Below are 109,079 nucleotides of genomic sequence, written 5' to 3'. Positions count from 1 at the left end.
GTCACCAAGTGCCTCAAGCGCCTCCTGGCAATGAGCCCGCTGACGTTGATTGAGCGCCATATCGCCCGCGCCGGGGATCAGCGCCGATGAGCGGATGACCAGCAACTCCCACAATTGCTCGACTCCGGAACCTGTTTCCGCCGACACCGCGAGCGCCGCACCGTCCGGCGCTTCCTCACGGCCGGCCATATCGGCGCGGGCATGGAGCCATAGCATCCGGTCCTCGGGCGGGTTCTCGTCACCCAACCACAGCACCAGATCGGCCCCGGCGATCGCCTGCCCAGCACGATCGATTCCGATCGCCTCGATCACGTCGCCCGTCGAATCCCGCAGCCCGGCTGTATCGGTCAAGACGAAGGGGATGCCGGCTCGCGAGACCGGCACCTCGATCCGGTCGCGCGTCGTCCCCGCGATCGGCGAGACGATCGCCGCCTCGCGCCTGGCCAATGCATTGAGCAAGGTCGACTTGCCGCTATTGGGCGGGCCCGCCAGTACGACCCGGATGCCGTCGCGCAGGCGATCCACCGCAGGAGCGCTAAGCGCCGCTTCGATCGCGGACGCCACCGTCCGGGCGCCGCTTCGAATGCTATCGAGCAACACCGGGTCGACGTCGGCCTCGTCCGAAAAATCGAGCGACGCTTCGAGCCGTGCCGCCAGTCCAAGCAGCGCGGCGCGCCAATGGGCGATCTGCCGCGACAGCGTGCCGTCAGCCATCGCCAGCGCCGCGCGCCGCTGCAATTCGGTCTCCGCCGATAACAGATCGCCAAGGCCTTCCGCTTCGGCAAGATCGATGCGGCCATTGGTCAGCGCCCGCCGGGTGAACTCGCCTGGCTCGGCCCGCCGCAATCCCGGCTGTCGGGCCAGAGCCGCCTCGACCGCGGCAACTACCGCGCGACCGCCATGGACGTGCAGTTCGACCAGATCCTCGCCCGTCGCGGTGTTGGGGGAGGGGAAGACCAGCACCAGCGCGCTGTCGAGATGATCGCCGCTCGCCGGGTCACGCAAGGTCCGCAGCCGTGCTTCACGTGGAACAGGCAAATCGCCAGCCAGCGCCCGAGAGGCCGCAAGAGCCTGTGGGCCGCTGATACGGATGACCGCGATCGCCGCCGGCGGCAGACCGGACGAAGGGGCAAAGATCGTGCTCATGGCAATGTCACGCCAAACGGCGATTACTCGCTCTTGCCGCCCTCGAACATCTTGCGCCAGAATTGCATCCCGGCATCGCCCATCGGCATCCAGCTCTTCATCATCGTCTCGAGCAGTTCGGGCTTGACCATATTGCCGTCCATCGCGCCCATCAGCGCCTGAACATATTTGTCGTGGATCGGCGTCAGATCGGGCAGGCCGATCGCGCGGCGCGCCTCTTCGGGGGTGCAATCCACCTCGACATTGATCTTCATCGCCGAAACTCCGCTTGAGCGCGCCGACCGCGCTGCTACCTGTTTGAACGACCTGTATGCGCGCGACGGACCATCAATCGCAACGCCCCATTCGGAGAGAGCCATGACCGCGACGATCAAGATCGAGACGCTCGAAAAAGATGCCAGCTTCGATGCCTATATCGCCGAACCCGCCGGGGGCAGCGCGAGCGCGGCGATCATCGTCATCCAGGAGATTTTCGGGGTGAATGCCGGCATCCGCCGCAAATGCGACCAGCTCGCCGAGGCAGGCTATCTAGCGATCGCGCCCGATTTGTTCTGGCGGCTCGAGCAGGGCATCGAGCTCGATCCCGATATCCCCGACCAGTTCAAGGCCGCGCTCGAGCATATGGGCAAGTTCAATCAGGATCAAGGTATCCGCGACATCGAGGCGGCGATCCATGCCGCGCGCGATCGGGTCGGCGGCGGCAAGGTCGGGGCGGTCGGCTACTGTCTGGGTGGCCGCCTGGCCTATATGACCGCGGCGCGCACCGATATCGACGCGACCGTCGGCTATTATGCGGTCGGCGTGGACGGCCTGTTGCGCGAGAAGCACGCCATCGCGCGGCCGCTGATGCTCCATATCGCCGGCGCCGACGGCTTCGTCAGCCCCGAGGTGCAGAAGGCGATGCACGAGGGGCTGGACGACCACCCCAAAGTCACGCTGCACGACTATCCTGGAGTCGACCACGGCTTCGCGACCGAGTTCGGCAACCGCCGGAGAGAAGAGGCTGCCAATCAGGCGGACGCGCGGACGATGGCGTTCTTCGCCGATAATTTGGACTGATTTATCTTATATAACAGAGTGTTACGGTAACTTGATGTCGACGCCCAGCGCCGGCAGCACGCCGATCCGCCGGTCGGTCAGGCCGTCGTAAATCATCGAGCACGCCACCCACAATATCACTGCCAACCCGACATAGGCGATCCAGCGATAACGGTCGATCACGCGCGCGATATAATTGGCGGCTAGTCCCATCAGCGCGACCGAGAATACCAGGCCGAAGATCAGGATCGCCGGGTGGTCGCGCGTCGCGCCGGCGACGCCGAGGACATTGTCCAGACTCATGCTGACATCGGCGAGCGCAACCGCGATGACCGCGCCGCCAAAGGTCTTGGTGCGCCCTGCATGTATTTCGTCGTGGCCGGCATGATGGCGCAACTCTCGCCACATCTTCCACGCCACCCACAGCAGCAGCAACCCGCCAGCGGTCAAAATACCAACGAAATTAAGTAGATAGGTCGCGACTAGCGCGAACAGGACGCGCAGCACCAACGCCGCCAGCGTCCCGAACAGGATGACCTTGCGTTGCTTGTCGTGGGGCAGGCCAGCGGCAAGCGCACCGACCACCACGGCATTGTCCCCCGCCAGCGCCAGGTCGATCACCACGACCTCGCCCAGCACGGCAAGCGATTCGGCGGAGAAGAAGTCGGCGATGGTCATCGGCGGTCTCTACAAGCCCGCCAAGGTGACGGATGTTCCCGGGCTAATCAAATCCAGCCGAACAACCGTCCAAGCCCGATGGCCGGATCGACAATCCCTTCGTGGATCATCGATCCCGCGACATAGAGGATCACGACCAACCCCAGATACGCGATCCAGTGATAGCGCTCGATCAGCCGCGCGATGTAATTGGCCGCGATCGCCATCAGTGTGACCGACAGCGCCAGCCCGAACAGCAATACGGTGGGATGATCGCGCGCCGCGCCGGCCACGGCGAGCACGTTATCGAGGCTCATCGACAGATCGGCGAGCGCGACCTGGAACGCCGCCTTGGCGAAGCTCTTGGGCGCGCGGGCCGGCGTGGCGGCATCGGCCGCGACCGCCTGATTGTGCCGCCGCGCGTGCTGCAGTTCGCGGAACAGTTTCCACGCCACCCACAGCAACAACACGCCGCCGGCGAACAGCAAGCCGACGACGTGGAGCAATTGCGTCGCGACGAACGCGAACGTCACCAGGCAAAGGAGCGCGACGCCGACGCCGATCGACAGGACGCGCTTGCGGTCCTTTTCGGGCAGGCCTGCGGCGAGTGTGCCCAGGACGACGACGTTGTCGCCGGCCAGCATCAGGTCGATCATGATGACCTGGCCCAATGCGGCGAGGCCCGCGGCGGTGAAGACGTCGGAGATATCGATGACCGGCATGGGGAGGCGTTAGCAGCGAGGGGGAGGGGTGCAAATGAAAACGGCGCGGGGTTAGCCGCGCCGACACGCTTGTCGGATGTGCCATCGCATCGAAGCCGTCGCCCCGGCGGAGGCCGGGGCCGCTGGCGACGGTCCAACACCGCTTGAGGCCCCGGCCTCCGCCGGGGCGACGGGTCGTTTGGTTCGTCGACAATGGGGGCGGGCGGCGCGGAGTAAATCCGCGCCGTCGGTCGGAGCTGCGCTCCGCCGGCCGAGCCGGAACGAGTCCTGAGCCAGCGGTGCTGGCTCAAGCCGTTCTCGGCTACTGGTTCATACTGTCGAAGAAGTCTTCGTTGGTCTTCGAATCCTTCATCTTGTCGAGCAGGAATTCCATCGCATCGGTGGTGCCCATCTGCATGAGGATGCGGCGCAGCACCCACATCTTGGAGAGCTTGCTCTTCTCGACCAGCAGCTCTTCCTTGCGGGTGCCGGACTTGCCGACGTCCATCGCCGGGAAGATGCGCTTGTCGGCGACCTTGCGGTCGAGGACGATTTCCGAGTTACCGGTGCCCTTGAACTCTTCGAAGATGACTTCGTCCATGCGGCTGCCGGTATCGATCAGTGCCGTCGCGATGATCGACAGCGAGCCGCCTTCCTCGATATTGCGGGCAGCACCGAAGAAGCGCTTCGGGCGCTGCAGCGCGTTGGCGTCGACACCGCCGGTCAGCACTTTGCCCGAGGACGGCACAACCGTGTTGTAGGCGCGGCCGAGACGGGTGATCGAGTCGAGCAGGATCACGACGTCCTTCTTGTGCTCGACCAGGCGCTTGGCCTTTTCGATCACCATTTCGGCGACCTGGACGTGGCGCTGCGCGGGTTCGTCGAACGTCGACGACACGACCTCGCCCTTCACGCTGCGCTGCATGTCGGTGACTTCTTCCGGGCGCTCGTCGATGAGGAGAACGATCAGGAAGACTTCGGGATGGTTGTCGGTGATCGCCTTGGCGATGTTCTGCAGCATCACCGTCTTGCCGACGCGGGGCGGAGCGACGATCAGCGTGCGCTGGCCCTTGCCCTGCGGGCTGACGATGTCGATGACCCGCGCCGATTTGTCCTTGATCGTCGGATCGAGCTGATCGAGCGTCAGCTTCTGCTCGGGATAGAGCGGGGTGAGGTTGTCGAAATTGACGCGATGACGGACCGCGTCGGGATCGTCGAAATTGACGCTGGTGAGCCGCGTCAGGGCGAAATAGCGCTCGCCGTCCTTGGGCGCGCGGATCTCACCTTCGACCGTGTCGCCGGTGCGCAGGCCGAACTTACGGACCTGGTTGGGCGAGATGTAGATGTCGTCGGGGCCGGCGAGGTAATTGGCCTCCGGGCTGCGCAGGAAGCCGAAACCGTCGGGCAGCACTTCGATCGTGCCCAGACCCATGATCAGCTCGCCATTTTCGGCCTGTTCCTTGAGGATCGCGAACAGCAGATCCTGCTTGCGCAGAGTCGACGCGCTCTCGACCCCCAGCTCTTCGGCCATCGCGACGAGCTCGGCGGGGGGTTTCTTCTTGAGGTCTTTAAGATGCATTTCGGGTGTATTCCGGGTGACTTGGGGGAGATTTTTCGAGCTTCTGTCGGCGAGGACCGCGACGATGCTGGAGGAAGGAGGAGAGCGAGCGTCCCGAAGGGCACCGCTCGTCTCCACGATCTATGGGCGCGATTCCCTCAAGTCAAGGCGATCAGAACGGTTTCACCACCACCAGGATGACGATCAGCGCGACAAACAGGGCAGGAAGCTCGTTGACCAGGCGGAGTTGCTTCGACGTCAGCGTCGCTTTGCCGCCGGCGAGCTTCTTCGCATAGGCCGTCATCCAACCGTGATACCCGCTCATCACGATCACCAGCAACAGCTTGGCGTGGAGCCAGCCTTCGCTCCAATGCTGGCCGACCGTGGCGATGGTCAGACCGAACACCCAGACCAGGATCATCGACGGGGTCATGATGATCTTGCGCAGCTTGGTCTCGCGCTCGACCCATTTCGCCGCCTCGGGCGTGCCGAGCGAGTCCTGGTGATGAACCAGATAGCGCGGCAGCATGAACAGCCCGGCCATCCAGAAGATCACGAAAATGACGTGCGCCGCCTTGAGCCACAAATAGATCGAGGCGAGGAAGTCCATCATCCATTCCTTACGAAATTTAGGAGCTGCTCGACATGCGCGATCGGCGCATCGGGCAGGATGCCATGGCCCAGGTTGAAGATATGCGGGCGATCGGCGAACGCCGCAAGGACGCGCCGCGCGGCCGACGTCATGACGTCGCCGCCGGTGATCAGTGCGAGCGGATCGAGATTGCCTTGCACCGGCAATCCCTTAGGCAGCACCTCGTTGGCCCAGACCGGATCGACTGTCTCGTCCAGCCCGACAGCGCCGACTTTAGTTTCGCGCGCATAAGCGGCAAGCTTCGCGCCCGCGCCCTTGGGAAAGCCGATCACCGGCGTCGTCGGATGGCGCCCGGCCAGCGCCGCGGTGATGCGCGCAGTCGGCGCGATCACCCAGCGTTCGAATTCGCTCGGCGCCAGGCTGCCCGACCAGCTGTCGAACAATTGCACCGCCTCGGCGCCCGCCTCGATCTGTTTCGACAGATAGTCGATCGTCATCGCCTCGATCGCGCTGATGATCGCCTGGAATGCCTGGGGATCGCGATAGGCGAGGCGCCGGGTTGAGCCCTGATCGCGGCTGCCCTGGCCCTCAACCATATAAGTCGCGACCGTCCATGGGCTGCCGGCAAAACCCAGCATGGTAGTTTCGGCCGACAATAAGGCGACCACGCGTCGCACCGTCTCGTACACCGGCTCGAGCCGCTCGGGTACTGCCACAAGCTCGCTAAGCGCAGTGTCGACCAGCTTGGGGGCCAGGCGTGGGCCTTCGCCGGTTTCGAACCACAGACGCTGTCCCAGCGCCCAGGGCACGATCAATATGTCGGAGAACAGGATCGCGCCGTCCATCCCGAAGCGGCGGACCGGCTGCAGGGTGATTTCGCATGCAGTCTCGCTGTCGGTGGCAAGGTCGAGGAAGCCGCCCTTTTGCGCGCGCAGGTCGCGATACTCGGGAAGATAGCGTCCCGCCTGGCGCATCAGCCAGACCGGAGGTACGTCGCGGCGCTCGCCGAGCAACGTCGCGAGTAGGAGTTTTTCCGGAATCGGGGCGGTCCCAAGAGTCATATAGATATATTGATAGAAGGTTGTTGTAGTTGTTGGCGCGTGGATGCCGGGGCTTATGCGTTCGTCCCGCAAATGCCAACAGCTTGACGGCAGCGGACTCACGCAACCGCGCCGATTCCATTCTTTCGTCCCCGCAATCCACAGCCTGTGTGGGGAAACGTCCCCTGTCGATGACGTTGTGGATGACCGATGGCTTTATCCACCGCCGAGCATCGCTTGGCCGAGGGGATGACTTGCGCTAGCGGTTTTCCCGATGTTGCCCACAGGCTTTCCGGCGCGCTGAAAAATGCGGCTCCATTTGCACCTCCTGTCCGATTCCACCGGCGAGACGCTGGAGAACATCGCCAAGGCGGCGCTGGCGCAATATGACGATGTCGAGACGATCCGGCATTTCTGGCCGATGGTCCGAAGTGAGGCGCATCTCGAGCGCATCCTGCAGGAGATCGCGCACAATCCCGGGCTGGTGCTGTTCACCTTGGTGTCGGGCGAGATGCGCCGTGCGCTGGAGACGCGATGCCGCGCATTGGGCCTGCCCGCGGTGGCGCCGCTCGATCCGGTGAATGATGCTTTGTCCAATTTGCTCGGCCAGCAGGCCAAGGCGCGTCCCGGCCGCCAGCACGTGCTTGACGCCGCTTATTTCGCGCGGGTCGATGCGATCCAGTTCACCATCGCGCATGATGACGGCATCGGCTGGGAGAATTGGGAAGAGGCCGATATCGTCCTTGCCGGCGTGTCGCGCACGTCGAAGACCCCAACCTCGATCTACCTCGCCAATCGCGGCTACAAGACGGCCAATATCCCGATCGTCCCGGAAAGCCCGCCGCCGGCCAAACTGTTCGAGCTCAAAAATCCGATCGTCGTCGGCCTGACCACCAGCGCCGACCGCCTGATCCAGGTGCGGCGCAACCGCCTGCTATCGCTCAACCAATCCCCGGAAACCGCTTATGTCGATCAGGAAGCCGTGACCCGAGAAGTCGCCTTCGCCCGGCGGATGTTCGCCGATAATGGCTGGCCGGTGATCGACGTCACGCGGCGCTCGATCGAGGAGACCGCGGCGGCAATTGTCGCGTTGATCAACGACCAGGCTGGTGACGAATGACGCTGATCCTCGCTTCACAAAGCGCTTCCCGGCGGGCGATGCTCGATGCCGCCGGCGTGACGTACATCGCCGAACCCGCGCGGGTCGACGAAGATGGCGTCAAGGCGGCAATGGTCGGCCAGCCGGCCCGCGACATCGCTGACGCGCTGGCCCAGCTCAAGGCATTGAAAGTATCGCAGGCGTATCCCTCGGCCTTAGCGCTGGGCAGCGATTCGATCGTCGCGCTCGCCGACGGCAGGCTGCTCGACAAGCCGATGACTCGCGACCAGGCCGGCGATCACCTCCGCGCCATGTCCAATGGCGAGCATGCCTTGTGGAGCGCGGCGGTGATCGCCGAACAGGGCCGGCCGGTCTGGCGTCACGTCGACCGCGCGCGGCTGTTCGTGCGTCCGTTGTCGGAAGCGTTCATCCGGGCCTATCTCGATCTCGAATGGCCGGCGATCGCCGGCTGTGTCGGCTGTTTCCGCATCGAAGGTCCTGGCGTGCAATTGTTCGGCCGGATCGAGGGCAGCCATTTCACCGTGCTCGGCATGCCGTTGCTTCCGGTGCTCGATTATCTGCGCACGCGGGGGGAAATGACGTCATGAAATACGCCGAAGTGATCGGCGACCCGATCAGCCATTCCAAATCGCCGCTGATCCACGGCTTCTGGCTGAAGGCGCTCGGCCTCGACGGCGACTATCGCGCCACCCGGGTCACGCCCGAGGGGCTGGCCGACTATTTCGCTGCGCGCACCGCCGACCCCGACTGGCTCGGCTGCAACATCACCATCCCGCACAAGGAGACCGCGCTCGCCTTTGTCGAGGATCGCGGCGGGGTGAAGGAGTCGATCGGCGCGATCAATCTGGCGTTCCGCTCGGAGGGCGCTTTGGTCGGGACCAATACCGACGCCGCCGGATTCTACGCGCCGATCTCTGGCCTAGACCTCGCTGGCCAGCCGATCGTGGTTGTCGGCGCCGGGGGCGCGGCGCGTGCGATCCTGTTCGCGCTGTCTCGCGTGGGGGTGGGGCGAGTCACGTTGCTCAACCGCAATCCGCTCAAAGGCGCCGCGTTGCTCGCCAGCTTCGGGCTCAAGGGCGATGCGCTCAAGCTCGACGCGCCGCTGCCGCCGGCCGCCTTGCTGGTCAATGCGACCTCGCTCGGCATGGCGGGGCAACCGCCGCTCGACCTCGATCTGGCGCCATTGCCCGACGATGCGGTGGTCTATGACGTGGTTTACGCGCCGCTCGAAACCGGGCTGCTCAAGGCGGCGCGGGCGCGCGACCTCGATACGGTCGACGGGCTCGACATGCTGATCGGCCAGGCCGCTTTGGCCTTCGAACTGCTGTTCGGCGCCGAACCCCCGCGCGATCGCGACGACGAGCTGAGGGCGTTGCTGACGTCATGAAGACAATCGGCCTTACCGGCTCGATCGGGATGGGCAAATCGGCGGTGGCGCAGATGTTCGCCGATGAAGGGATTGCGGTCTTCGATGCCGATGCGACGGTGCGCCGGCTTCAGGGACCGGGCGGCCGGCTGCTGCCGGCGATCGAGGCGGCTTTCCCCGGCACGACCGGTCCCGATGGCGTCGATCGCGCCGAACTCGGCGCCCGCGTGTTCGGCGACGATGCGGCAATCGAGCGGCTCGAGGCGATCGTCCATCCCGCGGTCGGTGAGGAGCGCGCCGCGTTTCTGGCACAGCATGGCGACGACGACATGGTCGTGTTCGACATTCCCTTGCTGTTCGAGACCGGCGGCGACCGCAATGTCGATGTCGTCGTGGTGGTGTCCGCCGACGCCGCAACCCAACAGGCGCGCGTCCTGGCGCGACCCGGCATGACTCGCGAACGACTCGCCGAAATTCTCGCTCGCCAGACCCCCGATGCCGAAAAAAGAGCGCGCGCGGACCATGTTATCGCGACCGATTGCCCGATGGATCAAACCCGTACCGCCGTGCGTAGGGTGATAGCTTGCGTCCGTGCCAGCCAAGACCGATAAAAGGACAAATGCGCGAAATCGTCTTCGACACCGAAACCACCGGCCTCTCCTTCAGCGGGGGCGACCGTATGGTCGAGATCGGCTGTATCGAGATGATCAATCGTGTCGAGACCGGACGCAGTTTCCACCTGTATTTCAATCCCGAACGCCCGATGCCGGTCGAGGCGTTCCGCGTCCACGGGCTGTCCGACGTCTTCCTGTCCGACAAGCCGCGCTTCCACGAAAAGGTCGACGAGCTGCTCGAGTTCCTCGGCGATTCGCGGCTGGTCGCGCACAATGCCAGCTTCGATTTCGGCTTCTTGAACGGCGAGCTCGGCAAGATCGGCCGCGAGATCATCTCGCTCGACCGCATGATCGACACCGTGGCGATGGCGCGCCAGCGCCACCCCGGCGCCAAACATTCGCTCGACGCGCTTTGCACGCGCTACGGCATCGACCGCAGCCACCGCGTGCTCCACGGCGCATTGCTCGACGCGCAATTGCTGTCGCAAGTCTATATCGAGCTGACCGGCGGCCGCCAGATCGGCCTGACCCTGGTCAGCGAAGTCGAGGAAACAATCGAAATCTCCGTGATCGACATCGATCCGCGCACCGCCCAACCACGGCCGATGCGCGTATTCGAGCCGAGCGCGGAGGAACTGGCGCGCCACGCCGGGTTCGTGGCGACGCTCAAAAACCCTTTATGGGGGGCCGAGGCGTCCGGTTGACGCGCGTTGCGAGGGACAAGGCGAATGCGCCACCGTCGCCAAGAATGGAGAAGAGAAAATGGATATCCGTGTCTCGGGACATCAGGTTGAAACGGGCGAAGCGCTGAAGGGCCATGTCCAGGATCGCCTCCAGGGTATTGCGGACAAATATTTCTCGCGCGCCATCTCTGCTCAGGTGACTTTCGGGAAAGGCCCGCACGACAATCGATTCAAATGCGATGTCGTCGCGCACGTCATGCATGGCCTGGTGCTCAAGGCCAGCAATGACGGCAACGATGCGCACGGCGCGTTCGATGGATCGGCCGACAAGATCGAGAAGCAACTGCGCCGCTACATGCGCCGGCTGAAGGATCGCAAGGCGGCCGGGACGATCGTCAACGGCGAGGCCGAACCCGCCGCCAATGCCGGCTATACCCTGTTCCAGGATTCGACCGACGAGGACGAAGCCGGTGATTCGCCGCTGATCATCGCCGAAACCCGGGTCGACGTGCCCGAGGCATCGGTATCCGACGCGGTGATGATGCTCGATCTGCGCAACACCCAGGCGCTGATGTTCAAGAATAGCGGGACGGGGTCGTACAACATGGTCTATCGCCGCGGCGACGGCACGATCGGCTGGGTAGAGCCGCAGCGCGCCAGCTAACGCCAGAGGCCGGAAGAGAGCGCGATATGATCGACCTGTCGGACCTGGTCCGGCCCGAAGCGGTTGCCGAGGGGCTGGCGGCGGCGAGCAAGAAGACGCTGTTCCAACAGCTCGGCGCGCTCGCCGCGACGGCCTATGGCATCGACGCCAAGGCCGCGGCCGAGGGACTCGCCCAGCGCGAGAAACTCGGTTCGACCGGATTCGGCGGCGGCATCGCCATCCCGCACGCGCGGATCGAGGGGATCGAGGCGATCCATGGCGTGTTCGTCGAGCTCGCGCGGCCGATCGATTTCGCCGCGGTCGACGATCTGCCGGTCGATCTGGTGTTCGCGTTGTTTTCGCCGCCCGATGCCGGCGCCGCGCACCTCAAGGCGCTGGCGCGGGTATCGCGGTTGCTGCGCGACGCCGCGTTCGTCGCCAAATTGCGCGGCGCGGGGTCGAAGGACGCGCTCTATTTCCTGCTGACCCAGGACGAGGCCAGGGATGCCGCCTGACTCCGGCGTGGATTCGGGTGCCCAAGCGCATTTCCGCGCGCTCGAATCGCTCTATGCCGCGGCGCCGATCAACCGATTATTCTCGTCGCGGCTCGAAATCCCCGAAAGCGGGGTGGCGCGGATCCATTTCGACATCGACGAGCGTTATTATCATGCCGGCGGCGCGGCGCACGGCACGAGCTATTTCAAGATGCTCGACGACGCCGCTTTCTATGCCTGCAACAGCTTGGTGTCCGATCGTTTCCTGCTGACCACCGCCTTCAACCTGCTGTTCACCCGGCCGTTAAAGGCCGGGCCGGTGATCGCCGAGGGCAAGTGGGTCAGCGGCCAACGCCGTGTGTTCGTTGGCGAGGCGCGGCTGATCGACGAGCAGGGCGAGGAAGTCGCGCGCGGCACCGGCACGTTCATGCGCTCGTCGATCGCCCTGGCCGGCTTGCCTGGCTATCGTTCGGCGTGAGTGCACGGCTGGCGACCGGCGCGCTGGTCAATGCGCTGGTCCGCCGTGCGAACCAGGCAGGCGGTTTCGCTACCGTCCTGGCCAAGGGCGACGCAACCGCCGGCGCCGTGCTCGTCGTAGCCCAGGATCGCGGCCAGAATGCCAGATTGTGGGAACGGGGCATCGGCCCGAGCGGCGATGTCGAGCTGATCGCGGTAGGACCGGAAGGAGATTCGCAAGCGTTGACAGATTATTGGGCGAAACGGCGCCGAAACGATCCCGATCTCTGGGTAGTGGAACTGGATATCCCGCAGGCGGAACGGTTCGCCGCTGAAACCCTGGTCGGCGATTGACTTGCTGCGATGCACAATTCAAGGGATTAATCACCAATTATCCGCGTTGTGCCGCGACGGGGTGCGATCCCTAACGGTTACGCAGTCGGGTGGTGGTCCGGGCGATCCTTTTCCTTGCGATCGAGTCCGCGCCCCAACCGCACTTTAGCAAGTCTAAATGCTGTTTTCCTCTCGCGCCGCGAACCTCGCGGCGACGTTCCTTGCACTAACCACGCTCGCCGGCCTCACCGTCTCGAGCAAGGCCCTGGGAGCGGATCGCGACGCTGCGCTGATCCCGGCAATCGCCACCACGGCTACCACTACCGCCATCAACCCATCAGTCCCCAAGCCGGTTCCATCGATCGATCCGGGTGACAGTGCGCCGACCTCCTCCGACGAGGTCCGTTCGGCGGCGCCGGCGCCCGCGCCGGGCCTGCAGTTTGCCAGTCTGGCCGCGGCAGTCGCCGGTCAGGATGTTGGCGACGACGTTGATTCGGAACTGTCGTGCCTTGCCGGCGCAGTCTATTTCGAATCCAAAGGCGAGCCGCTGTCGGGCCAGCTCGCGGTCGCCAACGTCATCATCAACCGCACCAATTCGGGCCGCTTCCCGCGCACGATCTGCGGTGTGGTCAAGCAGCCGGGGCAATTCTCGTTCATCCGCGGTGGCGCGATCCCGGCGATTCGTTCGGCCGCGCAATATCGCACCGCGATGGCCATCGCGCAGGTCGCGATGGACAAGGAGTGGGACAACCCAACCCCAGGCGCGCTCTATTTCCACGCCCGCCGCGTCTCGCCGGGCTGGGGCCGTCCGCGCGTCGCGACGATCGGCAACCACGTTTTCTTCCGGTAAAAAACGCATCGGGTCTTCCCGATGTTCCGGTGATGTTCTAAAGCGGGGAGATGCTCGATGCGTCTCCCCGCTGTCCTCCGACAGGAACCGAGGCGCTGTGCGCGGCTGACGTCGCGCGCGGCGTCATTCGCATGCTCGCGCGCCACGATCTCGCCGCGATGACCGAAGTCCCGCTCGATGGCGGACGCCGTGCCGACATCATGGCAATCGATTCGCGTGGGCAGATCGTCATCGTCGAGATCAAGGTGTCGCGCGCCGATCTGCTCGGCGACGGTAAATGGTTCGACTATCTCGACCATTGCGACCGCTTCTTCTGGGCCGTGCCCGATGGCTTCGACCATGGCCCGCTGCACGGCGAAGCGTTCCTGCCCGAACGCTCGGGGGTGATCATCGCCGACCGCTACGACGCTGCGATCCTGCGCGAGGCGGCAACGCATCCCCTGAGCACGCCGGGGCGCAAGAAGTGCACGCTTGCCTTTGCGCGCCGGGCGGCCCGGAGGGCTAGCGGGTTGGCCGATCCTGAACTGGGGTTCCTGCTTCAGGCGGAGTAATTTTTCTCGCACAAAGACACGAAGCCACGAAGATTTGTGGACTGCCTGACGGCCACTACCGAATCCAATCGAGACGGGCGAGAGAAAGAGCCTCGCAAAGCGAGGCTCAATTTCGGCCTCCTAATTCGCACTTATTGGAAGCATCTTCGTGGCTTCGTGTCTTTGTGCGAGCTAATCGACGACCGAAAATCAGTGCCGGAAGTGCCGCATCCCGGTGAACACCATCGCCAGCCCGGCTTCGTCGGCGGCAGCGATGACTTCGTCGTCGCGGATCGAGCCACCCGGTTGGATCACCGCGGTCGCGCCCGCCTCGACCGCCGCGAGCAGCCCATCGGCGAACGGGAAGAAGGCGTCCGATGCGACCGCCGATCCGATCGTTCGCGGCGTCGCCCAGCTAGCCTTGTCGGCGGCGTCCCTGGCCTTCCAGGCGGCGATGCGCGCCGATTCGAGGCGGTTCATCTGGCCGGCCCCGACACCCGCCGTCGCGCCGTCCTTGGCGTAGACGATCGCGTTCGACTTGACGTGCTTGGCGACGGTCCAGGCGAACAGGCAGTCGGCGAGCTCCTGCGGCGTCGGCTGGCGCTTGGTCACGGTCTTGAGGTCGGCGGCGGTGACTCGGCCATTGTCGCGGCTCTGGATCAGCCAGCCGCCGGTGATCGACTTGGCGTCGAGCCCGGCGCGCGCCGGATCGGGCAGTTCGCCGGTCAGCAACAGCCGCAGGTTCTTCTTCGCGGCGAACAGCGCCAGCGCTTCTTCGTCGGCATCAGGCGCGACCACCACTTCGGTGAAGATCCCGGTGATCTGGCGCGCGGTGGCCGCGTCGAGCGGCCGGTTGACCGCGATGATCCCGCCGAACGCCGACACCGTATCGCAGGAAAACGCCTCGGCATAAGCGGTTTCGAGGCTCGCCGCGGTCGCGACGCCGCACGGATTGGCGTGCTTAACGATGACGCAGGTCGGTTCGGAGTCGCGGAATTCGGCGACCAGCTGCAGCGCGGCGTCGGCATCGTTGAGATTGTTGTAGCTGAGCTCCTTGCCCTGCACCTGGCGCGCCTGGCCGATGCCGCGTGCCGACGGCCCGGCATGGCGATAAAAGGCAGCCTGTTGATGCGGGTTCTCGCCATAGCGCAACACGGTCGGCTGGTTGAGGACGAGCGGCAGCGTGTCGGGGAACATCTGGCCCTGGTCGGCAAAGCCGAACCAGCTCGCGATCATCGAATCATAGGTCGCGGTCGCGGCGAACGCCTTGGCGGCGAGCTTCTTGCGCTCGTCGAGCGTGGTCTCGCCTTTTTCGAGCAAGGCATAATCAGCGGGATCAGTGACGATCGCGACGAAAGCGTGGTTCTTCGCCGCCGAGCGCACCATCGACGGGCCGCCGATATCGATATTCTCGATGATCTCGTCGCGTGCGGCGCCCTTGGCCACGGTCTGCGCGAACGGATAGAGGTTGACCACCACCAGATCGATCGCGCCGATCGCATGCTCGTCCATCGCCTTGGCGTGCTCGGGATCGTCGCGCACCGCGAGCAGGCCGCCATGGACCATCGGGTGGAGCGTCTTGACCCGGCCGTCCATCATTTCGGGGAAACCGGTCAGGTCGGATACGTCGCGAACGTCCAGCCCGGCGCCGCGCAGCGCCTTGGCGGTGCCGCCGGTCGAGACCAGTTCGACGCCCTTGGCCGCGAGTCCCGTCGCCAGGTCGACGATTCCGGTCTTGTCCGAAACGGACAGCAGCGCCCGCCGGATGGGGACGATGTCGGTGGCCATGGCGAATTCCTGTGCTGGGGCTGGTTGGCGCCCCCATTGCCGATCAGGTCGCGCGCTTCAAGGCCCAGCTGATATTCTCGCCGCCCGCCGCCGCTTCGCCGCTCACCACCAATTGCTGGGTGGAGACCGGCCGCCCGTCGGGGTCGATCCACAAACTCTCCTCGATCGTCAGCGACCCGCCGCGGCAGCGGAATTGCCACAATCTTCCCGACGGCAAGCGCAGAAGTGCCGCCATGCCGTCAGCGGTCGGTGCCGCCTCGACTCCTGCCCCCAGATGGAAGCGGATCGCGAATGGGATCGTGCCGACCTTGCGCTTGCGTCCGGCCGGTAACAGCATGTCGTCGCCGCGCAATTCGCGGCCGTCGCCCGCCAGCAGCAATTGGCGGCGATGGAGGAATCCGAACCGCCGGGCATAACCGTCATGGCTCGCCTCCAGCCGGCTGGCGCCGTTGCTTTCCTGCCGCGCCAGTTCGACCTCCGCGACGCCCTTGCCCAGCGTGCCGTCGGCATGGATCGCGGTCGAATTGCTGTCGCCGACCACCAGGGTCGAATGCGCTGCGGTGGTGCGCAGCCCTTCGGAAAGCGTCGCCGGAATCTGCGCGATCGCCGCGCGCGCGCCGCCGCAATTGACGATCAGTCGCTCGGCGCCGTCGGACATCTCCAGCGCCAGGGTCGACGCACAGCCACCCTCGGCCAGCCGCGACACCGGCGGCGGGGCGGCATCGACGATCACCACCGCCTCGGCTTGCGCCAGCCGCTGATAGCCCCAGTCGCGCGCCTGGCGCAGCGGCCGCGCGCGCACCCCCGTCGCGGCGACGATCTCGTCGATCCGCTCGCCGCGGATCGGGCCGCCGCCTTGCCAGCTCGAGAGACCATGATCGCCGTGACACACGCCCTGTAGCGCCGGCACCATCCGGCCGAGCGCGGCGGACAAGGTCGCCGGCGGCGCCAGCCGCCGCGCGGTATAGGCCTCGCGCAACGCGGTCAGCAGCATGATGATGTCAACCTGCGCCAACGGCGCGCGCGCGATCACCCCGCCATCCTCGTACACCGCGCCTTCGATCGCCTTTTCCAGCCCGTCCTCGCCGATCTGGCGGCGCGGGTCGCCGCCCGGGATCAGCAGCCCGGCGCAGATCACCCCGCACCAGGCCGCGATCCGCGCGACCCCGGCAGGCGCCTTGTCGGCGCTGCGGTCGAGGTGGCGGGCGCCGCGCGCCAGCGTGTTGAGCACCTTGCTGCGATAGACCAGATCGGACGACGACAGGATCAGCGGTGCGTGCGCGGTCCAGTGGAGGATGCGGCGGCCCCACAATTCGGGCGTCCAGGCGGGTTCGCTAACTTTGTCGGCATGGACTTCCAGCCACAGCCGCATGATCGTCTCGGCGATCGGCACGCCGACCGGGCGCGTCGCCACCGTCGACAGGTCGCGCAGCCAGGCGAAGCTATGGAGGTGATGCGCCAGGGGTTTCGACCAATCGGGCTTGGCGAAATCGAGATCGGCGATCGCCACGCTGTCGCCCCGCACCGCGATGCGTCCGTCGAGCAGCGCATTGCCACGGCGCGGATCGCCGACGAACGGATCCTCGGGCACCGCGACCAGTTTGAGCGGATGGCGGCCGCGCAGCCGAAGGGCGTGGAGCGGGGTGCGCCAGGCGAGCTTGCGGAAGCGTTCGGCAACCCGGTCGGCGAGCGACAGGCCGGCGCTGCTCCCGATGCGGATCAGCCGCTTGCCTTCGTCGATGCCGTCTGGCGCGCGCTCGTCGGTCACCCGCCCCTCAACGCCGCGATATTGGCGGCATAGGCGCTTGGCCCGCCGCGGAAAGTGGCCGTGCCCGCGACCAACGCATCGGCACCCGCCGCGATCACCTGAGGCGCGGTCTCGCGATCGATCCCGCCATCGACTTCCAGGTCGACGTCGAGCCCCTGCTTGTCGATCATCTTGCGCACGGCTTCGATCTTGCGCAGCGCCGAATGGATGAAGCTCTGCCCGCCAAAGCCGGGATTGACGCTCATCACCAGCACCAGATCGACTTCCTCGATCAGATAATCGAGCGCCTTGGCCGGGGTTTGCGGCGTCAGAACGACCCCCGCACGCTTACCCAGGCTGCGGATATGGCGAAGGCTGCGGTGCGTATGCGGCCCCGCTTCGACATGGATCGAGATGGTGTCGGCGCCGGCTTCAGCGAACTGGTCGAGATAGGGATCGACCGGCGCGATCATCAGATGGACGTCGAGCGGCTTGGCGGTGTGCGGGCGGATCGCCTTCACCACTTGCGGGCCGATCGTGATGTTGGGGACGAAATGTCCGTCCATTACATCGACATGGATCCAGTCGGCGCCGGCGGCATCGATCGCGCGAACTTCCTCGCCCAGTTTGGCGAAATCGGCGCTCAGGATCGACGGGGCAATGCGGACGGGATGGGACATGCCCTGCTCTAACCAGCCCTCGCGAATCGGGCAATGAAGAAGCCGTCGCAACCGCCCTGTTCTTCCAACACGCCGGGCAGAATGCGTGCCCAGCCGCGCGGATCGGGGGCGATTCCAGCGGGAAGCTCGTCAGCGCGGACCGGATCGATAGCGAAATCGGGGTTGGCGGCGAGGAACGTCTCGGCCTGCTCCTCGCCTTCCTCGCGCTCGAGCGAGCAAGTAGCGTAGACGAGCGTGCCGCCCTTTTTTACCCAACCTGCCGCCTGGACCAGCAACTGGCGCTGCAAATGCGCCGCTTCCTCGATGATCGCCGGGTGGACGCGATGGAGCACGTCGGGATGGCGGCGGAAAATGCCGGTCGCGCTGCACGGCGCGTCGAGCAGCACCGCGTCGACCGGTGCCGGCGGCGACCAGAAAGCGACATCGGCGGCGATGATTTCCGCCGTCAAATGCGTGCGGGCCAGATTGTCGCGAAGTCGTGCCAGACGACTTTCCGACGCGTCGATCGCGGTAACGCCCCAGCCGGCGGCGGCGAGCTGCATCGTCTTGCCGCCGGGCGCGGCGCAGGCGTCGATCGCGCTCCCCTTCCCCGGCCCGAGCAGGCGCGCCGGGATCGCGGCGGACAGATCCTGCACCCACCAATCGCCGTCCGAGAAGCCGGGCAAATCGGGGATCGCGGTGCCGCGCGGCAGGCGGCGTTGGCCGGGCATCAACTCGAGACCCTCAGGCCCCTCCTCTCCGCCAAGGGTCAGGTCGACGGGCGGCGGCTCGGCGATCGCGCGTCGCGCCGCCTGCACCATGTCGTCGCCCCAGGCCGCTTGCCAGCGCGCGGTGACGGCGTCGGGTAGAGTCGGGGGCTCGGGCAAGGTCGCCTTGCGCCGGTCGAGCGTGCCGAACACGCCATGGACCAATTTGCGCGGCCCGCCATCGACCAGCGGCAGCACGGTCGAGATCGCCGCATGCCCCGGTGTTCCGAGCCGCAGCGACTGGGCGAGTGCGATGCGGAGCGCGAACCGCGCCTTGGCGTCATGCGGCAATGGCCGCTGCGTCGCCGAATCGATCAGCGCGTCTAGATCCAGCAGATGCCGCAGCACTTCCGCCGCGATCGCACGGGCAAGCGCGCGGTCGTTGTCCGCCTTCAGGCTGGAGAGCACGCGCGGCGCCGCCTGGTCGATCGTCTCGCCGCGGCGAAGCACGGCATCGAGCAGGCGAAGCGCGGCCTGGCGGGCGGGGACGCCGGGGGGCAGCGGAGGATTAGACAAGCAGGAAATATCCGATCGTGAAGAGCGCAGCGATCCCGACGAGCCAGATGATCAGGCCCAGGACAGTGGCGGCGATTTTATTGACTGGCCGATCCGGCCTGATCACTTTCAGCACGAATGCGCCTGTGCCCCACATCAATGTGTCGAGGATCGCGTCGACGAACAATTCTGCTATTAAACTGCCCAAAAGGCCCTCCGGCACGATCTGCTATTGCGCCGACCGCTTGCTGCTCCAATGTGGCCCGTCGACGACCAGCGTTCAATCAATGGACCCATCATGCCCCGCCCGCCGCACGTCAAGCCGCCCGCTTACCTCACGCCGAGCCCGCCGGTGCCCGAACCGGAAAAGGTCGAGCCGTCCAAGGACGATCCGCTGGGCAAGGATCCGACGCGGTACGGCGACTGGACGCTGAAGGGCATCGCGGTCGATTTCTAGGATTGCCTGCACTGCAGCTGAATCGTCGCCCCGGGCTTGTCCCGGGGTCCACCGGGCCGCAAGCCCGGGAAAAGAAGCTCCTGCTGCTCGCTAACCTGCACAGTGGATGCCGGGACGAGCCCGGCATGACGATCAGATTTGATCTGCTCGACCATGAATAGACCTTTCGGTCCCTTCGACCCCGCCTAGCGGTTTAGGCCAGGAAGGCGAGACTATCCCTCCTCCACCCACGCCGTCAGCAAGGTATGCGCGATCGCGTAATGCGGGGGCGACAGGAACGGCGCGGACGGGTCGCCGGCCAGCGACTTGCGCACATCCTCGCGGCTGACCCACATCGCGTCCTGCAATTCGTGCGGATCGATCGTGATGACGTCGTCCTCTGCCTCGCCGATGCACGCCATCATCAGCGACGAGGGGAACGGCCAGGGCTGGCTGGCGATGTAGCGGACGTTGCGGACGCGCACGCCGGCTTCCTCGAAAATCTCGCGCGCGACCGCTTCCTCGATCGATTCGCCCGGCTCCATGAACCCAGCCAGCGCCGAATAGCGCCCCGCCGGCCATTGCGGCCCGCGTCCGACCAAAGCGCGGCCCGAATGCTCGGCGATCATGATTACCACCGGATCGGTGCGCGGGAAATGCTCGGCGCCGCACTTAGGGCACAAACGCCCCCAGCCGGCGCGGAACATCGCGGTCTGCGTCCCGCAATTGGGGCAGAATTGGTGGCGGCTATGCCAATCGAGCACGCTCCGCGCCGCGGCATAAGTCTCTGCTTCCTCGGGCCGCATCTGGTCGAGCGCGCGGAACAGGCTGGGCGAGCGTCCCGCCGGCGCGCGCATCCCCGGCACATAAGCGGCGAAATGCGGCTTGCCCTCGATCAGCCCGAGCAGGACCAATTCGGCATCGTCAGGCGCATCGGCCAGGCTGGTCCAGCCAAGCGTGCCGTCCTCGGCCACGTCGGGCTCGAAATTGTCGAGCTTGAGCAGCTTGGCGCGCCAGTCGCCCATCGCCGCCGCCAGTTTCTCGGCATCGTGACGCAGCGGGTCGGCCCGATCTAGTGGGCTACCGGTAAAACCTGGGCGAATCACTTGGTCTTGAATCGCTGCATGTCGCTGATCAGCGCCTTTACCGTCTCGTCGCGGATCGGCCATTTGTCGGCGGGGAAGTAATTGACCATGATCGTGCCGCGGATCTTCTTGGCCGGATTGACCCAGGCCGCGGTGCCGGCAGCGCCGCCCCAGCCATAAGTGCCAGTGCCCATCGAATTCGCCTTGTCCTCCAGCACCACCGATCCGCCGGCGCCGAAGCCCATCTTGGGGCCGGAGGTGCCGCCGGTGGCGCCCGCCACGCCGCCGAACTCGACGCCTGCGGGCAGCAGGTTGGACATGGCGAGTTTGGCGGTCTCGGGCTTCATGATGCGGACGCCGTCGAGTTCGCCGTAATTCTGCAGCATGTGCAGGAACGTGTCGTAATCGCGCGCCGACATGACCAGCCCGGCACCGCCATAAGGAAAGCTGGGCGACGACAGATAGGCCGAGGTCGCCGCCGGATCGAGCGCGAAGAGCTTGTCGCCGGGCAGGAACGCGTAATTGGTCGACAACCGCCCGACCTCGCTCGCCGGCACGGACCAATAGCTCGACTTCATCTTGAGCGGGTCGAAAATGCGTTGCTGGACGAATGCCTCGAACCGCATCCCGCTGGCTTTCTCGATCACCGCGCCCATCAGGTCGAGCCCGATCGAATAGCTCCACTTGGTCCCCGGATCGGCGATCAGCGGGACGGTCGCGACCCGGTCGGCGAATTCCTGCAGCGATGCGGGACGCGTCTTGCGCGCATCGACCTCCATCGCCGCATTGACCTGACCAGGGGTGAGACCCTTGTCCATATAAAGCTGGAGCAACGGCCCCTTGGTGACGATATTATAGCCCAGGCCGGCAGTGTGCGTCAGCAGGTTGCGGATCGTGATCGGGCGCGCCGCCGGACGGCTGTCGACGGTATTCTCGTTGAGCTGGACGCGCATATTCTTGAATGCGGGCAGGAAGTCGCTGACCGGTTCGTCGAGCTTCATCTTGCCGTCTTCGATCAGGATCATCGCCGCCATCGCGGTGATCGGCTTGGTCATCGAATAGACCCGCCACAGGCTGTCGGGACCGGCCGGCGCGGCATTGGCGTCGGTCGCGATCTTGCCGGCCGAGACGAACGAGGTCGGGAAGTCGCCCGCGCCGAACGCGCCGACAATGCCGGGCATCTTGTTGGCGGCGACGTAGGAATCATAGAGCGCCTGGGTGGCGGGCAGCGGGCTGGCGGTCGCGGGTGCCGCAGCCGGTGCGGGCAGCGGTACGCTGGCGGTCTGGGCGATGCCGGCGCCGGTCAGCAACGCGATCGTCGCGGTGGCGGTGAGGAAAGGAGTCAGGCGGATCATCAAGGCTCTCCCGTCGCGCTCGCCGCCTTGGCGAAGACGGTCGGCAGACCCGCCTCCCCCAGCGACTCGATCGGCCACCATATGGCGCCGTCCGGCGCTGCATGCCGATCGATCGGCGCGGTCGCAAGCACGAGTTGCAATCTGAAATGGGTAAAGACGTGCTCGACCGTCGCGGGGAGCAGGCGCCAATCAGCAGGCGCGGGCGCATCGGCCAGGCCAGGCGGCTCGGCGCTCCACGGTCCGGTCGGCAGCGCGCGCATGCCGCCGAGCAATCCCTTTGGCGGCCGGCGCACCAGCAGCACGTCGCCGCCATTGCGCGCCCAGAAGATCGTGCCGTGCCGCGTCGGCTTGGCGGCCTTGGCCGGCTTGACCGGATAAAGCTCCTGATCGCCCGCCGCATGGGCCGCGCATCCGTCGCGCAGCGGGCACAACAGGCATTTGGGCACGCGCGCCGTGCAGATCGTGGCGCCCAGATCCATCATCGCCTGGGCGAAATCGCCGGTGCGGACGGCCGGCGTCAGCGTTGCTGCGGCGGGGCGGATCGTCGCCTTGTCTTCCAGTCGGAACAGCCGCGCGACGACGCGCTCGACATTGGCGTCGACCACGGTTGCGGGCTCGTCGAACGCGATCGCGGCGATCGCGGCGGCGGTATAGTCGCCGATCCCGGGCAGCGCGCGCAGCTCGGCCTCGGTGCGCGGGAAAACGCCCTCATGTTCGGCGACGACTGCGCGTGCGCAGGCGACCAGGTTGCGCGCCCGGGCGTAATAGCCCAGCCCCGCCCACGCCGCCATGACGTCAGCTTCGTCGGCGCTGGCCAGGCTGGCGAAATCGGGCCAGCGCGCGACCCAGGCGGCGAAGCGCGGCCCGACCGTCGCGACGGTGGTCTGTTGCAGCATCACTTCGGACAGCCAGACGCGATAGGGATCCGCACGCTCGCCCGGCCCGGCGCGCCATGGCAGGGTGCGGCGATGGGTGTCGTACCAGCGCAACAGCGCCGGCGCGACAAAACCGGACAGGGATGGTGCGGAAGGAAGCTTGGCGGCCACCCCGCGGCTATGGCATGGATGACCGAATGAGCAAGCGCGCCACCCCCAAAGGCCCGGCTAAACCCGCGCCGGCCAAAGGCTTCGCCAAGGATTCTGGGCGCCCGCGGGGTGGACCGGCGCGCGCGGTCGGCGACTTGCTGCCACAGGTCGGCGGCGCCGCTTTCCGGCGGTTCGGCTTCATCCAGTCCGGAATCGTCACGCGCTGGGCAGAAATCGTCGGACCCAAATATGCCGGCGTATCGTCGCCCGAATCGATCCGCTTCCCGCCCGGCAAGAAGGCCGATGGCGTGCTGACGGTTACGGTCAAGGGCGCGCACGCGTCGATGATGCAGCATATCGCGCCCGAGATCGTCGAGCGGGTCAATCGCTTCTTCGGTTACGCGGCGGTCGCGCGGCTGACGCTCAAACAGGGGCGCGTCGCCGAGCGCACGCCGCGGACCGCGCCCCCCAGCCTGCGCCCCGCGCCGACTCCGCCCGCCGAACTCGGCCCGGGGCTGCGCGCGATCGCCGATCCCGAATTGCAGGCAGTGCTCGCCGCGCTCGCCGCCGGCGTCGCCAGCAATCGCGGCATCCCCGTCCTTGGGCCCGTCAAAGTGCCCGTCATCGGAAAGACCGAGAAATGATCCGTTCGTTGATGGTGCTGGCGCTGATTGCCGGGCTCCCGCTGGCCGCCGGCGCCGCGACCAAGGCGCCGGTGAAGAAGGCCGCTCCGGCCAAACGCGCCCCGGCCAAGGTCAATTGGATCAACGTCGTCGCTGCGACTCCCGAAGGCGGGATGCGGATGGGCAATCCCAATGCCAAGGTAAAGCTGATCGAATATGGCTCGCGCACTTGCCCGCATTGCGCGCTGTTCGACAAGGAAGGGCTTCCCGTGCTCAAGGCCGGGCCGATCGCCGCCGGCAAGCTCAGCTACGAATTCCGCGATTATCCGGTCCATGGCGCGTTCGATCTCGGGCCGATCCTGCTCGGCCATTGCGTCTCGCCGGCGCAATTCTTTCCGTTGCTCGATGCGATGTTCGCCAACCAGCAGGCGCTGACCGCCAAGGCGCAGGCGGCCGAGGCCAAGGTCCAGGCGATGACCAAGCCGACCCCCAACCAGATCGCGACCAGCTTCGCGACCGATCTCGGCTATGTCGATTTCGTCAAGCGCCGCGGCATGGCGCCGGCGCGGGCGCAGGCCTGTCTCGCCGCGCGTGCCGGGGTCGACCGGATCGTCGCGGTGACCAATGCTGCCGAGAAGCAATATGCGGTGAGCGGCACGCCGACTTTCGTCATCAATGGTACCAAGGCCGATAACGTCTATGACTGGGCGGCATTGCAGCCATTGCTCGCCGCCGCCGGCGCCTGAATTTTCCCAAGGGAGTAGTACATGAAGATCTTGCCCCTTTTCGCCGCTCTGCCGCTGCTGGCGCTCGCCGCTTGCGGCGGGTCGGGCAGCGACGCCAACAGCGCGACTCCTGCCGCGCCGGTCGCCGCCAAGCCCGCTCCCGCCGGTACCGCCTGGGTCGACACGGTCGTGAAGACGCCCGAAGGCGGCATGCGGATGGGCAATCCCGATGCGCCGCTCAAGATCGTCGAATATGGATCGCGCGCCTGCCCCTATTGCGGCAAGTTCGATCAGGAAGGGTTCCCGGCGCTCAAGGAGAAGTACATTTCCGCGGGCAAGGTCAGCTACGAATTCCGCGAATATCCGGTCCATGGTCCGCTCGACCTCGGCCCGATCCTGCTCGGCCAATGTTCGGGCGACACCGCGACCTTCTTCCCGATCCTCGATCAGATGTTCGCCAACCAGCAGACCTTGCTGACCAACGAGCAGGCGGTGTCGGCCAAGGTCCAGGCGGCGCAAGGCGCGACCCCGAACCAGGTCGCGACCATGTATGCCGAGGGGCTCGGCTATCTCGATTTCATGAAGCAGCGCGGCCTGCCCGAGGACAAGGCGCGCGCCTGCCTCAACGACAAGGCGGCGGTCGACAAGCTGGTCGAGCGCACCAAGTTCGCCAACGACAAGTTCCAGATCAGCGGCACGCCGACCTTCATCATCAATGGCGAGAAGCTCAACGATGTCGGCGACTGGGCGACGCTCGAACCCGTGCTCAAGGCACGGGGCGCCTGACGGTTGACCGCGCCGGGGGGCCATTGAGCGAATGCAGATAAAACGGCTGAGACTGTCGGGGTTCAAAAGCTTCGTCGACGCGGCCGATCTCCGCATCGAACCGGGGCTGACCGGCGTGGTCGGCCCCAATGGCTGCGGCAAGTCCAACCTGCTCGAAGCGCTGCGCTGGACGATGGGCGAGAACAGCCCGAAGTCGATGCGCGGCGCCGGGATGGACGACGTCATCTTCGCCGGCACCGACAAGCGCACCGCGCGCGATTTCGCCGAAGTGTCGATCCTGGCCGAGATCGACGGCAGCGAGACCGAAGTGGTGCGGCGGATCGAGCGCGGCGCGGGATCGGCCTATCGCATAGACGGGCGCGACGTCCGCGCCAAGGACGTCGCCTTGCTGTTCGCCGATGCCGCGACCGGCGCGCATTCGCCGGCGTTGGTCAGCCAGGGTCGGATCAGCGCGGTGATCTCGGCGCGGCCGACCGAACGCCGCGCAATGCTCGAGGAGGCCGCCGGGATCGCCGGTCTCCATGTCCGCCGCAAGGATGCCGAGCAGAAACTGCGCGCGACCGAAGCCAATCTGCTGCGGCTCGACGAGATCATGGCCGACCAGGAAGCGCGCGCCTCGGCACTGCGGCGTCAGGCGCGCCAGGCCGAGCGCTATCGGCTGCTCTCGGATCAGATCCGCGTCGCCGAAGGGCGGATGGTCTTCGCGCGCTGGCGCGACGCCGCGACGGCGGCCGATGCCGCCAAGGCTGAAGCCGCGCAATGCGAGGAGAAAGTGGCGGCCGCCGCCGAGGCGCAGCGCGCGGCGACCGCGCACCAGCATGCCGCAACCGAAGCGCTGGGCGACGCCCGCGCGGTGGCGACCGCGGCGCGTGAAGCGGCGAGCGAGGCGGCGCATGCGCTCGCCGGTCTGCGCGCCGAACACAGCGCGGCCGAGCGGCGGATCGTCGAGCTTGCTGGACAACGCAACCGGATCGGCGAGGACCGCGAGCGCGAAGGGGCGCTGGCGGTCGATGCCGCCGAGGCGCTGGCGCGGCTCGATGCCGAAGCCAAGATGCTGGCGAAACGCGCCGACGAGGCCGCCGCGCGGCTCCCCGCGCTCGACGCCAATTTGGCCGAGGCCGAACGCGCGGCGCGCGACGCCGATGTCGCGCTTGCCCAAGCGATGAGCCGGCAAGCGGCCGAACTCGCCGATGCGCGTGTTGCCGACGCGGCGGCGGCGGCGGCCAAGGCGCGGCACGACCGCGCGTTGCGCGATCAGACGAGCCTGGCCGCCGAACTGAAGGCGCTGGGCGATGCCGCGCCGCTGCGCGAGGAACGCGACCGCGCGATCAAGGCGCGCGCCGACGCGCTCGATTCGACCGAAACCGCGCGCGGCGCCCGTGCCCGTGCCGACGCCGACGAACGCGCAGCGCAGGAGGCGCGCGACGCCGCCGAACAGGCGCGGGCCGCGGCACGCGCCGAGCTCGCCGCGATCGAAAGCGAAGTGCTCGCGCTCGAAAAGACGACCCGCCCGTCGGGACGCGACCGCCTGCTCGACCATGTCCGCGCCGCGCCGGGGTACGAGCGCGCGCTGGCGGCCGCCCTCGGCGACGATCTCGAAACCGGGCTCGACGCCGCGGCCGATCGCTATTGGGCTGGCGCCGAGCCGCAGCCGGGCGATCCGGCGGCAGGCGCGCTGACGCGGCTCGCCGATCATGTCGAAGCGCCCGCGGCGCTGGCGAGGCGATTGGCGCAGATTCTGGTCGCCGAACGCGACGACGGCCAAGCGCTCGCGGTCGGGCAACGGCTGGTGACGCTTGGCGGTACCTTGCGGCGCTGGGACGGCTATGTCGCCAAATCGGGTGGCGCGGCGGCAGCCGAACGGCTCGAACGGATCAACCGCTTGGCCGCGCTCAACAAGGCACGGCCCAGGGCGCAAGGCGCGGTGGAGAAGGCCAATGGCCAGCTCGACGAGGCCGAACGCCGCATCGCTTCCGCGCGCGCCGACGCCCAGGCAGCGCGCGCGTCGCTCGAGCGCGCCGAGAATGCCGCGCGCGAGGCGACTCGTACCGAGGACCGCGCCACCGCGCAGCTCGAACGGATCGAGGCGCAGCGTGCCGATCTCGATACGCGTGGGCGCCGGGTGGCGGCCGAAGTCGGCGAAGCCGAAACCGAACTGGCGCGCGCCGAGGCGGCCCGCGCCGCTTTGCCCGACGGCGCCGACACGCGCGCCGCGGTGGCGCGGCTCCAGGCCGAGGCCGAGGCGCGCCGCGCCAATGCCTCCAACGCGCGCACCGATCGCGCCCAGCTCGACCGTGCGATCGCCGCCGACCGCGAACGGCTGGCGGCGGCCGAGGCCGAGCAGAAAGGCTGGAAAGCGCGCGCCGGCGAGGCGGCCAAGCGCATCGCCGATATGGACAAACGCGAGGCGCAACTCGCCGCCGAGGCCGAAGCGGCGGAAGCGCGCCCGGCCGAACTCGCCACGCAGATTGCCGCGCACGAAGCCGGCCATGCCGAGCTGCGCACTGCCGCCGACACCGCGGCGGTCACCGAGCGCGAGGCCGAATCGCGCGTCCGCACGACCGAGGAAGCGGGCCGCATCGCCGCCGAAGCGCTGTCGCTGGCGCGCGAGGCCCGCGCTGGAGCCACGGCGCGCGCGGAAAACCAGGATCTGCGACGGATCGAGATGGCGCGACTGTCGGGCGAGCGCTTCGCTTGCCCGCCGCCCCTGCTCGGCGAGCGCGTCGGGTTCGATCTCGACGACGTCGGCGATCCGCAGGACGAATCGGTCAAGCACGACAAATTGCTGATCGATCGCGAGCGGCTCGGGCCAGTCAATCTGGTCGCCGAAACCGAACTCGCCGACCTCGATTCGCAGCGCACCGACGCCGCGGCCGAGCGCGACGAGCTCGGCCAGGCGGTGGCGCAACTGCGCGGCTCGATCGGGACGCTCAACCGCGAAGGCCGGCAACGCCTGCTCGCCGCGTTCGAGGCGGTCAACGGCCATTTCCAGCGGCTGTTCACGACCTTGTTCAACGGCGGCGCGGCGCGGCTCGAACTGGTCGATTCGGACGATCCGCTCGAGGCTGGCCTCGAGATCATGGCGCAGCCGCCGGGCAAGAAATTGCAATCGCTTACCTTGCTATCGGGCGGCGAACAGGCGCTGACCGCGGTCGCGCTGATCTTCGGCCTGTTCCTGACCAACCCCGCGCCGATCTGCGTGCTCGACGAAGTCGATGCCCCGCTCGACGACGCCAATATCGAGCGCTTCTGCGACCTGCTCGACCGTATGACCGTGGAGACTGCGACGCGCTATCTGATCGTCACGCACAATGCGGTGACGATGAGCCGCATGCACCGCCTGTTCGGCGTGACCATGGTCGAACGCGGGGTCAGCCGGCTGGTGTCGGTCGACCTGGGCGGCGCGGAGAGTTTGCTGGCTGCGGAGTGAGGTGCTCGGCCAGCGCGGGCGTCGCCTGCGGACGCACATAACGCTGTTTTGACGAAACTTGCTTCTGATCCGTCACCAGGGAAGGCAAATTGGTTCAACCGTAGCGCGATAATGGTGTGGCCGTCTCAGATTGGCGCGAGCTCGTTGCATTCGATCTCGTATTTTCCTCGACTCAATTCGCCGAGCGCGCTCGCATCGCCGCAGATTCGGATAGATTGTGTCCGTTGGCCCGCCGACCAGCTTGTAAGTGGTCGGCTTGTCCGCCGAGATGGCCAATGCCAGCGCGAGTGCTATCGCGATCACGGCTGCTGCCCTATTTGCTCCGGCAACAACAACTTCCCGAACACCAGCTTGATCGCCACGAACACCGCCGCCGCGCCCAGGATCGCGCCGACATGGATTCCCCAGAATTGCCCGGCCGGCATGATCTCGAGCCAGCCGCCGACCACGCCGACCAGGTAATTGGCCAGCGCGAGGAACAGGTAATAGATGCCGACCACCGTCCCCGAGATCGCTCGCGGCGCGGCACGCGAATAGAGCGCGAGGCTGACCGGAAAGACGTTGGCGAACCCCAGATTGTTGAGCGTGTTGACGGCGAGCGCGACCCATAAAGCCGGCTTGACCCCGGTCGCCTCGTGACGGCTGGCGACGATCATCACCAACAGGAACGCGGACGACGAGATCAGGCAGCCGATGATCAGCTTGGTCATCTCGTCGGGCTCGCGCCAATGCCGCGCATACCAGCGCCAGAACGCCACCGCGCCGGCCAGCGTCACGAACCCGGTGAAGGCGTCGAACGAGACCAGGAACGAGGTCGGCATACGGTGCCCGAACAGCATGAATTCGTAGGACCGGTCGGCCCAGACCAGATAGGCGTTGAACATCTGCTGGTTGCCGATCGCACTCACCGCCAGCACCGGGACCATGAACAGCAGCAGCACCAGCACGACGATATCGCGCCGCGTCATCGCCGGGCGCGGTGCCGCCGATGCGCGCGCCGCTCGCCGCTCGATCAGTGGGTCGGGCGGCAGATGGCGGCGACCCGCCAGATAGATGACCAGCCCGATCACCATCCCGACGCCGGCCGCGCCGAATCCCCAATGCCAGCCGACTTCCTCGCCCAATGCGCCGCAGACCAACGGCGCGAAGAACGCACCGAGGCTGATGCCGATATAATAGATCTGGAAGGCATCGGTCGCGCGGCCGTCGCCCGGCGCGTAGAGCCCGCCGACCTGGCTCGCGAGATTGCCCTTCAAGCAGCCGACGCCGAGCACGAGCAACAGCAAGGCGAGCAGGAACGACACGTCGAACGCCATCAGGAAATGGCCCGCCGCCATCAGCAGCGCGCCGATCGTCACGGTCAGCGTCTTGCCCAGCCAGCGATCGGCGAGCAGCCCGCCCAGGATCGGGGTGACATAGACCAGCATCGTATAGGTGCCGAAGATGTGCGAGGCGAGCGCCTGGGTGTTGGGCGGCGCGCCATAAATCCCTGCCAGCACGTTGCTGAACCAGCCGAACCCGACGATATGCTCGACATGCGGCGCCAGCAGCAGCGCCTTGACCATGTACAGCACCAGCAAGGTCTGCATGCCGTAATAGGAAAAGCGCTCGAACGCTTCGGTGAAGGCGATGACCGGCAGGCCGACGGGGTGCCCCAGGAATTCGCGACGATGCGGCACATCGACGGGTCGCGGCCCGGCATCCGGTTCTTCGATCGTCACGCACCCGCTCCCACTCGAAAGAGTGAGGCTAGGGCGATGGCACGGCAGGGGCAATGGGCAGCGTCCGGGGATCATTCGCCCCGGCGGCCTGATATAGTTCACGCGAAGGCGCTAAGGCGCGAAGCGCTCTTTTTCGCGCAGAGGCGCGGAGAACGCAGAGGTGCTTTCCTTCCGGACGGGGCGCCGGATAATTGAGGGCCTCGCCTTTGCGGGCTCTCTTTTTTCTCCGCGCCCTCTGCGCCTCTGCGCGAACCTTCTTAGCGCCTTCGCGCCTTTGCGCGAAAACATATAGCTCCTGACGGACCATCGGACGCCCGTGCGAAATCTCAGACGACCGCTTGCCCCAGGCCGAGCTCTACGGCACCACCGTGCGCATGACCGAAGCCGCTCGCGCCGACACCGTTTTTTTCGGCCACCCGCGCGGGGTCGCCTATCTTGCCTTCACCGAATGCTGGGAGCGGTTCAGCTATTACGGCATGACCTCGCTGCTGACGCTCTACATGGTCCAGCAATTGTTCCTGCCAGGCCATGCCGAGCATGTGCTGGGACTCGCGGCGTTGCGGCAGGTGTTCAGCTGGCACGGCGCGCTCAGCGATGTCGCCTTCGCCTCGTTGATCTATGGCTGGTATAGCGGGCTGGTCTACTTCACCCCGATCCTTGGCGGCTGGATCGCCGATCGCTGGCTGGGCGCCAAGGCCACCGTGGTGATCGGCGCCTTGCTGATGTGCGCCGGGCATCTGGCGATGGCGTTCGATGCGTCGTTCCTGCTCGCATTGTCGCTGCTGATCCTCGGCTCGGGCTGTCTCAAGGGCAATATCGCGGCGCAGGTCGGCGAGCTCTATCCGGCCGAGGCGGAATCGCGGCGGACGCAGGGCTACACGATCTTTTCCGCCGGCATCAATCTCGGCGCGATCCTGGGACCGCTGGCCTGCGGCGCGCTCGCCGCCGCCTATGGCTGGCATGTCGGGTTCGGCGCGGCGGCGGTGCTGATGCTGTTCGCTTTGATCATTTATCTCGCCGGCCAGCGCCATCTCGCCGGGCGCGGCCCGCGCGCCGACCGTGTCGAGCTGCCGCCGATGACTGCGGCCGAGCGCAAGCGGATGTGGCTGCTAATCCTGGTCGCAACGATGACCGTGTTTCCCAACGTCGCCTTTCCGATGATCTGGAGCATCGGGGTGCTGTGGGTCGACCAGCATGTCAGCCTGTCGACGCCATGGGGCAATATGCCGCCCTCCTGGTTCAACTCGATCGACCCCTTCGCCTCGGTCGTCGCGGTGCCGCCGTTGGTGGCACTGTGGGCGTGGCAGGCCAAGCGCGGGCGCGAGCCGTCGGACGTCGCCAAGATCGGCATCGGCTCGCTGTTGACCGGCCTGTCCGCCTTCGTGCTCGTCGCCGGCGCGTTGTTGCCCGGTGCCGACGGCAAGACCGCCGTTTGGTGGGCGCTCGCCGGGTTCTTCGGCATGGGTGTGGCGTTTCTCTATTACTGGCCGGTGCTGCTGGCGCTGATCAGCCAGGCCGCGCCCAAACAGGTTACCGCGACGATGATGGGCGGGGTGTATTTGTCCTTCTTCCTGGGCAGCGTGATCATGGGCTGGGTCGGCAGCTTCTACGACACGATGAGCCCGGCCGCCTTCTGGGCGCTCGACGGGACGATCGGCTTGGTCGGCGGCGTGCTGATGCTGGCGATCGCGCGGCCGGTCGCGCGTGCGCTGGAACCCGTGCCAGAGGGAGATTCGGCGTCGCGCTGACACCCACGAATTCGCTTGGTACAAGACCGGAACGGGCGTAACATTCGCGTCATGCGCGGGTTTATCCCCTTGCTGATATTGGCCCTTGGCGCGACGGGTGCCCCGTCGTCGGCCGATAGCGGCGTTCCCCAGGATCCGCCGGTGGTTCCGGCGACCGGCGCGACCACCGCGGCGACCGCATCCGAGCTGCTCGGCTTCGCCGATGCCGATCAGCGCATGACCGTTCCCGTGTCGATCGGGCCGAGCGGTCCCTATTCCTTCATCATCGATACCGGGTCGGAACGGACGGTGGTGTCGCGCGAACTGGCCGACGTCCTCAAGCTCGCCACCGGACGCCGCGTCCGCGTGACGACGATGGCGGGGCAGACCGAGCTCGGCACCTACAAGCTCTCCGATCTCCGCGTGAACATGATCGCGCCCGACTTGATCGAGGCGCCGGCGGTCGAGGCGACCAATCTCGGCGCGCCGGGCATGCTGGGTATCGACGCGCTCAAGGGCCACGCCGTGTCGATCGATTTCGACAAGAATGTGATGGAGGTTCGCGCTTCCAAGAAGCGCGGCCTGATGGGCAGCCCTGACGACATCGTCATCAAGGCCAAGAATCTCTACGGCCAGCTGATCGTCACCGACGCGCGCTATCGCGGCAGACGCATCTCGGTAGTGATCGACACCGGGTCGCCGGTGACCGTCGGCAACCTCGCATTGCTCAAGCGCGTGAAGACCGAAAAATCGCTCGGCACGGTTTCGCTGCAAGCGGTGACCGGCCAATATCTCCAGGCCGATTACCGCGTGATCGACTCGCTCGACATCGCCGGAGTCGGTTTCCACGGATTGCCGATCGCCTTCGCCGATGCGGTGCCGTTCAAGCGGTTCGGATTGAGCGATACGCCGGCATTGATGCTCGGCATGGATTCGCTGCGGCTGTTCCGCCGTGTCCAGATCGATTTCGCCAATCGCGAAATCCGCCTGACCTTGCCGCGCAACGTGATGGCGAGTTCGGCCCGCATGCGTCCCTGAGCCCGGGCGGTTGCCAGCCGCCTGATTTCGCGCTCTAGTCTCCTGGTCATCGCAACAATCGGGGGTCGGCATGCGCGCTTTGGGATGGATCATTGCGGCGGGCCTCGTCGCGCAACCGGTGGTCGGAGCGGCAGCCGACCTCCGTCCCGACCAGCAAGCGTTTTTCGGCCTCTACAAGGAACTGGTCGAGACCAACACGGTGGTCGACATCGGCAGCTGCACCCAGGCGACCGCGCAGATCGCCGCGCGGATGAAGGCGGCGGGCTATAGCGACAGCGAGCTGACGCCCTTCTCGGTCCCCGACCATCCCAAGGATGGCGGGTTGGTCGCGACCCTGAAGGGTAGCGACCCCAAGGCCAAGCCGATGCTGCTGCTTGCGCATATCGATGTCGTCGCCGCCAAGCGCGAGGATTGGGTGCGCGATCCGTTCAAGCTGATCGAGGAGAACGGCTTCTATTATGGCCGCGGCACGGTCGACGACAAGGCGATGGCGGCGATCTGGGCCGATTCAATGATTCGCTTCAAGGCGAGCGGATACAAACCGAAGCGCACGATCAAGCTGGCGCTGACGTGCGGCGAGGAGACCACTTACGCGTTCAACGGCGCGCAATGGCTGGCCGCGAACAAGCGCGATCTGATTGCCGCGGAATTTGCGCTCAACGAAGGCGGCGGCGGGCGCTACAATGCCAAGGGCGAGCGCGAGTTGCTGGCGATTCAGGTCGGCGAGAAAGCGGCGCAGAACTTCACCTTCACCACCACCAATCCCGGCGGGCACAGTTCGCAGCCGGTGCCCGACAACGCGATCTACGAGCTTGCCGACGCGCTCGAGAAAGTGCGCGGCTACGAATTCCCGGTGAAGTTCACCGACACGACCCGCGCCTTCTTCACCGCGGTCGCCGGCGCGCCGCAGACACCGGCGCCGATGGCCGCCGCCGTCAAGCGGCTGCTCGCCAATCCCAGTGATACCGAGGCCGACAAGATCGTCTCGCTCGACAAGGCGATGCATTCGACCCTGAGGACGACCTGCGTCGCGACCTTGCTCAACGCCGGCCATGCCGAGAACGCGCTGCCGCAAAAGGCCACCGCCAACGTCAATTGCCGCATCTTCCCGGGCGAAAGCGTCGACGGAACGCTCGCCAAATTGAAAGAATTGGCCGGGTCCAAGGTGACCGTCACCGCCAACCAGCCAGTCCGCCCGATCGGCATCCCGCCGACGCTCGATCCCAAGATCGTCGGACCGATGAAGACGCTGGCCGACAAATATTTCCCCGGCGTGCCGATGCTGCCCAGCATGTCGACCGGCGCCACCGACGGCATCTTCTTCGAAGCGATCGGCATCCCGACCTATGGCGCGCCGGGCGTGTTCATCGAATCCGACTTCAGCGGCATCCATGGATTGAACGAACGCATCCGCGTCGAGTCGCTCTATGTCGGCCGCGATTACCTCTACGACCTGGTGAAGGCGTATGCGGGGTAACTCAGTCCTTCTTCACCGGTGAACGGATCAAAGTGGGTGCCTACCCGGAGGGGCCATTGGCCTCACCAGTAGCTAAGTCACCGCTGGTTATCGCCGCTCAAACGCAGCAACGCCGCGCCATGCGAAGGCACATTCCGTACGATCCGGCCCGTCGCCGTCCCGGCATCGGCGCGCGCCCAGCAATCGCGCACGCGCACCGTGCCACGCAGGCCGAGCTGGCTGAGGGCGATCGATATTTCGCGCGGCTTCGCAGCGGTGTTGAACAGCGCGAGATAGGTGTCGCCGTCGGGATGGCGCGCCGACCATATACGCGTGTCGTCGGCCAGGAAGTGCGGACGGTTGTCGCTCGACTGCTGGTTGACGGCGATCACTTCGGGATTGGTCAGCAGATCGAGCGTCGCCTGGTCGAGATGGCGCAGGTCGCCGCCCATGATCAGCGGCGAGCGTGCGATCGACCACAAGGTCATCAGCGTGCGTTGCTCGTCGGGCGTGAACTTGGTGTCGCGCTGCCCGAGCGCGAGGCGGCCGAGCGGCAGCATGTCGGCGTCGGGCCAGCAGCCGGGCGAGCGATGCGGGTTCCAATTCTCCAGCCGCGTGAACTGCGCCTCCAGCAGCGGCCATTCGTCCCAGAAATCGTCCGAGATACGCCACATCTGCGCATGTTTGCGGACATGATCGGCGCGGATCACCGGGGTTTCGCCAGGCGAGAGGCTGAGGATGATCGGCCGCCCGGTCGCAAGGATGGCGCGATGCGCGGCCTCGATCTCGGGCGCGTGGGCGTCATAGGGGCGGCTCATATCGTCCATCTTGACGAAATCGACGCCCCAGGACGCATAGAGCCGGAAGACGCTGTCGTAATAAGCCTGCGCGCCCGGCCGGGTCATATCGACTCCGTACATATCGGGATTCCACGGGCAAATGCTGGCGGTATCGGCGATATCGCGCGCGTTGTAGCGTGTGCCGAGCACCGGCAAATTGCGCTCGACCGCCAGCCGCGGGATGCCGCGCATCAAGTGGATGCCGAACTTGAGCCCGAGCCGGTGGACGTGCGTCGCGATCGGCGCGAAGCCGCGTCCGTTCGCACTCGACGGAAATCGATTGGGGGCAGGAAGCAGCCGACCATTGCCGTCCATCGTCGGCATTGGCTTGGCGGCATAAGTGTAGCTCGATGCGCCGGGTTCGTACCATTGAATGTCGATGGTGAAGATGTCGTAGCCGGCCGGCTTCAGTCTGGCCGCCATGATTGTCGCGGTCTCGAGCGCCTGGGCTTCGTTGATCGTGGTGGCGAAGCTGTTCCAGCTATTCCACCCCATTGGCGGCGTGGACGCGAGCGGGGGGCTCCGGCGGGCGCGGCCGGCTCGTGCGATGGCCGGTGCCGCGGCGGCCGCGCCGGTCCCCAGCAGCAGCGCGCGGCGGTCGATCGTCGGGCCGTTCATATTTGCACTCCCCTTTTTGCTGGTGCACTTCCAGCGCGCCGGCTCGAGCGCTTGGCTGCTGACGTCCCGCGAGTCAATTTGAGTTCGCTCGTCGGGACGTCAACCGCTTCAGGAACGCCTAAACCGTCACCTGCTCGCCCAGCTCGAGCACCTTGCCCGGCGGGATATGGAGGAAGTCGGTCGGGTCGCTGGCATTGCGCTGCAGGAACATGAAGATGCGGTCCTGCCATAACGGCATGCCGACCTCGGCATCGGGCTTGAGCGTGTTGCGGCCGATGAAATAGCTCGCCTTCATCGGGTGCAGGTCGATCAGCCCCGCCTCGGTCGCGTCGGCCAGCGCGCGCGGCACGTCGGGCGTCTCCATGAAGCCGTAGCGCAGGATGACGACGCTGAAATTGTCGTCGATCCGTTTGACCTCGCACCTTTCCTCGGGCGGCACTTGCGGCCGGTCGGTAGTGCGCACCGATGCGACCAGATTGACCTCGTGCAGCACCTTGTTGTGCTTGAGGTTGTGGAGCAACGCCCCGGGCGCGCTGTCGGGATTGCCGGTCAGGAAGATCGCGGTGCCTTCGACGCGCTCGGGCGCGCGGCGCGCGAGCGCAGCAGCAAGGTCGGCGAGCGGGACGCTCTGGCGTTGCTCGAAGGTCTTCACGATCGCCTTGCCGCGCACCCAGGTGAAGATGACCAATCCGATCAACGCGGCGATCACCAGCGGCACCCAGCCGCCTTCGATCACGCGCAGGATATTGGCGCCGAAAAAGATCAGGTCGAGCGTCAGGAACGGCAGGATCAGCGCCAGCGCCCAATGGCGCGGCCAATGCCAGCTGTGCCGCACCACGACATAAGCGAGCAGGGTAGTGATCACCATCGTCCCGGTGACCGCGATGCCGTAGGCCGCGGCCATCGCCGACGAGGTGCGGAACTGGATCACCAGCACCAGCACGCCGACCAGCAGTAGCCAGTTGATCGACGGCAGATAGATCTGCCCGGCATAATCGGCCGAGGTGTTGCGCACCCTGAGGCGCGGCAGGAAACCGAGCTGGACCGCCTGCTGGGTCAGCGAATAGGCGCCGGTGATCACTGCCTGGCTGGCGATGATCGTCGCCAAGGTCGCCAGGATGACGAGCAATGGGCGAACCTGCTCGGGCGCCATCAGGAAGAACCAGTCGGCATTCTCGAACTTGCCGCCGGCCGCCTGCACTGCTTCGAGCTTGTTGAGCGTATAGGCGCCCTGTCCGAGATAATTGAGGCACAAGGCCGGAAAGGCGAGCAGGAACCAGCCGAGCCGGATCGGCTTCGCCCCGAAATGCCCCATGTCGGCGGTCAGCGCCTCGGCCCCGGTCACCGTCAGGAACACCGCGCCCAGCACGAACAACCCGAGCACGCCATGTGTCGCCAGGAAACCGGCGGCATAATAAGGGTTGAATGCCCACAGGATGCCGGGCTCGTCGGCGATATGGTACAGGCCCAGCCCGCCAATCACCAGGAACCACAGGACGCAGACCGGGCCGAACAATCCCGATACGCGCGCGGTGCCGTGCGACTGGATCAGGAACAGCCCGATCAGGATCACGATGGTGACCGCCATGATGGTGTGCTCGCCGATCGCATCAGCACCGCCGGGAATCGTGCGCAGGCCTTCGACCGCCGACAGCACCGATAGCGATGGGGTGATGATCGCGTCGCCATAGAACAGCGATGCGCCTGCCGCGCCGAGGACCAACGCGATGCGCGAGCGCCAGCCGAGCGCGCGCCGCGCGAGCGCCGCCAGCGCGAGCACGCCGCCCTCGCCCTGATTGTCGGCGCGCATCAGGAAGGTGACATATTTGATCGAGACGACCAGGATCAGCGACCATAAGGCCAGGCTGAGCACGCCGAGGATCTCGTCGGCGGTCAGCCCGTCGGCTGCGGCCTGGCCCAGTGCTTCGCGAAAGGCGTAGAGCGGGCTGGTCCCGATATCGCCGAATACCACGCCGATCGCGCCGATGGTCAGCGCGGCAAGCGCCTTTTTCGACATCGTTTTTTGGGGTGAAATGGCTGCTGACATGGAGTCGGATGGGCCTGCCGGGAAGGACGGCGCGCTTTACGCCTGTTGGCGCGCCGATCAAGTGGCATTTGTTGCACTGCCGCAAGCCATTGATCGCGCCTTGCTATTACGGCATGGATGGGAAATGGTTCCCTTTTCGTTCGCCGGCCATCAGTTTGCCGCGCTGCCTGACGGCGCGCTGTTCTGGCCTGCGCGGCGTGCGCTGATCGTCGCCGACCTGCATTTCGAGAAGGCGAGCTGGTTCGCTAGCTTCGGCCAGATGCTGCCGCCCTATGACAGCGCAGCGACCTTGGCGGCGCTGGAGAACGCGGTCGCGGCGACCGCTCCGGCCGAGATCTGGTGCCTTGGCGACAGCTTCCACGATTCGCGCGGCTGCGAGCGCTTGCCCGTCGCCGAACAGGACCGGTTGCGCGCGCTGACTGCCGCGCATCGCTTCGTCTGGGTGATCGGCAATCACGATCATGCGATGGCCGATCCGTGCGGTGGCGAGATCGTCGACGAGGCCGAGATCGACGGGCTGGTGCTGCGGCACGAAGCCGATCCGCGCGACCCGCGGCCGGAATTGTCCGGCCATTTCCACCCCAAATTGCGCGTCCGCGTGCGCGGGCGATTGGTGTCGCGGCGGTGCTTCGTCGCGACCGGCACCAAGCTGGTGCTGCCCGCGTTCGGTTCGCTCACCGGTGGGCTCGACGTGCACCATCCGGAAATCGTCCGCGCGGTCGGCCGGTGCGGCGAAGCGCTGGTGCCGGTGGCGAACCGGCTGCTGCGTTTTCCGTTGGCGGCATGAGATCTAAGCCCTCTCCCGTCTACGGGAGAGGGTTTGGGTGAGGGTCTTCTTTCTTCTTCCGGGCAATGAGGTCTAAAAAGAAGGAAGAAGACCCTCACCCTCCCGCTTCGCGGGTCCCTCCCTCTCCCGCAGGCGGGAGAGGGAAGCGTTACTTTGCCAGCGCCGGAAACGCCGCCTTGAACGCCGCGACCTTCGGCTTGTCCCACGCCACGATGTACGGGTGGTTGGGATTCTTGTCGAAGAAATGCTGGTGATAGGTTTCGGCCGGATAGAAGCCGCCGGTCTCGATCTTGGTCACGATCGGCCGCGGATAGGCTTTCGCCTGGCCAAGCTGGGCGATGTACGCCGTTGCCACTGCGCGTTGCGCCGCATTTTGCGGGAAGATCGCCGAGCGATAGCTGGTCCCTTGGTCGGGCCCCTGACGGTTAAGCGTCGTCGGGTCGTGCGCGACCGAGAAATAGATGCGCAGCAAGGTGCCGTAGCTCACCACGCGCGGATCGTAGGCGACGCGGATCGCCTCGGCATGGCCGGTGCCTTCGGTCGAGACCTGGTCATAGCTCGCGGTCGCGGCGGTGCCGCCGGCATAGCCCGCGGTGACGTTGGTCACGCCCTTCACACGCTCGAACACGGCCTCCATGCCCCAGAAACACCCGCCGGCGAGCACCGCGACATTGGGCTTCACGGTCGGCTGAACGTCGTGCGTCGGCGCGGGAATCGGCACGGCGCGCTCGGCATGGGCGAGGGGGCTGGTGAAGATCGCCGCGGCCAGCGCACCGGCGGCGGCAAGCGGCAAGACATATTTGATCATATGCGGGGCTCCGTTGTTCCGATCATATAGATACGGAACACGGCGCCCCATGGTTTCAATCCGCCAGATGAGCGACGGACGCCGGCGCCTGCGGCGCGGTCTGCGCGCCTGCCGGATGTAGCGTCATCACGCCGAACCCGCCCAAAGCGAAGCCGCCGGCGAACCGCCAGAAAAACGAAGAAGTGAGAATGGCCTTCATGGCTCTTGTCCCTTGGTTGCGGGTGCGAAATCGGGAATGTGGCGTTCCGCTTCAACCCTGATGATCGAAACGATAGGTTTCCGGGCCTGAACTTTCTCTGGCCGGTCCGTTCATCCGGGGTTTGGGTTTGGGGCGTCCCAACGCCGTGCTCCTGCGAAAGCAGGACCCCAGGGTTACAGGCCGTGTCGCTCGTGGTCCTGGGTTCCTGCTTTCGCAGGAACACTGAGCATTCTCAGCGCAGCGCGGCGCAGGCCGTCTGGATGCGTTCGCACGCCTCGCGCAGTAGCTCGTCCGACGTGGCGTAGCTGATCCGCATCGCCGGCGAGAGGCCGAACGCCTCGCCCTGCACCGCCGCGACCTTGGCATCGTCGAGCAGGTACGTGACGAAATCCTCGTCGGTCGCGATCGTCCGGCCGCCCGGCGTGGTCTTGCCGATCAGCGCGGAGAATTCGGGATAGACGTAGAAGGCGCCCTCGGGCCGCGGGCAGGTGATGCCCGTCGCCTGGTTGAGCATCGACACGACGAGATCGCGGCGATGCTCGAACAATTTGGCATTGTCCTTCAGGAACGCCTGGTCGCCGGTCAGCGCCGCCACCGATGCCGCTTGGGCGATCGAGCAAGGGTTGCTGGTCGATTGCGATTGCAGCTTCGACATCGCCTTGATCAGCCAGGGCGCGCCGGCGGCAAAACCGATCCGCCAGCCGGTCATCGCATAGGCCTTGGAACAGCCATTGGCGGTCAGCGTGCGGTCGTAGAGCGACGGGCAGACCTGCGCGATCGAGGTGAACTTGAAATCGTCGAACACGATATGTTCGTACATGTCATCGGCGAAGATCCAGACATGCGGGTGGCGCTCGAGCACGTCGCCCAGCGCCTTCAATTCGGCCTCACTATAGGCGGCGCCGGTCGGGTTGGACGGCGAGTTGAGGATCACCCATTTGGTCTTGGCAGTGATCGCCGCCTCAAGCTGCTCGGGCTTGAGCTTGTAATTCTGCGCCGCGCCCGCCGCAGCGAACACCGGCGTGCCGCCGGCGAACAGCACGACGTCGGGATAGCTCACCCAATAAGGCGCGGGAATGACCACCTCATCGCCCGGATCGATCGTTGCGACCATCGCGTTGAACAAGGTGTGCTTGCCGCCGGCGTTGATGGTGATCTGGTCGATCGCATAGTCGAGCGCATTGTCGCGCTTGAACTTCAGCCGCACCGCTTCCTTGAGCTCGGGCGTGCCGTCGACATTGGTATATTTGGTCTTGCCGTCGCGGATCGCCTTGATCCCGGCTTCCTTGATGAAGTCGGGCGTGTCGAAATCGGGTTCGCCGGCGCCCAGCCCGATCACGTCGACGCCTTGGCGCTTCAATTCCAGGACGCGGCTGGTGATCGCCAGCGTCGGCGAGGGCTTGATGCGGGCGAGCGCGGCGGAAGGCTGCATGATGGGCTCCTGATGGTCGCCCGCGGCTATAGCGATGCGCCCGGCCTTCGCAACCGCACCAAAAGTTTCGCGGCTTTATAGCTTCGCTGTGTCGGCGCCCAACCGCGAATGCTGCCGTTACCGCTCGCGCGTCGCGGCGAACTTCACCTTGGGATAGCGGTCGGCGACATAGCCGACGTCCCAGGCCGACTTCGCCATATAGACCGGATTGCCGTCGCGATCCTTGGCCAGCGACCCGCGATTAAGGTCGAGGAATTCCTTGAGCGCCGCCGGATCGTCCGACGAAATCCAGCGCGCGGTCTCGTACGGCGCCATCTCCAGCCCCGCGGCGACCTTATACTCGGCCTCGAGCCGGCTGATCAGCACTTCGAGCTGGAGCTGGCCGACCACGCCGATCACCCAGTTCGATCCGATCTCCGGATAGAAGACCTGGGTCACGCCTTCCTCGGCCATGTCGTCGAGCGCCTTGCGCAATTGCTTGGTCTTGGTCGGATCCTTCAGCACGACGCGCCGCAGGATTTCGGGCGCGAAATTGGGCAGGCCGGTGAAGCGCACATCGGCGCGCTCGGACAAGGTATCGCCGACCCGCAACGTGCCGTGATTGGGGATGCCGATAATGTCGCCTGGATAGGCCTCGTCGGCGACCTCGCGATTCTGCGCGAAGAACAGGATCGGCGAATGCACCGCGATCGGCTTGCCGTGGCCGGTCGGGGTCAGCTTCATGCCGCGTTTGAACACCCCCGAGCACAATCGCATGAACGCGATGCGGTCGCGATGTTGCGGGTCCATATTGGCCTGGACCTTGAACACGAAGCCGGTGACTTCGTCGAAATTGGGCGAGACCGGCGCCGGCTCGGCCGGTTGCGGGCGCGGCGGCGGGGCGTAATCGGCGAGCGCGGCGATCAGCTCGGCCACCCCGAAATCCTTGAGCGCCGAGCCGAAATAGACCGGCGTCAAATCGCCATGGCGATAGGCGTCGGCGTCGAACGCGGCATAGCCGGCCTGCGCCAGCTCGACTTCCTCGGCGATGTCGATCGGGAGTTCGGGCGCGTCGTCGACCTTGCCGAGGAATTCGCGGCTGTCGCCCTCGGGCCGGCTGACCTTGTTGGTGGTGAGGTCGAGCACGCCCTGGAATTGCCCGCCCATGCCGACCGGCCAGCTCATCGGCGCGACGTCGAGCGCGAGTATGTCGGCGATCTCGTCGAGCAGTTCGAACGGCGGGCGGCCTTCGCGGTCGACCTTGTTGACGAAGGTGATGATCGGCACCGACCGCAGCCGGCAGACCTCGAACAATTTGCGCGTCTGCGCCTCAATGCCGCGCGCCGCGTCGATCACCATCACCGCGGAATCGACCGCGGTCAGCGTGCGATAGGTATCTTCGGAAAAGTCCTCGTGCCCCGGCGTGTCGAGCAGGTTGAAGGTGATGCCGTCCTTCTCGAACGTCATCACCGAGCTGGTGACCGAAATGCCGCGTTGTTGCTCGATCTTCATCCAGTCGGACCGCGCGCGCCGCGTCTGGCCGCGCGCCTTGACCTCGCCGGCCAAATGGATCGCGCCGCCGAAGTAGAGCAGCTTTTCGGTCAAGGTGGTCTTGCCGGCGTCGGGATGCGAAATGATCGCGAAGGTGCGGCGGTCGGAAATACTCATGGTCCGCGGCTCCTAGCCGCAGGGTAGGCCTAGGTCGAGGGTCAGGGTTCGAGCGTGATCGCCATCCGGCCCGTCCAGTCCGCGCCCGGCGCGACCTCGAACACGCCCGGCTTGGTCCGGAAATCGCCGCCGAACCCGGCGGGGTCGGCATGGCCATGCCACGGCTCGATACAGACGAACGCGGCGCCGGGCTTGGTCCAGATGCCGAGATAGGGCGTATCGGGGAAATCGACCCTGAGCTGCGGACCATCGGCCGCGCCATAGGTCACGCTTTGCGACGCCACCGGATCCCAGATCAGCGCGTCTTGGGCGAACAGATCGTCGGCAAGATGAAGGACGCGGCCATCGAGCGGCGAGGGGCGCGTCGACGCGAACAACCCGCCGGCAAGCTCGACGATGTCGCCCGGGTCGTCGGCGGCGAAGATGATGCGGTGCTCGTCGCGCGGGCGGCCATAAGGCAATGGCCAGGCGAAGGCGGGGTGAAAGCCGAGGCTCGCGGGCAACGGCGCGCTACCGGGATTGGAGATACGCACGTCGATCGCCAAGGTCGCCACATCGATAGAGAACCCGACCTCCAGCACGAACTCGAACGGATAGTCGGCGCGCGTCTCGTCATTGGCGGTCAGTCGGAACGTCGCGCTGGTGGCGGTGCGTGCGGCGAGGTCGAACGTTTCGTGCCGCGCGAAGCCGTGCTGTTTCATCGCATAGTCGCGGCCATCGAGCCGCAGCGTGTCGCAATTCAACCGTCCGATGATCGGAAACAATATCGGCGCGTGCCCGGTCCAATAAGCGGGATCGGCATCGGTCATCAGCTCGCGACCCTCGGCGTCGCGCAACTGCGTGAGCTCGGCGCCGAGCGGATTGATCGCCGCCGACAGCCGATCGGTGCCGATCTCGATCAGGGTTTCGGTCACGCGATGTTCTCCCTTACTGCCCGCCAGGCGGAAACGATCGCGTCGACAGTCAGGTCCGCGTCCGCCTCGGTCGTCGCCGACGAACTGACCGACACGCGCATCACCCAATGTCCGTGCCACTCGGCCCCGCCGATCCAGGCGATCGCGTCATCCTGCACACGCTGCACCGTGGCACGCGTCGCGTCGTCGCTATCGCCGAAGCGGAGCATCAGCTGGTTGAGTTCGGGCACCAGCACCAGCGCGATCCCCGGTTCGCCGGCGGCGCGCTCGGCGATCCGTGCGGCTACCCGGCAGCAACGCTCGACCATCTCGGCAATCCCGGCGCGGCCGAGCTGGCGGATCATCGCCCAGGCAGCGAACCCGCGGGCGCGGCGCGAGAGCTCGGGGACATAGGCCGATGGATCGCGCTCGGCGCCCTCGGCAGGCGGCAGATAGCTGGCGGAGATCGCCATCGCGCGGCGGTGCGCTTCGGCATCGCGGACGATCGCGAACCCCGAATCGTACGGCGTCTGCAGCCATTTGTGCCCGTCGGTCGCCCAACTGTCGGCCAACTCGACGCCTTGGGTAAGGTGCGCGTACCGGTGGCTGGCTTGAGCCCACAATCCGAACGCGCCGTCGACATGGAGCCAGGCGCCCGCCTCGTGCGCCATCGGGGCGATGTCGGCGAAAGGATCGCTCACCCCGCTATTGATCTGGCCGGCCTGGGCGATCGCGATGACCGGCCCCGATGCCGCCTTCAACGCCGCCTCGAACGCGCTCGGCAGCATTCGCCCTGCGTCGTCGGTGGCGACCGACGTCACCCGCCTCGCGCCGAGGCCGAGATATTTGAGCCCCGAAAACACCGTCGCGTGCGCATCGGCACCGATCAGCACATTGATCGGCGGTGCGCCGAACATGCCGTCGCCTTCGACGTCCCAGCCGACCCGGCGCAACACCTCGCTCCTCGCCGCCGCGAGGCAGACGAAGTTCGCGACCGTCGCGCCGGTGACGAAGCCGACCGATGCCTCACCGGGCAGGCCGAGCAGGTCGAGCAGCCAGCGTGCCGCCACCGCCTCGACCGCGCTCGCTGCCGGCGCGGCCAGGATATTGCCGGCATTCTGCCCCCAGGCGGCGGTCAGCCAGTCGGCGGCGACCCCGGTCGGGTGCGAGCTGCCGATCACCCAGCCGTAGAAGCGCGGGCCGGTCGAGGCGCGGATCCCCGGCGTCGCGCGCTCGATCAGCTCGGCGATGATCGCGTCCGCATCCCCGCCCAGCTCGGGCAGTGGAGCGTCGAACGCCGGCAAGACCTCGGCGTAGGTCGCGGCGGGCGTGGTCTCCGCCGTGGCAATGCGGCGGCGATAGTCGATCGCTGCCTCGGCGGCGCGCATCATCGCGGTGAAGTCGGAGTCGGTCATGCCGCCGGTGTCGTTGCGCGGACGACCCGGCGCAACCCGAAACCTGTTGTCGAAGCTTGGACTATATCGCCGTTCGGCTTTCGGACTCCCCTCCCTGCTTGCAGGGAGGGGTTGGGGGTGGGTGCGCGCGTCTGCGCGCCTAAAGCTCTAAAAAGCTGCCGTCAAAACAGCATCGGACGAGGCATCGAGCCTCGCCCGATGCTCACCCACCCCTAGCCCCTCCCTTGCAGGGAGGGGAATTTTACGACCTATGCCCGCGCGACCTGGAACCCGGCGAAGGACTGGCTGACCGGCATCAGCTCGAGCGTGTTGATGTTGAGGTGCGGTGGCAGCTGGGCGACCCATAACAGGGTGTTGGCGATATCCTCGGCAGTCATCGGATTGGCGCCACCATAGAGTTTGTCGGACGCTTCCTGGTTCCCCTCGGTGCGGACCAGGGTGAATTCGGTCTCGACCATGCCCGGCTCGATCGAGGTGACGCGGACGCCGGTGCCGGACAGGTCGGAGCGCAATCCCAGGCTGAATTGGTGCACGAACGCCTTGGTCCCGCCATACACATTGCCGCCGGTATAGGGATAGGTCGCCGCGACCGACGAGATGTTGATGATCGCGCCCTTGCGCTCGACCAAGGCGGGCAGGAGCTTGCGCGTCAACGACACCAGAGCGGTGACGTTGGTGTCGATCATCGTCTTCCACTGATCGAGCGAGGCGGATTGCGCGGGCGCGGTGCCGAGCGCGAGCCCGGCATTGTTGATCAACAGGTCGATCGCGCGGAACTCGGCCGGCAGTACGTCGAGCGCCGCGTCGCGTGCGGCCTCGTCGCGCACGTCGAACATCGCGGGATGGACCTTGTCGGCGCCCAGCTTGGCGACGAGCGCGTCGAGCCGCTCCTGGCGCCGCCCGGTGGCGATCACGCGCCAGCCTGCGGCGACGAACGCGCGCGCCGCGGCCTGGCCGATGCCCGAGGTTCCGCCGGTGATCAGGACAGTGCGCATCGTCTACTCCTTCGGGTCCAAATTCTCTTCGTCGATCGACCGCGCTTCGGCCAGATGCCAGCGCTCGCCGTCCCAGCGATCTTCGCGATCGTCGAATTGCAGCAAGGTGCCGGCGGGGCAACCGAGTTCCGCCAGCTGTACGCGGATCAGCGCACGCCCGGCGTCCAGGTCGGTCACGTCGGTGTCGATGATCGAATAAAGCACGCGCCACTGGCCATCGCCGGGCTGATCCTCGTCTTCGTCGTCTTCATCGAGAAATTGGATAGCGCTGCCGCCACCAGCGCTGCCCAGCCCGGTCATCCGCAACTCGGCATCGATATATTGCGTGAACCGCGCCTGCCGCTCGAACGGATCGAAGTCACCTGGCAACAGGATCGGCGTATAGATATCGCCCGGCTCCTCATGGAGCGCGGTGAAGCCGACGAGGAAACTATCGATCTTCATGGCTGGGGCGCCCCCCAGGCTGAATCGCCCTCGCGACGATCGGCCCGCCAACATTGGGTGTTTCGCCGATGATCAGGGCCGTCCGCACCTTACTTTCCCTTCGTCCCATTTCTGCCCTCACCCTTCCGGCGCTTCGCGCCTCGCTCCCTCTCCCGCCGGGAGAGGGAGGGGCCCGCCGCCGAAGGCGGTGGGAAGGGTGAGGGCAGGTATATTAGCCCCGCAGAGTCGCCCCGAGTTTCTCCGCCGCGCCAACCACCTTGTCGGCCACTGCCTTCAGATCGGCATCGGTGAAGCTCTTGTCGCTGGGCTGCAATGTGACCTCGATCGCCATCGACCGGACGCCATCGCGTTCGAACAGGTCGAACACGCGCGCGGCCGTGATCGCTGCCTTGTCCGATCCGCGCACGGCGCGGGTCAGCGCGTCGGCGGTCAGGCCGGCGGGGACGGTGAAGGCGAAGTCGCGCTTGACTGCCTGGAGCGCGGGCGGCGCATAGGCCGTACGCATGAAACCAGACGAGCGCTTGCCCGGGATCGCGTCGATATAGAGCTCGACCGCGGCGACCGGGCCGTCGAGGTCGAACGCCTTGGCGGTCGACGGATGAAGCATGCCGAAGGCGGCGAGCACGGTCTTGGGGCCGAGCCGCAAGGTGCCCGATTGGCCGGGATGCCAGGTCTCGCCGGCGTCCCCCATCACTTGCAAATTGTCGACCGGCGCCCCGGCGGCGGCGAGTAAAGCCAGCGCCTCGGCCTTGGCGTCGAACGCGTCGAAGCCCTGCGCCTTGCCCGTTTGCCAGCCGCGCGGCCGGCGATCGCCGGCCAACACTACGCCCAAGGTCGGACGCTCGGCCTCGGGCAGATAGCGCCGGCCAAGCTCGAACAGGCGAATGGTGCCCACGCCGCGATTAAGGTTGCGCGCAGCTGCCGACAGCAGACCGGGCAACAGCGACGGCCGCATGACCTTGAGGTCCTCGCTGATCGGATTGGCCAGGCTCCACGCGCCGCCACCAAAGGCATCGGCATCACCCTGGCTGAGGAAGCTCCAGGTCACCGCCTCGTCGAGCCCGCGCGCCGCCGCCGCCCGCCGCAGCTTGCGTTCGAGCTTCTGCTCGGGCGTCGCAGTCGGGCGCGCCACGCCCGGTGCACGGTCGAGCGGGACGGACGGGACGTTGTCGATCCCCTCGATGCGGATGACTTCCTCGACCAGATCGGCCGAGCCGTCGACATCGCGGCGCCAGGTCGGGATGGCGACCTGCCAGTCGCCACCGACCGTGAAGCCGAGGCGCTCGAGGATGTGCTTTTGCCGCTCGGGCGCGATGGCGAGGCCGCCGAGCGTCTCTGCCCGCGACGGATCGTAGCTGATCATGCGCGGCGCGAGCGGCGGCTCTCCAGCGCGGGTGATCCCGCTGGGCGTCCCGCCGCAATGGTCGAGCACCAGCTTGGTCGCGATCGCCAGTCCGTCGTTGAGGAACGCCGGGTCGACCCCGCGCTCGAACCGCTGGCGCGCATCGCTGGTCAAGGCGAGCTTCTGCCCAGTCCGCGCGATATGGTCGGGATCGAAATAGGCGCATTCGATGACCACGTCGGTGGTCGTCTCCGACACGCCCGAATGCTCGCCGCCCATGATGCCGCCGATATCGTGGACTGCGACATCGTCGGCAATCACCGTCATCGTCTCGTCGAGCGTATAGGTCTTGCCGTTGAGCGCGAGCACCTGCTCGCCGGCCTTGGCGCGCCGCGCGACGAGGCCGCCCGACAATTTGGCCTTGTCATAGACGTGCAGCGGTCGGCCGAGATCGACCGAGACGAAATTGGTGATGTCGACCAGCACTGAGATCGGCTTCTGCCCGATCGCGGTGAGGAAGCGCCGCATCCATTCAGGCGCGGCACCATTGGTCACGCCGCGCACTTCCTGCCCGTAGAAGGCCGGGCAGCCCGCGGTGTCGTCGGTGCCTACGTCGGGACCCGGGCCTTCGCCCGCGACTGGCGCGATCGCCTCGACACGATAGACCTGGGCGAGCGGCTTGAGCGTGCCCAGCCCCGCCGCGGCAAGATCGCGCGCGATGCCGCGCACGCCCATGCAATCCTGGCGGTTGGGCGTGATCGACACGTCGATCACCGGATCGTTGAGCCCGGCATACTCAGGGAAGGTCGTGCCGACCAGCGCATCGGCGGGAAGCTCGATGATCCCGTCATGGTCGTCGCCCAGCTCGAGCTCGCGTGTCGAGCACATCATGCCATTCGATTCGACCCCGCGGATCGCCGAAACCTTGAGCTCCATGCCATTGGCCGGCACGATCGCGCCCGGCAGCCCGAGCACGCCGACCAGCCCCGCGCGGGCATTGGGCGCGCCGCACACCACCTGAAGCGGCGCGCCGTCGCCGGTATCGACAGTCAGCACCTGCAATTTGTCGGCCTGGGGGTGACGCTCGGCGGTCAGAACGCGCGCTACCTTGAACGCCGCCAGCTTCTCGCCGGGATTGTCGACGCCTTCGACCTCGAGCCCGACGCGGGTCAGCGCCTCGACGATGTCGTCGAGCGAGGCCTGGGTATCGAGATGCTCCTTGAGCCAGTTGAGGGTGAATTTCATATCAGTTCCCGTCGCCCCGGCGAAGGCCGGGGCCGTTGAGTTGGAGAGGGCATCGCGCTGCCACGCAGCGGCCCCGGCCTGCGGGGTCCCCGCAAAGTAGTACTTTGCGGGGTGCCCCTGCGCCGGGGCGACGGGAATGGGTCATGCCCCAACACCTCCGCTGAGCGTCGGGACATCCAGTGCGGCGAAGCCATAATGCTTCAACCAGCGGATATCGCCGTCGAAGAAGGCGCGCAGGTCGTCCATGCCGTATTTGAGCATCGCCAGCCGATCGATCCCGCAGCCGAACGCGAATCCCTGCCACTCGTCGGGATCGAGCCCGCACGCCGCGATCACCTTGGGATGGACCATGCCGCTGCCCAGCACTTCCATCCAATGGTCGGACCCGCCGATCACGCGCTTGCCGTTCTGGATCGTGTAGCCGACATCGACCTCCGCCGACGGCTCGGTGAAGGGGAAATAGCTGGGCCTGAGGCGCAGCACGATGTCGTCGCGCTCGAAATAGGCCTTGAGAAACGTCTCGAGCGTCCATTTGAGGTGACCGAGCGTGATCCCCTTGTCGATCACCAGCCCTTCGACCTGGTGGAACATCGGCGTGTGCGTCGCATCGGAGTCCGATCGATAGGTCCGTCCCGGCGCGATGATGCGGATCGGCGGCTTCTGGTTGACCATCGTGCGGATCTGCACCGGGCTGGTGTGCGTGCGGAGCAGCATCTTGCGTTCCCCGTCCGGCTGGTCGGGGAAATAGAAGGTATCGTGCATCGCGCGCGCCGGGTGCGATTCGGGAATGTTGAGCGCGGTGAAATTGTGCCAGTCGTCCTCGATCTCGGGACCGGTGGCGACCGCGAAGCCGAGGTCGGCGAAAATCTCGGCAAGCTCGTCCATCACCTGGCTGACCGGATGGACCGTCCCGGCCGACGGGATATCCACTGGCAAGGTCATGTCGAGCGTCTCGCCCGCCAGCCGCGCGTCGAGCGCCTCGCGTTCGAGCCCCGTCTTGCGTGCCGTCAGCGCCTCGCTCACCGCCTCGCGCAGTGCGTGGATGCGCGGACCGGTCGTCTGGCGCTCCTCGGGCGACATGCCGCCCAATGTCTTGAGCAACCCGGTCACGCTGCCCGACTTGCCTAGCGCCGAGACGCGGATGTCCTCCAGCCCGGCCAGATCGGCGGTGCCGATCGCCACGAGCAGGTCGCTCCTGAGCTGGTCGAGATCACTCATCGTTCAATCCGATCGTCCATAAATAGAGGTCGCCGTCCTCGGGGTCGGTGCGCTCGCCGGTGCGGGTGAAGCCGTTGCGCTCCAGCACCACTTGCGACGCCCGATTGTCGACCCCAGTCTCCGCGGTCAAGCCGTCAAAGCCCCGCTCCCTGAGGATCGGCAACAACGCTGTGACCGCGCCTGTCGCGTGGCCGCGTCCCTGACGGCTGTCGGCGATGCCGTAGCCGATCTCCGGGCGCTTGCCGTCGAGCGGGCGCGTGAAGCTGATCATCCCGACCGCTTCGCCGTCAGCAACGACCAGCCAGGCGACGTCGCCGCCCAACGCGTCTCGGTTCTTCACCGCGACGCCGCGGATCAACTCGATCACCTCGACCGGCGCGACGCCGCCATCGCAGATCGCTGGCGGGTTCGCCGCTGCCTGAGCCTCGCCCAGCAGCCACGCGAAATCGCTGTCCTGCATCGCTTTCAGTTCGACCACGAAAGGCTCCTTGGGAGTATTCCAGAACGAAAAAGGGCGCCGGTGCTGCCACCGACGCCCCTGATCTGCGTAACGCTCAGGCTGCTGTTAGGCGGCCTGGGGCAGTGCCGCCTTCGCCTGAGCGATGATGGCGGTAAACGCTTCGGCTTCGTGCATCGCGATATCGGCCAGGACCTTGCGGTCGAGGTCGATGCCGGCGAGCTTCAGGCCGTGCATGAATTGCGAATAGGTCAGACCCTCGGCGCGGACGCCGGCGTTGATGCGCTGGATCCACAGACCGCGGAAAGTCCGCTTTTTGACCTTGCGGTCGCGATACGCATATTGCCCGGCCTTTTCGACGGCCTGCCGAGCGATGCGGATGGTGTTCTTGCGGCGACCCGAATAGCCCTTGGCCTGCTCAAGAATGTTCTTGTGCTTGGCGCGGGTGGTCACACCACGTTTGACGCGTGCCATTTGTTCTAGCTCCTCAGTTCAGGCCGTACGGGGCCCAGGCCTTCACCGTCTTGGTGTCGGCGTCCGACAGCACCTTGGTGCCGCGGTTCTGGCGGATGTACTTGCCGTTGTGGCTGATGAGCCGGTGGCGCTTGCCGGCGACGCCGTGCTTCAGCTTACCGGTGGCGGTGAGCTTGAAGCGCTTCTTCACGCCGCTCTTGGTCTTGAGCTTGGGCATTTTGGTCCTTTCTCTATGGCGATGCGCAAGCATGCCGCGGCAGCCCTTGATGGCCGGGCAAACTTCATCCGCATCGCTCGGAAGTGGGCGCGCATAGCGGCGAGTCCCTCGAAAAGCAACCTCGGGCTGGGGATTCAGATTCACGCGGAGGCGCGGAGGCGCGAAGAAGGCAGCCTATCGGGTCGCGGGCATCCGAGCCAAATCCTCCGCGTTCTCCGCGCCTCCGCGTGAAAATATCAATGTCCGCGACAGGCCAGCGCTTCCAGCACTTCCTCGACGCGCGCCGGATCGCCGGCCGCTACGACTTCGCCTTTGCTCGCGGCGGTCAGCGGGTCGCCCGACCAGTCGCACATCCGACCACCAGCGCCCTCGATCACCGGAACGAGCGCGGCGAAGTCGTGGAGTTTGAGCCCCGCCTCGACCACCAGGTCGAGCCAGCCCGACGCCAGGCTGGCGTAATTGTAGCAATCGCCGCCGAGCACGACCGACCGCACCGCGCCGTCGAGATGCTCGAAGGCATGGAGTTGCGCATCGTCGAACAAGGCGGGCGAGGTGGTGGCGAGCAAGGCATGGCTCAGCTCGCGGCAGGTCCGCGTCGCGGCGGGCTTGCCGTTGAACAAGGTCGGCCGTCCGATCGCGCCGACCCAGCGTTCCTTCAGGATCGGCTGGTCGATGATCCCAATCGCGGGCCAGCCGTCGATCACCAGCGCGATGAGCGTGCCGAACAGCGGCCGCCCGGCGATGAACGCCCGCGTCCCGTCGATCGGATCTAGCACCCATTGCCGCCCGGTCGATCCTTCGGTCGTGCCGAATTCCTCACCCGAAATCCCGTCGCGCGGCGCTTCGGCGGCGAGCAACGCGCGCATCGCCTGTTCGGCGGCGCGATCGGCGATCGTGACGGGGGAGGCGTCGTCCTTGATTTCGACGTCGAACGGAGCGCGGAAATGCGGGCGGATCGCCGCGCCGGCGGCGTCGGCCAGGGCCATGGCGAGGGCGATGTCGGTATCGGTAATGCGCATGGGGGCTGGCACTAAGGTGAGTCAGAGGGGGCGGCAATGGCGGAAGCGGGTTACTGGGTTTCGCGGAAAAGCCCTCTCCCGTTCACGGGAGAGGGTTGGGTGAGGGTCTTCTTACTTCTTCCGTGCGGCTGTGCCCAAAAAAGAAGAAAGAAGACCCTCACCCTCCCACCGCTTCGCGGCGGGCCCCTCCCTCTCCCGCGTGCGGGAGAGGGAGTTCAGGTCTCAGGCCGCGTTGTCGATGCCGAGTTCGCCGAGCTTGCGATAGAGTGTCGAGCGCCCGATCCCGAGCCGCCGTGCGACTTCGGTCATGCGGCCGCGATAATGGCCGATCGCCAGGCGGATGACGTCGGCTTCGATCTCTTCGAGCGGACGCATATTGCCGTCGGAGCGGAACAGGGTCACGCCGCCAGATGTCGCCATCTGGCCGCCCGGGGTCGGCACGCGCGCGGTGCCGAGCGCGGCGATCTGCGGGAAATCGGCGCGGGTCAGCGCGTCGCCCTCGCACAAGACGGCGGCGCGGAAGAGCGCGTTCTGCAGCTGGCGGACATTGCCCGGCCAGACGTAGCGGCCGAGCAGCGCGAGCGCGTCGTCGGTGATGCCGAGCGGGCGCAGCCCGGGCTGGTCGGCGATCCGCGCGAGCAGATGCCGGGCAAGCGCGGGAATGTCGGCGATGCGTTCGCGCAAGGGCGGGATCGTCACCTGGACGACGTTGAGGCGATAATAGAGGTCTTCCCGGAACCGGCCGGCCTCGACTTCCTCGATCAGGCGCTTGTTGGTCGCGGCGATGACGCGGACGTCGACTTCGCGGGTGTGGCGCGCGCCGATCGGCTGGACCTCGCCCGATTGCAGCACGCGGAGCAATTTGACCTGGGCGTCGAGCGGCATCTCGCCGATCTCGTCGAGGAACAGGGTGCCGCCATCGGCATCGGCGAACTTGCCGATCTTGCGCTCGAACGCGCCGGTGAAGGCGCCTTTTTCGTGCCCGAACAGCTCGCTTTCGACCAGATTGGCGGGGATCGCGCCGCAATTGATCGCGATCATCGGCTTCTTGCCGCGTGGGCTTGCGGCATGGATCGCCTCGGCTACGACTTCCTTGCCGACGCCGCTTTCGCCCTCGATCAGCACGGGGACGCGGGCGCGCGCCGCCTTGGCCGCGATCGCCAATGCGGCGCGGAAATCGGGGGAGGCGCCGACGATCTCGTCAAAGCCGAGCAGGGCCGGAATCTTCTCCGTCAGCGGGCGCAATTCGCCGGCATCGGTGCCGGCGACGACCACTTCGAGCGCTGACAACAAGCGGTCGGGCGCGAACGGCTTGACCAGATAATCGGTGGCGCCGGCGCGCATCGCAGAGACCGCTTGGGCGACCGAGCCATTGGCGGTGAGCATCAGGATGGGGAGCTGCGGACGGCGGGCGCGCAATTCCTTGATCAGCGCCTCGGCTTCGCTTTCGGGGCCGAAACTGTCGAGCAGGATCGCGTCGAGCTGCATCCCGTCCTGAGTGCCGAGCATCGCGATCGCGGTCTCGCCATCGGGCGCGAACACCGAACGCCAGTCGCGCCGCGCGGCGATCGCCGAAACGAGGCGGCGCTGCGCGGGTTCGTCGTCGATCAACATCAGGAGGCGCTGTCCGTTGCGCGTCATCCCGCCCTCTTCTGCTCCTGGGTCATGTGGTAACCATAAGGCGAGCGGGTAAAGGTGAGCTTAAGCGTATGCGGACACTAACTTAACGCTTGCGGGCTTGAGGCGCGGGGCGGTGCTGGCTAAGACCGCCGCACAATCAGGGTGGAGAGAGTTGCGGCATGGCCGACCAGACCGACATGAAAGTACATGAGTCGACCTATCACTCGGTGCTCGGGTTGCTCAAATATGGCGCGGTGGGGTGCATCCTGATCGCGGGAATCGTGATCTGGCTCATTTCCTCCGGTCACAAGTAAGCCGCGGGTGAAGATCGCCGTCCTGCGGGAAACCGCTTCGGGCGAGCGCCGCGTCGCGGCGACTCCGGAAACGGTCAAGAAGTTCGTCGCGCTGGGTGCCCAGGTCGCGGTTGAGCAGGGCGCGGGCGCTGCCGCCAGCTATGACGATGCCGGCTATGAAGGCGCGGGGGCGACGATCGGGACGCGGGCGGCGACGCTCAAGGGCGCCGATATCGTGCTCGGCATCCAGGGCCCCGATCCGGCCGAGTTGAAGGACGCCGCCAAGGGCGTCTGGCTGGTCGCCGGGCTCAATCCGTTTGGCGAGCGCGCGCGGGTCGACGGCTATGCCGCCGCCGGTATCGAGGCGCTGGCGATGGAATTCATGCCGCGCATCACCCGCGCGCAGTCGATGGATATCCTGTCGAGCCAGGCGAACCTGGCTGGCTACAAAGCGGTGCTCGACGCCGCCGCCGAATATGGTCGCGCCTTTCCGATGATGATGACCGCGGCGGGCACCGTGTCGGCGGCCAAATGCTTTGTCATGGGCGTCGGCGTCGCCGGGCTGCAGGCGATCGCCACCGCGCGGCGGCTGGGTGCGCAAGTCTCGGCGACCGACGTGCGTTCGGCGACCAAGGAACAGATCCAGTCGCTCGGCGCCAAGCCGATCTTCGTCGAGAATGTCGCCGGAATCGAGGGCGAGGGCTCGGGCGGTTACGCCACCGAGATGAGCGAGGAATATCAGAAGGCACAGGCCGAGCTGGTGTCCGGCCATATCGCCAAGCAGGACATCGTCATCACCACCGCGCTGATCCCCGGCCGCCCCGCGCCGCGGCTGATCAGCGATGCCCAGATCGCCACGATGCGCCCGGGCAGCGTAATCGTCGATCTCGCGGTCGAAAGCGGCGGCAATGTCGAGGGCTCGGTCGCCGGCGAGGTGGTGGAGAAGCACGGGGTGCGGATCGTCGGCCACAAGAACGTCGCCTCGCGCCTTGCAACCGACAGCTCGGCGCTGTTCGCACGCAATCTGTACAATTTCCTCTCGACCTTCTGGGACAAGGAAGCGGGCAAGCCGGTGCTCGACGAGGAAATCGGCGACGCGGTGCGGCTGACGAAGGACGGCGCGGTCGTCAATCAGAGGCTGCTGGGTTGAGCATCGCGCTCGTCGCCCTGGCGCTCGCGCAGGCCACGCCCGCGCCACAAGTGCCTCCCTCTCTGCTGTTCGGCTTCTACCGAATGGTCGCGTTTCACCAGCGCGCCGCCGACCTCAAATGCGAAGGTCCCGATCGCAAGGCGGCCGACGACGAATTCGACTCGATCCGCAAGCGCCTGATCGCGCGCTATGGCAAACAGCCCTTTTCGCCGCCGCGGCCCGGTCCCTCGGGCCCCGGCGACTGCCGCGCGGTGATGATGGTCTATCAAACGAATCTCGCCGAGTATCGCAGGCTCGTCGATTCCGCGCTGGCCGCCCAGCCCGCGCCCGGAGAATAAGGCAATGGACTTCATCTCGATCCTCTCGATCTTCGTCATGGCGGTGTTCGTCGGCTATTACGTCGTCTGGTCGGTGACCCCGGCGCTGCACACGCCGCTGATGGCGGTGACCAATGCGATCTCGTCGGTGATCATCGTCGGCGCGCTGATCGCCAGCGCGGCGATCGGGATCGGCGGTACCGGCGCGACGTCGAAGTGGTTGGGTCTGCTCGCGGTGGTGCTGGCCAGCGTCAACATCTTTGGCGGCTTCGCGGTAACTGCGCGGATGCTGGCGATGTACAAGAAGAAGGACCGGCCGGCGGCCGGTCACAAATAATGCGTCACCCCAGCGAAAGCTGGGGTCTCGTGCGGCTTGGAACCGTGCGGGTAACAGGGAGATGCCAGCGTCCGCTGGCATGACGGGGTAGGACAGAATGGAAGAAGCGATCGCGGTGAATCCCTGGGCGTCGCTGGCCTATCTTGTCGCCGGGGTGTGTTTCATCCTCGCGCTGCGCGGGCTGTCGAGCCCGACCTCGAGCCAACGCGGCAACCGCTTCGGCATGATCGGCATGACCATCGCCGTGCTGACGACGCTGGTGACGCATGCGCCCTGGTTGGTTACGAACTATGCAGAAGATTCGTATGTGGCGCGCCTCGATACGGTCACGTTGATCGAAATCCTCGTAGCGATCGGTATCGGTGCCACAATCGGCATCGTTACTGCCCGGCGCATCGCGATGACGGCGATGCCGCAGCTCGTCGCAGCGTTCCACTCGTTGGTCGGCATGGCAGCGGTGCTTGTCGCGGGTGCCGCGTTCCTCAACCCCGAGGCGTTCGGCATCGCCGAAGCAGGCGTCATCTTCACCCAGAGCCGCATCGAAATGGGTCTGGGCGTCGCGATCGGTGCGATCACTTTCTCGGGCTCGGTAATCGCCTTCCTCAAATTGAACGGCAATATGGGCGGCAAGCCGATCATGTTGCCTGGCCGCCACGTCATCAACCTGGCGGTGCTCGCGGGCATCCTCGGGCTGGTCGCTTACTTCACCCAGGATCAATCGCCCTGGGTGTTCTGGACGATCACTGGCCTCAGCTTCGCGATCGGCTTCCTGCTGATCATCCCGATCGGCGGCGCCGACATGCCAGTCGTGGTGTCGATGCTCAACAGCTATTCGGGCTGGGCGGCGGCGGCGATGGGCTTCACGCTGCACAACACCGCGATGATCATCACCGGTGCGCTGGTCGGCTCGTCGGGCGCGATCCTTTCCTACATCATGTGCCGCGCGATGAACCGCAGCTTCATCAGCGTGATCGCCGGCGGGTTCGGCGGCGACAGCGGTGGCGGTGCGGCGGCGGCCGCGACCGACCGTCCGTGGAAGCGCGGCTCGGCCGAGGACGCGGCCTTCCTGATGAGCCAGGCCGAACAGGTCATCATCGTGCCGGGCTATGGCATGGCGGTGGCGCAGGCGCAGCACGTGCTGCGTGAGATGGCCGACAAGCTCAAGGAAGAGGGCGTTCGGGTGAAGTACGCAATCCACCCGGTCGCCGGTCGTATGCCGGGCCATATGAACGTGCTGCTGGCCGAAGCGAACGTTCCCTATGACGAGGTGTTCGAGCTCGAGGACATCAATAGCGAGTTCGCGCAGACCGACGTGGCGTTCATCATCGGCGCCAACGACGTGGTCAATCCGGCCGCCAAGACCGACAAGAGCTCGCCGATCTACGGCATGCCGGTGTTCGACGTGAACAAGGCCAAGACGGTGCTGTTCATCAAGCGCTCGATGGGCGGCGTCGGCTATGCCGGCGTCGACAACGACGTCTTCTATCAGGACAATACGATGATGCTCCTCGCCGACGCCAAGAAGATGGTCGAGGAGATCGTGAAGGCGCTGGGGTGATCGCGATGGACGGCGCGACGCCGATCCAGCGCCCCGGAGCGCTCCTGCTGGGCCAGACCGATGCGCGCGTTCACCTCGCCGCCGCGGCGGTCCGCGCGGGTGCCGTAATCGTCGCCGAGGCTGATTGGTCGGATGCCGCATTGCCCGGCGCCACGGGCGCGCAGCTCGTCATTGCCGCGCTCGATGAGCTCGCGGCCGATACGCTGAACGATGCGGTCGACCGGCTCGGCCATGTGCTCGAAACCGAATTCGGCCTGATCGTCACGCTGGCCGAAAGCCAGATCGACGCGGTCGCGGCATCGTTGCTCGCCCGGCGGATCACCTTGCTGTGCGATCCGCAGCCGGCCGATCTCGCGGCGGCGGTCGCGCAGGCCCTGGTCGCGCCGGTCGAGCCCGCAGCCCCCCCGCTTCCCGCCACGGTCGCCGATCAACGCAGCGACTATGGCGTGCCCGCCGAGCCGGTGCAGGTCGCCGCGGCCGATGTCCGCAAGGCGATCCGCGCGCGGCGGCTGCGCAGCCGGCCATTCCCGGACGTGCTGTTCGAGGATCCCGCCTGGGACATGCTGCTCGATCTCTATGCGGCGCATCTCGAACGCGCCCAAGTGTCGGTATCGAGCCTGTGCATCGCCTCGGCAGTGCCGCCGAGCACTGCATTGCGCTGGATTTCGAAGATGACCGAGGACGGATTGTTCGTGCGCGAGCCCGACCCGTTCGACCGCCGTCGCGCGTTCATGGCACTGAGCGAGGCGGCGTTCGACCGCATGAATCGCTATTTCGCGACACTCGCGCAGAACGGCCTCGCGATCGCCTGACCCCTTGCGCTGGCGGCCAAGCCGCGTCAGAGGACAGGCGTACGGGCGGTTAGCTCAGTTGGTAGAGCATCTCGTTTACACCGAGAGGGTCGGCGGTTCGAGACCGTCACCGCCCACCATTCCCTGCCCAGCCCAGAGGAACCCGGCCTCTATTACCGGCGCGTAGCGAGTCGGCGCCGGTCGTTTGCGACAAAAACACCCGTCGAACGCAGGAAGGATCAATCACGGTCTGGATTCCTGCTCTTGCATATGTAATTCTTGTTTTCATATGCGAGAACGCTCAAGATTTCTCGCATCCATTGGGAGCGGCCAATGCTGACGAGACGTGATGTGTTGCTGAGCGGCGGAGCGGCGGCCTTGGCCGGCGGAGTCGGCGTCGCCCAGGCAGCCACAAGCGAGCCGTTCACTGCCGACTGGCAGTCGCTTGCCGCCGGGTACCGCCACCCCGAATGGTTTCGCGATGCCAAGCTCGGCATCTGGGCGCATTGGGGGCCGCAATGCCAGCCCGAATTCGGCGATTGGTATGCACGGCTGCTGTACATGCAGGGTCGCCAGCCGTGGGACCGCGGCGAAACGGCCTATGAAAACCATGTCCGGCGCTACGGGCATCCGAGCCGGGCCGGCTTCATCGACATCATCGGCGATTGGAAGGCGGAGAATTGGCAGCCGGAGTACCTCGTCCGCAAATATGCCGCCGCGGGCGCGCGCTATTTCGTCGGCATGGGCTGCCATCACGACAATCTCGACCTGTTCGCGAGCAAGCACCACGAATGGAACAGCGTGCGCGTCGGGCCGAAAAAGGACATCCTCGCGACCTGGGAAAGGGCCGCGCGCGATGCCGGCTTGAGGTTCGGGGTCTCCAACCATTCGGGCCATGCCTGGCATTGGTATCAGCCGGCCTATGGCTATGACGCGGAAGGGCCGATGCGTGGCCGGCGCTACGATGCCTATTGGCTCCGCAAGCAACACGGCGCGGGCAAATATTGGGACGGCCTCGACCCCCAGGAACTCTATACCGGGCCTTATTATGTGGCGCCGGACGGCATCCAATCCATCAAGGACATGTCGGACTGGCACGACAAGCGCGACGGCCAGTGGCTCGAGGGGCTACCGTCGGGCAACATCCGCTTCGTCGAGAAATGGCTGAAACGTCAGAAGCAGATCGTCGAGGATTACAAACCCGACCTCATGTTCATGGACCATGCCGGCGTTCCGTTCGGCAAATACGGGCTGGAGGCGGTCGCCCATTATTACAACAAGGCGGTCGAATGGCACGGATCGCCCGACGTGATCATGACCGGCGGCGTGCTCGACGCGTTCGCGCAGCGGGCGATCACCTGGAACGTCGAGCGCGGCGTGCTCGACGATATCCACGATACGCCGTGGCAGACCTGCACCTGCATCGGATCGTGGCATTATTCGCGGCCGCTCTATAAGGATAACGGCTATAAAAGCGCGAAACAGGTCGTGCAGATCCTGGCGGACGTCGTGTCGAAGAACGGCACCTTGCTGTTCAACGTGCCGGTGCGCGGCGACGGCACGATCGACGAGAAAGAAGAAGCGATCCTCGACCAGTTCACCGCCTGGACGCGGCGCAACGGCGAGGCGATCTTCGCCACGCGTCCCTGGCGCAAATATGGCGAAGGCCCGACCAAGCCGCCGCCGCCCGGCGCGTTCGGCGAGGAAAAACAGAAGCCGTTCACCGGCGAGGACGTCCGTTTCACCAAGAAGGGCGAGACGCTTTACGTCATCTTCCTCGACTGGCCCGAACGCGAAAGCGCGATCGCCTCGCTCGGCAAGACCGCGCTTCGCGATGCCGTGATCGAGCGCGTCGACCTTGTCGGCGGGCCCGAATTGCGGTTTCGCCGCGATGCCGATGCGCTGCGGCTGACGCTGCCGGCGCCGCAGGATGGCGCCTTTGCGCCGGCGCTGCGGATCAGAGGCAAAGGACTGACGTAATCACAAGGCGCGGACCAGCGTCCGCGCTTCCGCGATCCAGGCGGGGTCGCTGATCACTTGCTGGCGCTGGCCCGGCCCGAGCGGAAGGAGCTGCAGCCGGTCGCCTTCGCGCCCGATCAGCCTGCCGAACACGAAGCGCCCGCCGGGGCGCGGCACCAGCACGTCGCGGTTAAGCGCGCGGCCGAAGGCGTCAGGCTCCAGCCGCGCGCACCAGATCGTGTCGCCCGCGCGGTAATCGCCGATCCCCGCGCTGACCGATACGGCCACCGCGCCGGCTTCGGGACGCGGCGGCGGGATCAGGCTGGCTCGGACTGGAGCGAACACGCCATCCGCGCCCAGCACGGCGGCGACGGGCAAATCCGCCTGGTCGGGCAATCGCACCAAATCCGCGGCTTCGACGCCGAGCGCCGCCGCGATGCGATTGAGCCATTTGACCGACACCGTCCGCATGCCTGTCTCCAGCCGGCCGATCGTCTGCGCGGTAGTCGGCGGCACGCATCGTTGCGCGACATCGTCGAGCGTCATTCCCTTGGCACGGCGTACTTCGCGGATCGCGGTGATCATATCGCCCCTCCGGCAAACCAGATCGGTTCGTCATCTTGTGGCAAATAGGGTGTTCTTGGCAAGTTTTTAACTAGGCGGGTTGGCCGGACGTGGCGTTGAGCCCCTCTCCCGCTTGCGGGAGAGGGAGGGGCCCGCCGCGAAGCGGTGGGAGGGTGAGGGTCTTCTTACTTCCTCTGTCTTGGCACATGCCGCTTGGAAGAAGAAGGAAGACCCTCACCCAACCCTCTCCCGTAAACGGGAGAGGGCTATAACCGAGCGAGGAAACATTAAACCGATGGGTTGACTTTCTCGGCGGCTTCGCAATATAAAACCATATGGTTGAACGACTCGATCTCACTTTCGCGGCGCTGGCCGATCCTACCCGCCGCGCGATGCTTGCCAGCCTGGCGCTGGGCGAACGATCGGTCGGCGAACTCGCCGCGCCGCATGCGATGAGTTTTGCCGGCGCCGCCAAACATGTCGGCGTGCTCGAACGCGCCGGGCTGGTCGAGCGCCGCAAGGCCGGCCGTCAGCAGCTCTGTCGTTTGAAGGCCGAACGGCTGCGCGAGGCCGACGAATGGCTGCGGCAATGGGAACGGTTCTGGACGTCGACACTTGATCGGCTCGAGGCGATCATCGTCGAGGACCAGGAGAAGCTGAAATGACCGACGCCACGCCTTTCCTGATGTTCGAGGGACGCGCCGAGGAAGCACTCGATTTCTACGTCGCGACGATTCCGGAAAGCCGGATCGAGCATGTCGATCGCTATGGCGCCGGCGAGCCGGGTCCGGAAGGATCGGTCCGGCTGGCGCGGGCGGCGGTCGCCGGGCTGCCGATCCTGGCCAGCGACAGCTTCGTCCACCACGCCTTCACCTTCACGCCGTCGATCTCGTTCATGCTGACCTGCAAGGATGAGGACGAGGTCGAGCACCTCGCCGCTGCATTAAGCGAGGGCGGCGGCGTGTTGATGCCGCCGGGCAATTACGGGTTCAGCCGTAAGTTCGCCTGGGTGAACGACCGGTTCGGCGTCTCCTGGCAAGTGAATCTACCATGACCGATCCCATCATCCTGACCGTCCACCGCGACATCGCCGCCTCGCCCGAGCGCGTGTTCGATGCCTGGCTCGACCCCGCGATCGCGCGACGCTTCCTGTTCGCGACGCCCGATGGCGAGATGCTGACTTGCGAGATCGATGCGCGGGTCGGCGGACGCGGCTTGATCGTCGAGCGGCGGCCCTCCGGTGATGCACACCATCGCTTGCTGTTCGAGGAGATCGACCGTCCGCGCCGCCTGGTCTTCCTGTTCGCCGCCGATCCGGCGGAGGAAGGGCAATGGACTCGCGTGACGATCGAGATCGCGGCGACTGCGGCCGGCGCCCGGCTGACGCTTACCCACGAAATGGACGCTGCCTGGGCGGCGTATGAAGACCAGACGCGCCACGGCTGGACGATGATCCTCGCCACATTGTCCGATACGATTGGAGACAAATGATGACCGATATTCTCACCGCGACCGAACTTCGCTTCGAACGCATCCTGCCCGCGCCGGTCGAAACGGTATGGAAATATCTGACCGATTCGGAGCTGCGCCAGCGCTGGTTCATGGGCGGGTCGATCGACGGCCGCGTCGGCGGCGAGATCGAATTCGTGTTCGATCACGACCAATTGTCCGACGACGACGTGCCGATGCCCGAACGCTTCGCCGGCAATGTCGGCCGCCGCTGGAGCGAGAAAGTGGTGCGGTATGAGCCGCCGCACGCTTTTGCCTATACGTTCGGCACCGACGCCGACAGCATCGCCACGTTCGAGCTGAAGGACGCCGGCGACGGCAAGACGTTGCTGACCCTGGTGCATAGCGGCATCAAGAACCGCGATCAGGCGGCCAATTTCGGCGGCGGCTGGGCATCGCATCTGGCCGTGCTCGAAGCGCGGCTCGAAGGGCGCGGCGTCCCCGATTTCTGGGCGCTGCACCGGGAAGCGGAAGATCGCGCCAAGGCGGCGCTGGCCGGCGCGGACGCCTGAGCGACTCTACCCTGCCGGTTCATCCCGGCGACCACCGGGCGGCGGGCGAACCGCGGCTGTCCTAGAGCGGCCATGGGCGGCGCCGAAAGGTGTCGCTTGACCTTCGGAGCGGCAGCCTTGCGGTCGCGTCACGGGCGCCGCCAGGTCGTAAGGCCATAAACGACCACGTCGAAGTCCCGCCCTGAGCGGCAGTTAGTGGGTGGATAGCTGCCGTTAGCCGCACACCAGTTTGGCACTCTGTAGCGCATAGTCGGCACGGAGGTCGTCAAAGCGCGCATCCCACTCACCAAGGCCATGGAAGGCCTTCGTCGCTTTCTCAACGCGAACTGGCGCGACAACGGTTCTGTTTCGGAGACCGGCCGCTTCTGCCGAGGTGGCGCGGCGCGTTACTGACCTGTCCCGCGCTTCAATGTGTGTCTCGCCGCCGACGCCGACAGCGAACCAAGGTTGCGGTATGTCGGGGAGATTATCTCGGCGGTTACCGACGACTGGCCAATCGCCATGATGAAACTTCGCGTCGAGAGTGAGAGCCGCGAACGTAAGTTCTGCCCCCCCTATGTCGGCTGGCGACGCATCGTGCGACACAACCTTGTCGTAAATAACGACGTACAATTCGCCTTTCCAGTCACCCGCCAACTGGCCAACACCGTAGCGTTCACCGTCGAGTGGAACCAGGAACACGTCTCCAACTGCGAGCTTTGCCATGTGAGACTTCTGGCTGACAGACGTGATGTCCGCAACTGGGTCGCTTACCACAGGCAGCTTTATGCGCTTACGAGCCAATCAAAAACGTTGCTTTTCCGCCATGTCGGGCCTTCGAACGGTAACCTGCATGCTATAGGCCCGGGCTCCAGCGATAATGGAGGCGAGGATGGCGCGTGAGGTTCGGTTCGAGAATGCGGCGGGCGTGGCGCTCGCGGGATCGCTCGAACTGCCGCCGGGGCGGGTCCGCGCCATTGCCCTGTTCGCGCATTGCTTCACCTGCACCCAGGCGAGTCATGGCGCGCGGCGCGTCAGCACCGCGCTCGCGGCGCAAGGCATCGCAACCTTGCGGTTCGACTTCACCGGACTCGGCAAGAGCGAAGGCGAGTTCGCCGACAGCCATTTCGGCGCCAATGTCGAAGACCTCGTCGCGGCGGCGGCCCATCTCGAGGCGACGATCGGCGCGCCGTCGATCCTGATCGGCCATTCGCTGGGTGGCGCGGCGGTGATCGCCGCGGCGGCGCATATCCCCTCGTCGCGCGCGGTGGTTACGATCGGCGCGCCGTTCGACCCCGCGCATGCGCTGCATCATATCAGCGCGGAAGATGCGGCGCGGATCGAGGCCGAAGGGGTCGGTACGGTCGCGATCGGCGGACGTCCGTTCCGCGTCGGGCGCGACTTTCTCGATGCCGCCAAGGGACAGGATCAGGCAACGCGGTTGGCGCACCTCAAAAAAGCGCTGCTCGTGCTCCATGCACCGACCGACGAGGTGGTCGGGATAGAGAATGCCAAGGCGATCTACGACGCCGCCAAACACCCGAAGAGTTTCGTCGCGCTCGACGGCGCCGATCATCTGCTGACCGATGCCGAGCGCGCCTCCTATGCCGCGTCGATCATCACCGCCTGGGTCGAGCCCTTTCTGCTGCCCGCCAAATCGCCCGACATGTTGCCCGAAGGCTGCGTGCGGGTCGGCTCGGGCGAGGGGCCGTTCGTCCAATTGGTCGATGCGTCGGGACACACATTCCTTGCCGACGAACCGCTGCGATCGGGCGGCAGCGACCTCGGCCCCACGCCGTACGATTTGCTGCTCGCGGCACTCGGCACCTGTACCGCGATGACGATCGAACTGGTGGCGCATGCCGAGGGCATCCCGGTCGAGGGAGTCGAGGTGCTGCTCCGCCACGAACGCCGCCATGCCGACGACAGCGCCGCGGCGGCAGGCGGGCGGCCGCGGCTGGAGATTCTTCATCGCGACATCCGGCTGGAGGGCAACCTCACCCAGCAACAGCGCGACCGCCTGCTGGTGATCGCCAATAAATGCCCGGTGCATCGGACGCTGGAAAACTGTCCGACGGTGGAGACGCAGTTGGTCGATTAAATCCTGGCCATGCAGGCGCCGCCGATGCTGCCGACCGGCAGTCGCGAAAACGGAGCCGACAAGCCGGAAGCGACTCGCTAGAGGGGGGGGCGATGACTGTCCTCAAACTCGGAACGCGAGGGTCACCGCTCGCGTTGGTCCAGGCCAATATGGTGAAGGATGCGCTGGCGGCGGCGCACGATATCGCCTGCGAGATCCATGTCATCCGCACCACCGGCGACCGCGTCCAGGATCGCGCGCTGGCCGAAATCGGCGGCAAGGCGTTGTGGACCAAGGAACTCGACCGCGCGTTGCTGGATGGCGAGATCGATCTTGCCGTCCATTCGATGAAGGATGTCGAGACGATCCGCCCCGACAGCATCGTCATCGCCGCGATGCTCGAGCGCGCCGATGTTCGCGACCGGCTGGTCGGTGCCGACAGCCTGGCGGCGATCCGCGAACATGGCGTGGTCGGTACGAGCAGCCCGCGGCGACGCGCCCAGGTGCTGCGCGCGCGCCCCGATGTGTCGGTGGTGCTGTTCCGCGGCAATGTCGATACGCGGCTGGCCAAACTGGCGGCGGGCGAAGCCGATGCCACCTTGCTCGCGGCGGCGGGGCTCGACCGGCTGGGGCGCGACGATGTCGGCGTGGCCTTGGCGGTCGAGGAAATGCTGCCTGCCCCGGCCCAGGGTGCCGTCGGGATCGAATGCCGCGCCGATGACGCCATGACGGCGGCCTTGCTCGCGGCGATCGACCATCAGGCGACCAGCCGCGCGGTTCGCGCGGAGCGCGCGTTCCTGGCTGCGCTCGAGGCCACCTGCCACTCGCCGATCGCCGCGCTGGCGACGATCGCGGACGGTGTCGTGACGTTGCGCGCGGAATTGCTGTCCGAGGATGGCGGCGAGCACGTCGCGGGCGATGCCTCGGGACCGGATGGCGAGGCATTGGCGCGCGACTTGGCGAGCGCGCTGTTCGAGCGCGCGACGCCAGCGATTCGCGCGGGGTTCGCGGGATGAGCCGCGCCATCGCGGTGCTGCGCCCCGAGCCGGGCAACACCGCGACCGCTGCGGCGATCGAGGCGCTGGGGCTGACCGCGATCCGGCTGCCCCTGTTCGAGGTCCACGCGATCGATTGGACGCCGCCCGACGTCACGCGATTCGATGCGCTGCTGCTGACCAGCGCCAATGCACCTCGCCATGCCGGACCGGGGCTGGCCGCTCTGCGGGGACTGCCGGTTCATGCGGTCGGCGATGCCACCGCCGCCGCCGCGCGCGATGCCGGATTGGAGGTCGTCGCGGTCGGCGATCGCGACGGCGCGGCATTGGTCGCGGCTGCCGCGGCGAGCGGCGTACAGCGTGCCTTGCTGCTCGGCGGGCGCGATCGCGCGGTGGAGGAGCATCCGATCATCGCGGAGGCGATCGCCGTATATGCGAGCGAGCCGGTTGCCGTCGCGCTTGAGGCGCTCGATCAGCTGGCCGGCTCGGTCGTGATGGTCCATTCGCCACGCGCCGCGCGCCGCGTCGCCGACCTGATCGATCGCGCCGGAATCGATCGCCGGACGGTGCGGTTGGCGGCGATCAGCGCGGCGGCCGCCGCCGCCGCCGGCGGGAATTGGGAGGGTATCGCGGCGGCGGCTTCTCCCGATGATGCCACATTGATCCAGCTCGCGCGCACCCTGGCCGATTGACCGCCCCTGCGCCGCGGCGGATAAGGATGCCATGAGCGACATCGCGCAAAGTCCGCCGGCGCCCGCCCGGCAGCTGACCCTGACCGCGACCATTGGGATCGCGCTCGCCACTTTCATCGTCGGGCTGCTGATCGCCGGGCTGGTTGTCTGGCGGATGGTCCCCGCGCAACCCGTGCCCGAACCGCAAGCCGCGGTGCCGGCCACCAAGGTCATCGTCGCCCCGCCTGTCGCAACCGACCCCGCCTCGATCTCCGCGCGGCAGCAGATGCTCGCCGCTGAGCTCTCCGCGCTCGAACAGCGCACCGCCGCGGTGACCGGGGAAGCCGCCAATTCCTATGGCAATGCCACCCGCGCCGAAGGCATGATGATCGCCTTCGCCGCGCGCCGCGCGATCGATCGCGGATCGCCTTTGGGCTATATCGAACAGCAGTTGCGCGACCGGTTCGGCACGACGCGACCCAGCGAAGTCGCCGCGATCATCGATGCCGGGCGCAACCCGATCACGGTCGAGGATCTGCGGCTCGGGCTCGACCAGATCGGATCGCAGCTGGCGTTAGGCCCGGCCGGCGACGGCTGGGGCGGGTCGTTCGTCCGCATGCTCGGCAGCCTGGTGGTGATCCACCCGCGCAACGCGCCGTCGCCGGTCCCGGGCGAACGGCTGGCGCGGATTCGCCGCTTTCTGGCCCAGGGACAAGTCGAGGCCGCGGTCGAGGAAGTGAAGCGACTGCCCGGCGCCGCGCAATCCACGGCCTGGCTCGATGGCGCGCAACGCTATATCGCGACGCGACAGGCGCTCGACACGCTCGAAGCCGCCGCGCTGCAAGGGAATGCGGCCGCGCCGGCACCGGTGAGAAGGTAGCGGTCTACCCTCTCGTCATCCCGCTAAAGCGGGGAGCCCATCTCGGACGCTTTCAACCATCGCAACCGCTGTGCTGGAGCTGGGACCCGTCGCCCCGGCGGAGGCCGGGACCGTTGGCCGCATCACAACATAGCGGCCCCGGCCTCCGCCGGGGCGACGGAAAGGGGGGGGGGCGGCATATTAAACCCGCTCGATCAACGCCTGCGCCGCAGCCGGCGCGCGGACCTTGGCGCCGTTGATCATGAAGATGAAGGTATCGCGCGGCTTCTTCGGCGCCGGATCGGCGGCATAAGGCAGCCCCTGGGGCGATCCGCCCGCCGCCCAGTCCTTCACCACCACCGCCCAATGGTCGAGCGCGGTGGAGGAATAACCTTGCGGCTCTTCCTCCACCGCATTTTCGAGCCGCGCATAGACGAAGTCGCCGGTCACGTCGGCAATCGCCGGATAATCGGCCGATTCGGCATAGACGATCGTTACCCCGGCCTTGCGGCAGAGATCGACGAATTCGGGGACGTGGAAACTGTCGTGCCGGACCTGCACCGCGTGGCGTAGCGCGACGCCGTCATGGCTCGCCGGCAGCAGTTTCAGGAACGCGCCGAAATCGTCCGAGTCGAATTTCTTGGTCGCCATGAACTGCCACAGGATCGGGCCGAGCTTGGGACCAAGTTCGACGAGCCCCTGGCCGACGAACCGCGCGATCGATTCGCCGCCTTCGGCCAGCACCTTGCGGTTGGTGCAGAAACGCGATGCCTTGACGGTGAAGACGAAGTCGTCTGGCACGACTTCCGCCCAGCCGGCGAAGGTCGCCGGCTTGAACCCCGAATAATAGGTGCCATTGATCTCGATCGCGCTGAGTTGGCGCGAGGCATATTCAAGCTCGCGTTTTTGCGGCCATTTTTCGGGAAAAAAGGTTCCGCGCCAGGGCTCGTAGGTCCAGCCGCCGATTCCGATTCGTATAGTCGCCATGAGGGGGAGGATATCGCTCAACCTTGCACGAAGCGATAGCGGTCGCGGATGCGGCGGTTGAAGAATCCGCCCTTGGACGTCGCGCGGCGCATTGCCTCGACGACGCATTCGGGCACGTCGAGATACGAATAAAGCCGCCCGTTGACGAAGCGAATATCGAGCCGGTGTGCTGCCTCATTATAGTCGAAAGAGCGTATCACGCTGGAGGGCATGGCTTTTCAACGCATTAGGGCGAAACGCGTTTCATGTAGCGAAGGGCGCACCGCTTGAAACGCGATGCGCGCTGGTGCACACCCGCGACTCGGGTGCGGGGGGCGCCTGTCGCCGCGAATCCGCGGCTGCATGCGCCATCGACCCGCCCAGGCGAGAGGTAAGGCGTGTTGCGTTTGATGAAGTCCCGGATTGCACAATTGCTGGTCGCCCTTGGCGCCACGATCAACGCCAGTGTCGCCTATGCACAGGATACGGTGGGCGACCCCGCCGGATCGGGCGTATTGGTCTCCGCGGTGCGCTGGTTGCAAGGCACGTTGCTCGGCACCGTCGCCACCGTGGTTGCGATCATCGCGGTCGCCGCGGTCGGGTTCATGATGCTGACCGGGCGGATCAACTGGCGGTACGGCGCGACCGTCATCGTCGGCTGCTTCATCCTGTTCGGTGCCGCCTCGATCGTCGCGGGTATCCAGTCCACCGCCACTCTGGGCAATTGAGCCATGGCCGAAGGGCTCGATCGCGATCCCTTGTTCGTCGCATTGACGCGACCGCAGATGTTCGCGGGCGTGACCTATAGCTATTTCGTCGTCAACGGCGTGGTCGCGACCGAATTGTTCCTGATCTTCCATTCGATCTGGGTGCTGGCCGCCGCCGCCCTGATCCACGTCGTCGGCATGATCCTGTGCGTGCGCGAGCCGCGCTTTTTCGACTTGTGGCTGGCCAAGGTCAGCCGCTGTCCGCGCGTGCGCAATTATTCGATCTGGCGATGCAACTCCTACCGCCCCTGACCAACGACCGACGAGCCGTCGTGCGCGAGAAAGCGGCCGGGGCGCATCTTCCCTATGCGCGGCACGTCGACGATCACACGATCGAGACCCGCGATGGCTTGCTGATGCAAGTGATCCAGCTACGCGGGCTGTTGTTCGAAACTGCCGACACCGACGAGATCAATTACCGCAAGTCGTTGCGCGATGCGATGCTGCAGGCGATCGGATCGTCGCGCTTCGCGGTCTATCATCACGTCATCCGACGCGAGGCCGACGCCGAGATGTCGGACAAATTCCCCGACGATTTCTCGACCCGGCTCGATGCCGCGTGGCGCGCGCGGCTGTCGGCGCGGCGGCTTTACGTCAACGACATCTTCCTGACGCTGGTGCGGCGCCCGATGCAGGGTCGCGTCGGAGTCGCCGACCGTATTCGCGGCTGGTTCGGCAGCACCGGGGTCGATCCCGACGTGACGCGCAGCCACGAAGTACATCAGCTCGACACCGCGCGCGATGCCTTGCTGGCGCAGCTCGGCAGCTATGATCCGCGCTTGCTGTCGGTCTATGAGACAAAGGCGGGCTTCTGTTCGGAGCCGCTTGAATTCCTGTCGGCGCTGTACAATGCCGAGATGCGTCCGGTGCTGATGCCGATGCAGGATGTCGGCGGCTATCTGCCCTATCGCCGGATCAGCTTCGGCGAGGAGACGGTGGAGCTCGGCCCGGCGGGCAATACCGAGCGCAGCTTCGTCGGCATGGTGTCGATCAAGGATTATCCCGCGCAGACCGCGCCGGGAATGCTCGACGAATTGCTGCGGCTGCCGTTCGAGATCACCGTGTCGCAATCGTTCGGGTTCGTCGATCGCCAGGCCGCGCTCGGGAAGATGAACCTGGCGCTGCGGCGGATGCGCTCGGCCGAGGACGAGGCGGTCAGCCTGCGCGGCGAACTCTCCAATGCCAAGGACGATGTCGCCGCCGGGCGCGCCGGGTTCGGCGAGCATCACATGACGGTTGCGGTGCACGGCGACACGATCGAGGAGGTCAATGCCGGGGTCGCCGAGGTGCAGGCGTCGATGTCCGATCTCGGGATCATCGCGGTGCGCGAGGAGATCGCGCTCGAGCCGGCTTTCTGGGCACAGTTTCCCGGCAATTTCAAATATATCGCGCGGCGCGGGCTGATCTCGACGGGCAATTTCGCCGGTTTCGCGTCGAGCCACAATTTTGCTCTGGGCAAGCCAGAGGCCAATCATTGGGGCCAGGCGGTCAGCCTGCTCGAGACCACCGCCGCCGGCCCCTATTATTTCAATTTCCATCAGGGCGATCTCGGCAATTTCACCGTCATCGGCCCGTCGGGATCGGGCAAGACGGTGGTGCTCAACTTCCTGCTCGCCCAGGCGCGCAAATTCCATCCGCGGATCATCTTCTTCGACAAGGATCGCGGCGCGGAATTGTTCATCCGCGCGATCGGCGGGCGCTATGACGTGCTGCGCCCCGACATGGCGGCGGGGCTCAACCCGCTCCAGCTCGATGACAGCCCGGCCAACCGCCAGTTCCTGATCGACTGGGTCGCGCAACTCGCAGGCGGCGCCGATATCGACGAGACCGCGCGGATCAAGGACGCGATCGACGCCAATTTCGCCCAGCCGATCGAGCATCGCCGGCTGCGTCACCTGGCCGAATTGTTCCGCGGCGGATCGCGGCCGACCGCCGCCGATCTCTATTCGCGGCTCAGGCCGTGGTGGGGCGATGGCGAGCGCGCCTGGCTGTTCGACAACGAGCGCGATTTGACCGATCTGTCGGCCACCTCGGTCGGGTTCGACATGACCCAGATTCTCGACGATCCCGCGGTGCGGACGCCGGCGATGATGTATCTGTTCCACCGCGTCGAGGAGCGGCTCGACGGATCGGCGGCGATCATCGTCGTCGACGAGGGGTGGAAAGCGCTCGACGACGAAGTGTTCGTGCGCCGCATCAAGGATTGGGAAAAAACGATCCGTAAGCGCAACGGCATCGTCGGGTTCGCGACGCAGAGCGCACAGGACGCGCTCGAAAGCCGCATCGCGTCGGCGATCATCGAGCAGGCCGCGACGCAGATCTTCATGACCAATCCCAAGGCGCGCGCCGCCGATTATATCGACGGCTTCGGGCTCACCCCGCACGAATACGAAATCGTCCGGACCTTGCCCGACGACGCGCATTGCTTCCTGATCAAGCACGGCAACGAGAGCGTCGTGGTGCGGCTCAATCTGACCGGCGAGCGCGATATCCTGACGATTCTGTCGGGGCGCGAGCGCACCGTGCGCCTGCTCGACGAGATCCGTGCGGAGAAGGGCGACGACCCCGCCGACTGGATCCCGCTTTTGCTGGAGCGCGCGTGATGCAGGTGGCGTGCCCGGCGATCAGCGATTCGCAATTCCTGTCGAGCGTGCTCGGCCATATCGATTGTCAGGCGCAGACCCTGGGCGCGGCCGGGTATCAGGCGATGTCGGCGGGCGGATCGGCTTCGTCGCTGATCCTGGGCGGCGTGCTGACGGTGTTCATCGCGCTGTTCGGTTATCGACTGATCCTGGGCGACACGCCCGATGTGCGCAGCGCTATCCTCACCGTGATCAAACTCGGCGTGGTGTTGCTGCTGGCGACGAGCTGGCCGGCGTTCCGCACGCTCGCTTATGACGTTGCGCTCAAGGGCCCGGCCGAACTCGCCGGTGCGGTTGGCGGCGCGTCGGGCCTGCCCGGCGCCGGTGGCGGGCTGGTCGCGCGATTGCAGGCGGTCGACGACGAGATCGCCGAGCTCAACGTCATCGGCACCGGACGCCCGCCCAATACCGATCTGGTCGCGGGGCCGGCCACGCAGCCGATGACGCCTGAGCAACAGGCGCAGGAGCGCCGCCGGTTGCAGGGGCTGGCCAGCCATGCGCGCTGGGATCCGGCGCGCGACCTGTCGCTGCTGGGGAGTGCGCGGACCTTGTTCCTGGCGGGGACGATCGCCGCCTTTGCCAGCGTCCGGCTGATCGCCGGGCTGTTGCTCGCTTTGGGACCGCTGTTCGCGATCTTCCTGCTGTTTGAGGGCACGCGCGGGCTGTTCGAGGGCTGGGTGCGCGGCCTGGCCGGCGCGGCGCTGGGCGCGCTCGGCACCGCGATCGTGCTGGGGGTCGAACTCGCCTTGCTCGAACCCTGGATGGCCGCGGTGATGGAGTTGCGGCATCAGGAGATCGCGACACCAGCGGTCCCGGTCGAATTGCTCGCTTTGTCGCTGATCTTTGCGGTGACCTTGATCGCGGTGCTGGTCGCGGTCGCGCGCGTGGCGCAGGGATTCCGCATACCGTCGAGCTGGAAACAGGCTGGCGAGCGGGTCGCCACCGGCTTCGCCGACCGCGTGCCGGTGCTCGCCGGCGCGCGCGGCAATGAGGGGACGATCACCGACCAACGGTCGCGCGCGATCGCGATCGCCGATGCGGTGACCGCGACCCAGCGGCGCGAGAGCCATGCCAGCCAGCCGCCCGCCGCTTCGCTCGGGCGACCCGGGATCGTCCCCACCAACACGCGAGAGATCGCCGTTGCGGCTGCCGTGCCGCTCGGCCAGAGTTTCAGGAGGCGGACGCGGGGGCGCGTGTCGGCCGGAGCAACACGGCGGGATAGCAACAGATGAAACAGGCCGCGCGCGAATCGCTCGACGCTTATTATCGCGAGGCCGACAGCTGGGCCGACGATCGCCAGGACATGCTGCGCGCGTCGCGTCGCACGGCGTGGATCGTCGCTGGTGTCGCGGTGGCAATCGCCTTGTTCGAGGCGATCGCGCTGATCGTGCTGATGCCGCTGAAGACCGTCGTTCCCTATACGTTGCTGGTCGACAAGCAGACCGGCTATGTCCAGGAATTGAAGCCGCTAGACGCCGAGAAGATCGCGCCCGACACCGCGCTGACCCAGTCCTTCCTGGTGCAATATGTCATCGCGCGCGAAAGCTACGATGCGGGCACCGTCCAGGCCAATTATCGCAAGGTGCAGACCTGGTCGGCCCAGGTCGCCAAGGCCGATTACGTCAACGGCATGCAGGCGGCCAATCCCGCCAGTCCGCTCAGCCGCTATCCAAGGTCGGTCGTCGACACCCGGGTCAAGAGCATCACCTCGATGGGCGGCAACGAAGCGTTGGTGCGGTTCGACACCGTGCGTCGCGATCCGGGTGGGCAGGCGCAGCCGGCCGAATCCTGGGTCGCGGTGATCAAATATCGCTTCTCGACCGGGCCGATGCGCGCCGAGGACCGCTTCATCAATCCGCTCGGCTTCCAGGTGTTCGGCTATAATCGCAGCCAGGAAAATCTCGCGCCCCAGCCGGCGCCGGCCACCTCCGTAGCGCCGCTGCCAGGATCGAGCCAACCGCAAGTGCTCGCCCCCGGCGCGCAACCGTCTCCCGGCGCGTCACCATCGCGCCAGCCCAACGGCGTCGAGGTCACGCTTTGAGGTTTCTTGTCCCTCTGATGCTGACGATCGCGCTTGCCGTCGACCCGGCGCAGGCACAAGTCCGGCCACAGCCCGGCTCGGGCGATCCGCGCATCCAGACGGTGATGTACGATGCCGACCAGGTCGTCTCGCTGCAGGTGCCGGGCGGGTACGAGCTGACGGTCGAATTCGCCCCCGACGAGCGGATCGAGAATGTCGCGGTCGGCGATAGCGGAGCGTGGCAAGTCACTCCCAACAAGCGCGGCGACCGCCTGTTCCTCAAGCCACTGCAAGGCGTCACCACCAATATGACCGTGGTGACCGACGCACGTAGCTATGTGTTCGAGCTGTCGCCAGGCAGCGCCGGCAGCGCGCCGTTCATCGTCCGCTTCCGCTATCCGCCGCCGCCCGCGCCGGCCAATGCCGGACCCGCGCCGGTCGAAGCCGGCCGCTACAAGCTCGCCGGATCGGATGATGTGCGGCCGGACGCGATTTCCGACGATGGGTCGAAGACTTTCATCATGTGGCGTGACACACAGACCTTGCCGGCGGTGTTCGTGATCGACCGCGACGGCAAGGAGACGCTGGCCGACGGCGCGATGCGCGATGGGCGCTATGTGCTCGACAGCATCAACAACAAACTCGTGTTCCGGCTCGACAAGAAGATGGCTAGCGCGACGCGCGTGCCGCAGGTGGCGCGCTGATGGCGGTGGCGGGAAGCGATCCGCGCGCCACGCTGCCGCCGCTGGCCGATGTCGAGCCGAGCGCGCGCCCGGTCGTCGCGCGGCCCAGTGGCGGGCTGCCCAATTGGGTGATCGCGGTCGGCATCGTCGTCGCGGGCCTGATCCTGTTCCTGGTCCTCGAGACGCGCCGTCGCCAATTGTCGGCGCCGGCGACCCGCGTGCGCACTGCCGATCTGCGCAACGGCGCCGAACCGCCCCCGCTCTACGTCCCACCGGTGCCCGAGCCGGCGCCGACGGTGATCCCGCCACCACCTCCGCCGCCGCCACCTCCGCCGCCACCGCCGCAACCGCGCGTCGTCTATGTCCCGGCGCCGCCGCCGCCCCAGCCGGTCGCGCCGCCGGCGCCACCGCCGCGCGCCTCGGCTGATCCGGTGCTCGTACTCGACACCACGGCCGGCGAGGCGATCGTTCCAACCGGGCCGGCCGGAGAAGGCAGCGCGGGCGCCGTCGCGACGGCTAATCCGGGTAGCGGAGGCAGCACGCTCGGCGGCCGGTCGCGCGCTTCGGTGCTGCGCAACCGGGCGACTACGGTGCCGCAAGGGACGCTGATCCCCGCGGTGCTGGAAACCGCGCTCGATTCCACCCGACCCGGTCCGGCGCGCGCGCTGGTGACGCGCGATGTCCGCGGGTTCGACGGCAGCAAGGTGCTGATCCCGCGCGGCAGCCGGTTGATCGGCGAGTATAAGGCCGATCTCGAGCCAGGACAGAATCGCGCCTTGGTGATCTGGCAGCGGCTCGTCCGCCCCGATGGCGCGACGATCGAGCTCGCCTCGCCCTCGGCCGATCCGCTGGGGCGCGTCGGCATCAAGGGCAAGGTCAACAGCCATTTCCTCCAGCGCTTCGGCAATGCGCTGCTGCAGACGTCGCTCAGCATCGGCACCGGGCTGGCCGCCGGCCTCGGCAGCAACAACAATGTCGCGGTGGTCGCATTGCCCGGCGCGACCGGGACGGCGGCGTCGTCGCTGGTCGGCAATCAGGACATCAAGCCCACCTTGCGCGTCAAGCAAGGCGTGTCGGTCAGCGTGTTCGTCGCCAAGGACCTCGATTTCACCGCGGTGGAGACGAAGCGATAGCCGCCAGCGATCCCATCTATCTCAAGAGCTATCTTGCCCCGTTGGGCGGGATGCTGGCGCGCGACGACGTCACTGACATCTATGTCAACCGGCCCGGCGAGATCTGGGTCGAGACATTGGGCGGCGCGACCGAGCGGCACGATGCGCCGGCGCTCGACCGCGCGACGCTCGATCGGCTGTCGCGCCAGATCGCTGCGCTGTCGCATCAGGGGATCAGTCGCGAGCACCCCCTTCTATCGGCGACCTTGCCCGACGGAGCGCGCGTCCAGGTCGTCGCCCCGCCGGCGACGCGCGGCGACCTGGCGCTGGCGATCCGCAAGCACGTCTCGCCCGACCTCAGCCTGTCGGATTATGTTTCGGCGGGATCGTTCGCCGAAACCAAGCGCGGCGATGTCGGCGGGCGCGCGCCGATCGACGTGGAATTGGCGCGGATGCTCGATGCCGGCGACGTGGCGGGAATGCTCGCGACCGCGGTCAAGGCGCGCAAGAACATCCTGGTGTCGGGCGGCACCTCGACCGGCAAGACGACCTTTCTCAACGCGCTGATCCGCGAGATTCCGTCGCACGAACGGCTGATCCTGATCGAGGATACGCCCGAACTGCATCTTGGCCACGCCAATGCTGTCGGCCTGCTCGCGGCGCGAAGCGCGCTGGGCGAGGCGCAGGTCACCGCCGACAGCCTGCTCGCCGCGTCGCTACGCATGCGCCCGGACCGCATCATCGTCGGCGAGTTGCGCGGACCCGAGGCCTATACCTTCCTGCGCGCGGTCAATACCGGCCATCCCGGCTCGATGACCACGGTCCATGCCGACAGCGCCGAGCGTGCGATCGAGCAGATCGCCTTGCTGGTGCTGCAGACCGGTACCCGGCTGGGGCGCGAGGACGTGCATCATTATGTCCGCAGCACGGTCGACGTCTTCGTCCAACTGGCGCGAACCGGCGGGCGGCGCCATGTCGCCGAGGTCGTGCTGGCGCGGTAGAATGGGCGCCGGCGACATTGAGATTGTCGAGCCTGGCCATTTGCGCTCGAGCCATTTCGGCCGGGAAAGACCCGCCCGGCCGCGGGTGTCCTGAGGACATTGCGTCCAAGACCCAAGCCTTTAGGGTGACGGCATGATCGACCACGTGTCCGTTCCGGTCGGCGATCTCGTTGCCGCAATCGCATTCTACGAGCGAGTTCTGGCGCCCCTTGGCCTTTCACGTCTCGTAACGCGCGACGAGACGGCAGGTTTTGGCAAGCGATACCCTGAATTCTGGCTCAACAAGCGCAGCACCCGCCACCGTGATGCCAATCCTGGCGCACATGTCGCCTTGCGGGCCGCCAGCGAGCAGTCGGTGCGCGAATTCCATTCCTTGGCTATGGCGAATGGCGCGACCGATGCCGGAATGCCCGGCCCTAGGGATGCCGCGCTGACTACCTATTTCGGCGCATTCATCATCGATCCCGATGGCAACAAGATTGAGGCGATCACTTTCTCGTCTATTTCGGAATGATTGGCTCTTCGGTCATCCGTTTATGATGGTCACAGCCTAGTGCGGCCATGGCAGCAGCAATCCGGTCATTGTGAGGTGCCGTATCGGGGTCTTCTCCAATACAATCAATATGTTGGTGAAGCGGAAGCGCTCCGGTCGCCGATAATGAAGATCTGGTAGGCGACAGGCGGATCGCAGGATTGTCTTGCGACGGCACACTTACTGCCGTCCAACGCCCGACGACTGAGCAAAGCCACTATGCTCCAAGCATTCATATTGGTTGTATTGGCGACGACGGCGGATTATCGTGTCGGTAAATAGGGCTTTAGGGGGTTTCGACATGGGCGTTTCGCACTCCAATTCGGTCAGCCGCCGCGGCATCATGAGCCGGGTGGCTGCCGTCGCTGCCGCGGGAATGGTGGCACCGGCCTTGACTCCGGTGGCGCGTGCCGCCGGGTCGGATGACGGGCTGAAGACATTCAAGGGCCGGTACGCACTACGCGGTGGCCGCATCATCGACGGCTATTTCGTCGCACCCAGCAATAGCTCCTACCTCGACGTGGTTGTCGTGCTGCATGGCGAGAACGGTTTCGACGCTGGCGCGCGCGCGCTGGCGCACTACCATGCCCGTGCTGGCAAGCTGGCGATCGTGCCCGACATGCCCGCGACCTATCGCGGTGTCGCTGCGCTCGCGGGACGCGATGCGCACGTCGCCGACATCAAGGGGCTGCGCGACGCTTTCGGCCGCCACCTGCGTGGCAACGGCAAGGTCGAGTTCGTCTCCGCCTGAGGTCGGCGCCGCTCTGCTGCGAAAGGGCTGCTGGACACGTCCGGCGGCCTTTTTCGTGTACGGGGGTATCGGGCTGCGGGCCCCGGCTTAAGGACGGAGCGCCAACAAAAGACTCGGGGGTTCCGGCGCGGCAAAGCCGCGTCGTCGGTCATGGCTGCGCCATGCCGGCCGGTTCGCTGCGATTACGCTGATTAGCTGCCGCTAATCAGCGGCAGCGAACTGGAGCGGGCGAAGGGATTCGAACCCTCGACCCCAACCTTGGCAAGGTTGTGCTCTACCCCTGAGCTACGCCCGCTCTGGCGCCGGCCCGTGAAGCCACGGGCGGGTAAGGAGCGGGGCCATTAGCAGCGCTCCCGCGGGTCCGCAACCCCCTGTTGCAACCCGATCGAAAAGCCTTGGCTTCGCGGCGCTAGCGCCCACATAAGGGCCTTTATCGCTGACGGAGAAGAGACTTGGCTACGCTTGGAATGACCCCGGAGCAAAAGGAAGCCGTCGAGGCATTCCGCCGGGACGTGGTCGAACCGTCGATGAGCAAGCTGGTGATCATCGACTTCTGGGCGGAATGGTGCGGGCCGTGCAAAGCGCTGAGCCCGGTGCTGGAAAAGGTCGCCGCCGATTATGCCGACAAGGGCGTCGTGCTGGCCAAGGTCGATACCGACAAGAACCAGTTCATCGCCGCGCAATTCCAGATCAAGTCGATCCCGACCGTCTATGCGATGTTCCAGGGGCAGTTGATCGCCGACCTGACCAGCGCGCGGACCGAATCGCAATTGAAGGCGATGCTCGACCAGGTGCTTCGCCAATTGCCGGTCGAGAGCGCGGAGGCGCAGCAGGAAGCCGAGATCGAACCATTGGTCGCGGCCGCCGAGCAGATTTTGCACGATGGCGACGCGGAGCGCGCTTTGTCCTATTTCGAGCAGATCGCCGAGATCGCGCCGGATCATCCCGAAGTGGTGTCGGGCCGCGTCCGCGCGCTGGTCTCGCTCGGCCGGCTGGACGACGCCGAGGCAGTGCTCGCCGCCCTGCCCGAAGACGCGGCCAAGGGCGCGGAGATCGATCGCGCCCGCGCTGCGCTCGATCTCGCACGCTCGGCTCCGCCCGCGGAGGATTTGGCGCCATTGATTGCGGCAGCGGAGGCCGATCCGGACAATCTGCAGGCGCGGTTCGATTTGGCCAATGCGCAAATGGCAGCCGGGCAGCGCGATGCCGCCGCCGATTCGTTCCTGGCGATCGTCGCCAAGGATCGCGCCTGGAATGACGGCGCGGCGCGCGCGCAATTCCTGAAGTTGCTCGAAGTGGTCGGGCTGGAGGATCCCTGGGTGTCGGCGCAGCGCCGCCGGCTGTCGGCGATCTTGTTTACGTGACGACGACGCGGCTCTCGATCTTCCCGCTGGCGGGAGCGTTGCTGTTTCCGCGGATGCATCTGCCGCTGCATATCTTCGAGCCGCGCTATTGCGCGATGGTGTCGGACGCGATGGCGCGCGACCGCCGCATCGGGATGATCCAGCCGCGCGGCGATGGCGATCCTCCGCCGCTATTCGATCTGGGCTGTGTCGGCCGCATCGCCGAGGTCGAGGCGCTCGACGACGGCCGTTACAATATCGTGCTCGAAGGGACGTCGCTGTTCCGAGTCGCGCGCGAGTTGGAAGTCACAACGCCGTTCCGTCAGGTCGAGGCCGAATTGATCCCGCTGCCGCACGAATCGGAGACGCTGTCCTTGGGGCATCGCGCCGCGCTGGAAACCGAATCGCGGCGCTTCGCCGATGCGCAGGGCTATGCGGTCGACTGGGATTCGGTGGCGCGGCTCGACGATGAGGCGTTGGTCAATGGCATCGCCCAGATCGCGCCGTTCGACGCGGCGGCCAAGCAGGCGCTGCTCGAGGCCACCGACCTCGCCGCACGCGCCGAGCTGACCGTGCAATTGATGCAATTCTTCGGCCGCCACGATGGCGAGGATCGCGTCACGCTGCAATAGAATGGCCTGGCCGCACTGCGCCTCCGCAGAGGTGAGGAAGCCATCGCGCGACTGATGTAAACGCCTAACGCGCGGAGCAGGTTGAGGCGTTGCCGATCTTGTAGCTCACGAAGACATTCGTGCGCCCTTCCTGCCGATCGATCACGACCTTCATGAACTTGGGCTGCGCAATGAATGTCAGGTTGCGATAATCGGCGAATTTCGCCTGGGTGTCGTTGAACAGCGCCACGCCGGCCCGCGCCGCTTCGATCCGATAGAAAGCGACGACGCTGGCGATCGGCGCATCGGCGGATAGGTGACAGCGGACGTAACACCCCTTGCGTTCGGGCGCCGCGACGATGTGCGCTGGCGCATAGGGTGCGCCGAGACCGGAGGCTGGCTGGGCAACGAACGTGGCGGCGAGGAGGATCATCGCGCTGATCTCAAATCGGTATCTGCTGCGAGATACAGTGGAAGCTGCCGCCGCCGGTCAGGATATGGTCGGCGCGTAGACCGACGGTCTTGCGTCCCGGGAACAGCGCGCCGATCGCCTCGACCGCCGTGTCGTCATTTTCGGTGCCGTAGAGCGGCACCACCACGCTGGCATTGCCGATATAGAAGTTCATATAGCTCGCCGGGATGATCTCGTCGTCGCGCAGCACGCGGCCAGGGGACGGCACCGGCACCACCTCGATATCGCCATGCTGGAGCGCGCGCGCGGTGGCGCGTTGATAGACTTGCCAATTGGGGTCGTTCTCGCTCGCTTCGGGAATCGCCAGCCGCCGTGTGCCGACGAAGCGCGCGAGATTATCGACATGCCCGTCGGTATGGTCGTTGAGCAAGCCGTCGCCGAGCCACAGCACTTCGCTATAGCCGAGATCGCGATGGAGCAGTTCCTCGATCTCGGTGCGCGACGTGGATCCGTTGCGGTTGCGATTGAGCAGGCATTGTTCGGTGGTTACCACCAACCCCTCGCCATCGCCGTCGATCGCGCCGCCTTCGAGCACCCAGTTGAAGGTCTCGACCGTCTTGCCGCGCGCCTCGGCCAGCCGCGCGCCGATATCGTCGTCGCCAGGCAGATCATATTTGCCGCCCCAGCCGTTGAACTGGAAATCGGCTGCCACCCCGTCGCCGCGGATGATCGGCCCGGTGTCGCGCAACCAGATGTCGCCGAACGGCTGGATCACGACCTTGGCGATGTCGCCCGCGCGGCGCCGCGCGGCGGCGGCGGCCTCTTCGTCGGCGGCGACCAGCAGCACTTGTTCGCCCTTGCCATCGGCATGGACGGCGCGCGCGAAGGCGGTCACTTCGTCACGCGCGGGTTCGAGATCGAGTTCCCACAATTCGGGGTGGCTGGGAAATCCGATCCACACCGCCTTGTGCGGCGCCCATTCGGGCCGGGGAGGGGCAATCTTGATCATTGGCCAGCGCGTGCCCCGGCGCGGGACCGGTCGCGGATCGCGCGGAATTCGGCTGTCTTGTACCAATTCGGCCAGACCGGCGTGTCGGCGAGCCGGCGCCCGAGCTGGTAATAAAGCGTCAGATCCTGCACCGCGCCCGCCCAGTTCCAATTGGGGTCATATTCGTCCTGCGGCTTGTGGTAGCGGTTCTCGATATAATCGAGCACTGCGGCGTGCCCCTTGGCAACGCCGCCATCGGCCAGATCCTCGCCCGACCCGCCGTCGAACATCGGCACGCCCAATTTGGCGAAGCTGAAATGGTCCGAGCGGAAATAGCCGCCGCGTTCGGGATTGGGTTCGGGCTTCATCACCCGGCCCTGCGCCTCGACCAGCGGCTTCATCAGATCCTCAAGCTCCGATTTGCCCCAGCCCGTGACGACGAAATCCTTCGCCGGCCCGATCACGTTCAATCCGTCCATGTTGACCCCGCCGACCGTCTTGGCGAGCGGGAAGATCGGGTGCTCGGCATAATATTTCGACCCGAGCAGTCCCGATTCCTCGGCAGTGACCGACAGGAAAACCATCGTTCTTTTGGCCGGACCGGCCTTGGCCTGCGCTTCCGCCAGCGCGATCAGCCCGGCCGAGCCCGAGGCATTGTCGAGCGCGCCGTTGCAGATGTCGTCGCCCTTGACCGGGGTGCAATGGCCGAGATGGTCCCAATGCGCCGAATAGATCACCGTCTCGTCGGGCTTTTCGGTCCCCGGCAGGATGCCGATGACGTTCTTCGATGCCTGGCGTTTGATCGTGTTGGTGAAGCCGACCGAGAATTTGATCCCCAGCGGGACGGCCTTGAACCCCTTGACCTTGGCCGCCGCCTGAAGCTGATCGAAATCCTTCCCCGCGCTGGCGAACACCTGTTTGGCCTTGGCGAGCTGCATCCAGCCGATCGCCTGGCTCTGGTCCATATGATCGCCTTTTTCATCGAGCTCGAGCTGCGCGCCCGACCAGCTCGACCGTACCACGCCCCAGCCGTACGCGGCGGGATCGGTATCGTGGACGATGATGACGGCGGCGGCGCCTTCGCGCGCGGCTTCCTCGAACTTGTAGGTCCAGCGGCCGTAATAGGTCATCGCCTTGCCTTCGAAGAGGCCTTGATTGTTGGGCGCCTGCCAATCGGGGTCGTTGACCAGCACGACCACCGTCTTGCCCTTCACATCGACGCCGGCATAATCGTTCCAGCCCTTTTCGGGGGCGTTGATGCCATAACCGACGAACACGACGTCCGAGTTGCGGATGTCGATCTTCGGCGTCACGCGATAGGTCGAGACCACCATATCGTCGCGATAGGTCAGGCTGACCGGTGCCTTGCCGCCGGTGAAGGTCATCGGCGTCATGTTCTCGGCGGTCAGCTGGACCATCGGCACGTCCTGGAACCAGCTGCCTTCATTGCCGGGTTTCAGTCCCGCCGCCTTCATCCGCTCGACCATATAGGCGACCGTCTTGTCCTCGGCGGGCGTGGTCGGCGCGCGTCCCTCGAACGCATCGGAAGACAAGGTTTTGGTGACGTCCTTGAGCGTGTCGACCGAGATGGCGGGGGTGCTCGACTGGGCAAGCGCGGGCGTTGCGGCCAGGACGGCAAGAGAGAGGACGAGACGGCGCATCGGCGACCTTTCGCTAGGGTTGGCCGCTGTCTGGCAGCGCCCCGCCAAGGGCGCAAGCCGGACTATCATCGCCGACCATCGTGGCCTCACGGCCGGTCGGCGCGCGTCGGTCCACTGTTTGGTCCACAACGGAGCAAAAGGGTTGCCACCGGGCGCGCCTTTCCTTGCGAAGTCCGGCGTCATCGTTATTCATCGTGCGATCAAGGGGTTGGGGGACTTATGCGGATATGGGGCTTGGCGGCGGCATTGGGCCTGACGCCCATCGCTATCACGGCAGCCGCGGCACAGGATGCACCTGCCAAATCTTCCAATGACCTGGCTGTCGCATTCGGCGCGCGCGAGGCGGTGCGGCAGATCAGCCTGTCGCCGGACGGCACCAAGGTGGCGATCATCCAGCCGACCAAAGGCCGGGGCTCGGCGCTGATGATCGGTGACCTGGTCAAGGGTGGCGAGTTGAAGGCTATCGTCACCTCGACCGGCAATCCGGACCAGCTGGGCGATTGCCACTGGTCGACCGACACGCGGCTGATCTGCCGCATTGTCATCACTACCAACATCAATGGCGATCGGCTGGGTTTCTCCCGGATTATCGCGGTCGATTCGGATGGCAAGAATCTCAAGCTGCTGAGCGCGCGGACCAGCGACCGCTCGCTGGGGCTGATGCAAAACGGCGGCTCGCTGATCGACTGGGGCGCCGGAGGCAATGGGTCGGCATTGATGACGCGGCTTTTCGTCCCCGAATCGTCGACCGGTACGCACATCGCCGAGAGCCAATCGGGATTGGGGGTCGAATTGATCGATACGACCTCGCTGTCGCGCAAGCAGGTCGAGCCGGCGCGCGACGGTGCGGTCGACTATATCAGCGACGGTCGGGGTAACGTCCGCGTGATGGGCATCCGACCGAAGACCAGTTCGGGGTACGATTCGGACAAGATCATCTATTCCTACCGGACCTCCGACAGCCGAACGTGGAAGCCGCTCACGACGGGAACGTCCGTCGCCGGTCAGGCGGCGGGTTTCCTGCCTTACGCCGTCGATCCGGCGCTCAATGTGGCCTATGGATTCGAAAATCAGGATGGGCGCGCCGCGCTCTACAGCGTCGCGCTCGACGGCAGCCTGACCAAGAAGCTGGTGCTGTCGCGGCCGGATGTCGATGTCGACGATCTCGTCGAAGTGGGTCGGCAGAATCGCGTGGTCGGCGCCACCTATGTCACTGATCGCCGCGAGGCGGTGTTCTTCGACCCCCCACTGAAGGCGCTGCGTATTGCGCTGGGCAAGGCGTTGCCGGGCAAGATCATCACCTTCATCGACGCCAGCGCCGACGAGAGCAAGTTGCTGATGTTCGCCTACAGCGATCTCGATCCCGGACGCTATTATGTGTTCGACAAGAAGACGAGATCGATGGCGGAAGTTCTGTCGTCGCGGCCCGACCTGGACAGCGTCAAGCTCGCGACGGTGAAGCCGGTTACCTACCAAGCCGCGGACGGCACCAGCATTCCCGCTTTTCTGACTCTTCCCGCTGGCAGCGACGGCAAAAACCTGCCCGCGATCGTGATGCCGCATGGCGGGCCAAGCGCGCGCGACGAATGGGGTTTCGATTGGCTCGCGCAATATTTCGTGGCGCGTGGCTATGTCGTTATCCAACCCAATTTCCGTGGATCGACCGGCTATGGCGACGCCTGGTATCAGAAGAACGGATTCCAGTCGTGGCGGACCTCGATCGGCGACGTGAACGATGCCGGACGCTGGCTGGTGAAATCCGGCATCGCCGATCCCAGAAAACTTGCGATCGTCGGCTGGTCTTACGGCGGCTATGCCGCGTTGCAATCGGCGGTGCTCGACCCCGATCTGTTCAAGGCCATCGTCGCGATCGCGCCGGTCACCGACTTGGACGCGCTACGAGACGAGTCGCGCGACTTCACCAATTTCCCTCAGGTCGATGCGCAGATCGGCCACGGTCCGTGGATCGCCGAAGGGTCGCCGGCGCGCAATGCGGGCAAGATCAAGGCGCCTGTGCTGCTGTTCCACGGGGATCGCGACACCAACGTCGGGATCGGCGAGTCGCGATTGATGGCCGGCAAGATCAAAAGCGCGGGTGGCAAGGTTGAATTCGTCGAGTTCAAGGGGCTCGACCATCAACTCGATGACGATACGGCGCGCACGACGATGCTTGGCGAGGCCGACGCTTTCCTGCGCAACGCGATGGGGTTGTAGCGCGGCGTTGGTCAGGCGCGCCGCGCGCTGATCAGCAATTGCGCCGCCACCAGCCGCGCGGTCACCTCGATCGCTTCGCCTGCTACTGTCTCGATCGGTTCGGACAGCGGGTGGATCGGCGCGCCCCAATGCGAACGCGACTCGTCGAATGGGCTGTTTTCGAACGTCACGTCTGCGCCGAAATCGACTCGCAGCCATTGCGCTACCCCGTGGATCACGCCGCCATCGGAGATCAGCGTCGCAGTCTCTTGGGTCGGCCCGAACGACGGCGCCTCGAAGTCCATGGCGAGCAGGCTGGTGGGGCGAGATCGGCGCGTGGCTCCATCGGCGCGCGCCCGCAACACTGCCGGAGAGGGCGCGGCGAGCAGGTTGAAGGGCGACATGTCGAAGCCCTCCACCATGCCAAGCGGCCATTCGGCCGGGTGGTCGAGCGCGACGAGCGCGCACCGCAATTCGGCGCGCGGCGGCAGGATCGGCGCATCGGGCCGGATCAACCGCCCGCGGGCGTCGGTAATGACCCGAACGATGTCATCGCCAAACAACGCGTCGTCGAACAATTCGGACATCAGCAGGTCGGCAGGCTCCGCCAGATCCTGTCCCAATTCCAGGTCGGTCGAATATTTGGAGATGACCGTGATGCGATCGGCCAGCCCATTGCGCTGCGCGATCTCGCGCGCCGCCGCCGCGATCACCGGATTGGCTTCGCAGGTGATGACCTGGGCACCGGCGCGGGCGGCGAGCAGCGACAGCAGCCCGGCCCCGGTACCGATCTCCAATACACGCATTCCCGGGGACACCAGCCTGGCGATCGCTTGGGAGTAACAAGCGTTGCGGGGGCCGTCGCGCAGCATGGGCGCATGCCAGTGCGGTACGCCCGCCGACAGTGCCGCGCGGACCAGGTCGCGCACGTCGGTGTCGTCGGGCGCTGCCGCCACCGCGGCCAGCCCCAGCGCATAAGCGTCGCCGGCGATGCCCTTTGTCTTGAGCGCCTGGCACAGCATCGCCATGGCGAGCGGCTCGTCCGCAACGTGCGGGTATCGTTGCAGAATATCGATCACTTTTCCCCAATGCCGTCGGCCGGTTCGTCCGTTTCGCGACACCAACTTGTGGGTCGGCGCTCGCAACCACACAAGAGAGCTTCGGACAGTCCTAGAATGTTTATCCGTCAACGCAAAAGGGCGGCCCCATAGGGACCGCCCTTTCGCATATCGACGATGTCGTCCAGATCAGCTCACGCCGATCCGTGTCATCAGCGCGAGTAGAATTCGACGACCAGATTCGGTTCCATCTTCACCGGGTACGGCACCTCGTCGAGGGTCGGCACGCGAGTGAAGGTCACCTTGGCATTGCCGTCGGGCGAGACGTAATCGGGAATGTCGCGCTCGGCGAGCTGCTGCGCTTCCATCACCAGCGCCATTTCCTTGGCCTTGGTGCCCAGCGTGATTTCGTCACCGACGAAGCAGCGGCGCGACGCGATGTTGCACTTCACGCCGTTGACGCGGATGTGGCCATGGCTGACCAGCTGGCGCGCGGCGAAGATCGTCGGGGCGAACTTGGCGCGATAGACGATCATGTCGAGGCGCTGTTCGAGCAGGCCGATCAGGTTCTGCGAAGTATCGCCCTTCATCCGGGCGGCCTCGTGATAGCAATGCCGGAACTGCTTCTCGGTCACGTCGCCGTAATAGCCCTTGAGCTTCTGCTTGGCGCGCAGCTGGATGCCGAAGTCCGACATCTTGCCCTTGCGGCGCTGACCATGCTGGCCGGGGCCGTATTCGCGCTTGTTCACCGGGGACTTGGGACGACCCCAGATGTTTTCGCCCATCCGGCGGTCGAGCTTGTGCTTGGCGCTGGAGCGCTTCGACATAAATATTCCTTTGCAATTGCCAACAACGACGCCGCCCGAAGGCGGCGCTAATTCCGGTCATCGCTCTGCTGAGATCAGGAGATCGGCAGGGCCACCGCTTCACCGGAAGTGCGGGGCCGTTTGCGAAGGGCGCGCCTCTCGCAGAGGCGTCCGCTAGAGTCAAGCCTCAGTGGTGGGGGCGGCCTTATTGTCGGACGACCTGACCATTATTCTGGAGCGTTTGCGAACGCTGCATCGCATCGTCTCTGACGCGCGCATTGTCAGAATCGATCCGGCTCCAATCGGCCTTGGTATGACACGTCACATGGCCACCGAGGATCGAGCCGGTGGCTGGACCGTCGCGGCGGCAAGTCTTCTTTTCCTTGACGGGTGCCGGCGCGGCTGCGTCGGTAGCGGACTGAGCGATCGCCGGAGCAACGAACAACATGGCGGGTACTGCCGCCATCATCTTGAAATGCATTAGTAACTCCCCTGGTTGGATTGCTTATCCGACTATCGTGTCCGTCACTGGAGCGAAGGCCAAAGCGGCTGGGGCGCTCATCACCAACCTGGCGAAGCGCCTGGACCCAGCGCGCCTCCGTCGTTCGACGACGGGCAGCGTTCGATGAAGTGTCAGTGTGCGTCCGACGCACCGCTGCCTGAGGTGAGCCCGTCGCCCGAGCGCACGCCGGGCATGGGCGCCCGTTCGGCGTTGGGATCGACGCCGGTGCCGTCGATTTTCGCCCATTCGTCCTTGGTGTGGCACGAACTGCGCATCATGTTCGAACCGGGAAACGGCTCGAGCGGGCGACAGATTTTCTTTTCCTTTTTCGGCTTGGGCGCCGGCGCCGTATCGCCGGTTTGGGCGAAAGCGGGAACGGTCAGCAGCGCAAGGCCCGCAGCTGCCATCATCTTGAAACGCATGTATAACTCCGAAGTGAGAGCGGCTTTACTTGGCGCGAAGCTGTATCGGTTCCCTGGCGCCGAAGGAAGTCAAAAACGTCAGCCTCGCTGACGCGGATTGGCAAGTGCCGACAAGACGCCGCGCAATGTCCGCACTTCCTGGCTCGACCAACCGGGCTTGGTCAACAGCGTGCGTAATGTCCGTTTCGTCGTCGGCACGCGATCGGGCGGGAAATAGAAGCCGGCACCCTCCAGCATCGCGTCGAGCTGGCCGATCATGCCGTCGAGCTCTTCCTGCGGCGCGGGTAGCGGCAGGTCGGTGTCGGTCGGCTGCGCGAGCGACACGCTTTTCGACCATTCGTACGCGACCAGGATCACCGCCTGGGCGAGATTGAGGCTGCCGAACTCGGGATTGATCGGCACGGTGATGATCGTCCGCGCGACCGCGACGTCGTCGGTTTCCAGCCCGGAGCGTTCGGGCCCGAACAGGATCGCCGAGCGGCCGGGCTGGCCGTGGATCTCGCGCGCCGCGGTTTCGGGAGTCATGACAGGCTTGGTGACGCCGCGTTTGCGCACCGTGGTCGCATAGACATGCGGGCAATCGGCGACCGCATCGGCGACGCTGTCGAACACCCGCGCGCGTTCGAGCACCACATCGGCGCCCGATGCCGCCGGCCCCGCCTGCGGATTGGGCCAGCCGTCGCGCGGGGCCACCAGCCGCATCTCGGTCAGCCCGAAATTGAGCATGGCGCGCGCCGCCTTGCCGATATTCTCACCAAGCTGGGGGCGGACGAGGACGATAATCGGCTGATGAAGGTCGGTAAGCTCAGTCACGAGTGAGGCGCGCGCTCCAGGCATAGCCACGATAGAGCGCGCGGTGTTGCGCGTTCAGCCCGATCTTGTCCACCACCTCGAACAGCTCGGCGCGCGGGCTGACGTCGAACTTGCCGAGCCAGGCGAACAGCATCGCGCGGAACCAGCGCGGCAGGCGCTCCTGCTGACCGAAGTCGACGATGTCGAGCCGCCCGCCGGGCGCGAGCTTGCTTGCCGCCTCGCGGATCGCGCCGGTCCAGTCGGGGATCATCGACAGGGTGTAGGATTGGAACACGCGATCGAATTCGGCGCGGCCGAACATGCCCTTCGCATCGAACGCGGTGGCATCGCCCAGCGCGAAAGCGATGCGATCGCTCAGTCCCTCCTTGGCGACATTGGCGCGCGCGGTCTCGAGCATCGCCTCCGAGATATCGACACCGTAATAATGCGCGTCGGGCCAGCGCCGCGCGGCAACGATCAGATTGCGCCCGGTGCCGCACCCCGCCTCGAGCACGCTGCCGCCCGGCGGAGGCGCGAGGCCCTCGATCAGCGCGTCACGTCCCAACAAGTAATATTTGCGGGTGAGGTCGTAAAAGTGGCGCTGGGAGCGATAGATCGCGTCCATCTGCGCCGCATGCGGCTGCTCGCTCAGGCGGCGTCCCCCAGCACGTAGAGATGCACGCCGCCATAGATCGAAGAGCGATCGCGTCGGGTGTAATCGAGCGATTCCTCGGCGCGATAGGTCCAGCGCCCGAGCACCGCGTCGGGCACGCGGCCCGGCAGGATGGTCGGCTCGCCCGCGGTACGGAACAGCACGCGCGATCCCGGCCGCGCGGTGCGGGTGATCTCGGTCCAGAGGTCGGTCAATTGCTCGTCGGTCATCCAGTCCTGCGCATCGAGCAGGATATAGCGGTCGAGCGAGGCATCGGGTTGGCGCTTGAGGAACTCGCTATAGTTCGAATGGAGAATCTCCATCCGGTCGAGCCGATCGACGACATCGGCGTAATTGTCGGCCTGGAGATAGGGCGGCAGTGGCGCCTCCGGCCCTTCGCCATAACCGCGGCCGAACGCCTGCCAGGCGAAATAATTGTCCTTGAGGTCGAAGTCGCAGGCGAGCTTCTCGAGCCGCTCGCGCAGCACCGTCGCCATCTTGGCGTCGCCGGCCAGCGCTTCATATTGCGCGGGCGGGATGCCGAGGCCGAACAGCGAGGCGGGCTGATCGGTCAGCCAGCGCACGAACGCCTTGTCGAAAAACGGCGCATATTCGCGATCGAATATCTCGCGCTGTTCCTCGATCGTATTGGCCTTGAGGATCGCCTTGGGATCGAGCCCGTGGAGCCGCGCCAGCATATGCGCCGCGCCGATGAAGCCGCCGAGCAGTCCGCGCTTGTACAGCCCCTTGGCGAACCCGCCGATCCGCCTGCGTCCGATCAGGTCGCGGCTTTCCCAATAATGCCGCGTCGGCTCATCGAGATGCGGGCGGATATAGCTCTTGTACGCCGCGATGTTCGCCTTGGTGTTGGCTTCGGCGAAGAAGCGGTGGAAAGCATCGTAATCGGGCAGATGGCGGGCTGCTGCGAGCTTCAATTTGTTGAGCGCGATATGCGCGGTGTTGAGGTCGACCGCGGTGATCCGGCGCGGATTGGCGGTCAGATAGCTGAGCGCGTTGCACCCGCCCGAGGCGATCGTCACGACGTGATTGTCGGGCTGGATCGCCAGCGCTTCCATATCGACCGAGGGATCTTCCCAGATCTGCGCATAGACCAGGCCGCGGAAGGCGAAGGTGAAGGCGCGTTCGAGAATGCCCTGCTTGGTCAGATGGTCGTGGCGGTGGACCGCATCCTGGACGGCGCGGTTCTTTTGCGGAGCAAGGGCAGTGGCCATATGAAGTGTCCCAGAGGGTGCGCGGCCTTACCGCGCGCGACCTTTTCGCGCTAGGGCAATCCGGTGACGTTTCGATGACGCCCCCCGGACTCGCGATGGGGCGAGGCGATCACGGGGTCATTGCCCCGCCATCGGGCCAGCTGGTGTCGCTGACCCGGGTCAGGTGCATCTCGAAGAATTGCACCGGTGGTTGACCCGTCACGACGCGCTCGCCGATCTCGGTCCACACCTTGTCCTTGAACGTCGCGGTGTAGCGGATCGTCGCCGGGCCGGCAGGAACCTCCCAGACATAGCCGTCGGCGGTCGGCGTGATGACGAAGTCGCCGGCATGACCAAGCGCATAAGAGCGGAAATTGTAAGCTTTCTTCGTCGGTTCGTACGAAATCACTGCGAAGGCATTGAAGCCGATCGACCCGTCGGCATTGAACGACCGGCCCTCGATCACCCTCAAGCTCCCCCCAAGCATGGTGCCGATGCGCTCGGTATGCGTGACTTTATGCTCGCCGCTCGGCCCGCGCGTCGTTGCGGTGCCGCGCCAGGTGCCGTCCATCCAGGCGAATTTGCCCGCTGCGTCCTTCTGCGCAGCGATCGTGGCGGGATCGGCTTGCTGCGCGCTCGCCGGTACCGTCATGATTAGAGCCAACGTCCCCAGGATAATCCGCCGCATATGGTCCTCCGCGTCGCTTCGTGGCAGCGTCGGCCGCGATGGCGACGCTTTCCCCTGATCAGCCGAAACGACAACGGCCGCGCAATCGCGGCTTCGCCAATGCCGCACGCAATTTCGCGAACCATGTGGTCGCTTTGCCGGGTTTCGTGCCGCTGACGGCGAGCGGGCTCGCGGCGATCGTTCTGGCGACGATCACCGGGGCGTTCGGGACGATCGCGATGGCCTATCCGGCGCGGTTCGGTTTCTGGTCGCTGCTGATCGGCTGGAACATCGCCAAATGGATCGTCTGGTTCGCCTGGCGGGTGCGGCGCCCGCGGGACTGGCGGCGAGCCGCGGTGCTCGGGGCTTTGGCCATCAACCTGCCGCTGCCGCTCGAAATCCCGTTCGCGCTCCGCCTGTTCGGGGTCAGTACCGCCATCGATCCCGCGCGGACCTGGATCGAGGCGGCGGCGATCAGCGTCACCTTATTCGTCGCCTTGTTCCTGGCGCGGCGGGCGGGCCCAGCGAAAGCTGTCATTCCCGCCGACACCGGCATCCTGTTTCGCGCGGGCGTCCGCGACCTCGCCGAGGTGCACGGCCTGCGTGCCGAGGATCATTACTGCCGCGTCCATCTCGGCGACGGACGGACTCTATTGGTGCTGGCGCGGTTCGCCGATCTACGCGCCGAACTGGCGGGGATCGACGGCGAGCAGGTTCATCGCGGCGCGTGGATCGCCGCCGCGGGCATGGACGGCGCGGTGCGCGACGGGCGCGCCTGGCGGCTGGTGCTGGTCCACGGGACGCGGCTGCCGGTCAGCGACACCTACCTTTCCGCGGTCCGCGCGCGCGGCTGGCTGAAGATAAAACCCAAAGTCGGGGTGGCGTAACCCGCGACGGATCGGTAAGGGCGTCTCACACGACAGCTCAAAGGACCCGCGCCCAGTTCATGCGCATCGCCATCGCGTCCGATCATGCCGCCATCGCCCTCAAGGCGACGCTTGCGGAATGGTTGCGTGCGGCCGGGCATGAAGTCGACGATCTGGGTCCGCACGACGGCGCGAGCGTCGATTATCCCGATTACGGCTACAAGCTCGCCGAGGCGGTCGCCAGTGGTGCGGCCGAACGCGGGGTCGCCTTGTGCGGATCCGGCATTGGCATCTCGATCGCGGTCAATCGCAATCCCAAGGTTCGCTGCGCGCTCGTCTCCGAACCTTTGTCCGCCGCCCTTGCCCGCGAGCATAACGACGCCAACGCGATCGCGATCGGCGCGCGGCTGACCGGCGAGGCGATGGCGATAGCCTGCCTCGAAGCCTTTCTGTCCACGCCCTTTGCCGGGGGGCGCCACCAGCACCGGGTCGACAAGCTCGGCCATCCCACGCCAGCAGAACCAACGAAAGCCTGAACGATGAGCACCAATCCCAGCACGCTCCACGACGTCCAGCCCGACGGCTATTTCACTCGCGGCCTGGCCGAGGCCGATCCCGCGGTGTTCGCCGGCGTGCGCCACGAACTCGCCCGCGAGCAGAACCAGATCGAGCTGATCGCGTCGGAGAATATCGTCTCCAAGGCAGTGCTCGAGGCGCAGGGATCGGTGTTCACCAACAAGTATGCGGAGGGCTATCCGGGCAAGCGTTACTATCAAGGCTGCCACCCGTCGGACGAAGTCGAGCAGTTGGCGATCGATCGCGCCAAGGAAGTGTTCGGCTGCGAGTTCGCCAACGTCCAGCCGCATTCGGGCGCGCAGGCGAACGGTGCGGTGATGCTCGCTCTCGTCAAGCCGGGCGAGACGATCATGGGGCTCAGCCTCGATTCGGGCGGCCATCTGACCCACGGCGCCAAGGCGGCAATGTCGGGCAAGTGGTTCAATGCGGTACAATATGGCGTCGACGCGACGACGCATTTGATCGATTTCGACGAAGTCGCGGCCAAGGCGCGGGAGCATAAACCCAAGCTGATCATCGCCGGCGGCTCGGCCTATCCGCGCCAGATCGACTTCGCCAGGTTCCGCGCGATCGCCGATGAAGTGGGCGCGATCTTCATGGTCGACATGGCCCATTTCGCCGGGCTGGTCGCGGGCGGCGTCCACCCGACCCCGTTCGGCCACGCCCATGTCGTCACCACGACGACGCACAAGACCTTGCGCGGCCCGCGCGGCGGTGCCGTCTTCACCAATGACGAGGCGATCGCCAAGAAGATCAACTCGGCGGTGTTCCCCGGACTGCAGGGCGGCCCGCTGATGCATGTCATCGCCGCCAAGGCGGTCGCGTTCGGCGAAGCGCTGCGCCCCGACTTCAAGCTCTATGCCGCGGCAATCATCGAGAATGCCAAGGTACTGGCGGCGACCTTGGCCGAGCGCGGCGCGGCGGTCGTCTCGGGCGGCACCGACACCCATCTCGCGCTGATCGACCTCACCCCGCTGGGCGTGACCGGCAAGGACGCCGACGAAGCGCTCGAGCGTGCGGGCATCACTTGCAACAAGAACGGCATCCCCAACGACCCGCTCCCCCCGGTCAAGACCAGCGGCATCCGTGTCGGATCGCCCGCCGGCACCACCCGCGGATTCGGTCCCGCCGAGTTCCGCGAGATCGGCAATATGGTCGCCGACGTGCTCGATGGCCTGGCCAAAAATGGCGAGCAGGGCGACGCTCAAGTCGAAATGGCTGTGCGTGACCGTGTTAATGCACTATGTCACCGATTCCCGATTTATCCGGAAGGCTGAGACATGACCGAAGACAATCTGAAGCGGATGTGCACGCATTGCGACGCGGCACTGCCCGACGGCGCCAAATTCTGCCCGGCGTGCGGCGTCGCGACCGGCGACGGTTCGACCACCTATGAAGAAGCCAAGGCGTTCGTGATGAACAGCGCGTCCGAGGCCGAAAAGACCGCGCGCGATCTGATGAAGAATGAGGACGCGCAGAAGATCGCGGGTGCCGCGGCGGTCGGTGCGGTGGCGGCGATCGTGCTGCCGATCTCGATGGTGACGGGCGCGGTGATCGGCGCCGGAATCATGGCGTATAATCGATTCGCCAAATAAGGAGACGTATGAGTTCTTCGGACGAAACGCTCGCGGCGGCCCGCGCCGCCCTTCACCGCTCGCGCGCCGGTGAGCCCGAACCGGGCGTCGGCGGTGCGATGAAGCGCGGTGCGGTACTGGGGGCGATCGTCTCGCTGCCGGTCGCGGGCATCGGCGTGATCGGCGGCGCGGTGATCGGCGCCGGTGCCGCCGCGCTCGACAGACTCACGAAGAAGGACTGATCGACCTTGCGTTGCCCCTTTTGCGGCCACGAAGACAGCCAGGTCAAGGATTCGCGCCCGACCGAGGACGGCGCGGCGATCCGCCGCCGGCGGCAATGCGAGGGCTGCGCGGCGCGCTTCACCACGTTCGAGCGCATCCAGCTGCGCGACCTGGTGGTGCTCAAGAGCGACGATCGCCGCCAACCGTTCGACCGCGAGAAATTGATGCGCTCGATCTCGGTGGCGACACGCAAGCGCCCGATCGATCCCGTGCGCATCGAGAAACTGGTGTCGGGCATCCAGCGCCAGCTCGAGACGACGGGCGACCCCGAAATCCCCGCGCAGCAGATCGGCCAGATGGTGATGGAAGGGCTCAAGGGCCTCGATTCGGTCGCCTATATCCGCTTCGCCAGCGTCTATAAGGACTTCACCGAGGCGAAGGATTTCGAGGAATTCGCCGGGTCAGTGAGCGAGATCGGGGCTAAGCCTTAGGGGCGTGCCGCCCAGGCGGCCGCGATCATTTCCTCGAGTATTTCCGCATCCACATCGGCCAGCTTCTTGACGTAGAGGCAGCCGCGTCCGCGTTCGTGCTTGCCCAGCCGGTCGAGCAGCGCCTGATTCGAGTCGAGATCGCAGCTCAGGTAGAGAACCAGCGCCGCCTTGCGCGGCGAAAAGCCGATCGTGCAGATCTCGCCCTCGCGCCCACTGTCATATTTGTAGCGATGCAGACCGAACCCGACGATCGACGGCCCCCACATCACCGGCGGCTCGCCCGAGATGCGCGTCATGATCGTGGCGAGCGCCTGGCCGTCGGCGCGCCGCTGCGGATTCTCGACCGCGGCGAGGAACGCGTGCGGGTCGACCGTCGTCGTCTTGGTCTTGTTCTCGGCCATCGATCGCACCCCTAGCGAGTCGGTCCGCCCAGCCTAGCACGCCGACCGTGCTTCGCTTAAGCGGCCTGCCATGACCGCCTCCGCGATCACTCGCCGCTCGATCGCAGCGCAGGCCTGGCCGATCATGATCGGGCAGATCACGGTGCCGCTGGTCGGGCTGGTCGACACCGCGATCATCGGCCGGACCGGCGATGCGGTGGCGCTGGCGGCGGTCGCGCTCGGCAGTTTCGTCGTCACTTTCCTGTTCTGGACCTTCGGCTTCCTGCGGATGGGGATGACCGGGCTGACCGCGCAGGCTGAGGGCGCCAGGGACTTGGTCGAGGTTCGCGCGCTCCTGATCCGCGGCATCGCTTTGGGCGTCGGGCTCGGTGCGGTGCTGCTTGCGCTCCAGGCGGCGATCGTCCCGCTCGCCTTTCGTATCTTCGCGGGCTCGGGCGAGCTCGACAGCGTGGCGGAGGGGTTCGTTGCCGCTCGCCTGTTCGGCGCACCCGCCGCGCTCGCCGGCTTCGCCATCAACGGCTGGCTGCTCGGACTGGGGCGGACGCGCGCGGCGCTCCTGCTCCAGGTGGTGATGAATGCCGCCAACATCGCGTTCGACCTGATCTTCGTCTGGCATTTCGGCTGGGGCGCGCGCGGCGTCGGGTTCGGCACGTCGAGCGCGGAGTGGATCGCGCTGGCAACCGGCTTCAGCATCGCCGCTGTCGTGCTCGGGCGTGACGGCCGCATCGCGATCCGCAGCGAAGCCGCGCGCGCCTTCGAGCCGGCCGCGCTCAAGCGGCTGTTCGGGGTCAATGCCGACATCATGGTCCGCACCGTCGCCTTGCTGATCCTGTTCGGCTGGTTCGCCAATGCCGGCGCCCGGCTGGGGCCGGTCCAGCTCGGCGCCAACCATGTCCTGTCGCAATTCGTCGGCCTGGCGGCCTATGTGCTCGACGGCTTCGCCTTCACCGCCGAATCGCGTGTCGGCCAGGCGATAGGGGCAAAGTCGCGGATTGATTTCCTCCGTGCGATCCGGCTGACCGGCGAATTCTCCTTCGCCAGCGGTTTCGTCTTCGTCGCGGCGATCGGCCTGGGCGGGCGCTGGCTGGTCGAGCTGATGACCAGCAACCCGCACGTGCAGGAACGCGCGCTGGCGTTTGCCCCGTTCGCCGCGCTGCTGCCGCTGATCGGCGCGCCAGCCTGGCTGCTCGACGGCATCTTCATCGGCGCGACGCGAGGCAAGGCGTTGAGAAACGCCGCGATCCTGTCGACGGGCTTGTACATCGCGACCGATCTCGCGATGCGCCCCTGGGGAGCGCTCGGCGTGTGGATCGCACTGACCATGAGCTATGTCTATCGCGCTGGCGCGCTCGCTTTGTGGTGGCCGGGGCTGCTCAAGGACGTCGGAACGCCTCCGCCGCTTGCGGAACCGTCCCCCGGGACTTAGACGCGCTCGCGATTCCCCAATTCAGCGTTCGGAGCCGCCATGTCGGAAAAGATCAATCGTGTCGTCCTTGCTTACTCGGGCGGCCTCGACACCAGCGTCATCCTCAAATGGCTCCAGCAGACCTATCAATGCGAGGTGGTGACCTTCACCGCGGATCTCGGCCAGGGCGAGGAGCTCGAGCCGGCGCGCAAGAAGGCCGAGATGGCGGGGGTCAAGCCAGAGCATATCTTCATCGACGATCTGCGCGAGGAATTCGTCAAGGAGTACGTCTTTCCGGTGATGCGCGCCAACGCGCTCTATGAGGGCCTGTATCTGCTCGGCACCTCGATCGCGCGCCCGCTGATCGCCAAGCGCCAGATCGAGATCGCCAAGCTGGTCAATGCCGACGCGGTCAGCCACGGCGCCACCGGCAAGGGCAACGACCAGGTCCGCTTCGAGCTCGGCTATTACGCGCTCGCCCCCGACATCAAGGTGATCGCGCCGTGGCGCGAATGGGACCTGACCAGCCGCACCCGGCTGATCGAATTCGCCGAACAGCATCAGATTCCGGTCGCCAAGGACAAGCGCGGCGAGGCGCCGTTCTCGACCGACGCCAACCTCCTCCACACCTCGTCCGAGGGCAAGGTGCTCGAGGATCCGTGGGAAGAAGTGCCCGATTACGTCTATTCGCGCACCGACAATCCGGAGGATGCGCCCGACACGCCCGAGATCATCACGATCGATTTCGAGCGCGGCGACGGCGTCGCGTTGAACGGCGAGGGCATGTCCCCCGCGACGCTCCTCACCAAGCTCAACGAGCTGGGCAAGCGCCATGGCATCGGCCGCCTCGACCTGGTCGAGAACCGCTTCGTCGGGATGAAATCGCGCGGCATGTACGAGACGCCGGGCGGCACGATCTATCACCTCGCGCATCGCGGCATCGAGCAGCTGACGCTCGACCGCGGCGCTGCCCACCTCAAGGACGAGCTTGCGCCGCGTTATGCTGAGCTGATCTATAACGGCTTCTGGTTCTCGCCCGAGCGCGAAATGCTCCAGGCGGCGATCGACCACAGCCAGGAAAAGGTCACCGGCACGGTGCGGCTCAAGCTCTACAAGGGCGGGGTCTATGTGATCGGGCGCAAATCGCCTTATTCGCTCTACAGCGAGAAGGTCGTGACCTTCGAAGACGATCAGGGCGCGTACGATCAGCGCGATGCGGCAGGGTTCATCAAATTGAACGCGCTGCGGTTGCGGTTGCTCGGGCGGCGGGATCGCTGAGCCAGCATCCGTCATCGCCCCATATCGTCACCCCAGCGCAAGCTGGGGTCTCGTGCGGCATCGCGCCCTCGCTTGAGATCCCAGCTTGCGCTGGGATGACGACTATTGGTGCCTGCTCGTGCAGCCGAGTAGGAATGGTCCGATTCCGCTCATCCCCAAGGCGCGTTTTAGGGGAGCGTTAACCATTTTGCCGCCAAGGCTCCTCTCGACCATCGCGGTTCGGGGGGAAAGTAGACATGCGGGACGATCAGGCAGTCGATGTCGCGATCATCGGCGCCGGCCCGGCGGGCCTGACTGCCGCGTACCAGCTCACCAAGCTCGGCTATTCGGTTACGGTGATCGAGAAGGATCCGGTCTATGTCGGTGGGATCAGCCGCACGGTCGAGCATGACGGCTTCCGGTTCGATATCGGCGGCCATCGCTTCTTCTCGAAATCGAAAGAGGTAGTCGATCTCTGGAACGAGATCCTGCCCGACGACTTCATCGAACGCCCGCGGATGAGCCGCATCTATTATGAGGGCAAATTCTACAGCTATCCCCTGCGCGGGTTCGAGGCGCTGATGAATCTCGGCATCTGGCGCTCGGCAATGTGCATGCTGAGTTATGCCAAGGCCAAGGCGTTTCCGACCAAGAACCCGCGCTCGTTCGAGCAATGGGTGGTCAACCAGTTCGGCCACAAACTCTATTCGATCTTCTTCAAGACCTACACCGAAAAGGTCTGGGGAATGCCGTGCGACGAAATGTCGGCGGACTGGGCCGCGCAGCGCATCAAGGGATTGAGCCTGGGCGGCGCGGTGATCGACGGGCTCAAGCGGTCGCTCGGGCTCAACAAGCGGCGCAACGACGGCATGGCCGTCAAGACATTGCTCGAAACCTTCCGCTACCCGCGCCAAGGGCCGGGCATGATGTGGGATGCCGCGCGCGACAAGGTGCTCGCCGGGGGCAATCGCGTGCTGATGGGCACCGCGCTGCATCAGATCAGCCAGGACCAGGCGACCGGGCGCTGGCGTGTCGCGGCGCGGCGTGGCGACGAGATGCTGACGATCAATGCCGGCCATGTCATCTCGTCGGCGCCGATGCGCGAGCTGGCCGGTCGGATCCATCCGTTGCCGGCGACTTTGCCCAATGCCCTCGACCTCAATTACCGCGACTTCCTGACGGTGGCGCTGATGATTCGGTCGGACGATTTGTTCCCCGACAATTGGATCTATATTCACGACCCGCGCGTGAAGGTCGGCCGCGTTCAGAATTTCCGCAGCTGGTCCCCCGAAATGGTGCCCGACGAAGCGCTTGCCTGTGTCGGCCTCGAATATTTCTGTTTCGAAGGCGATGGCCTGTGGTCGGCTTCGGACGATGACCTCGTCGCCTTGGCGACGAAGGAACTCGCGACTTTGGGGCTGGCGGATCCGGCCACCGTGGTCGGCGGGCGCGTCGTGCGGCAGGAAAAGGCCTATCCGGTCTATGACGACGCTTACCGGACCAATGTCGAGGAAATGCGCGGCGAGCTCGAAGCGCGCTATCCGACGCTCCATATGGTCGGACGCAACGGCATGCATCGCTATAACAATCAGGATCACGCGATGATGACCGCGATGCTCACCGTCCGAAACATCCAGGCGGGCGAGCGCCTCTACGATATCTGGGCGGTCAACGAGGACGCCGAATATCACGAGAGCGGCAATGAGGGCGAACGCGCCGCACTGGCGTCCGAACGCCTCGTGCCTGCCCGCCTGGGGGCGGCGGCATGATGAATCGCGTCATGGCCTTGCTGTGGCGAGCGACCTATTTGCGCTATCTCGCCGCGAGCGTCGTCGCGCTTGGCGTCGATGTCTCGCTGTTCCTGGTGCTCCAGGCCAGCGGCATGCCGATCGCGCTGTTGTCGGCGCTCAGTTACAGCGCCGGCATCCTGATGCACTGGCTGATATCGAGCCGGCTGGTGTTCGCCGGTGAGTTGCGCGACGTCGGCATCGATCGCGCGCGGCAACAGGCGCTGTTCCTGCTCTCGGCCTTTGCCGGCCTGCTGATCACCGTTGCGATCGTCAGCCTGGCGGTCCAATTCGGGCTCGACGCCCGGCTGGCCAAGCTGATCGCGGTCGCGGCGAGCTTCCAGGCCACGTATCTATTGCGGGCGAAGATCGTATTCGCATGACTCGGCGGCGCTTTTGGCTGTCGGTCGCGGCGATCTGGGCGATCACGTCGGCCCTGCTCATCGTCATCACCTGGAGCGCCATCGTCGCCTGGCGCTTTCCCGATCCCGACGACCAGATGCGGCTGTTGCAGGTCCGCGACTGGCTGGCAGGGCAGAGCTGGTTCGATCTGACCCAGCATCGTCTCAATGATCCCGCCGGCGTGCCGATGCACTGGTCACGCGTGGTCGACTTGCCGATTGCGGCGGTGATCGTGACGCTGCGGCCACTGCTTGGCCACCTTGCCGCCGAACATGTCGCCTTGGTGGTCGTGCCGCTACTGACGCTCGGCGTGGTGATGGCGTTGGTAGCAGCACTCGCGCGGCGGCTGCTCGCCAATGACGGTGCGGCGCTGATGGCGGTGTGTATTACCCCCCTCGGCGTGGAAGTCCTCCACCAGCTTCGGCCGATGCGGATCGACCATCACGGCTGGCAAATGGCGACCGCGCTTCTCGCGGCCTATGCGCTGGTTGGCGCCCCCACCAGGAAAGCGGGTTTGCTGGCCGGAGCGACGATCGCCGTGTGGCTGTCGATCTCGCTCGAAGGCTTGCCGATGATCGCGGCGATCCTGGCGCTGGTCTCGCTGAAATGGGCGGTGATGCCGGCCAATCGCCCGCTGCTGACGGCGACGGTAGCGGCCACCAGTCTCGGCGCCGTCTTTATCTTCCTGGTATCGCATCCGGCGAGCGCCTGGTTGGTGTCGCCGTGCGACGCGGTGTCGCCAGTCTATCTCGCGATGCTCATGGTCGCGACGGTGGGCACGATCGCGCTGACCGCACTGCCGATCCTGACGCTAGTCGGTCGTCTGGCCGGACTGGCGGGCGTCGGCGTGGCAGCGCTCGTCCCACTTCCCTTGCTCGCGCCGCAATGCGCGGCGGGTCCGTTCGGCCAGCTCGATCCGCTGGTCCACCATTATTGGTACATGAACGTGGCCGAAGGCCTGCCGTTATGGGACCAGACGCCGTTCGCGATCGTCAACACGATTGCCCTTCCGCTGCTCGGGCTGGCCGGGGCCGTGCTGGCGGTGAGGACGAGCACGGGCGAAGAGCGTGTACGTTGGATCACCTTGTTGTTCCTGCTGGGGGCGGCGACGGCGGCGGCGATCTTCGTCCAGCGGTCGGGCGGCGTCGCCAACCTGCTGGCGATCGCAGGGGTGGTACGCCTGCTTCATCCGCTGCTCCTACGGGCGCGGGCGATCGACAGCCTGCCCAAGCGGCTCGCAGCGACGTTCGGTATCTTCGCCGCGGCGGCGCCGGGCGCGGTTTTCGACACGTCGTTGGCCGCGTTGGCGCCCGATCCGCGAGTCGCAACGGTGCACCGGGCGATGGGGTGCCTCGATGCCAGCGACATGCGGGCGCTCCACGCTTTGCCGCGCGGCAACGTGCTCGCGCCGCTCGATATTTCGCCGGCGATCCTGCTGCTCACACCGCACGACGCCGTGGCGAGTGGGCATCATCGTGGCGCAACCGCCATGCATGACGTGATCGCGGCATTTGTCGGCACCGAGGATCAGGCGCATGCCATCATCCTCAGGCGGCGAATCGACTATGTCGCGTTCTGCCCCGGCCTGCCCGAGATCATGATCTATGAAAGCGAATCGCCCTCGGGGTTCCTGGCACGTCTCGACGCCGGCCGGATACCTGCCTGGCTGACACCGATGCCGCTCCCCGGCTCGCCCGCAAAGGTTTGGCGCGTGCGTTGATCTTGCGGCGTGGCCCCGCCCATGCCTAAAGCCGCGAAGATGGACGGCAGCGGCAAACTTCAATGGTGGCAGACGCGCACCTTCGTGGTGGTGATGGCATTGTTGTCGATGGTGCCGCTGTTATGGCCCGACATCCCGCCGCTGGTCGACCTGCCCGGTCATATGGGCCGGTATCGCGTCCAGGTCGATCTCCAGAATTATCCCTGGCTGCTCGACTGGTACAATTTCCAATGGTCGCTGATCGGCAATCTCGGCGTCGATCTGCTGGTCGAGATCATGCACCCGATCTTCGGGCTCGAACTGTCGGTCAAGCTGATCGTATTGTCGATCCCGCCGCTGATCGTGATCGGCTTGTTGTGGATCGCGCGCGAAGTCCATGGGCGCATCCCGCCCACTGCCTTGTTCGCGTTGCCGCTCGCTTATTGCTACCCGCTGCAATTCGGCTTCGTGAACTTCATGCTGTCCATGGCCTGGGCGCTGCCGATGTTTGCGCTGTGGCTGCGCCTCGCGCGGCTCAAGAAGTTCTGGTTGCGCGCGATCCTCTTCGTGCCGCTGTCATGTATCCTGTGGGTTTGTCACACCTTCGGCTGGGGTGTGCTCGGCGTGCTTGCCTTCTCGGCGGAAATGGTGCGCGAGCATGACCGCATAAAAAACGAGGTCGGGGCGCGGATCGGGCCGATCACGCGCGAAGGCGCCAAGCGCTGGGCGATGGGATTCGTCCGTGCCGGGCTGCACTGCCTGCCGCTCTGCTTGCCGATGCTGCTGATGATCGCCTGGCGCAACGGCCAGCACGTGACCGGGGAGACCGGCGACTGGTTCAACTGGCAGGCCAAGATCAGCTGGCTGACGATGATGTTGCGCGATCGCTGGATGGCGTTCGACATTGCCTCGGTGGCGGTGATCGGGCTCGTCATTTACAAGGCGGTGCGCGACCCCAATTTCGAATATTCGCGCGCCGTCGGCCTCTCGACCTTGTTCCTGGTCGCGGTCTTCGTGCTGTTGCCGCGCATCGTGTTCGGTTCGGCTTATGCCGATATGCGGCTGGCGCCGTTCATGGTGGCGATCGCGGTGATCGCGATCCGGCCCAAAAAAATGGTGTCGCCACGCACGATGACGACGGTCGCGGCGCTGGGCCTTGCCTTCGTGCTGGTCCGTACCACCGCGACGACGGTCAGCTTTTACATCTTCGACCAGAATTACGACCGTGAGCTCAAGGCGCTCGATCACATCCCGGTCGGCGCGCGCCTGGTCAGCTTCGTCGGCAAGACGTGCAACAACGAATGGCTGATGAGCCGGCTCGAGCATCTCCCCGCGCTCGCGCTCGAACGCAACGCTGCCTATACCAACGACCAATGGTCGATGCCGGGCGCGCAATTGCTCACGACCAAATATGTCGCTGCCGGGCACTTCTCGCACGACCCCTCGGAAATCGTCACCGAACGGCAATGCGCGCGCGAATGGTGGCGACCGATCGACCGCAGCCTCGCGCTCTTCCCGCGCCCGGCATTCGATTATGTGTGGCTGATCACGCCGCCGCCCTATCACGCCAAATACGTGCAGGACCTGACCCCGATCTGGCGCAGCGGCGACAGCGTGGTGTTCAAGGTCAACCATGTCGAGGTGGCGCCGCAAGCCAAGAGGAGCGACTTCCCGCTCCCGCCTAAGAGCAAGGTTCCCCTCTTCTGAATGGCGTGAGCTGGGCCAGATATTGCTGGTCGCTCTCGACGCCGGCGCGTTCGCGCGCCAGGAAATCGGCGATCGCACGACGGAAGTTGCGGTCGGGAATGTAATGCGCCGACCAGGTCGGCACCGGAACATAGCCGCGCGCCAATTTGTGCTCGCCCTGCGCCCCTGCCTCGACCGTCGATAGCCCGCGCGCGATCGCAGCGTCGATCGCCTGGTAATAACAGAGTTCGAAATGGAGGAAGGGGACGTCCTCGACGCATCCCCAATAGCGGCCATATAGCGTATCGCCGCCGATCAGGTTGAGCGCGCCCGCGATCGGGCGGCCGTTGCGTTCGGCCAGGATCAGCAGAACCTCATCCGCCATCCGCTCGCCGAGCAACGAGAAGAATGGCCGCGTCAGATAGGGATGCCCCCATTTGCGGCTGCCGGTGTCCTGATAGAATGCCCAGAACGCATCCCAATGCGCCTCGGTCAGCTCGGCGCCGGTGACGTGGCGGATGGTCAGGCCCTCGACCGCCTTGGCGCGCTCCTGGCGGATCGCCTTGCGCTTGCGGCTGGCGAGCGCTGCCAGGAAATCGTCGAACGTCGCATAGCCGTCATTCTGCCAATGGAATTGGGTGCCCTCGCGGATCAGCCAGCCCGCCGCCTCGAATAGCGGCAGTTGGTCGGGCGCGACAAAGGTCGCATGCGCCGAGCTCAGCCCGTTCTGATCGGTCAGCGCCTCGATCGCGCCGATCAGCGCGGTGGCCATCGTCTCGTCGCGTAGCAGCAATCGCGGGCCTGGCACCGGGGTGAACGGCGCCGCCACTTGAAGCTTGGGATAATAATCGCCGCCGGCGCGCTCCCAGGCATCGGCCCAGCCATGGTCGAAGACATATTCGCCCTGGCTGTGGCTCTTGGCATAGGCCGGCGCGATCGCGGCGGGCCGACCGTCGGCGCCGTCGACGATTACCGGCAGCGCTTGCCAACCGGTACCGCGCCCGACGCTGCCCGATTCTTCGAGGATCGAGAGGAAATCGTGGCGCACGAACGGATTGCCGGTGCCGGCGCAGGCATCCCAGTCGGCGGCCGCCACTTGCGACACGCCTTCCGAGATGCGCGCGGTGACGGGCTGGCGGCTCACGCGCCGCATTTCCCCGTCACCCCGACATTGCGCCGGGATTCACGCCGCCGTTCATCCTGCATGCTTGGGAATATGCGGATGGGTGGATGCCGGGACAAGCCCGGCATGACGTTTAGTTGGTTCAGTCGGCCAGCTTGACGACGGCGTCGACCTCGACCGCCGCGCCGCGCGGCAGCGCCGCGACGCCGACCGCGCTGCGGGCGTGCTTGCCGGCCTCACCGAACAGAGCTTCCATCAGGTTCGATGCGCCATTGGCGACTTCGGGCTGATCGGTGAAATCGGGCGCCGAATTGACGAACACGCCCAGCTTGACGATGCGCTCGACGCGGCTGAGGTCGCCGCCCAGCGCCGCCTTGATCTGCGCGACCAGCATCAGTCCGCACAATTCGGCGGCTTCCTGGCCTGCGACCTTGTCGACCCCGTCACCCAATCGGCCGGTGACGACCTTGCCGTCCTTGAACGGCAACTGCCCCGAAATGTGCAGCAGACCGTTGGCGTCGACCGTCGGCACGTATGAGGCGACTGGGGCGGCCGGCGACGGCAGGCTCAGGCCCATTTCCTCCAGCTTGCGGTCGATACGGTCGGTCATGCGGAAATCCCTTCTGTTATGGCCGGCTGGTCGGCGGCGAAGCGCTGGGCGATCCAGTCGCGCGCTGCCCCCCAGTCGTCGATTCGTGCGTGCGCGTGCGCCGCGGGCGGCACTTGCGGTGCCATTGCGGGCTCGGCGACTAGGTGCAGCCGGTGGACTGTGGGCGCGTGCTTGGCAACCGATTCGTGGTGCGTCGCCAGATCATCGACGAAAACCGTGACCGGATTGCCATATTCCGCGACCAGCCGTGCGACCGGTCCACCCTTGCCGCCCTGATTGGTCTCGACCCGGTGGCGGATGCCGTGCCGCGCCAGCTGCTCGATGCGATGGTCGCGGCAATGGTCGCCCAGATTGGTCAGGATAACGATGTCGGCGCGCTCGGACAGCGCCGCCAGCGCTTCGGCGGCACCGGGGACCAGGGTCTGGCGCTCCATTTCGGCGGGGAAGAATTCGTCGAGCATCGCCCAGATTCGCTGATGGTCGACTGGGCTACCATCGGCATGGGTCATGGCGATGAAACTGCCCGTTTCATGCGCGAAGGCGATGTCGTGGCGCTCGCGCAACCAGGTGCCGAAATGGCGCACCATGTGCAGCAGCACTTCGTCGCAATCGCAGATCAGCAGCGGGCGCGTCATGCTTCCAGACTCCGGCGGGCGGCGACCAGCGCCTCGGGTTTGATGCCGAGCTCGGCCGCGCAGGCGACCAGGTCAGGCTCGTGCGCTTCGAGGAATCCCAGCACTGCCGCCTGGGTACCGCGATTTGCCGCCGACGCACGCAGGTCATCGGCGTCGAGTCCGGTCAGGTCGAGCAACCGCCGCGCGCGCGCCGGATCGGCCAGCGTCCAGGCCAGCGCGTGCAATGCCAGGGTCGGGGCGTCGTTGGTGTCGGTGGGGTTCATTGCTATGTCGTGGTCCAAGGAGACCCCGTTGGCAAAGCGCGTGCTGGTTGTCGAGGACAACGAACTCAATCTGAAGCTGTTCTGCGATTTGCTGCGCGCGCACGAATTCGAGACCGAACCCGTGCGCGACGGGCGCGAGGCGGTCGACCGCGCGCGCGCCTTCGTTCCCAACCTCATCGTGATGGACATCCAGCTGCCCTATGTCAGCGGCTATGACCTCATCCTGCAGATCAAGGCTGACGAGAATCTGGGCAAGATCCCGATCATGGCGGTCACCGCTTATGCCGGACGCGAAGACGAGGACCGCATCCGCGCCGCCGGTGCCGACGCCTATGTGTCCAAACCGATTTCGGTCGCGCGATTCGTCGAGGAAGTGAACGCGCTGCTTTGACGCGAGTCCGTCATCGACACCAAATCCGTCATCCCAGCGAAAGCTGGGATCTCTCGCGATGGCGCGATCCGCGTGAGACCAGCGTCGGGTCGGATCGTCCCCCCGGACGATCCTTGAGCATGCGGGGCATGCTCAACCCGACGCTCTTTCGCTGGGGTGACGGTTGGGATGACGGGCCAGGGAAAAGCAAAAAGGCCGCGAGGGTTTCCCCTGCGGCCTGGGTCCCCGCTGACGCGGGGACTGCGTAACTCGCGCTAGCGCGAGTTACTTGATCTTCGCTTCCTTGAACTCGACATGCTTGCGCACGACGGGATCGTATTTGCGGAACGACAGCTTCTCGGTCTGGGTGCGCGGATTCTTCTTCGTGACGTAGAAGAAGCCGGTGTCGGCCGAGCTGACGAGCTTGATCTTGACGGTGGTCGGCTTGGCCATGACCCAAATTCCTGCTGGTTGAAATACAAAAGCGGCGGACGCGCCGCCGCTTGTCAGGGGCGGGCCATTGGCCCAGCCGAGGGGGATTGTCAAGCGGAAGGGGCTTTAACACCCCCTTTACCATATCGGTAGCACTCTCGAGCCAGCGAAGCGGGAGTTAGGGAAATGGGGGTTTCTGCTCGTAATGACGATCTCGCCGCGCGGATCGCGCGGCTCGACCTGATGGCACAGCATGTGCGTCCGCGCGACCTCGTCGTCGAAGTCGATTCAATCCGTTGCGTGGCCGAAGCGGCGGGCGTGCTGCCCGTTGTGGCGGTGGCGCACGCGCTCGAATCGGCACTGGGACGCGGCGAAAGCGGGATGATCGTGCGCGGCTGGATCGCGATGCTGACCGAAGCGGTCGGCTGCGGCCAGACCGACGCGCAGACCGGCCACGTCTTCCTCGCCGCCGGTGCGATGCGACTGGGCGGCTAATGGATTCATTGATGGCGGCGCTGGTTGCCGCCTTGCTGATTCGCGCGACCGATCCAACCGCGGCCTATGTCGCGCGTGTCGCCGATCGCTCTCGCAAGGCCGGCGCGGTGCTGGCCGGTGCGCTGGTCGCGATCCTGATCACGCACGCAATTGCCGCGGTGGCGGGCTTCTTCCTCGCGCCGCATCTCACGCCCAATCCGCAGCGGCTGTTCGTCGCCTTCGCCCTGCTCGCCGCGGCGAGCGGGGGGATTTGGCCGGGCAAGCCGATCGAGCCGGGCGAGGGGCGTCATCCGTTCTGGACCGTCGCCGCGCGGCTGATCGTCGGCGGGTGGAGCGGGCGCAGCGAATTCGTCACGCTCGCGCTGGCGATGAGCGGCACCGCCGCGCTTGCCGGGATCGGCGGGTTCATCGGCAGTGCGGTTGTGCTCGGGTTCGCGGCAATCGGCGGCGACCTGATCTGGCGCACCTTGCCGCACCGCGCGATCGGCATAATCCTGGGCGGATTGCTCGCAGTCGCGGGGTTCTGGTTGGCATTCTCGGCGCTGCGGCTGATCTAGCGCGTCGATCACTCTGCCCGGCATTTTCGTGCGGCAAGGGGCGGAGCCAATCCTATATTGATCCGTTGTCGCAACGACTCTTTCGTTCAACGGAGACACCATGCCCAACGCCGATCTCAAGACGCCGACCGATCTGTCGTCCAACGCCGCGAAAAGCGTGAAGGACGCGCTCAACACGATCCTGGCCGATTCGTTCGCGCTCTACCTCAAGACCAAGAACTTCCACTGGCATGTCTCGGGCCCGCATTTTCGCGACTATCATCTGATGCTCGACGAACAGGCGGCGGAAATCTTCGCCTCGACCGACGATATCGCCGAGCGCGTCCGCAAGACCGGCAACGTCACCCTGCGCTCGATCGGCGACATCGCCCGGCACCAGACGCTCAAGGACAACGACAAGGATTTCGTCGCGCCCGACGACATGCTCAAGGAATTGCGCGACGATAACCTCAAGCTGGTCGA

At 66.0% G+C, this 109,079-nt stretch carries 119 protein-coding genes and 2 tRNA genes (2 of these 121 only partly in view); 66 read left to right on the top strand and 55 right to left on the bottom strand.

Annotated elements, in window-relative coordinates; genetic code table 11:
- On the bottom strand, positions 1-1,146 hold the 5' portion of the coding sequence (gene mnmE, locus AC1DSD_RS15335) for a tRNA uridine-5-carboxymethylaminomethyl(34) synthesis GTPase MnmE (RefSeq protein WP_478031291.1). Its footprint begins 135 nt before the window's first position; the window shows 1,146 of its 1,281 coding nt (coding positions 1-1,146); the start codon lies at positions 1,144-1,146; its stop codon lies off the left edge, out of view.
- Between the two features lie 23 nt (positions 1,147-1,169).
- The gene (locus tag AC1DSD_RS15330; RefSeq protein ID WP_066824160.1) at positions 1,170-1,400 is read right to left on the bottom strand and encodes a DUF6489 family protein; all 231 of its coding nucleotides are present in this window, start codon (positions 1,398-1,400) and stop codon (positions 1,170-1,172) included.
- 103 nt (positions 1,401-1,503) lie between these two features.
- On the opposite strand from AC1DSD_RS15330, the gene AC1DSD_RS15325 reads away from it, so the two are divergent.
- On the top strand, positions 1,504-2,205 hold the full coding sequence (locus AC1DSD_RS15325) for a dienelactone hydrolase family protein (RefSeq protein WP_478031289.1): 702 nt from the start codon (positions 1,504-1,506) through the stop codon (positions 2,203-2,205).
- Positions 2,206-2,226: 21 nt separating this feature from the next.
- Here the strand turns inward: AC1DSD_RS15325 and AC1DSD_RS15320 are convergent, their stop codons facing one another.
- The 5 genes from AC1DSD_RS15320 to hemE all read right to left on the bottom strand — a co-directional run bounded on the left by AC1DSD_RS15320 (position 2,227) and on the right by hemE (position 6,753).
- Positions 2,227-2,862 (bottom strand): TerC family protein, encoded by a 636-nt coding sequence (locus AC1DSD_RS15320; protein ID WP_478031288.1) that lies wholly within the window; start codon positions 2,860-2,862, stop codon positions 2,227-2,229.
- A 47-nt stretch (positions 2,863-2,909) separates the two neighbouring features.
- A complete protein-coding gene (locus tag AC1DSD_RS15315; protein WP_478031286.1) occupies positions 2,910-3,563 on the bottom strand; it encodes a YjbE family putative metal transport protein in 654 nt (217 codons plus the stop codon).
- Positions 3,564-3,864: 301 nt separating this feature from the next.
- Positions 3,865-5,121: a transcription termination factor Rho gene (gene rho, locus AC1DSD_RS15310; protein ID WP_066805204.1), complete on the bottom strand. Its 1,257-nt coding sequence runs from the start codon at positions 5,119-5,121 to the stop codon at positions 3,865-3,867.
- Between the two features lie 151 nt (positions 5,122-5,272).
- Positions 5,273-5,710, bottom strand: coding sequence for a CopD family protein (locus tag AC1DSD_RS15305; RefSeq protein WP_478031285.1), 438 nt, complete (start codon positions 5,708-5,710; stop codon positions 5,273-5,275).
- Positions 5,710-6,753, bottom strand: a complete 1,044-nt coding sequence (hemE, locus tag AC1DSD_RS15300) for a uroporphyrinogen decarboxylase (protein ID WP_478031283.1) — start codon at positions 6,751-6,753, stop codon at positions 5,710-5,712. Before hemE ends, AC1DSD_RS15305 begins: the two co-directional genes overlap by 1 nt.
- Positions 6,754-7,039: 286 nt before the next feature.
- Between hemE and AC1DSD_RS15295 the strand changes: the two genes are divergently transcribed.
- From AC1DSD_RS15295 to AC1DSD_RS15245, 11 genes are all read left to right on the top strand, one after another.
- Complete coding sequence (locus AC1DSD_RS15295; protein ID WP_478031282.1) at positions 7,040-7,852, top strand: pyruvate, water dikinase regulatory protein; 813 nt, start codon at positions 7,040-7,042, stop codon at positions 7,850-7,852.
- A complete protein-coding gene (locus AC1DSD_RS15290) occupies positions 7,849-8,439 on the top strand; it encodes a Maf family protein (protein ID WP_478031280.1) in 591 nt (196 codons plus the stop codon). The genes AC1DSD_RS15295 and AC1DSD_RS15290 overlap by 4 nt, the downstream gene beginning before the upstream one ends.
- Positions 8,436-9,239 (top strand): shikimate dehydrogenase family protein, encoded by an 804-nt coding sequence (locus tag AC1DSD_RS15285; protein WP_478031278.1) that lies wholly within the window; start codon positions 8,436-8,438, stop codon positions 9,237-9,239. The genes AC1DSD_RS15290 and AC1DSD_RS15285 overlap by 4 nt, the downstream gene beginning before the upstream one ends.
- On the top strand, positions 9,236-9,829 hold the full coding sequence (coaE, locus tag AC1DSD_RS15280; protein ID WP_478031276.1) for a dephospho-CoA kinase: 594 nt from the start codon (positions 9,236-9,238) through the stop codon (positions 9,827-9,829). The genes AC1DSD_RS15285 and coaE overlap by 4 nt, the downstream gene beginning before the upstream one ends.
- An 8-nt stretch (positions 9,830-9,837) precedes the next feature.
- Positions 9,838-10,536: a DNA polymerase III subunit epsilon gene (gene dnaQ, locus AC1DSD_RS15275; RefSeq protein WP_478031274.1), complete on the top strand. Its 699-nt coding sequence runs from the start codon at positions 9,838-9,840 to the stop codon at positions 10,534-10,536.
- A gap of 58 nt (positions 10,537-10,594) precedes the next feature.
- On the top strand, positions 10,595-11,179 hold the full coding sequence (hpf, locus tag AC1DSD_RS15270; RefSeq protein WP_478031272.1) for a ribosome hibernation-promoting factor, HPF/YfiA family: 585 nt from the start codon (positions 10,595-10,597) through the stop codon (positions 11,177-11,179).
- Between the two features lie 26 nt (positions 11,180-11,205).
- Complete coding sequence (locus tag AC1DSD_RS15265) at positions 11,206-11,673, top strand: PTS sugar transporter subunit IIA (protein WP_478031270.1); 468 nt, start codon at positions 11,206-11,208, stop codon at positions 11,671-11,673.
- Positions 11,663-12,130 carry a PaaI family thioesterase gene (locus AC1DSD_RS15260; RefSeq protein WP_478031268.1) on the top strand — a complete coding sequence of 156 codons (468 nt, stop codon included), beginning with the start codon at positions 11,663-11,665 and terminating at the stop codon, positions 12,128-12,130. The genes AC1DSD_RS15265 and AC1DSD_RS15260 overlap by 11 nt, the downstream gene beginning before the upstream one ends.
- Positions 12,127-12,462, top strand: coding sequence for a DUF1491 family protein (locus tag AC1DSD_RS15255; RefSeq protein WP_478031266.1), 336 nt, complete (start codon positions 12,127-12,129; stop codon positions 12,460-12,462). Before AC1DSD_RS15260 ends, AC1DSD_RS15255 begins: the two co-directional genes overlap by 4 nt.
- A gap of 157 nt (positions 12,463-12,619) precedes the next feature.
- Complete coding sequence (locus tag AC1DSD_RS15250) at positions 12,620-13,291, top strand: cell wall hydrolase (protein WP_478031264.1); 672 nt, start codon at positions 12,620-12,622, stop codon at positions 13,289-13,291.
- 50 nt (positions 13,292-13,341) lie between these two features.
- A complete protein-coding gene (locus AC1DSD_RS15245; RefSeq protein WP_066589447.1) occupies positions 13,342-13,842 on the top strand; it encodes an MmcB family DNA repair protein in 501 nt (166 codons plus the stop codon).
- A gap of 189 nt (positions 13,843-14,031) precedes the next feature.
- Here the strand turns inward: AC1DSD_RS15245 and purH are convergent, their stop codons facing one another.
- Genes purH through AC1DSD_RS15220 form a run of 5 tightly spaced genes read right to left on the bottom strand, consistent with a single transcriptional unit; the run spans position 14,032 to position 19,485 of the window.
- A complete protein-coding gene (gene purH / locus AC1DSD_RS15240; protein ID WP_478031262.1) occupies positions 14,032-15,609 on the bottom strand; it encodes a bifunctional phosphoribosylaminoimidazolecarboxamide formyltransferase/IMP cyclohydrolase in 1,578 nt (525 codons plus the stop codon).
- Between the two features lie 43 nt (positions 15,610-15,652).
- Positions 15,653-17,377 (bottom strand): heparinase II/III family protein, encoded by a 1,725-nt coding sequence (locus AC1DSD_RS15235; protein WP_478031260.1) that lies wholly within the window; start codon positions 17,375-17,377, stop codon positions 15,653-15,655.
- Entirely contained in the window at positions 17,374-18,036 is a 663-nt protein-coding gene (rpe, locus tag AC1DSD_RS15230) for a ribulose-phosphate 3-epimerase (protein ID WP_478031259.1), read from the bottom strand. Before rpe ends, AC1DSD_RS15235 begins: the two co-directional genes overlap by 4 nt.
- 8 nt (positions 18,037-18,044) lie before the next feature.
- Positions 18,045-19,298, bottom strand: a complete 1,254-nt coding sequence (locus AC1DSD_RS15225; RefSeq protein ID WP_478031257.1) for an RsmB/NOP family class I SAM-dependent RNA methyltransferase — start codon at positions 19,296-19,298, stop codon at positions 18,045-18,047.
- The gene (locus AC1DSD_RS15220) at positions 19,291-19,485 is read right to left on the bottom strand and encodes a hypothetical protein (protein WP_478031256.1); all 195 of its coding nucleotides are present in this window, start codon (positions 19,483-19,485) and stop codon (positions 19,291-19,293) included. The genes AC1DSD_RS15225 and AC1DSD_RS15220 overlap by 8 nt, the downstream gene beginning before the upstream one ends.
- Positions 19,486-19,575: 90 nt before the next feature.
- Here AC1DSD_RS15220 and AC1DSD_RS15215 point away from each other — a divergent pair, with 90 nt between their 5' ends.
- Positions 19,576-19,734, top strand: coding sequence for a DUF1674 domain-containing protein (locus AC1DSD_RS15215; RefSeq protein WP_478031254.1), 159 nt, complete (start codon positions 19,576-19,578; stop codon positions 19,732-19,734).
- A 212-nt stretch (positions 19,735-19,946) separates the two neighbouring features.
- Here AC1DSD_RS15215 and nudC read toward each other — a convergent pair whose 3' ends face one another.
- From nudC to AC1DSD_RS15200, 3 genes are read right to left on the bottom strand one after another with little or no spacing between them, the layout of a single operon-like run.
- A complete protein-coding gene (nudC, locus tag AC1DSD_RS15210; RefSeq protein WP_478031252.1) occupies positions 19,947-20,819 on the bottom strand; it encodes an NAD(+) diphosphatase in 873 nt (290 codons plus the stop codon).
- A complete protein-coding gene (locus AC1DSD_RS15205) occupies positions 20,816-22,153 on the bottom strand; it encodes a serine hydrolase domain-containing protein (protein ID WP_478031250.1) in 1,338 nt (445 codons plus the stop codon). The genes nudC and AC1DSD_RS15205 overlap by 4 nt, the downstream gene beginning before the upstream one ends.
- Positions 22,153-23,145, bottom strand: a complete 993-nt coding sequence (locus AC1DSD_RS15200; protein ID WP_478031380.1) for an A/G-specific adenine glycosylase — start codon at positions 23,143-23,145, stop codon at positions 22,153-22,155. Before AC1DSD_RS15200 ends, AC1DSD_RS15205 begins: the two co-directional genes overlap by 1 nt.
- An 80-nt stretch (positions 23,146-23,225) precedes the next feature.
- Between AC1DSD_RS15200 and AC1DSD_RS15195 the strand changes: the two genes are divergently transcribed.
- From AC1DSD_RS15195 to smc, 4 genes are read left to right on the top strand one after another with little or no spacing between them, the layout of a single operon-like run.
- The gene (locus AC1DSD_RS15195; protein ID WP_478031248.1) at positions 23,226-23,822 is read left to right on the top strand and encodes a DUF721 domain-containing protein; all 597 of its coding nucleotides are present in this window, start codon (positions 23,226-23,228) and stop codon (positions 23,820-23,822) included.
- Positions 23,819-24,547 (top strand): thioredoxin domain-containing protein, encoded by a 729-nt coding sequence (locus AC1DSD_RS15190; RefSeq protein ID WP_478031247.1) that lies wholly within the window; start codon positions 23,819-23,821, stop codon positions 24,545-24,547. Before AC1DSD_RS15195 ends, AC1DSD_RS15190 begins: the two co-directional genes overlap by 4 nt.
- 21 nt (positions 24,548-24,568) lie before the next feature.
- Positions 24,569-25,312 (top strand): DsbA family protein, encoded by a 744-nt coding sequence (locus AC1DSD_RS15185; protein ID WP_478031245.1) that lies wholly within the window; start codon positions 24,569-24,571, stop codon positions 25,310-25,312.
- A gap of 31 nt (positions 25,313-25,343) precedes the next feature.
- The gene (smc, locus tag AC1DSD_RS15180; protein ID WP_478031243.1) at positions 25,344-28,742 is read left to right on the top strand and encodes a chromosome segregation protein SMC; all 3,399 of its coding nucleotides are present in this window, start codon (positions 25,344-25,346) and stop codon (positions 28,740-28,742) included.
- Positions 28,743-29,041: 299 nt separating this feature from the next.
- On the opposite strand, the gene AC1DSD_RS15175 is transcribed toward smc, so the two are convergent.
- Positions 29,042-30,463 (bottom strand): peptide MFS transporter, encoded by a 1,422-nt coding sequence (locus AC1DSD_RS15175; RefSeq protein ID WP_478031242.1) that lies wholly within the window; start codon positions 30,461-30,463, stop codon positions 29,042-29,044.
- Between the two features lie 338 nt (positions 30,464-30,801).
- On the opposite strand from AC1DSD_RS15175, the gene AC1DSD_RS15170 reads away from it, so the two are divergent.
- The 3 genes from AC1DSD_RS15170 to AC1DSD_RS15160 all read left to right on the top strand — a co-directional run bounded on the left by AC1DSD_RS15170 (position 30,802) and on the right by AC1DSD_RS15160 (position 34,705).
- Complete coding sequence (locus AC1DSD_RS15170; RefSeq protein WP_478031240.1) at positions 30,802-32,211, top strand: peptide MFS transporter; 1,410 nt, start codon at positions 30,802-30,804, stop codon at positions 32,209-32,211.
- Between the two features lie 51 nt (positions 32,212-32,262).
- The gene (locus tag AC1DSD_RS15165; protein ID WP_478031238.1) at positions 32,263-33,228 is read left to right on the top strand and encodes an aspartyl protease family protein; all 966 of its coding nucleotides are present in this window, start codon (positions 32,263-32,265) and stop codon (positions 33,226-33,228) included.
- Positions 33,229-33,298: 70 nt separating this feature from the next.
- Positions 33,299-34,705: a M20/M25/M40 family metallo-hydrolase gene (locus AC1DSD_RS15160; protein WP_478031237.1), complete on the top strand. Its 1,407-nt coding sequence runs from the start codon at positions 33,299-33,301 to the stop codon at positions 34,703-34,705.
- Positions 34,706-34,782: 77 nt separating this feature from the next.
- Here AC1DSD_RS15160 and AC1DSD_RS15155 read toward each other — a convergent pair whose 3' ends face one another.
- Both AC1DSD_RS15155 and AC1DSD_RS15150 read right to left on the bottom strand, forming a co-directional pair.
- Positions 34,783-36,141, bottom strand: a complete 1,359-nt coding sequence (locus tag AC1DSD_RS15155; protein WP_478031235.1) for a glycoside hydrolase family 27 protein — start codon at positions 36,139-36,141, stop codon at positions 34,783-34,785.
- 118 nt (positions 36,142-36,259) lie between these two features.
- Complete coding sequence (locus AC1DSD_RS15150; protein ID WP_478031234.1) at positions 36,260-38,158, bottom strand: potassium transporter Kup; 1,899 nt, start codon at positions 38,156-38,158, stop codon at positions 36,260-36,262.
- Positions 38,159-38,312: 154 nt separating this feature from the next.
- On the opposite strand from AC1DSD_RS15150, the gene pdeM reads away from it, so the two are divergent.
- Positions 38,313-38,975 (top strand): ligase-associated DNA damage response endonuclease PdeM, encoded by a 663-nt coding sequence (gene pdeM / locus AC1DSD_RS15145; RefSeq protein ID WP_478031232.1) that lies wholly within the window; start codon positions 38,313-38,315, stop codon positions 38,973-38,975.
- A gap of 148 nt (positions 38,976-39,123) precedes the next feature.
- Here the strand turns inward: pdeM and msrA are convergent, their stop codons facing one another.
- From msrA to AC1DSD_RS15070, 15 genes are all read right to left on the bottom strand, one after another.
- Positions 39,124-39,783 (bottom strand): peptide-methionine (S)-S-oxide reductase MsrA, encoded by a 660-nt coding sequence (msrA, locus tag AC1DSD_RS15140; protein WP_478031231.1) that lies wholly within the window; start codon positions 39,781-39,783, stop codon positions 39,124-39,126.
- 55 nt (positions 39,784-39,838) lie between these two features.
- A complete protein-coding gene (locus AC1DSD_RS15135) occupies positions 39,839-39,982 on the bottom strand; it encodes a hypothetical protein (protein WP_478031229.1) in 144 nt (47 codons plus the stop codon).
- Positions 39,983-40,214: 232 nt separating this feature from the next.
- Positions 40,215-41,414 carry a pyridoxal phosphate-dependent aminotransferase gene (locus tag AC1DSD_RS15130; RefSeq protein WP_478031228.1) on the bottom strand — a complete coding sequence of 400 codons (1,200 nt, stop codon included), beginning with the start codon at positions 41,412-41,414 and terminating at the stop codon, positions 40,215-40,217.
- Positions 41,415-41,531: 117 nt separating this feature from the next.
- Positions 41,532-43,061, bottom strand: a complete 1,530-nt coding sequence (locus AC1DSD_RS15125) for a peptide chain release factor 3 (RefSeq protein WP_478031227.1) — start codon at positions 43,059-43,061, stop codon at positions 41,532-41,534.
- Between the two features lie 41 nt (positions 43,062-43,102).
- Complete coding sequence (locus AC1DSD_RS15120) at positions 43,103-43,975, bottom strand: aldose 1-epimerase family protein (protein WP_478031226.1); 873 nt, start codon at positions 43,973-43,975, stop codon at positions 43,103-43,105.
- Positions 43,972-45,369 (bottom strand): pyridoxal phosphate-dependent decarboxylase family protein, encoded by a 1,398-nt coding sequence (locus tag AC1DSD_RS15115; RefSeq protein WP_478031225.1) that lies wholly within the window; start codon positions 45,367-45,369, stop codon positions 43,972-43,974. Before AC1DSD_RS15115 ends, AC1DSD_RS15120 begins: the two co-directional genes overlap by 4 nt.
- 248 nt (positions 45,370-45,617) lie before the next feature.
- Positions 45,618-46,364 (bottom strand): SDR family NAD(P)-dependent oxidoreductase, encoded by a 747-nt coding sequence (locus AC1DSD_RS15110; RefSeq protein ID WP_478031224.1) that lies wholly within the window; start codon positions 46,362-46,364, stop codon positions 45,618-45,620.
- A gap of 3 nt (positions 46,365-46,367) precedes the next feature.
- The gene (locus tag AC1DSD_RS15105) at positions 46,368-46,808 is read right to left on the bottom strand and encodes a hypothetical protein (RefSeq protein WP_478031223.1); all 441 of its coding nucleotides are present in this window, start codon (positions 46,806-46,808) and stop codon (positions 46,368-46,370) included.
- 211 nt (positions 46,809-47,019) lie between these two features.
- Complete coding sequence (gene pheT / locus AC1DSD_RS15100) at positions 47,020-49,395, bottom strand: phenylalanine--tRNA ligase subunit beta (RefSeq protein ID WP_478031222.1); 2,376 nt, start codon at positions 49,393-49,395, stop codon at positions 47,020-47,022.
- Between the two features lie 141 nt (positions 49,396-49,536).
- On the bottom strand, positions 49,537-50,613 hold the full coding sequence (gene pheS / locus AC1DSD_RS15095) for a phenylalanine--tRNA ligase subunit alpha (RefSeq protein WP_478031220.1): 1,077 nt from the start codon (positions 50,611-50,613) through the stop codon (positions 49,537-49,539).
- Positions 50,606-51,091, bottom strand: a complete 486-nt coding sequence (locus AC1DSD_RS15090; RefSeq protein ID WP_478031219.1) for a GNAT family N-acetyltransferase — start codon at positions 51,089-51,091, stop codon at positions 50,606-50,608. The genes pheS and AC1DSD_RS15090 overlap by 8 nt, the downstream gene beginning before the upstream one ends.
- Positions 51,092-51,178: 87 nt before the next feature.
- The gene (rplT, locus tag AC1DSD_RS15085; protein WP_066812844.1) at positions 51,179-51,544 is read right to left on the bottom strand and encodes a 50S ribosomal protein L20; all 366 of its coding nucleotides are present in this window, start codon (positions 51,542-51,544) and stop codon (positions 51,179-51,181) included.
- A 13-nt stretch (positions 51,545-51,557) separates the two neighbouring features.
- Positions 51,558-51,761: a 50S ribosomal protein L35 gene (gene rpmI, locus AC1DSD_RS15080; RefSeq protein ID WP_478031218.1), complete on the bottom strand. Its 204-nt coding sequence runs from the start codon at positions 51,759-51,761 to the stop codon at positions 51,558-51,560.
- Positions 51,762-51,997: 236 nt separating this feature from the next.
- Complete coding sequence (hisN, locus tag AC1DSD_RS15075) at positions 51,998-52,780, bottom strand: histidinol-phosphatase (protein WP_478031217.1); 783 nt, start codon at positions 52,778-52,780, stop codon at positions 51,998-52,000.
- 222 nt (positions 52,781-53,002) lie between these two features.
- On the bottom strand, positions 53,003-54,421 hold the full coding sequence (locus AC1DSD_RS15070; RefSeq protein WP_478031215.1) for a sigma-54-dependent transcriptional regulator: 1,419 nt from the start codon (positions 54,419-54,421) through the stop codon (positions 53,003-53,005).
- 158 nt (positions 54,422-54,579) lie between these two features.
- Here AC1DSD_RS15070 and AC1DSD_RS15065 point away from each other — a divergent pair, with 158 nt between their 5' ends.
- The 8 genes from AC1DSD_RS15065 to AC1DSD_RS15030 all read left to right on the top strand — a co-directional run bounded on the left by AC1DSD_RS15065 (position 54,580) and on the right by AC1DSD_RS15030 (position 60,826).
- Positions 54,580-54,714 (top strand): aa3-type cytochrome c oxidase subunit IV, encoded by a 135-nt coding sequence (locus AC1DSD_RS15065; protein ID WP_478031214.1) that lies wholly within the window; start codon positions 54,580-54,582, stop codon positions 54,712-54,714.
- A gap of 7 nt (positions 54,715-54,721) precedes the next feature.
- Positions 54,722-55,843: an NAD(P) transhydrogenase subunit alpha gene (locus AC1DSD_RS15060; RefSeq protein ID WP_478031213.1), complete on the top strand. Its 1,122-nt coding sequence runs from the start codon at positions 54,722-54,724 to the stop codon at positions 55,841-55,843.
- Complete coding sequence (locus AC1DSD_RS15055) at positions 55,840-56,181, top strand: hypothetical protein (RefSeq protein ID WP_478031212.1); 342 nt, start codon at positions 55,840-55,842, stop codon at positions 56,179-56,181. The genes AC1DSD_RS15060 and AC1DSD_RS15055 overlap by 4 nt, the downstream gene beginning before the upstream one ends.
- A gap of 4 nt (positions 56,182-56,185) precedes the next feature.
- Positions 56,186-56,497 carry a proton-translocating transhydrogenase family protein gene (locus tag AC1DSD_RS15050; RefSeq protein WP_066588195.1) on the top strand — a complete coding sequence of 104 codons (312 nt, stop codon included), beginning with the start codon at positions 56,186-56,188 and terminating at the stop codon, positions 56,495-56,497.
- A 97-nt stretch (positions 56,498-56,594) separates the two neighbouring features.
- On the top strand, positions 56,595-58,055 hold the full coding sequence (locus AC1DSD_RS15045) for an NAD(P)(+) transhydrogenase (Re/Si-specific) subunit beta (protein ID WP_478031211.1): 1,461 nt from the start codon (positions 56,595-56,597) through the stop codon (positions 58,053-58,055).
- A 5-nt stretch (positions 58,056-58,060) separates the two neighbouring features.
- Entirely contained in the window at positions 58,061-58,867 is an 807-nt protein-coding gene (locus AC1DSD_RS15040; protein ID WP_478031379.1) for a hypothetical protein, read from the top strand.
- Positions 58,868-58,910: 43 nt separating this feature from the next.
- Positions 58,911-58,986 (top strand) — tRNA-Val (locus AC1DSD_RS15035).
- 193 nt (positions 58,987-59,179) lie between these two features.
- Positions 59,180-60,826 (top strand): alpha-L-fucosidase, encoded by a 1,647-nt coding sequence (locus AC1DSD_RS15030; protein WP_478031210.1) that lies wholly within the window; start codon positions 59,180-59,182, stop codon positions 60,824-60,826.
- Here AC1DSD_RS15030 and AC1DSD_RS15025 read toward each other — a convergent pair whose 3' ends face one another.
- The gene (locus tag AC1DSD_RS15025) at positions 60,827-61,390 is read right to left on the bottom strand and encodes a helix-turn-helix domain-containing protein (RefSeq protein WP_478031208.1); all 564 of its coding nucleotides are present in this window, start codon (positions 61,388-61,390) and stop codon (positions 60,827-60,829) included.
- A gap of 314 nt (positions 61,391-61,704) precedes the next feature.
- On the opposite strand from AC1DSD_RS15025, the gene AC1DSD_RS15020 reads away from it, so the two are divergent.
- Genes AC1DSD_RS15020 through AC1DSD_RS15005 form a run of 4 tightly spaced genes read left to right on the top strand, consistent with a single transcriptional unit; the run spans position 61,705 to position 63,390 of the window.
- On the top strand, positions 61,705-62,034 hold the full coding sequence (locus tag AC1DSD_RS15020) for an ArsR/SmtB family transcription factor (protein WP_478031206.1): 330 nt from the start codon (positions 61,705-61,707) through the stop codon (positions 62,032-62,034).
- Positions 62,031-62,423 carry a VOC family protein gene (locus AC1DSD_RS15015; protein ID WP_478031204.1) on the top strand — a complete coding sequence of 131 codons (393 nt, stop codon included), beginning with the start codon at positions 62,031-62,033 and terminating at the stop codon, positions 62,421-62,423. Before AC1DSD_RS15020 ends, AC1DSD_RS15015 begins: the two co-directional genes overlap by 4 nt.
- The gene (locus tag AC1DSD_RS15010) at positions 62,420-62,860 is read left to right on the top strand and encodes an SRPBCC family protein (RefSeq protein WP_478031203.1); all 441 of its coding nucleotides are present in this window, start codon (positions 62,420-62,422) and stop codon (positions 62,858-62,860) included. Before AC1DSD_RS15015 ends, AC1DSD_RS15010 begins: the two co-directional genes overlap by 4 nt.
- Positions 62,860-63,390 carry an SRPBCC family protein gene (locus tag AC1DSD_RS15005; RefSeq protein ID WP_478031201.1) on the top strand — a complete coding sequence of 177 codons (531 nt, stop codon included), beginning with the start codon at positions 62,860-62,862 and terminating at the stop codon, positions 63,388-63,390. Before AC1DSD_RS15010 ends, AC1DSD_RS15005 begins: the two co-directional genes overlap by 1 nt.
- A 213-nt stretch (positions 63,391-63,603) precedes the next feature.
- Here the strand turns inward: AC1DSD_RS15005 and AC1DSD_RS15000 are convergent, their stop codons facing one another.
- The gene (locus tag AC1DSD_RS15000; RefSeq protein ID WP_478031199.1) at positions 63,604-64,095 is read right to left on the bottom strand and encodes an Imm26 family immunity protein; all 492 of its coding nucleotides are present in this window, start codon (positions 64,093-64,095) and stop codon (positions 63,604-63,606) included.
- Between the two features lie 166 nt (positions 64,096-64,261).
- Here AC1DSD_RS15000 and AC1DSD_RS14995 point away from each other — a divergent pair, with 166 nt between their 5' ends.
- The 4 genes from AC1DSD_RS14995 to AC1DSD_RS14980 all read left to right on the top strand — a co-directional run bounded on the left by AC1DSD_RS14995 (position 64,262) and on the right by AC1DSD_RS14980 (position 67,995).
- Entirely contained in the window at positions 64,262-65,470 is a 1,209-nt protein-coding gene (locus AC1DSD_RS14995; protein ID WP_478031197.1) for a bifunctional alpha/beta hydrolase/OsmC family protein, read from the top strand.
- Between the two features lie 92 nt (positions 65,471-65,562).
- A complete protein-coding gene (hemC, locus tag AC1DSD_RS14990; protein ID WP_478031196.1) occupies positions 65,563-66,465 on the top strand; it encodes a hydroxymethylbilane synthase in 903 nt (300 codons plus the stop codon).
- On the top strand, positions 66,462-67,136 hold the full coding sequence (locus AC1DSD_RS14985) for a uroporphyrinogen-III synthase (RefSeq protein ID WP_478031194.1): 675 nt from the start codon (positions 66,462-66,464) through the stop codon (positions 67,134-67,136). The genes hemC and AC1DSD_RS14985 overlap by 4 nt, the downstream gene beginning before the upstream one ends.
- Before the next feature lie 31 nt (positions 67,137-67,167).
- Positions 67,168-67,995 (top strand): hypothetical protein, encoded by an 828-nt coding sequence (locus AC1DSD_RS14980; RefSeq protein ID WP_478031192.1) that lies wholly within the window; start codon positions 67,168-67,170, stop codon positions 67,993-67,995.
- Between the two features lie 180 nt (positions 67,996-68,175).
- Here the strand turns inward: AC1DSD_RS14980 and AC1DSD_RS14975 are convergent, their stop codons facing one another.
- Positions 68,176-68,961 carry a DUF72 domain-containing protein gene (locus tag AC1DSD_RS14975; RefSeq protein WP_478031190.1) on the bottom strand — a complete coding sequence of 262 codons (786 nt, stop codon included), beginning with the start codon at positions 68,959-68,961 and terminating at the stop codon, positions 68,176-68,178.
- Positions 68,962-68,978: 17 nt separating this feature from the next.
- Positions 68,979-69,161, bottom strand: a complete 183-nt coding sequence (locus AC1DSD_RS14970; protein WP_478031189.1) for a KTSC domain-containing protein — start codon at positions 69,159-69,161, stop codon at positions 68,979-68,981.
- 189 nt (positions 69,162-69,350) lie between these two features.
- On the opposite strand from AC1DSD_RS14970, the gene AC1DSD_RS14965 reads away from it, so the two are divergent.
- From AC1DSD_RS14965 to AC1DSD_RS14920, 10 genes are all read left to right on the top strand, one after another.
- Entirely contained in the window at positions 69,351-69,668 is a 318-nt protein-coding gene (locus AC1DSD_RS14965) for a TrbC/VirB2 family protein (protein ID WP_478031187.1), read from the top strand.
- Between the two features lie 3 nt (positions 69,669-69,671).
- Positions 69,672-69,959, top strand: coding sequence for a VirB3 family type IV secretion system protein (locus AC1DSD_RS14960; RefSeq protein WP_066821144.1), 288 nt, complete (start codon positions 69,672-69,674; stop codon positions 69,957-69,959).
- Positions 69,938-72,310, top strand: coding sequence for a VirB4 family type IV secretion/conjugal transfer ATPase (locus tag AC1DSD_RS14955; protein ID WP_478031185.1), 2,373 nt, complete (start codon positions 69,938-69,940; stop codon positions 72,308-72,310). Before AC1DSD_RS14960 ends, AC1DSD_RS14955 begins: the two co-directional genes overlap by 22 nt.
- Positions 72,310-73,581, top strand: a complete 1,272-nt coding sequence (locus AC1DSD_RS14950; RefSeq protein ID WP_478031378.1) for a type IV secretion system protein — start codon at positions 72,310-72,312, stop codon at positions 73,579-73,581. Before AC1DSD_RS14955 ends, AC1DSD_RS14950 begins: the two co-directional genes overlap by 1 nt.
- A complete protein-coding gene (locus AC1DSD_RS14945; protein ID WP_478031183.1) occupies positions 73,578-74,390 on the top strand; it encodes a VirB8 family type IV secretion system protein in 813 nt (270 codons plus the stop codon). Before AC1DSD_RS14950 ends, AC1DSD_RS14945 begins: the two co-directional genes overlap by 4 nt.
- A 17-nt stretch (positions 74,391-74,407) precedes the next feature.
- The gene (locus AC1DSD_RS14940; RefSeq protein WP_478031181.1) at positions 74,408-75,073 is read left to right on the top strand and encodes a TrbG/VirB9 family P-type conjugative transfer protein; all 666 of its coding nucleotides are present in this window, start codon (positions 74,408-74,410) and stop codon (positions 75,071-75,073) included.
- Positions 75,073-76,185: a TraB/TrbI/VirB10 family type IV secretion system protein gene (locus AC1DSD_RS14935; protein ID WP_478031179.1), complete on the top strand. Its 1,113-nt coding sequence runs from the start codon at positions 75,073-75,075 to the stop codon at positions 76,183-76,185. Before AC1DSD_RS14940 ends, AC1DSD_RS14935 begins: the two co-directional genes overlap by 1 nt.
- Before the next feature lie 50 nt (positions 76,186-76,235).
- The gene (virB11, locus tag AC1DSD_RS14930) at positions 76,236-77,165 is read left to right on the top strand and encodes a P-type DNA transfer ATPase VirB11 (protein WP_478031177.1); all 930 of its coding nucleotides are present in this window, start codon (positions 76,236-76,238) and stop codon (positions 77,163-77,165) included.
- Positions 77,166-77,298: 133 nt separating this feature from the next.
- A complete protein-coding gene (locus tag AC1DSD_RS14925; protein WP_478031175.1) occupies positions 77,299-77,679 on the top strand; it encodes a VOC family protein in 381 nt (126 codons plus the stop codon).
- 319 nt (positions 77,680-77,998) lie between these two features.
- The gene (locus AC1DSD_RS14920) at positions 77,999-78,448 is read left to right on the top strand and encodes a dienelactone hydrolase family protein (RefSeq protein ID WP_478031173.1); all 450 of its coding nucleotides are present in this window, start codon (positions 77,999-78,001) and stop codon (positions 78,446-78,448) included.
- A 220-nt stretch (positions 78,449-78,668) separates the two neighbouring features.
- Here the strand turns inward: AC1DSD_RS14920 and AC1DSD_RS14915 are convergent.
- A tRNA-Gly gene (locus tag AC1DSD_RS14915) sits at positions 78,669-78,743 on the bottom strand.
- Positions 78,744-78,915: 172 nt separating this feature from the next.
- Here AC1DSD_RS14915 and AC1DSD_RS14910 point away from each other — a divergent pair.
- Positions 78,916-79,812, top strand: coding sequence for a tetratricopeptide repeat protein (locus AC1DSD_RS14910; protein ID WP_478031377.1), 897 nt, complete (start codon positions 78,916-78,918; stop codon positions 79,810-79,812).
- Positions 79,809-80,423 carry an LON peptidase substrate-binding domain-containing protein gene (locus AC1DSD_RS14905; RefSeq protein WP_478031172.1) on the top strand — a complete coding sequence of 205 codons (615 nt, stop codon included), beginning with the start codon at positions 79,809-79,811 and terminating at the stop codon, positions 80,421-80,423. The genes AC1DSD_RS14910 and AC1DSD_RS14905 overlap by 4 nt, the downstream gene beginning before the upstream one ends.
- Before the next feature lie 64 nt (positions 80,424-80,487).
- On the opposite strand, the gene AC1DSD_RS14900 is transcribed toward AC1DSD_RS14905, so the two are convergent.
- From AC1DSD_RS14900 to AC1DSD_RS14890, 3 genes are read right to left on the bottom strand one after another with little or no spacing between them, the layout of a single operon-like run.
- Positions 80,488-80,835: a hypothetical protein gene (locus AC1DSD_RS14900; RefSeq protein ID WP_478031170.1), complete on the bottom strand. Its 348-nt coding sequence runs from the start codon at positions 80,833-80,835 to the stop codon at positions 80,488-80,490.
- A 10-nt stretch (positions 80,836-80,845) separates the two neighbouring features.
- Positions 80,846-81,823, bottom strand: coding sequence for an agmatine deiminase family protein (locus AC1DSD_RS14895; RefSeq protein ID WP_478031168.1), 978 nt, complete (start codon positions 81,821-81,823; stop codon positions 80,846-80,848).
- Complete coding sequence (locus tag AC1DSD_RS14890) at positions 81,820-83,463, bottom strand: M28 family metallopeptidase (RefSeq protein ID WP_478031167.1); 1,644 nt, start codon at positions 83,461-83,463, stop codon at positions 81,820-81,822. The genes AC1DSD_RS14895 and AC1DSD_RS14890 overlap by 4 nt, the downstream gene beginning before the upstream one ends.
- Positions 83,464-83,682: 219 nt before the next feature.
- On the opposite strand from AC1DSD_RS14890, the gene AC1DSD_RS14885 reads away from it, so the two are divergent.
- Positions 83,683-85,677: an alpha/beta hydrolase family protein gene (locus tag AC1DSD_RS14885; protein ID WP_478031166.1), complete on the top strand. Its 1,995-nt coding sequence runs from the start codon at positions 83,683-83,685 to the stop codon at positions 85,675-85,677.
- 11 nt (positions 85,678-85,688) lie between these two features.
- Here the strand turns inward: AC1DSD_RS14885 and AC1DSD_RS14880 are convergent, their stop codons facing one another.
- From AC1DSD_RS14880 to AC1DSD_RS14845, 8 genes are all read right to left on the bottom strand, one after another.
- Entirely contained in the window at positions 85,689-86,735 is a 1,047-nt protein-coding gene (locus AC1DSD_RS14880) for a 50S ribosomal protein L11 methyltransferase (RefSeq protein ID WP_478031164.1), read from the bottom strand.
- 191 nt (positions 86,736-86,926) lie between these two features.
- Positions 86,927-87,541 carry a 30S ribosomal protein S4 gene (gene rpsD, locus AC1DSD_RS14875; RefSeq protein WP_066808264.1) on the bottom strand — a complete coding sequence of 205 codons (615 nt, stop codon included), beginning with the start codon at positions 87,539-87,541 and terminating at the stop codon, positions 86,927-86,929.
- 184 nt (positions 87,542-87,725) lie between these two features.
- Positions 87,726-88,001, bottom strand: a complete 276-nt coding sequence (locus AC1DSD_RS14870; RefSeq protein WP_478031162.1) for a hypothetical protein — start codon at positions 87,999-88,001, stop codon at positions 87,726-87,728.
- A 152-nt stretch (positions 88,002-88,153) separates the two neighbouring features.
- Positions 88,154-88,444 (bottom strand): hypothetical protein, encoded by a 291-nt coding sequence (locus tag AC1DSD_RS14865; RefSeq protein WP_478031161.1) that lies wholly within the window; start codon positions 88,442-88,444, stop codon positions 88,154-88,156.
- A 78-nt stretch (positions 88,445-88,522) separates the two neighbouring features.
- A complete protein-coding gene (locus tag AC1DSD_RS14860; RefSeq protein ID WP_478031160.1) occupies positions 88,523-89,257 on the bottom strand; it encodes an RNA methyltransferase in 735 nt (244 codons plus the stop codon).
- Complete coding sequence (locus AC1DSD_RS14855; protein WP_478031158.1) at positions 89,250-89,861, bottom strand: class I SAM-dependent methyltransferase; 612 nt, start codon at positions 89,859-89,861, stop codon at positions 89,250-89,252. The genes AC1DSD_RS14860 and AC1DSD_RS14855 overlap by 8 nt, the downstream gene beginning before the upstream one ends.
- A 23-nt stretch (positions 89,862-89,884) precedes the next feature.
- Positions 89,885-91,120, bottom strand: coding sequence for a BtaA family protein (locus AC1DSD_RS14850; protein WP_478031157.1), 1,236 nt, complete (start codon positions 91,118-91,120; stop codon positions 89,885-89,887).
- Between the two features lie 109 nt (positions 91,121-91,229).
- Entirely contained in the window at positions 91,230-91,787 is a 558-nt protein-coding gene (locus AC1DSD_RS14845; protein WP_478031155.1) for a DUF1579 domain-containing protein, read from the bottom strand.
- A 38-nt stretch (positions 91,788-91,825) separates the two neighbouring features.
- Between AC1DSD_RS14845 and AC1DSD_RS14840 the strand changes: the two genes are divergently transcribed.
- The 6 genes from AC1DSD_RS14840 to nrdR are packed head-to-tail and all read left to right on the top strand — an operon-like array spanning position 91,826 to position 95,495.
- A complete protein-coding gene (locus AC1DSD_RS14840; protein ID WP_478031153.1) occupies positions 91,826-92,653 on the top strand; it encodes a LytTR family DNA-binding domain-containing protein in 828 nt (275 codons plus the stop codon).
- 59 nt (positions 92,654-92,712) lie between these two features.
- On the top strand, positions 92,713-93,168 hold the full coding sequence (rpiB, locus tag AC1DSD_RS14835; protein ID WP_478031152.1) for a ribose 5-phosphate isomerase B: 456 nt from the start codon (positions 92,713-92,715) through the stop codon (positions 93,166-93,168).
- A gap of 3 nt (positions 93,169-93,171) precedes the next feature.
- Complete coding sequence (glyA, locus tag AC1DSD_RS14830) at positions 93,172-94,485, top strand: serine hydroxymethyltransferase (protein WP_478031151.1); 1,314 nt, start codon at positions 93,172-93,174, stop codon at positions 94,483-94,485.
- 3 nt (positions 94,486-94,488) lie between these two features.
- The gene (locus AC1DSD_RS14825) at positions 94,489-94,803 is read left to right on the top strand and encodes a zinc ribbon domain-containing protein (protein WP_478031149.1); all 315 of its coding nucleotides are present in this window, start codon (positions 94,489-94,491) and stop codon (positions 94,801-94,803) included.
- 8 nt (positions 94,804-94,811) lie between these two features.
- Positions 94,812-95,024 carry a hypothetical protein gene (locus AC1DSD_RS14820; RefSeq protein WP_066821230.1) on the top strand — a complete coding sequence of 71 codons (213 nt, stop codon included), beginning with the start codon at positions 94,812-94,814 and terminating at the stop codon, positions 95,022-95,024.
- A 6-nt stretch (positions 95,025-95,030) separates the two neighbouring features.
- Complete coding sequence (gene nrdR, locus AC1DSD_RS14815; RefSeq protein WP_478031148.1) at positions 95,031-95,495, top strand: transcriptional regulator NrdR; 465 nt, start codon at positions 95,031-95,033, stop codon at positions 95,493-95,495.
- On the opposite strand, the gene AC1DSD_RS14810 is transcribed toward nrdR, so the two are convergent.
- Complete coding sequence (locus tag AC1DSD_RS14810; RefSeq protein ID WP_478031146.1) at positions 95,492-95,896, bottom strand: DUF1801 domain-containing protein; 405 nt, start codon at positions 95,894-95,896, stop codon at positions 95,492-95,494. The two genes, nrdR and AC1DSD_RS14810, sit on opposite strands and share 4 nt — an antisense overlap.
- Positions 95,897-95,966: 70 nt before the next feature.
- Here AC1DSD_RS14810 and AC1DSD_RS14805 point away from each other — a divergent pair, with 70 nt between their 5' ends.
- The 6 genes from AC1DSD_RS14805 to AC1DSD_RS14780 all read left to right on the top strand — a co-directional run bounded on the left by AC1DSD_RS14805 (position 95,967) and on the right by AC1DSD_RS14780 (position 104,153).
- A complete protein-coding gene (locus tag AC1DSD_RS14805; protein WP_478031144.1) occupies positions 95,967-97,322 on the top strand; it encodes an MATE family efflux transporter in 1,356 nt (451 codons plus the stop codon).
- A 39-nt stretch (positions 97,323-97,361) separates the two neighbouring features.
- A complete protein-coding gene (locus AC1DSD_RS14800; RefSeq protein WP_478031143.1) occupies positions 97,362-98,579 on the top strand; it encodes an argininosuccinate synthase in 1,218 nt (405 codons plus the stop codon).
- A 236-nt stretch (positions 98,580-98,815) separates the two neighbouring features.
- Positions 98,816-100,327, top strand: coding sequence for an NAD(P)/FAD-dependent oxidoreductase (locus AC1DSD_RS14795; protein WP_478031141.1), 1,512 nt, complete (start codon positions 98,816-98,818; stop codon positions 100,325-100,327).
- Positions 100,324-100,728, top strand: coding sequence for a GtrA family protein (locus tag AC1DSD_RS14790; protein ID WP_478031140.1), 405 nt, complete (start codon positions 100,324-100,326; stop codon positions 100,726-100,728). The genes AC1DSD_RS14795 and AC1DSD_RS14790 overlap by 4 nt, the downstream gene beginning before the upstream one ends.
- Entirely contained in the window at positions 100,725-102,467 is a 1,743-nt protein-coding gene (locus AC1DSD_RS14785; protein WP_478031138.1) for a hypothetical protein, read from the top strand. Before AC1DSD_RS14790 ends, AC1DSD_RS14785 begins: the two co-directional genes overlap by 4 nt.
- 39 nt (positions 102,468-102,506) lie before the next feature.
- Positions 102,507-104,153: a hypothetical protein gene (locus tag AC1DSD_RS14780; RefSeq protein ID WP_478031375.1), complete on the top strand. Its 1,647-nt coding sequence runs from the start codon at positions 102,507-102,509 to the stop codon at positions 104,151-104,153.
- Here AC1DSD_RS14780 and AC1DSD_RS14775 read toward each other — a convergent pair.
- The 4 genes from AC1DSD_RS14775 to AC1DSD_RS14760 form a co-directional block, all read right to left on the bottom strand.
- Positions 104,128-105,276, bottom strand: coding sequence for a GNAT family N-acetyltransferase (locus tag AC1DSD_RS14775; protein WP_478031137.1), 1,149 nt, complete (start codon positions 105,274-105,276; stop codon positions 104,128-104,130). The genes AC1DSD_RS14780 and AC1DSD_RS14775 overlap by 26 nt on opposite strands.
- 121 nt (positions 105,277-105,397) lie before the next feature.
- A complete protein-coding gene (locus tag AC1DSD_RS14770; RefSeq protein ID WP_066821255.1) occupies positions 105,398-105,865 on the bottom strand; it encodes a RidA family protein in 468 nt (155 codons plus the stop codon).
- Positions 105,862-106,500, bottom strand: coding sequence for an HAD family hydrolase (locus tag AC1DSD_RS14765; RefSeq protein WP_478031136.1), 639 nt, complete (start codon positions 106,498-106,500; stop codon positions 105,862-105,864). Before AC1DSD_RS14765 ends, AC1DSD_RS14770 begins: the two co-directional genes overlap by 4 nt.
- Positions 106,497-106,763 (bottom strand): DUF3572 domain-containing protein, encoded by a 267-nt coding sequence (locus tag AC1DSD_RS14760; RefSeq protein WP_478031134.1) that lies wholly within the window; start codon positions 106,761-106,763, stop codon positions 106,497-106,499. The genes AC1DSD_RS14765 and AC1DSD_RS14760 overlap by 4 nt, the downstream gene beginning before the upstream one ends.
- Before the next feature lie 28 nt (positions 106,764-106,791).
- Between AC1DSD_RS14760 and AC1DSD_RS14755 the strand changes: the two genes are divergently transcribed.
- The gene (locus AC1DSD_RS14755; protein WP_478031132.1) at positions 106,792-107,154 is read left to right on the top strand and encodes a response regulator; all 363 of its coding nucleotides are present in this window, start codon (positions 106,792-106,794) and stop codon (positions 107,152-107,154) included.
- 264 nt (positions 107,155-107,418) lie between these two features.
- Here AC1DSD_RS14755 and rpmG read toward each other — a convergent pair whose 3' ends face one another.
- A complete protein-coding gene (gene rpmG / locus AC1DSD_RS14750; protein ID WP_066808222.1) occupies positions 107,419-107,586 on the bottom strand; it encodes a 50S ribosomal protein L33 in 168 nt (55 codons plus the stop codon).
- A gap of 165 nt (positions 107,587-107,751) precedes the next feature.
- Between rpmG and AC1DSD_RS14745 the strand changes: the two genes are divergently transcribed.
- From AC1DSD_RS14745 to AC1DSD_RS14735, 3 genes are all read left to right on the top strand, one after another.
- The gene (locus AC1DSD_RS14745; RefSeq protein ID WP_478031131.1) at positions 107,752-108,060 is read left to right on the top strand and encodes a hypothetical protein; all 309 of its coding nucleotides are present in this window, start codon (positions 107,752-107,754) and stop codon (positions 108,058-108,060) included.
- Positions 108,061-108,071: 11 nt separating this feature from the next.
- A complete protein-coding gene (locus AC1DSD_RS14740) occupies positions 108,072-108,617 on the top strand; it encodes a TMEM165/GDT1 family protein (RefSeq protein WP_478031130.1) in 546 nt (181 codons plus the stop codon).
- Between the two features lie 100 nt (positions 108,618-108,717).
- On the top strand, positions 108,718-109,079 hold the 5' portion of the coding sequence (locus AC1DSD_RS14735; protein WP_478031129.1) for a Dps family protein. 130 nt of this gene lie beyond the right edge of the window; the window shows 362 of its 492 coding nt (coding positions 1-362); its start codon is at positions 108,718-108,720; its stop codon lies off the right edge, out of view.

The organism is Sphingomonas sp. P4_D12, from assembly GCF_056401895.1.
This window is presented reverse-complemented; position numbering and strand designations above follow the sequence as displayed.

Excerpts from the sequence above, each read along its gene's own strand:
- AC1DSD_RS14925 (WP_478031175.1), top strand. The coding sequence starts at position 77,299 with ATGATCGACCACGTGTCCGTTCCGGTCGGCGATCTCGTTGCCGCAATC.
- AC1DSD_RS14770 (WP_066821255.1), bottom strand. The coding sequence starts at position 105,865 with ATGACCGACCGTATCGACCGCAAGCTGGAGGAAATGGGCCTGAGCCTG.
- AC1DSD_RS14870 (WP_478031162.1), bottom strand. The coding sequence starts at position 88,001 with ATGCATTTCAAGATGATGGCGGCAGTACCCGCCATGTTGTTCGTTGCT.
- AC1DSD_RS15030 (WP_478031210.1), top strand. The coding sequence starts at position 59,180 with ATGCTGACGAGACGTGATGTGTTGCTGAGCGGCGGAGCGGCGGCCTTG.
- AC1DSD_RS15040 (WP_478031379.1), top strand. The coding sequence starts at position 58,061 with ATGGACGGCGCGACGCCGATCCAGCGCCCCGGAGCGCTCCTGCTGGGC.
- AC1DSD_RS15125 (WP_478031227.1), bottom strand. The coding sequence starts at position 43,061 with ATGAGTATTTCCGACCGCCGCACCTTCGCGATCATTTCGCATCCCGAC.
- AC1DSD_RS14780 (WP_478031375.1), top strand. The coding sequence starts at position 102,507 with ATGGACGGCAGCGGCAAACTTCAATGGTGGCAGACGCGCACCTTCGTG.
- AC1DSD_RS14865 (WP_478031161.1), bottom strand. The coding sequence starts at position 88,444 with ATGCGTTTCAAGATGATGGCAGCTGCGGGCCTTGCGCTGCTGACCGTT.
- AC1DSD_RS15005 (WP_478031201.1), top strand. The coding sequence starts at position 62,860 with ATGACCGATATTCTCACCGCGACCGAACTTCGCTTCGAACGCATCCTG.
- AC1DSD_RS14740 (WP_478031130.1), top strand. The coding sequence starts at position 108,072 with ATGGCGGCGCTGGTTGCCGCCTTGCTGATTCGCGCGACCGATCCAACC.
- AC1DSD_RS14995 (WP_478031197.1), top strand. The coding sequence starts at position 64,262 with ATGGCGCGTGAGGTTCGGTTCGAGAATGCGGCGGGCGTGGCGCTCGCG.
- AC1DSD_RS14765 (WP_478031136.1), bottom strand. The coding sequence starts at position 106,500 with ATGACGCGCCCGCTGCTGATCTGCGATTGCGACGAAGTGCTGCTGCAC.
- AC1DSD_RS15115 (WP_478031225.1), bottom strand. The coding sequence starts at position 45,369 with ATGACCGACTCCGACTTCACCGCGATGATGCGCGCCGCCGAGGCAGCG.
- AC1DSD_RS14975 (WP_478031190.1), bottom strand. The coding sequence starts at position 68,961 with ATGGCGACTATACGAATCGGAATCGGCGGCTGGACCTACGAGCCCTGG.
- hemE (WP_478031283.1), bottom strand. The coding sequence starts at position 6,753 with ATGACTCTTGGGACCGCCCCGATTCCGGAAAAACTCCTACTCGCGACG.
- AC1DSD_RS14805 (WP_478031144.1), top strand. The coding sequence starts at position 95,967 with ATGACCGCCTCCGCGATCACTCGCCGCTCGATCGCAGCGCAGGCCTGG.
- rpsD (WP_066808264.1), bottom strand. The coding sequence starts at position 87,541 with ATGTCGAAGCGCTCCAGCGCCAAGCACAAGCTCGACCGCCGGATGGGC.
- AC1DSD_RS14760 (WP_478031134.1), bottom strand. The coding sequence starts at position 106,763 with ATGAACCCCACCGACACCAACGACGCCCCGACCCTGGCATTGCACGCG.
- AC1DSD_RS15330 (WP_066824160.1), bottom strand. The coding sequence starts at position 1,400 with ATGAAGATCAATGTCGAGGTGGATTGCACCCCCGAAGAGGCGCGCCGC.
- AC1DSD_RS14960 (WP_066821144.1), top strand. The coding sequence starts at position 69,672 with ATGGCCGAAGGGCTCGATCGCGATCCCTTGTTCGTCGCATTGACGCGA.
- pheT (WP_478031222.1), bottom strand. The coding sequence starts at position 49,395 with ATGAAATTCACCCTCAACTGGCTCAAGGAGCATCTCGATACCCAGGCC.
- rpmI (WP_478031218.1), bottom strand. The coding sequence starts at position 51,761 with ATGCCCAAGCTCAAGACCAAGAGCGGCGTGAAGAAGCGCTTCAAGCTC.
- rpmG (WP_066808222.1), bottom strand. The coding sequence starts at position 107,586 with ATGGCCAAGCCGACCACCGTCAAGATCAAGCTCGTCAGCTCGGCCGAC.
- AC1DSD_RS14825 (WP_478031149.1), top strand. The coding sequence starts at position 94,489 with ATGACCGAAGACAATCTGAAGCGGATGTGCACGCATTGCGACGCGGCA.
- AC1DSD_RS15265 (WP_478031270.1), top strand. The coding sequence starts at position 11,206 with ATGATCGACCTGTCGGACCTGGTCCGGCCCGAAGCGGTTGCCGAGGGG.
- AC1DSD_RS15025 (WP_478031208.1), bottom strand. The coding sequence starts at position 61,390 with ATGATCACCGCGATCCGCGAAGTACGCCGTGCCAAGGGAATGACGCTC.
- pheS (WP_478031220.1), bottom strand. The coding sequence starts at position 50,613 with ATGAGTGATCTCGACCAGCTCAGGAGCGACCTGCTCGTGGCGATCGGC.
- AC1DSD_RS15015 (WP_478031204.1), top strand. The coding sequence starts at position 62,031 with ATGACCGACGCCACGCCTTTCCTGATGTTCGAGGGACGCGCCGAGGAA.
- AC1DSD_RS14950 (WP_478031378.1), top strand. The coding sequence starts at position 72,310 with ATGCAGGTGGCGTGCCCGGCGATCAGCGATTCGCAATTCCTGTCGAGC.
- glyA (WP_478031151.1), top strand. The coding sequence starts at position 93,172 with ATGAGCACCAATCCCAGCACGCTCCACGACGTCCAGCCCGACGGCTAT.
- AC1DSD_RS15155 (WP_478031235.1), bottom strand. The coding sequence starts at position 36,141 with ATGAACGGCCCGACGATCGACCGCCGCGCGCTGCTGCTGGGGACCGGC.
- AC1DSD_RS14935 (WP_478031179.1), top strand. The coding sequence starts at position 75,073 with ATGGCGGTGGCGGGAAGCGATCCGCGCGCCACGCTGCCGCCGCTGGCC.
- AC1DSD_RS15065 (WP_478031214.1), top strand. The coding sequence starts at position 54,580 with ATGGCCGACCAGACCGACATGAAAGTACATGAGTCGACCTATCACTCG.
- AC1DSD_RS14890 (WP_478031167.1), bottom strand. The coding sequence starts at position 83,463 with ATGCGCCGTCTCGTCCTCTCTCTTGCCGTCCTGGCCGCAACGCCCGCG.
- AC1DSD_RS15320 (WP_478031288.1), bottom strand. The coding sequence starts at position 2,862 with ATGACCATCGCCGACTTCTTCTCCGCCGAATCGCTTGCCGTGCTGGGC.
- AC1DSD_RS14895 (WP_478031168.1), bottom strand. The coding sequence starts at position 81,823 with ATGATCAAGATTGCCCCTCCCCGGCCCGAATGGGCGCCGCACAAGGCG.
- AC1DSD_RS14985 (WP_478031194.1), top strand. The coding sequence starts at position 66,462 with ATGAGCCGCGCCATCGCGGTGCTGCGCCCCGAGCCGGGCAACACCGCG.
- AC1DSD_RS15285 (WP_478031278.1), top strand. The coding sequence starts at position 8,436 with ATGAAATACGCCGAAGTGATCGGCGACCCGATCAGCCATTCCAAATCG.
- AC1DSD_RS14910 (WP_478031377.1), top strand. The coding sequence starts at position 78,916 with ATGACCCCGGAGCAAAAGGAAGCCGTCGAGGCATTCCGCCGGGACGTG.
- AC1DSD_RS14940 (WP_478031181.1), top strand. The coding sequence starts at position 74,408 with ATGCTGACGATCGCGCTTGCCGTCGACCCGGCGCAGGCACAAGTCCGG.
- rpe (WP_478031259.1), bottom strand. The coding sequence starts at position 18,036 with ATGTCCCATCCCGTCCGCATTGCCCCGTCGATCCTGAGCGCCGATTTC.
- AC1DSD_RS15070 (WP_478031215.1), bottom strand. The coding sequence starts at position 54,421 with ATGACGCGCAACGGACAGCGCCTCCTGATGTTGATCGACGACGAACCC.
- AC1DSD_RS15010 (WP_478031203.1), top strand. The coding sequence starts at position 62,420 with ATGACCGATCCCATCATCCTGACCGTCCACCGCGACATCGCCGCCTCG.
- AC1DSD_RS15000 (WP_478031199.1), bottom strand. The coding sequence starts at position 64,095 with ATGGCAAAGCTCGCAGTTGGAGACGTGTTCCTGGTTCCACTCGACGGT.
- dnaQ (WP_478031274.1), top strand. The coding sequence starts at position 9,838 with ATGCGCGAAATCGTCTTCGACACCGAAACCACCGGCCTCTCCTTCAGC.
- AC1DSD_RS14885 (WP_478031166.1), top strand. The coding sequence starts at position 83,683 with ATGCGGATATGGGGCTTGGCGGCGGCATTGGGCCTGACGCCCATCGCT.
- AC1DSD_RS15205 (WP_478031250.1), bottom strand. The coding sequence starts at position 22,153 with ATGATCCGCCTGACTCCTTTCCTCACCGCCACCGCGACGATCGCGTTG.
- AC1DSD_RS15150 (WP_478031234.1), bottom strand. The coding sequence starts at position 38,158 with ATGTCGAAAAAGGCGCTTGCCGCGCTGACCATCGGCGCGATCGGCGTG.
- smc (WP_478031243.1), top strand. The coding sequence starts at position 25,344 with ATGCAGATAAAACGGCTGAGACTGTCGGGGTTCAAAAGCTTCGTCGAC.
- AC1DSD_RS14790 (WP_478031140.1), top strand. The coding sequence starts at position 100,324 with ATGATGAATCGCGTCATGGCCTTGCTGTGGCGAGCGACCTATTTGCGC.
- AC1DSD_RS14955 (WP_478031185.1), top strand. The coding sequence starts at position 69,938 with ATGCAACTCCTACCGCCCCTGACCAACGACCGACGAGCCGTCGTGCGC.
- AC1DSD_RS15045 (WP_478031211.1), top strand. The coding sequence starts at position 56,595 with ATGGAAGAAGCGATCGCGGTGAATCCCTGGGCGTCGCTGGCCTATCTT.
- purH (WP_478031262.1), bottom strand. The coding sequence starts at position 15,609 with ATGGCCACCGACATCGTCCCCATCCGGCGGGCGCTGCTGTCCGTTTCG.
- AC1DSD_RS14810 (WP_478031146.1), bottom strand. The coding sequence starts at position 95,896 with ATGGCCGAGAACAAGACCAAGACGACGACGGTCGACCCGCACGCGTTC.
- AC1DSD_RS15290 (WP_478031280.1), top strand. The coding sequence starts at position 7,849 with ATGACGCTGATCCTCGCTTCACAAAGCGCTTCCCGGCGGGCGATGCTC.
- hpf (WP_478031272.1), top strand. The coding sequence starts at position 10,595 with ATGGATATCCGTGTCTCGGGACATCAGGTTGAAACGGGCGAAGCGCTG.
- AC1DSD_RS15315 (WP_478031286.1), bottom strand. The coding sequence starts at position 3,563 with ATGCCGGTCATCGATATCTCCGACGTCTTCACCGCCGCGGGCCTCGCC.
- AC1DSD_RS14855 (WP_478031158.1), bottom strand. The coding sequence starts at position 89,861 with ATGGACGCGATCTATCGCTCCCAGCGCCACTTTTACGACCTCACCCGC.
- virB11 (WP_478031177.1), top strand. The coding sequence starts at position 76,236 with ATGCTGGCGCGCGACGACGTCACTGACATCTATGTCAACCGGCCCGGC.
- AC1DSD_RS15190 (WP_478031247.1), top strand. The coding sequence starts at position 23,819 with ATGATCCGTTCGTTGATGGTGCTGGCGCTGATTGCCGGGCTCCCGCTG.
- hemC (WP_478031196.1), top strand. The coding sequence starts at position 65,563 with ATGACTGTCCTCAAACTCGGAACGCGAGGGTCACCGCTCGCGTTGGTC.
- msrA (WP_478031231.1), bottom strand. The coding sequence starts at position 39,783 with ATGATCAAATATGTCTTGCCGCTTGCCGCCGCCGGTGCGCTGGCCGCG.
- pdeM (WP_478031232.1), top strand. The coding sequence starts at position 38,313 with ATGGTTCCCTTTTCGTTCGCCGGCCATCAGTTTGCCGCGCTGCCTGAC.
- AC1DSD_RS15185 (WP_478031245.1), top strand. The coding sequence starts at position 24,569 with ATGAAGATCTTGCCCCTTTTCGCCGCTCTGCCGCTGCTGGCGCTCGCC.
- AC1DSD_RS14840 (WP_478031153.1), top strand. The coding sequence starts at position 91,826 with ATGGCGACGCTTTCCCCTGATCAGCCGAAACGACAACGGCCGCGCAAT.
- AC1DSD_RS14800 (WP_478031143.1), top strand. The coding sequence starts at position 97,362 with ATGTCGGAAAAGATCAATCGTGTCGTCCTTGCTTACTCGGGCGGCCTC.
- AC1DSD_RS14980 (WP_478031192.1), top strand. The coding sequence starts at position 67,168 with ATGAGCGACATCGCGCAAAGTCCGCCGGCGCCCGCCCGGCAGCTGACC.
- AC1DSD_RS14795 (WP_478031141.1), top strand. The coding sequence starts at position 98,816 with ATGCGGGACGATCAGGCAGTCGATGTCGCGATCATCGGCGCCGGCCCG.
- rpiB (WP_478031152.1), top strand. The coding sequence starts at position 92,713 with ATGCGCATCGCCATCGCGTCCGATCATGCCGCCATCGCCCTCAAGGCG.
- AC1DSD_RS15160 (WP_478031237.1), top strand. The coding sequence starts at position 33,299 with ATGCGCGCTTTGGGATGGATCATTGCGGCGGGCCTCGTCGCGCAACCG.
- AC1DSD_RS14945 (WP_478031183.1), top strand. The coding sequence starts at position 73,578 with ATGAAACAGGCCGCGCGCGAATCGCTCGACGCTTATTATCGCGAGGCC.
- AC1DSD_RS15020 (WP_478031206.1), top strand. The coding sequence starts at position 61,705 with ATGGTTGAACGACTCGATCTCACTTTCGCGGCGCTGGCCGATCCTACC.
- AC1DSD_RS15105 (WP_478031223.1), bottom strand. The coding sequence starts at position 46,808 with ATGAAGATCGATAGTTTCCTCGTCGGCTTCACCGCGCTCCATGAGGAG.
- AC1DSD_RS14920 (WP_478031173.1), top strand. The coding sequence starts at position 77,999 with ATGGGCGTTTCGCACTCCAATTCGGTCAGCCGCCGCGGCATCATGAGC.
- AC1DSD_RS15250 (WP_478031264.1), top strand. The coding sequence starts at position 12,620 with ATGCTGTTTTCCTCTCGCGCCGCGAACCTCGCGGCGACGTTCCTTGCA.
- AC1DSD_RS15195 (WP_478031248.1), top strand. The coding sequence starts at position 23,226 with ATGAGCAAGCGCGCCACCCCCAAAGGCCCGGCTAAACCCGCGCCGGCC.
- AC1DSD_RS14845 (WP_478031155.1), bottom strand. The coding sequence starts at position 91,787 with ATGCGGCGGATTATCCTGGGGACGTTGGCTCTAATCATGACGGTACCG.
- AC1DSD_RS14820 (WP_066821230.1), top strand. The coding sequence starts at position 94,812 with ATGAGTTCTTCGGACGAAACGCTCGCGGCGGCCCGCGCCGCCCTTCAC.
- AC1DSD_RS14900 (WP_478031170.1), bottom strand. The coding sequence starts at position 80,835 with ATGATCCTCCTCGCCGCCACGTTCGTTGCCCAGCCAGCCTCCGGTCTC.
- AC1DSD_RS15295 (WP_478031282.1), top strand. The coding sequence starts at position 7,040 with ATGCGGCTCCATTTGCACCTCCTGTCCGATTCCACCGGCGAGACGCTG.
- AC1DSD_RS15325 (WP_478031289.1), top strand. The coding sequence starts at position 1,504 with ATGACCGCGACGATCAAGATCGAGACGCTCGAAAAAGATGCCAGCTTC.
- AC1DSD_RS15260 (WP_478031268.1), top strand. The coding sequence starts at position 11,663 with ATGCCGCCTGACTCCGGCGTGGATTCGGGTGCCCAAGCGCATTTCCGC.
- AC1DSD_RS15245 (WP_066589447.1), top strand. The coding sequence starts at position 13,342 with ATGCTCGATGCGTCTCCCCGCTGTCCTCCGACAGGAACCGAGGCGCTG.
- AC1DSD_RS15110 (WP_478031224.1), bottom strand. The coding sequence starts at position 46,364 with ATGCGCACTGTCCTGATCACCGGCGGAACCTCGGGCATCGGCCAGGCC.
- AC1DSD_RS14745 (WP_478031131.1), top strand. The coding sequence starts at position 107,752 with ATGGGGGTTTCTGCTCGTAATGACGATCTCGCCGCGCGGATCGCGCGG.
- coaE (WP_478031276.1), top strand. The coding sequence starts at position 9,236 with ATGAAGACAATCGGCCTTACCGGCTCGATCGGGATGGGCAAATCGGCG.
- AC1DSD_RS15305 (WP_478031285.1), bottom strand. The coding sequence starts at position 5,710 with ATGGACTTCCTCGCCTCGATCTATTTGTGGCTCAAGGCGGCGCACGTC.
- AC1DSD_RS15165 (WP_478031238.1), top strand. The coding sequence starts at position 32,263 with ATGCGCGGGTTTATCCCCTTGCTGATATTGGCCCTTGGCGCGACGGGT.
- AC1DSD_RS15215 (WP_478031254.1), top strand. The coding sequence starts at position 19,576 with ATGCCCCGCCCGCCGCACGTCAAGCCGCCCGCTTACCTCACGCCGAGC.
- AC1DSD_RS14850 (WP_478031157.1), bottom strand. The coding sequence starts at position 91,120 with ATGGCCACTGCCCTTGCTCCGCAAAAGAACCGCGCCGTCCAGGATGCG.
- AC1DSD_RS15050 (WP_066588195.1), top strand. The coding sequence starts at position 56,186 with ATGGACTTCATCTCGATCCTCTCGATCTTCGTCATGGCGGTGTTCGTC.
- AC1DSD_RS14785 (WP_478031138.1), top strand. The coding sequence starts at position 100,725 with ATGACTCGGCGGCGCTTTTGGCTGTCGGTCGCGGCGATCTGGGCGATC.
- AC1DSD_RS15130 (WP_478031228.1), bottom strand. The coding sequence starts at position 41,414 with ATGCAGCCTTCCGCCGCGCTCGCCCGCATCAAGCCCTCGCCGACGCTG.
- hisN (WP_478031217.1), bottom strand. The coding sequence starts at position 52,780 with ATGCGCATTACCGATACCGACATCGCCCTCGCCATGGCCCTGGCCGAC.
- rplT (WP_066812844.1), bottom strand. The coding sequence starts at position 51,544 with ATGGCACGCGTCAAACGTGGTGTGACCACCCGCGCCAAGCACAAGAAC.
- AC1DSD_RS15135 (WP_478031229.1), bottom strand. The coding sequence starts at position 39,982 with ATGAAGGCCATTCTCACTTCTTCGTTTTTCTGGCGGTTCGCCGGCGGC.
- rho (WP_066805204.1), bottom strand. The coding sequence starts at position 5,121 with ATGCATCTTAAAGACCTCAAGAAGAAACCCCCCGCCGAGCTCGTCGCG.
- AC1DSD_RS14965 (WP_478031187.1), top strand. The coding sequence starts at position 69,351 with ATGAAGTCCCGGATTGCACAATTGCTGGTCGCCCTTGGCGCCACGATC.